The 114338-nt window shown below is 57.1% G+C and carries 110 protein-coding genes and 1 tRNA gene (2 of these 111 only partly in view); 77 read left to right on the top strand and 34 right to left on the bottom strand.

What is annotated here, in order from left to right:
- The 5 genes from HQL44_08740 to HQL44_08760 all read left to right on the top strand — a co-directional run.
- A protein-coding gene (locus HQL44_08740; GenBank protein MBF0268666.1) for a hypothetical protein crosses the window boundary here: on the top strand, positions 1-153 show its 3' portion. It extends 258 nt beyond the left edge of the window; only the last 153 of its 411 coding nucleotides appear in the window; its start codon lies beyond the left edge, outside the window; its stop codon occupies positions 151-153.
- 47 nt (positions 154-200) lie between these two features.
- Positions 201-428 carry an addiction module antitoxin gene (locus tag HQL44_08745; protein ID MBF0268667.1) on the top strand — a complete coding sequence of 76 codons (228 nt, stop codon included), beginning with the start codon at positions 201-203 and terminating at the stop codon, positions 426-428.
- Positions 415-738 carry a type II toxin-antitoxin system PemK/MazF family toxin gene (locus tag HQL44_08750; GenBank protein MBF0268668.1) on the top strand — a complete coding sequence of 108 codons (324 nt, stop codon included), beginning with the start codon at positions 415-417 and terminating at the stop codon, positions 736-738. Before HQL44_08745 ends, HQL44_08750 begins: the two co-directional genes overlap by 14 nt.
- 7 nt (positions 739-745) lie before the next feature.
- On the top strand, positions 746-925 hold the full coding sequence (locus HQL44_08755) for a hypothetical protein (protein MBF0268669.1): 180 nt from the start codon (positions 746-748) through the stop codon (positions 923-925).
- A 61-nt stretch (positions 926-986) separates the two neighbouring features.
- Positions 987-1577 (top strand): hypothetical protein, encoded by a 591-nt coding sequence (locus tag HQL44_08760; protein ID MBF0268670.1) that lies wholly within the window; start codon positions 987-989, stop codon positions 1575-1577.
- 15 nt (positions 1578-1592) lie between these two features.
- On the opposite strand, the gene HQL44_08765 is transcribed toward HQL44_08760, so the two are convergent.
- Positions 1593-3470: a hypothetical protein gene (locus HQL44_08765; GenBank protein ID MBF0268671.1), complete on the bottom strand. Its 1878-nt coding sequence runs from the start codon at positions 3468-3470 to the stop codon at positions 1593-1595.
- 259 nt (positions 3471-3729) lie between these two features.
- On the opposite strand from HQL44_08765, the gene HQL44_08770 reads away from it, so the two are divergent.
- From HQL44_08770 to HQL44_08780, 3 genes are all read left to right on the top strand, one after another.
- Positions 3730-4065: a helix-turn-helix transcriptional regulator gene (locus HQL44_08770; protein MBF0268672.1), complete on the top strand. Its 336-nt coding sequence runs from the start codon at positions 3730-3732 to the stop codon at positions 4063-4065.
- A 268-nt stretch (positions 4066-4333) separates the two neighbouring features.
- The gene (locus HQL44_08775) at positions 4334-4837 is read left to right on the top strand and encodes a hypothetical protein (protein ID MBF0268673.1); all 504 of its coding nucleotides are present in this window, start codon (positions 4334-4336) and stop codon (positions 4835-4837) included.
- On the top strand, positions 4834-5385 hold the full coding sequence (locus HQL44_08780) for a hypothetical protein (GenBank protein MBF0268674.1): 552 nt from the start codon (positions 4834-4836) through the stop codon (positions 5383-5385). Before HQL44_08775 ends, HQL44_08780 begins: the two co-directional genes overlap by 4 nt.
- Positions 5386-5468: 83 nt before the next feature.
- Here the strand turns inward: HQL44_08780 and HQL44_08785 are convergent, their stop codons facing one another.
- Positions 5469-6818 (bottom strand): RepB family plasmid replication initiator protein, encoded by a 1350-nt coding sequence (locus HQL44_08785; GenBank protein MBF0268675.1) that lies wholly within the window; start codon positions 6816-6818, stop codon positions 5469-5471.
- A 332-nt stretch (positions 6819-7150) separates the two neighbouring features.
- Here HQL44_08785 and HQL44_08790 point away from each other — a divergent pair, with 332 nt between their 5' ends.
- The 3 genes from HQL44_08790 to HQL44_08800 are packed head-to-tail and all read left to right on the top strand — an operon-like array spanning position 7151 to position 7970.
- The gene (locus HQL44_08790) at positions 7151-7429 is read left to right on the top strand and encodes a hypothetical protein (protein ID MBF0268676.1); all 279 of its coding nucleotides are present in this window, start codon (positions 7151-7153) and stop codon (positions 7427-7429) included.
- Between the two features lie 8 nt (positions 7430-7437).
- On the top strand, positions 7438-7746 hold the full coding sequence (locus tag HQL44_08795; protein ID MBF0268677.1) for a type II toxin-antitoxin system RelE/ParE family toxin: 309 nt from the start codon (positions 7438-7440) through the stop codon (positions 7744-7746).
- A complete protein-coding gene (locus HQL44_08800) occupies positions 7746-7970 on the top strand; it encodes a hypothetical protein (GenBank protein MBF0268678.1) in 225 nt (74 codons plus the stop codon). Before HQL44_08795 ends, HQL44_08800 begins: the two co-directional genes overlap by 1 nt.
- 5 nt (positions 7971-7975) lie before the next feature.
- Here HQL44_08800 and HQL44_08805 read toward each other — a convergent pair whose 3' ends face one another.
- Positions 7976-9229: a site-specific integrase gene (locus tag HQL44_08805; GenBank protein MBF0268679.1), complete on the bottom strand. Its 1254-nt coding sequence runs from the start codon at positions 9227-9229 to the stop codon at positions 7976-7978.
- 351 nt (positions 9230-9580) lie between these two features.
- Between HQL44_08805 and HQL44_08810 the strand changes: the two genes are divergently transcribed.
- The 4 genes from HQL44_08810 to HQL44_08825 all read left to right on the top strand — a co-directional run bounded on the left by HQL44_08810 (position 9581) and on the right by HQL44_08825 (position 12234).
- Complete coding sequence (locus HQL44_08810) at positions 9581-10201, top strand: hypothetical protein (GenBank protein MBF0268680.1); 621 nt, start codon at positions 9581-9583, stop codon at positions 10199-10201.
- A gap of 99 nt (positions 10202-10300) precedes the next feature.
- Positions 10301-10549 (top strand): helix-turn-helix domain-containing protein, encoded by a 249-nt coding sequence (locus tag HQL44_08815; GenBank protein ID MBF0268681.1) that lies wholly within the window; start codon positions 10301-10303, stop codon positions 10547-10549.
- Between the two features lie 328 nt (positions 10550-10877).
- Positions 10878-12032, top strand: coding sequence for a hypothetical protein (locus HQL44_08820; GenBank protein MBF0268682.1), 1155 nt, complete (start codon positions 10878-10880; stop codon positions 12030-12032).
- Entirely contained in the window at positions 12025-12234 is a 210-nt protein-coding gene (locus tag HQL44_08825) for a hypothetical protein (protein MBF0268683.1), read from the top strand. The genes HQL44_08820 and HQL44_08825 overlap by 8 nt, the downstream gene beginning before the upstream one ends.
- Positions 12235-12925: 691 nt before the next feature.
- On the opposite strand, the gene HQL44_08830 is transcribed toward HQL44_08825, so the two are convergent.
- Both HQL44_08830 and HQL44_08835 read right to left on the bottom strand, forming a co-directional pair.
- Positions 12926-14662, bottom strand: a complete 1737-nt coding sequence (locus HQL44_08830; GenBank protein MBF0268684.1) for a hypothetical protein — start codon at positions 14660-14662, stop codon at positions 12926-12928.
- A complete protein-coding gene (locus HQL44_08835) occupies positions 14662-15531 on the bottom strand; it encodes a hypothetical protein (GenBank protein ID MBF0268685.1) in 870 nt (289 codons plus the stop codon). The genes HQL44_08830 and HQL44_08835 overlap by 1 nt, the downstream gene beginning before the upstream one ends.
- 292 nt (positions 15532-15823) lie before the next feature.
- Between HQL44_08835 and HQL44_08840 the strand changes: the two genes are divergently transcribed.
- Positions 15824-16021, top strand: coding sequence for a hypothetical protein (locus HQL44_08840; GenBank protein ID MBF0268686.1), 198 nt, complete (start codon positions 15824-15826; stop codon positions 16019-16021).
- Complete coding sequence (locus tag HQL44_08845) at positions 16018-16308, top strand: type II toxin-antitoxin system RelE/ParE family toxin (protein MBF0268687.1); 291 nt, start codon at positions 16018-16020, stop codon at positions 16306-16308. Before HQL44_08840 ends, HQL44_08845 begins: the two co-directional genes overlap by 4 nt.
- Here HQL44_08845 and HQL44_08850 read toward each other — a convergent pair.
- Entirely contained in the window at positions 16305-17471 is a 1167-nt protein-coding gene (locus HQL44_08850; GenBank protein MBF0268688.1) for a tyrosine-type recombinase/integrase, read from the bottom strand. The genes HQL44_08845 and HQL44_08850 overlap by 4 nt on opposite strands.
- Positions 17472-18266: 795 nt before the next feature.
- Between HQL44_08850 and HQL44_08855 the strand changes: the two genes are divergently transcribed.
- The 3 genes from HQL44_08855 (at position 18267) to HQL44_08865 (ending at position 20008) form a co-directional block, all read left to right on the top strand.
- On the top strand, positions 18267-18485 hold the full coding sequence (locus HQL44_08855) for a hypothetical protein (GenBank protein ID MBF0268689.1): 219 nt from the start codon (positions 18267-18269) through the stop codon (positions 18483-18485).
- A 368-nt stretch (positions 18486-18853) separates the two neighbouring features.
- On the top strand, positions 18854-19147 hold the full coding sequence (locus HQL44_08860) for a transposase (protein ID MBF0268690.1): 294 nt from the start codon (positions 18854-18856) through the stop codon (positions 19145-19147).
- A gap of 87 nt (positions 19148-19234) precedes the next feature.
- Positions 19235-20008 (top strand): enoyl-CoA hydratase/isomerase family protein, encoded by a 774-nt coding sequence (locus HQL44_08865; GenBank protein ID MBF0268691.1) that lies wholly within the window; start codon positions 19235-19237, stop codon positions 20006-20008.
- A 9-nt stretch (positions 20009-20017) separates the two neighbouring features.
- On the opposite strand, the gene HQL44_08870 is transcribed toward HQL44_08865, so the two are convergent.
- Together HQL44_08870 and HQL44_08875 are read right to left on the bottom strand one after the other, a co-directional pair.
- The gene (locus tag HQL44_08870) at positions 20018-20353 is read right to left on the bottom strand and encodes a TusE/DsrC/DsvC family sulfur relay protein (protein ID MBF0268692.1); all 336 of its coding nucleotides are present in this window, start codon (positions 20351-20353) and stop codon (positions 20018-20020) included.
- Between the two features lie 97 nt (positions 20354-20450).
- Entirely contained in the window at positions 20451-21410 is a 960-nt protein-coding gene (locus HQL44_08875) for a response regulator (protein ID MBF0268693.1), read from the bottom strand.
- A gap of 151 nt (positions 21411-21561) precedes the next feature.
- Between HQL44_08875 and HQL44_08880 the strand changes: the two genes are divergently transcribed.
- A complete protein-coding gene (locus tag HQL44_08880; GenBank protein ID MBF0268694.1) occupies positions 21562-21837 on the top strand; it encodes a hypothetical protein in 276 nt (91 codons plus the stop codon).
- Positions 21838-21980: 143 nt separating this feature from the next.
- On the opposite strand, the gene HQL44_08885 is transcribed toward HQL44_08880, so the two are convergent.
- The 3 genes from HQL44_08885 to HQL44_08895 form a co-directional block, all read right to left on the bottom strand.
- The gene (locus tag HQL44_08885; protein ID MBF0268695.1) at positions 21981-22847 is read right to left on the bottom strand and encodes a M48 family metallopeptidase; all 867 of its coding nucleotides are present in this window, start codon (positions 22845-22847) and stop codon (positions 21981-21983) included.
- 21 nt (positions 22848-22868) lie between these two features.
- Entirely contained in the window at positions 22869-23501 is a 633-nt protein-coding gene (locus tag HQL44_08890; protein ID MBF0268696.1) for a J domain-containing protein, read from the bottom strand.
- A gap of 341 nt (positions 23502-23842) precedes the next feature.
- Positions 23843-25495, bottom strand: a complete 1653-nt coding sequence (locus HQL44_08895) for a diguanylate cyclase (protein ID MBF0268697.1) — start codon at positions 25493-25495, stop codon at positions 23843-23845.
- Positions 25496-25856: 361 nt separating this feature from the next.
- On the opposite strand from HQL44_08895, the gene HQL44_08900 reads away from it, so the two are divergent.
- The 6 genes from HQL44_08900 (at position 25857) to HQL44_08925 (ending at position 36870) form a co-directional block, all read left to right on the top strand.
- Entirely contained in the window at positions 25857-26996 is a 1140-nt protein-coding gene (locus HQL44_08900) for an FIST C-terminal domain-containing protein (protein ID MBF0268698.1), read from the top strand.
- 3 nt (positions 26997-26999) lie between these two features.
- Complete coding sequence (locus HQL44_08905) at positions 27000-30317, top strand: PAS domain S-box protein (GenBank protein MBF0268699.1); 3318 nt, start codon at positions 27000-27002, stop codon at positions 30315-30317.
- Positions 30314-31333 (top strand): response regulator, encoded by a 1020-nt coding sequence (locus tag HQL44_08910; GenBank protein ID MBF0268700.1) that lies wholly within the window; start codon positions 30314-30316, stop codon positions 31331-31333. The genes HQL44_08905 and HQL44_08910 overlap by 4 nt, the downstream gene beginning before the upstream one ends.
- Before the next feature lie 55 nt (positions 31334-31388).
- Positions 31389-31601: a hypothetical protein gene (locus HQL44_08915; protein MBF0268701.1), complete on the top strand. Its 213-nt coding sequence runs from the start codon at positions 31389-31391 to the stop codon at positions 31599-31601.
- A 184-nt stretch (positions 31602-31785) separates the two neighbouring features.
- Positions 31786-34494 (top strand): molybdopterin-dependent oxidoreductase, encoded by a 2709-nt coding sequence (locus tag HQL44_08920; GenBank protein ID MBF0268702.1) that lies wholly within the window; start codon positions 31786-31788, stop codon positions 34492-34494.
- 132 nt (positions 34495-34626) lie between these two features.
- A complete protein-coding gene (locus HQL44_08925; protein ID MBF0268703.1) occupies positions 34627-36870 on the top strand; it encodes a DUF262 domain-containing protein in 2244 nt (747 codons plus the stop codon).
- Positions 36871-36880: 10 nt separating this feature from the next.
- Here the strand turns inward: HQL44_08925 and HQL44_08930 are convergent, their stop codons facing one another.
- The 3 genes from HQL44_08930 to HQL44_08940 form a co-directional block, all read right to left on the bottom strand.
- Positions 36881-38023: an HD domain-containing protein gene (locus HQL44_08930; GenBank protein MBF0268704.1), complete on the bottom strand. Its 1143-nt coding sequence runs from the start codon at positions 38021-38023 to the stop codon at positions 36881-36883.
- A 257-nt stretch (positions 38024-38280) separates the two neighbouring features.
- Positions 38281-40428: a HAMP domain-containing protein gene (locus HQL44_08935; protein ID MBF0268705.1), complete on the bottom strand. Its 2148-nt coding sequence runs from the start codon at positions 40426-40428 to the stop codon at positions 38281-38283.
- A 194-nt stretch (positions 40429-40622) separates the two neighbouring features.
- Positions 40623-40880, bottom strand: a complete 258-nt coding sequence (locus HQL44_08940) for a hypothetical protein (protein MBF0268706.1) — start codon at positions 40878-40880, stop codon at positions 40623-40625.
- Positions 40881-40885: 5 nt separating this feature from the next.
- Between HQL44_08940 and HQL44_08945 the strand changes: the two genes are divergently transcribed.
- From HQL44_08945 to HQL44_08960, 4 genes are all read left to right on the top strand, one after another.
- Complete coding sequence (locus HQL44_08945) at positions 40886-41284, top strand: hypothetical protein (protein MBF0268707.1); 399 nt, start codon at positions 40886-40888, stop codon at positions 41282-41284.
- Positions 41285-41298: 14 nt separating this feature from the next.
- The gene (locus HQL44_08950; protein ID MBF0268708.1) at positions 41299-41520 is read left to right on the top strand and encodes a sulfurtransferase TusA family protein; all 222 of its coding nucleotides are present in this window, start codon (positions 41299-41301) and stop codon (positions 41518-41520) included.
- A gap of 93 nt (positions 41521-41613) precedes the next feature.
- Positions 41614-42753, top strand: a complete 1140-nt coding sequence (locus HQL44_08955) for an NAD(P)/FAD-dependent oxidoreductase (GenBank protein ID MBF0268709.1) — start codon at positions 41614-41616, stop codon at positions 42751-42753.
- 18 nt (positions 42754-42771) lie between these two features.
- Positions 42772-43305: a DUF1641 domain-containing protein gene (locus HQL44_08960; protein MBF0268710.1), complete on the top strand. Its 534-nt coding sequence runs from the start codon at positions 42772-42774 to the stop codon at positions 43303-43305.
- A gap of 95 nt (positions 43306-43400) precedes the next feature.
- On the opposite strand, the gene HQL44_08965 is transcribed toward HQL44_08960, so the two are convergent.
- On the bottom strand, positions 43401-43625 hold the full coding sequence (locus HQL44_08965) for a sulfurtransferase TusA family protein (GenBank protein ID MBF0268711.1): 225 nt from the start codon (positions 43623-43625) through the stop codon (positions 43401-43403).
- 240 nt (positions 43626-43865) lie between these two features.
- On the opposite strand from HQL44_08965, the gene HQL44_08970 reads away from it, so the two are divergent.
- The 8 genes from HQL44_08970 (at position 43866) to HQL44_09005 (ending at position 50014) form a co-directional block, all read left to right on the top strand.
- Entirely contained in the window at positions 43866-44864 is a 999-nt protein-coding gene (locus HQL44_08970) for an ion transporter (protein ID MBF0268712.1), read from the top strand.
- A gap of 21 nt (positions 44865-44885) precedes the next feature.
- Positions 44886-45653, top strand: a complete 768-nt coding sequence (locus HQL44_08975; protein MBF0268713.1) for an SDR family oxidoreductase — start codon at positions 44886-44888, stop codon at positions 45651-45653.
- A 5-nt stretch (positions 45654-45658) separates the two neighbouring features.
- Positions 45659-46075, top strand: a complete 417-nt coding sequence (locus HQL44_08980; protein MBF0268714.1) for a dihydroneopterin aldolase — start codon at positions 45659-45661, stop codon at positions 46073-46075.
- A gap of 328 nt (positions 46076-46403) precedes the next feature.
- Positions 46404-48254 carry an excinuclease ABC subunit UvrC gene (uvrC, locus tag HQL44_08985; protein ID MBF0268715.1) on the top strand — a complete coding sequence of 617 codons (1851 nt, stop codon included), beginning with the start codon at positions 46404-46406 and terminating at the stop codon, positions 48252-48254.
- A gap of 9 nt (positions 48255-48263) precedes the next feature.
- On the top strand, positions 48264-48863 hold the full coding sequence (gene pgsA, locus HQL44_08990; GenBank protein MBF0268716.1) for a CDP-diacylglycerol--glycerol-3-phosphate 3-phosphatidyltransferase: 600 nt from the start codon (positions 48264-48266) through the stop codon (positions 48861-48863).
- Positions 48860-49312 carry a molybdopterin-guanine dinucleotide biosynthesis protein MobB gene (locus HQL44_08995; protein ID MBF0268717.1) on the top strand — a complete coding sequence of 151 codons (453 nt, stop codon included), beginning with the start codon at positions 48860-48862 and terminating at the stop codon, positions 49310-49312. Before pgsA ends, HQL44_08995 begins: the two co-directional genes overlap by 4 nt.
- A gap of 2 nt (positions 49313-49314) precedes the next feature.
- The gene (moaD, locus tag HQL44_09000) at positions 49315-49566 is read left to right on the top strand and encodes a molybdopterin converting factor subunit 1 (GenBank protein MBF0268718.1); all 252 of its coding nucleotides are present in this window, start codon (positions 49315-49317) and stop codon (positions 49564-49566) included.
- Positions 49567-49570: 4 nt separating this feature from the next.
- Positions 49571-50014, top strand: coding sequence for a molybdenum cofactor biosynthesis protein MoaE (locus tag HQL44_09005; GenBank protein MBF0268719.1), 444 nt, complete (start codon positions 49571-49573; stop codon positions 50012-50014).
- Between the two features lie 36 nt (positions 50015-50050).
- Here HQL44_09005 and HQL44_09010 read toward each other — a convergent pair whose 3' ends face one another.
- Together HQL44_09010 and HQL44_09015 are read right to left on the bottom strand one after the other, a co-directional pair.
- Complete coding sequence (locus HQL44_09010; GenBank protein ID MBF0268720.1) at positions 50051-50323, bottom strand: hypothetical protein; 273 nt, start codon at positions 50321-50323, stop codon at positions 50051-50053.
- A 64-nt stretch (positions 50324-50387) separates the two neighbouring features.
- On the bottom strand, positions 50388-51263 hold the full coding sequence (locus HQL44_09015) for a branched-chain amino acid aminotransferase (GenBank protein MBF0268721.1): 876 nt from the start codon (positions 51261-51263) through the stop codon (positions 50388-50390).
- A gap of 72 nt (positions 51264-51335) precedes the next feature.
- Here HQL44_09015 and HQL44_09020 point away from each other — a divergent pair, with 72 nt between their 5' ends.
- From HQL44_09020 to HQL44_09030, 3 genes are all read left to right on the top strand, one after another.
- Positions 51336-51818, top strand: a complete 483-nt coding sequence (locus HQL44_09020; protein ID MBF0268722.1) for a MarR family transcriptional regulator — start codon at positions 51336-51338, stop codon at positions 51816-51818.
- Positions 51819-51893: 75 nt separating this feature from the next.
- Positions 51894-52586, top strand: coding sequence for a response regulator (locus HQL44_09025; GenBank protein ID MBF0268723.1), 693 nt, complete (start codon positions 51894-51896; stop codon positions 52584-52586).
- Positions 52587-52590: 4 nt separating this feature from the next.
- Complete coding sequence (locus tag HQL44_09030) at positions 52591-53931, top strand: HAMP domain-containing protein (protein MBF0268724.1); 1341 nt, start codon at positions 52591-52593, stop codon at positions 53929-53931.
- 1 nt (position 53932) lies between these two features.
- On the opposite strand, the gene HQL44_09035 is transcribed toward HQL44_09030, so the two are convergent.
- The 3 genes from HQL44_09035 to HQL44_09045 are packed head-to-tail and all read right to left on the bottom strand — an operon-like array spanning position 53933 to position 55590.
- Positions 53933-54370: a hypothetical protein gene (locus HQL44_09035; protein MBF0268725.1), complete on the bottom strand. Its 438-nt coding sequence runs from the start codon at positions 54368-54370 to the stop codon at positions 53933-53935.
- On the bottom strand, positions 54367-55098 hold the full coding sequence (gene queC, locus HQL44_09040; GenBank protein ID MBF0268726.1) for a 7-cyano-7-deazaguanine synthase QueC: 732 nt from the start codon (positions 55096-55098) through the stop codon (positions 54367-54369). Before queC ends, HQL44_09035 begins: the two co-directional genes overlap by 4 nt.
- Positions 55099-55101: 3 nt before the next feature.
- Entirely contained in the window at positions 55102-55590 is a 489-nt protein-coding gene (locus tag HQL44_09045) for a VUT family protein (protein ID MBF0268727.1), read from the bottom strand.
- 110 nt (positions 55591-55700) lie between these two features.
- Between HQL44_09045 and HQL44_09050 the strand changes: the two genes are divergently transcribed.
- The gene (locus tag HQL44_09050) at positions 55701-58166 is read left to right on the top strand and encodes a PAS domain S-box protein (protein MBF0268728.1); all 2466 of its coding nucleotides are present in this window, start codon (positions 55701-55703) and stop codon (positions 58164-58166) included.
- Positions 58167-58207: 41 nt separating this feature from the next.
- The gene (locus HQL44_09055; GenBank protein MBF0268729.1) at positions 58208-60529 is read left to right on the top strand and encodes a PAS-domain containing protein; all 2322 of its coding nucleotides are present in this window, start codon (positions 58208-58210) and stop codon (positions 60527-60529) included.
- A 21-nt stretch (positions 60530-60550) separates the two neighbouring features.
- Here the strand turns inward: HQL44_09055 and HQL44_09060 are convergent, their stop codons facing one another.
- Both HQL44_09060 and HQL44_09065 read right to left on the bottom strand, forming a co-directional pair.
- Positions 60551-61051 carry a rubrerythrin family protein gene (locus HQL44_09060; protein MBF0268730.1) on the bottom strand — a complete coding sequence of 167 codons (501 nt, stop codon included), beginning with the start codon at positions 61049-61051 and terminating at the stop codon, positions 60551-60553.
- A gap of 78 nt (positions 61052-61129) precedes the next feature.
- The gene (locus HQL44_09065) at positions 61130-61453 is read right to left on the bottom strand and encodes an HU family DNA-binding protein (protein ID MBF0268731.1); all 324 of its coding nucleotides are present in this window, start codon (positions 61451-61453) and stop codon (positions 61130-61132) included.
- A gap of 241 nt (positions 61454-61694) precedes the next feature.
- Here HQL44_09065 and HQL44_09070 point away from each other — a divergent pair, with 241 nt between their 5' ends.
- On the top strand, positions 61695-63020 hold the full coding sequence (locus HQL44_09070; protein MBF0268732.1) for a beta-glucosidase: 1326 nt from the start codon (positions 61695-61697) through the stop codon (positions 63018-63020).
- Positions 63021-63024: 4 nt separating this feature from the next.
- On the opposite strand, the gene HQL44_09075 is transcribed toward HQL44_09070, so the two are convergent.
- Positions 63025-64719, bottom strand: a complete 1695-nt coding sequence (locus HQL44_09075) for an SEL1-like repeat protein (protein MBF0268733.1) — start codon at positions 64717-64719, stop codon at positions 63025-63027.
- Positions 64720-65054: 335 nt separating this feature from the next.
- On the opposite strand from HQL44_09075, the gene HQL44_09080 reads away from it, so the two are divergent.
- The 5 genes from HQL44_09080 (at position 65055) to HQL44_09100 (ending at position 70797) form a co-directional block, all read left to right on the top strand.
- Complete coding sequence (locus HQL44_09080; GenBank protein MBF0268734.1) at positions 65055-65375, top strand: DUF1127 domain-containing protein; 321 nt, start codon at positions 65055-65057, stop codon at positions 65373-65375.
- Between the two features lie 171 nt (positions 65376-65546).
- Positions 65547-66419, top strand: coding sequence for a UTP--glucose-1-phosphate uridylyltransferase GalU (gene galU / locus HQL44_09085; protein MBF0268735.1), 873 nt, complete (start codon positions 65547-65549; stop codon positions 66417-66419).
- A gap of 30 nt (positions 66420-66449) precedes the next feature.
- Positions 66450-67769, top strand: a complete 1320-nt coding sequence (locus HQL44_09090) for a UDP-glucose/GDP-mannose dehydrogenase family protein (GenBank protein ID MBF0268736.1) — start codon at positions 66450-66452, stop codon at positions 67767-67769.
- 5 nt (positions 67770-67774) lie between these two features.
- The gene (locus HQL44_09095) at positions 67775-69421 is read left to right on the top strand and encodes an alpha-D-glucose phosphate-specific phosphoglucomutase (GenBank protein MBF0268737.1); all 1647 of its coding nucleotides are present in this window, start codon (positions 67775-67777) and stop codon (positions 69419-69421) included.
- Positions 69418-70797, top strand: a complete 1380-nt coding sequence (locus HQL44_09100; GenBank protein ID MBF0268738.1) for a phosphomannomutase/phosphoglucomutase — start codon at positions 69418-69420, stop codon at positions 70795-70797. The genes HQL44_09095 and HQL44_09100 overlap by 4 nt, the downstream gene beginning before the upstream one ends.
- On the opposite strand, the gene HQL44_09105 is transcribed toward HQL44_09100, so the two are convergent.
- The 3 genes from HQL44_09105 to HQL44_09115 are packed head-to-tail and all read right to left on the bottom strand — an operon-like array spanning position 70790 to position 73731.
- A complete protein-coding gene (locus HQL44_09105) occupies positions 70790-71533 on the bottom strand; it encodes a hypothetical protein (GenBank protein MBF0268739.1) in 744 nt (247 codons plus the stop codon). The two genes, HQL44_09100 and HQL44_09105, sit on opposite strands and share 8 nt — an antisense overlap.
- Positions 71534-71546: 13 nt before the next feature.
- Positions 71547-72272 (bottom strand): transporter substrate-binding domain-containing protein, encoded by a 726-nt coding sequence (locus HQL44_09110; GenBank protein ID MBF0268740.1) that lies wholly within the window; start codon positions 72270-72272, stop codon positions 71547-71549.
- Positions 72273-72282: 10 nt separating this feature from the next.
- Positions 72283-73731, bottom strand: a complete 1449-nt coding sequence (locus HQL44_09115) for a hypothetical protein (protein ID MBF0268741.1) — start codon at positions 73729-73731, stop codon at positions 72283-72285.
- Positions 73732-74057: 326 nt separating this feature from the next.
- On the opposite strand from HQL44_09115, the gene HQL44_09120 reads away from it, so the two are divergent.
- The 3 genes from HQL44_09120 to HQL44_09130 all read left to right on the top strand — a co-directional run bounded on the left by HQL44_09120 (position 74058) and on the right by HQL44_09130 (position 76428).
- The gene (locus tag HQL44_09120; GenBank protein MBF0268742.1) at positions 74058-75221 is read left to right on the top strand and encodes an alpha-D-ribose 1-methylphosphonate 5-triphosphate diphosphatase; all 1164 of its coding nucleotides are present in this window, start codon (positions 74058-74060) and stop codon (positions 75219-75221) included.
- Positions 75222-75307: 86 nt separating this feature from the next.
- A complete protein-coding gene (locus HQL44_09125) occupies positions 75308-76024 on the top strand; it encodes an isochorismatase family protein (GenBank protein MBF0268743.1) in 717 nt (238 codons plus the stop codon).
- A gap of 2 nt (positions 76025-76026) precedes the next feature.
- The gene (locus HQL44_09130) at positions 76027-76428 is read left to right on the top strand and encodes a gamma-glutamylcyclotransferase (GenBank protein MBF0268744.1); all 402 of its coding nucleotides are present in this window, start codon (positions 76027-76029) and stop codon (positions 76426-76428) included.
- Here the strand turns inward: HQL44_09130 and HQL44_09135 are convergent.
- Together HQL44_09135 and HQL44_09140 are read right to left on the bottom strand one after the other, a co-directional pair.
- Positions 76406-77800, bottom strand: coding sequence for a D-alanyl-D-alanine carboxypeptidase (locus HQL44_09135; GenBank protein ID MBF0268745.1), 1395 nt, complete (start codon positions 77798-77800; stop codon positions 76406-76408). The two genes, HQL44_09130 and HQL44_09135, sit on opposite strands and share 23 nt — an antisense overlap.
- A gap of 417 nt (positions 77801-78217) precedes the next feature.
- A complete protein-coding gene (locus tag HQL44_09140; GenBank protein ID MBF0268746.1) occupies positions 78218-78442 on the bottom strand; it encodes a hypothetical protein in 225 nt (74 codons plus the stop codon).
- 10 nt (positions 78443-78452) lie between these two features.
- Here HQL44_09140 and HQL44_09145 point away from each other — a divergent pair, with 10 nt between their 5' ends.
- The 6 genes from HQL44_09145 to HQL44_09170 all read left to right on the top strand — a co-directional run bounded on the left by HQL44_09145 (position 78453) and on the right by HQL44_09170 (position 84174).
- Complete coding sequence (locus HQL44_09145) at positions 78453-78764, top strand: chaperone NapD (protein ID MBF0268747.1); 312 nt, start codon at positions 78453-78455, stop codon at positions 78762-78764.
- Positions 78761-81241, top strand: coding sequence for a nitrate reductase catalytic subunit NapA (napA, locus tag HQL44_09150; protein MBF0268748.1), 2481 nt, complete (start codon positions 78761-78763; stop codon positions 81239-81241). Before HQL44_09145 ends, napA begins: the two co-directional genes overlap by 4 nt.
- 39 nt (positions 81242-81280) lie before the next feature.
- A complete protein-coding gene (gene napG / locus HQL44_09155) occupies positions 81281-82072 on the top strand; it encodes a ferredoxin-type protein NapG (protein ID MBF0268749.1) in 792 nt (263 codons plus the stop codon).
- Entirely contained in the window at positions 82069-83004 is a 936-nt protein-coding gene (gene napH / locus HQL44_09160; GenBank protein MBF0268750.1) for a quinol dehydrogenase ferredoxin subunit NapH, read from the top strand. Before napG ends, napH begins: the two co-directional genes overlap by 4 nt.
- 80 nt (positions 83005-83084) lie before the next feature.
- Positions 83085-83507: a nitrate reductase cytochrome c-type subunit gene (locus HQL44_09165; protein MBF0268751.1), complete on the top strand. Its 423-nt coding sequence runs from the start codon at positions 83085-83087 to the stop codon at positions 83505-83507.
- A 19-nt stretch (positions 83508-83526) separates the two neighbouring features.
- Positions 83527-84174, top strand: coding sequence for a NapC/NirT family cytochrome c (locus HQL44_09170; GenBank protein ID MBF0268752.1), 648 nt, complete (start codon positions 83527-83529; stop codon positions 84172-84174).
- A gap of 24 nt (positions 84175-84198) precedes the next feature.
- On the opposite strand, the gene HQL44_09175 is transcribed toward HQL44_09170, so the two are convergent.
- Positions 84199-84945 (bottom strand): cyclic nucleotide-binding domain-containing protein, encoded by a 747-nt coding sequence (locus HQL44_09175; GenBank protein MBF0268753.1) that lies wholly within the window; start codon positions 84943-84945, stop codon positions 84199-84201.
- Positions 84946-85152: 207 nt separating this feature from the next.
- On the opposite strand from HQL44_09175, the gene HQL44_09180 reads away from it, so the two are divergent.
- Genes HQL44_09180 through narI form a run of 6 tightly spaced genes read left to right on the top strand, consistent with a single transcriptional unit; the run spans position 85153 to position 94524 of the window.
- Positions 85153-86439, top strand: a complete 1287-nt coding sequence (locus HQL44_09180; protein ID MBF0268754.1) for a NarK/NasA family nitrate transporter — start codon at positions 85153-85155, stop codon at positions 86437-86439.
- Positions 86440-86483: 44 nt separating this feature from the next.
- Positions 86484-87881, top strand: coding sequence for a NarK family nitrate/nitrite MFS transporter (locus tag HQL44_09185; protein ID MBF0268755.1), 1398 nt, complete (start codon positions 86484-86486; stop codon positions 87879-87881).
- A gap of 23 nt (positions 87882-87904) precedes the next feature.
- Positions 87905-91657: a nitrate reductase subunit alpha gene (locus HQL44_09190; protein MBF0268756.1), complete on the top strand. Its 3753-nt coding sequence runs from the start codon at positions 87905-87907 to the stop codon at positions 91655-91657.
- Between the two features lie 24 nt (positions 91658-91681).
- Entirely contained in the window at positions 91682-93226 is a 1545-nt protein-coding gene (gene narH / locus HQL44_09195) for a nitrate reductase subunit beta (protein MBF0268757.1), read from the top strand.
- An 11-nt stretch (positions 93227-93237) separates the two neighbouring features.
- Positions 93238-93822 (top strand): nitrate reductase molybdenum cofactor assembly chaperone, encoded by a 585-nt coding sequence (narJ, locus tag HQL44_09200; GenBank protein MBF0268758.1) that lies wholly within the window; start codon positions 93238-93240, stop codon positions 93820-93822.
- A gap of 12 nt (positions 93823-93834) precedes the next feature.
- Positions 93835-94524, top strand: coding sequence for a respiratory nitrate reductase subunit gamma (narI, locus tag HQL44_09205; protein MBF0268759.1), 690 nt, complete (start codon positions 93835-93837; stop codon positions 94522-94524).
- A gap of 145 nt (positions 94525-94669) precedes the next feature.
- Here narI and HQL44_09210 read toward each other — a convergent pair whose 3' ends face one another.
- Both HQL44_09210 and HQL44_09215 read right to left on the bottom strand, forming a co-directional pair.
- Entirely contained in the window at positions 94670-95200 is a 531-nt protein-coding gene (locus HQL44_09210) for a response regulator transcription factor (GenBank protein ID MBF0268760.1), read from the bottom strand.
- Positions 95187-96494, bottom strand: a complete 1308-nt coding sequence (locus HQL44_09215) for an ActS/PrrB/RegB family redox-sensitive histidine kinase (protein ID MBF0268761.1) — start codon at positions 96492-96494, stop codon at positions 95187-95189. The genes HQL44_09210 and HQL44_09215 overlap by 14 nt, the downstream gene beginning before the upstream one ends.
- Before the next feature lie 140 nt (positions 96495-96634).
- On the opposite strand from HQL44_09215, the gene HQL44_09220 reads away from it, so the two are divergent.
- From HQL44_09220 to HQL44_09260, 9 genes are all read left to right on the top strand, one after another.
- The gene (locus HQL44_09220) at positions 96635-96943 is read left to right on the top strand and encodes a TusE/DsrC/DsvC family sulfur relay protein (GenBank protein MBF0268762.1); all 309 of its coding nucleotides are present in this window, start codon (positions 96635-96637) and stop codon (positions 96941-96943) included.
- Positions 96944-97230: 287 nt separating this feature from the next.
- Positions 97231-97908 (top strand): cyclic nucleotide-binding domain-containing protein, encoded by a 678-nt coding sequence (locus tag HQL44_09225; protein ID MBF0268763.1) that lies wholly within the window; start codon positions 97231-97233, stop codon positions 97906-97908.
- 161 nt (positions 97909-98069) lie between these two features.
- On the top strand, positions 98070-98822 hold the full coding sequence (locus tag HQL44_09230) for a cyclic nucleotide-binding domain-containing protein (protein ID MBF0268764.1): 753 nt from the start codon (positions 98070-98072) through the stop codon (positions 98820-98822).
- A gap of 231 nt (positions 98823-99053) precedes the next feature.
- Positions 99054-99503 carry a cytochrome c gene (locus HQL44_09235; GenBank protein MBF0268765.1) on the top strand — a complete coding sequence of 150 codons (450 nt, stop codon included), beginning with the start codon at positions 99054-99056 and terminating at the stop codon, positions 99501-99503.
- A gap of 18 nt (positions 99504-99521) precedes the next feature.
- The gene (locus HQL44_09240) at positions 99522-100865 is read left to right on the top strand and encodes a cbb3-type cytochrome c oxidase subunit I (GenBank protein ID MBF0268766.1); all 1344 of its coding nucleotides are present in this window, start codon (positions 99522-99524) and stop codon (positions 100863-100865) included.
- 109 nt (positions 100866-100974) lie between these two features.
- Positions 100975-101802, top strand: a complete 828-nt coding sequence (locus HQL44_09245; GenBank protein MBF0268767.1) for a CbbQ/NirQ/NorQ/GpvN family protein — start codon at positions 100975-100977, stop codon at positions 101800-101802.
- A 17-nt stretch (positions 101803-101819) separates the two neighbouring features.
- A complete protein-coding gene (locus tag HQL44_09250) occupies positions 101820-103742 on the top strand; it encodes a VWA domain-containing protein (protein MBF0268768.1) in 1923 nt (640 codons plus the stop codon).
- Positions 103743-103751: 9 nt separating this feature from the next.
- On the top strand, positions 103752-104330 hold the full coding sequence (locus tag HQL44_09255) for a cytochrome c oxidase subunit 3 family protein (GenBank protein MBF0268769.1): 579 nt from the start codon (positions 103752-103754) through the stop codon (positions 104328-104330).
- An 11-nt stretch (positions 104331-104341) separates the two neighbouring features.
- Complete coding sequence (locus HQL44_09260) at positions 104342-104626, top strand: cytochrome C oxidase subunit IV family protein (GenBank protein MBF0268770.1); 285 nt, start codon at positions 104342-104344, stop codon at positions 104624-104626.
- On the opposite strand, the gene HQL44_09265 is transcribed toward HQL44_09260, so the two are convergent.
- Entirely contained in the window at positions 104619-105041 is a 423-nt protein-coding gene (locus tag HQL44_09265; GenBank protein ID MBF0268771.1) for a hemerythrin family protein, read from the bottom strand. The genes HQL44_09260 and HQL44_09265 overlap by 8 nt on opposite strands.
- A gap of 293 nt (positions 105042-105334) precedes the next feature.
- On the opposite strand from HQL44_09265, the gene HQL44_09270 reads away from it, so the two are divergent.
- From HQL44_09270 to HQL44_09280, 3 genes are all read left to right on the top strand, one after another.
- Positions 105335-105411, top strand: a tRNA-Arg gene (locus tag HQL44_09270).
- 108 nt (positions 105412-105519) lie between these two features.
- On the top strand, positions 105520-106524 hold the full coding sequence (locus tag HQL44_09275) for a site-specific integrase (GenBank protein MBF0268772.1): 1005 nt from the start codon (positions 105520-105522) through the stop codon (positions 106522-106524).
- Positions 106525-106667: 143 nt separating this feature from the next.
- Positions 106668-108524 carry a hypothetical protein gene (locus HQL44_09280; GenBank protein ID MBF0268773.1) on the top strand — a complete coding sequence of 619 codons (1857 nt, stop codon included), beginning with the start codon at positions 106668-106670 and terminating at the stop codon, positions 108522-108524.
- 18 nt (positions 108525-108542) lie between these two features.
- Here the strand turns inward: HQL44_09280 and HQL44_09285 are convergent, their stop codons facing one another.
- Together HQL44_09285 and HQL44_09290 are read right to left on the bottom strand one after the other, a co-directional pair.
- Entirely contained in the window at positions 108543-110471 is a 1929-nt protein-coding gene (locus HQL44_09285; protein MBF0268774.1) for a hypothetical protein, read from the bottom strand.
- Positions 110464-114338 carry the 3' portion of a hypothetical protein gene (locus HQL44_09290; GenBank protein ID MBF0268775.1) on the bottom strand. The gene runs 208 nt beyond the window's last position, so only the last 3875 of its 4083 coding nucleotides appear in the window; the start codon falls outside the window, past its right edge; it ends in the stop codon at positions 110464-110466. Before HQL44_09290 ends, HQL44_09285 begins: the two co-directional genes overlap by 8 nt.

The raw sequence follows: 114338 nt of genomic DNA on the forward strand, positions 1-114338 counted from the left end.
AGGTCGCTGGAATCGCGCATGGAGCGCCAACGCATCGACTTCATCGAACAGAACAAGGCGCTTGAATTCCAGCAAGGCGAGGAGCAGAAGCAAGAGCTTGAACGCCAATCCGCCGAATGCGTGTTGAAGGCGCTGGAAGATGATTTGACGTGAAAGCGGGGATTGCCCCGCCGATGGTTTACGTATATATTACGTAAACCATGAAGAAACTGACGATTTCCGTTTCCGATGAATTTTACGCAGGCCTGCAACGTTCGGTCGGGCGGCGGCGCATTGGCAATTTTCTGGAAAATCTCGCCCGCCCGCATGTGATGCCCCAAGACTTGGCGGCGGCCTATCGTGACATGGCAAACGACAAGGCCCGCGAAGACGAAGCGATGGAATGGGCCGAGGCGACAACGCACGACGCGGCGCATGAAGCGCGGTAACGTTTGGTGGGTGTCGTTTGATCCCTCGCTGGGCGGCGAAATCCAGAAGACCCGCCCCGCCGTCATCATCAGCAACGATTCGTCCAATGCGGCCCTTAACCGAGTCCAGGTGGTGCCGATCACCAGCAACACCACACGCCTTTACCCGTGCGAGGCTTACGTCACCTTGAAGGGCGAAAGCCGCAAGGCAATGGCCGATCAAATCGCCACGGTTGCCAAGATACGTTTGAAAGAAAAAATCGCAACGCTTTCGCCTGCCGACATGCAGGCCATTGAACAGGCGCTAAAGGTCCAGCTTGGTTTTTTGTGAGCTTGCCATGCGCTATTACGAAAATCTTGGCCTGGAAGATCGCAAGCGCATTGTGCTTGGTGCCGTCGCCTTCAGTTGCGCGATGGAAGGCATGGACGAATCGCGGGATGCCTGCCTAAAGGAATTGCGCGAACTTGAATGTTGGCAAGAAACGGCCCGGTTTAATGAATCGAAAATGAAATCGTAAAAACGCATTTCATGCTAATTTCATGTTTGCCTCTGTATGCTGGGCATGAACAAAAACAAATATGCAGCATACCAAACAGTCCCTTGCGGCCCATGCCCCCTATCCCGGCTTTCAGTTGCACATCGATATCATGGCCGTGCCGGACGAAAGCAAGCATTTGATCAGGCCGCAACGTTATCAGATAACGGCTATTGATATCGCAACCCAGATTCGTTTTCTTGGTCTCTGCCGTAGCCTGACTGCGACAAGTGCCGTGAGATTTCTAAGAAAGGCGCTTTCTTTTTTCGCCAAGCTTGGCATTTGCGTACAAAGCGTTCGCACCCCCAATCACGCCATGTTCCTGAAAACGGATTTAAGACGGGGAAAAAAGGTTTGCCACCTTCACCCCTTCACACGCTTTTGCCGCAAACGCGGGATCATCCATGTTTTGAACAGGCATGATCTGCGATGGCACAATTGCTTTGTCGAGCAAAGCCGACAAATCGACGAAGAGGAATTCTACCGCTTTTGGAATCCGGGCAGATTGAGCGACAAGGCATTGGCTGCCAAGTTGCAGATTTGGCAGTACAGATACAATTGCTTTAGGCTTCATCCCTGCTGCAATTACGAGCCGCCATTGAAGAGGTATTTGTCTTTGAATAAAGCGGACTGAAAATAAGATGGTGGGTTATTTGTTGTGCACCAAAAAGGCGTTACCACCCTCGCGGACGAAGAAAGTGCGATTGCCAGAAACGGCAAAATTATATAGCTGCGTCTCAGGCGATGCAGATTGCGCCTGAATGGTTTCGATCCGTGTTTCGCCACTGTCTGAAATAATAAAGTCGCCAACTTGAAGCGGGCCAAGCACAAGGCCGGGATTCGTCTGTTCCGCCAGCCCCACATCAAAGGCTTTCCAGCCTTCCTTCGTCATGAAGGGATGGCCGCCAGTTACGAAGTGGCGCGAGCCGTTGATGGAATAGAGGTGCTGGCTGCCAAGCATCGGGCGATGCAGAACCTCGACTTGGTTGATTTGTCCGTCAGCACCTTTCAGCCATTCGCCAACTGAGATTTCCTCAATCGTTTTTTCTGAACCGTCGTCCATCAGAACTTTTGTTCCGGCGATGAAGCAGCAACCAAGCCCCATGGTAAGGTGTGTAGGCACCTCACCCAGGGAAACGTTGTCCTGATAGACCCGGATGGACCCCATACAAGTCTGACTCAGATCAACCCTGATTTCATTGGAGGTGACTGAGACAGTTAGGCGTGTATCAGGCCAAGTGGTGTTGATTGCGTAGAAAGTAGATGCACTTGCATTTGAAATGCTGGTTGCTGTCGCCCAAAGCTGATTTGCCAGTTTTGTTCCGACCGATGCTGACAATGTAAGACCTACAATGACAGCCTTACTCGATCCATTTCTCACCTCGCTATTCTTCTGTGCCGTCACTTGCCTCTGCAAATCCTGTGTGCGCTTGATGGCCTGCTGCACCTGCAAGGGCTGCTGGGCAACGGAAGCCGGGCTTAATTGCAGCGAGGCGGACGTACGCTGCCCGTCGGCAGGCCGGATGGTTTCACTGCCGGTTGGCGGCAGGAATCCCATGCGCATCAAGCTGTTTTCGGCGCGAGAAAATTGCTCGGACATGCCAGCCCCACGATCCGATGCAGCGAACGACAGGGGGGCATTGCCGTTGGCAACACTTAGGGTGCTGGCACGCTGCTTTTCTTTGTCGGTCCACAAATCGGACATGCGCCATGCGGCAAGAACGGTTGTTTGCTGGTCGCTGGTATGGCGCACACTGAAGGACAATGATCCAAGTTCAGCTGCAGCCGTTCCCCCCACGACGCCTTGCGTATCGCCGTCGCCGCCAGCCCCCACCAGCCAGTGGATCGGATTCTTGAAATAGTCGCTTCCCATGAAGGCGATGCCAAGTCCACCGTTTCCGACGATTTTGTTTTGGGTGGTGTTATCAACATGGTGATAATGGGCTGTGTTGACCCCAGCCCCTACCGAGACAGGCAAATACTCGCCGAAAACCGACGGCGTTACGGCGCGGAGTGACAGGTCCAGCGCGTTGGTTCTGGGCGAACCTTCCGTGCCCTGCCTGACCAACGGGTTGTGCGTATAGGCCGCCGTGCCGGACAGTGCAGAGACATTGTTCAAAAGCGTTTGCAGACCGGTACGAAGACCGGGCGGCAAATCGCCACTGGGCGATTGCCTGCCATCGCTCCGTTTGAACCAATTCAGGTAGGTCGTATAACCCCAGACTTGCCGATTCCCTTCCGTGTAGAAGTTCTCCTCACGGGTGACGTACTCGCCCAAGGTGAAGGAAGACAGCGGATCGAGGTTGGGCAGCACGAACTGATATTGGCCGTAGAACTCGCTGGCTCGTTCGTTGGTCAGGATGCCCCCGCCGATGGCTTGGCTTTTCTCTTCGTCCAGGGTGGCCCCAAAGCTCATGCCGCCTCGGGATTTATACCGATTATCCCACTTGCCCCGGACTGAGATGTTGGCGTTATCGAAGCCAAGGCTTCTGTCTTGGGGTTCCTCGCTATCCTGGCTGTCGTTCAACCCCCGAAAGACCCCATCGGACCTTCCCAGGACGGGCAGTGCTTCACCCGCAATTCCCCAACGCCCGGTGGACAACACCAGGGCAAGCGCGGTACTTGCGATTAATGCGCTGCGAAGACCGGACGGCACTAACAAGACCCCCTTGATAAGCTTATCGTGTCAATAACATGAGGGGGGATGCCGGGCAACGACAAAACGTTGTTACAAACAACACGAATAGTCGTTAGCGTGTGCCTTGCATTCACGAGACAAGAAAAGGATGGATGGTCTCGGTGAAAAGCTTCGCGCTCGTGCGCGTGAATTGGGTTTGTCGGACACGGAAGTGGCCCGGCGGCTTGGTCTTAGCCAGTCACGGTACGCGAACTATGTTTCCGACAAAAGAGAACCTGACTTCGCAACTTTCGTTAAGATTTGCAGAGTGTTAGGCATGACCCCCGATATGTTGCTTGGCTTTGGGGCGTTGCCGGAAGCCGGTTCGGAAGACGAACGGATACGCCTGGAAATCCAGGCGGCGCTTCTCTCCTTGAATTCCCGGACCCTGCGCACAGTTGCCGAAGTTGTTTCGGCCATGTCTGCGTTTGGGGCGGACAGGTAGCTTCCCAGCCCCTTGTTTTGTTTTGCCTCGCCTCTAAGCACACACAGATTGTTCGTTAAACGATATTTCAGGCAGTTTGACTGATTATCCCCATAAATTTACCCTACCGTTCGTATTTGCGGGGGTAAATCTATTGACAATAAGTTGTGTGTGCTATGATGATCGCATGGAATTCGGCGTTGAAAAGCTTCGCAGCGTGGAGAACTCCGGTTTTCGTTCGTTTTGGCGGGAGCTAGTTTGGTTGCTATGGCTCACAAGGAGTAGGGAGGTGGACGTGCCAGATGGAATCCTTCAAGCAATTTTTAGCGTATTTAATGCAAAAAAACTACCGCAGAATAATCTCTATGTCCTCACAGAAGACAAGGCTGTATCTGCCCTAAAAATGATTATGTCAGCCACAAGTAAAGAATTAAATGTTACTGATCGCCGTATGACGCTTGTGATTGGAGACGAGGATCCTGTTATAAATAAAGTGCTTGATGGCATTAAAGGATGCAAATGTGACGATGAGGTCACGTTGGATGTTCTGGCATCAAGTGAAGATACACTTCAAAGCATAAAAGAAGTATTTAGTCACAACGGATCAAGTCGCCTAAAATTAGGAGAAACCTTGGTTGTCAATTATAGTGGTTACCCATTCTTAGTTGCTCCAAGAGGGTATTATTTCCAGAAAGGACCAAACTTTTCTTATGCTGAAGCCGCATTTATTAAAGATCGTATTACAGAGTTGCTTTTGCAAAGGGCTTCAGAAATTCGTGAGGATGCGGCATGAGTGATGATTATACTTTGTTTACACTTTTAGTAGCTTCTACTTATGGTTCTGCTGGGATTTGTCAGTATTTGAGGGTGTATTCCGAGAAAATAATTGACGAGAATGAAAGCTGGAATCATGATGTTGAAACAAGTTCTGAATATATTCAGTTAGCTAAGAAAGACAACGCGCATTTACAAACATTCAATGTGCTTCGGCAGCAGGCAAAATCGGTTAAACCAAGAAGAGGGGCGTGGCCTGTTTGGACGCTTGCAATAATTGCTTTGCTTCTTGTGGTCCATGTTTCATTGAGAAAAATTATCATGGGCGCTTCGTGCGTGGAGGCCTCTGATTCTCTTTGTATAATAACATCAGCCATAGTAGTTATTCTAAAGCAATACATACAGTTGACAGATAATTTGTTTATCGCGCTGCCTCTTATTGGTTCTGTACTTGCGTATTACTATGCATGGGATATGCAGGTGAAGACACAGAAATACAAAGATTTATGGTTTATGATAAAAAAAGAGCATAGAATAATAATAAATACGTATTTTCCGCCACCTTAGCGGGTCCAGATCAAAGCTCTCATGCTACGAGGACACTATTATTATTGTTTGAAAACTAATATTTTTTCTTCTAATAAGGTGCCTTAGCATTTGATTGCTACCTTTTTGCGCGCCCTACTTCCAGGCTTTAATGTAACAAATACACGAAAGAAGTTTTCCATGCCCGGCGCATTCCAGCCCCTTTGCGCAAAGCTGGCAGCAAGAACCGCACCATGTTTGCCTGCCTTCACTTCCTTGGCGAAGGCGTTGCGTAGCGCCTTCAGCTTGGCCTTCGGCAGTGCTTGTAGCTTGGCGTTGATATCGCGCCTGCGGGCGATCTGCGCTTCCTCTCTGGCTTCATCCTCAAGCTCTTGTTCAGTCATGGCAAGCACCCTGGCATTGCTTCTCGCCAGGGCCTCTTGCCGCTTGGCGCGATCATCGGCGGCAAAGTCGTTGCTGATAGCCGCCACCGTCAAACCGGCAAGATTCACGTCCCTGCCCTTGGCAGCCAAGTGCCGCTTTCTGGCCAATTCAATATTTTTCAAAACGTGCTGGGGTTCGTGCCGCGCCAGAAGCTCGCGCATCGCACTTGCCCGAACGCCATTCTGTTCGCCTTCGGCCATCGCTTCGTTATAAAGCTGCTTGCGTTCCTTGTCGGCATCGCTTGATGGCAGCAAGGGCGGTTGGTTGTCGTTGGCTGGTTTCGTTTGCGCAATGATGGAACGTGGCGGGGTGCGCGGCACGTTGTCACGGATGGAAAAGGAAACGCCAACCACCTTGCGGCCTTTGCGCGTCTCACAATATTCAAAAGCAATGTCCGTTTTTTCGGCCAATTCGCTTTGCGCAATCAGAATCACCCGGTTGCGAAAATCCTTGTAGTTTCCATATTTCTTTTCCGCCTTCAGGATTTTGCGCAGTTCCGGCACCTTGAAGGAAACAGTTTTCATGCGCCGTCGGCTTTTCAAAATCTCGTAAAGCCGGATGGAATAGAAGCTGCGCAACCCTGCCACGTTTTGCAGCATGTAGCTTGAAAAGTGCGCTTTCAATTCCAGAAGATAGGGTTTCATTTCCGGCGAGAAGGATAAATCCAGGCAGGCGATTTCCGCTCCCCTGTATCCCTTGGGCACATAGCGGGCCGATGATACCCAGCCGACTTTCAACCATCCTTCGCCCTCTTCCGGTATGTGCAACACGCGAGACAGCAACGCTTCGGCCACGCGCTTGATGTCCTCGTAAAGCTTGTTGGTGCGCAAGCCCAGATAGTCGCGGATGTCGGTAATGGGAATGCGATAAGTTTTGAAATCCTTGTCTTCGCACCGCACAAGCGAGACAAGCAAAAGCACGATGCGCTTTTCCTCAAGCGTCATGGTGTAGCTGGCTTCAGCAAGTTTGTTGGCTTGCGTTACCACCAGCTTGTTGCGGTCAATTTTGGAAACGACGATAGGCGAAGGCATTGGCGGGTTGGGTTATGGCCCAAGTTTAGCAGAATGGGGACGCATTGGCGCAACGTCCCCAAGTCTCCCCCTTTCGTCCCAATGGCACCCCGATCCGTCCCCATAGGGGCACCAATCCGCCCCAATAGCGCCCCCGATCCGTCCCAATACAGCCCCCGATCCGTCCCAATACAGCACGGAAACGCTATAAAAACCGACGATTTTTCAAGCCCAAACAAGGCAAACATATAAACAGCAGCAAAGGAAATATGCTGCTACGGGCTAAAAAAACGAAGAAAAACGGGCGGTTGGCAAGGGGTGGTTTTGTGCTGGCAAAATGATATAATCCAGGCATGAAAACCCAGGAGGCCGCAGCCATGCGCCAAAGTGCATCCGTGATGATCGAAGCCGAAAAGTTGCCGAAGGAATTGGCGAGCGTTTTGAAAGAACGCCCGGTTCTCGGTTCGCATCTTCGGATTACGGTTGAAGAATTTGATGAGTCGGACGAAGAAAAGCTGGTCGCTTTGCGTGCGGCAATTCAAAAAGGCCGCGATGATATTGCCGCCGGAAGATTTGTTGATGGCGAAGCAGCTTTTGCTGAATTGCGAGCCAAGCATTTTCCGAACAGATAGCAGCTTGAATGTCTCGCTTCGTCCTAGCCGATAGCGCCAAAAGCGATATTAATGAAATCCTGACCGCAATCATTCCTGAAAATGAGAATGCTGCGTGGGAATGGTATTTTGCTCTTCAAAAAACATTCGGAACGCTTGCCCATTCCCCGCTTATTGGCCGAGTTCGCGATGAACTATTGCCAGAAGTGCGGATGTTCCCATTTGGGAATTATCTGATTTTCTACGATGTGATCCAGGGCGGAATTCAGGTCGTGCATGTTGTTCACGGTGCCCGTGACGTGCGGCGCATGTTTGCCCAAGACAACGGACCATCTTAATGAGCGAGCCGATAGTTAGAGTTTATCGTGGCGATGAATTGCCCAAGGTGCTTGCTGATGCCCTTGAGGGCGTTGAGGCAGACGCCTTGTATATCGTGCGTATTAAGAAATTTTCGGCGAATGATCCCGCCAATATGACCGAAAATGAAGTAGCAGAATATGCCGATGCCGTGGTGCAGGAAGTTCGGCATAACAACAAAGCGAAGCCGGTTCCAAAACAATAAATCGCCTACCCTTGCTTCCTGAGCGGCACCACCGGGCTTTCGGATTTTCCAAGTCCCTTGGCAAATGCCGTCAACTGATCGGCCAAGGCTCGGGCCTGATCCTTATCGCCGTGAATATAGTTCATATAGGCCGCATGCGATTTGTGGCCGGTCAAGGCCATGCCGACACGCGGATTGCTGACGGCATTGGCCGTCATGGTGGCGAACCAATGGCGGATGGTGTGAAGCGAACAGTTGGGAACGCCAGCCAATTGGCGAATGCGCCGGAAAGCGCCTTCTACCGTGTCATAGCTCAGGGCTTCCGTTGGGTCGCTTGCTGCCCTAAAGACATGCGGCACCCCTGGCATACGTTCCAAGCTTTCAAATACGGCCAAGGTTTCTGCCGACAAGGGACGGCGCGAAAAGCCCGTCTTGGTGTCGGGTAAATGCGCTTCCATTTCTTCGGGTCTGATATGGCCCCATTGCAGGGAGAGCAATTCACTGATGCGCCAGCCGGTAAAGATGGCTGCCTTGAAGATGGCCGTTACCTGGGGAAGCTCAGAGCCTTTCTTTTCCGCCTGTTCCAAAGCCTTCATCAACGCCCCGATTTCCCCGGCAGTCAAAAGCCGTTCACGGCGCGGCACTTTGGGTTCGGCGATATTCTCAAGCGGGTTTCCCATTTCCTTGGGGCGCAAGTGCCAAGCCAGGGCCTTGCTGAACAGGTGATGCAATAGACGGTACAGATTTCCAGCTTCCGCCTTGCCGCCGATCACCTTGCCGTCCTTGTCCAGCCTCAGAGGTGAGCGGACCACGCTGCCCGCGTCTTCCTCGGTTACGTCCTTGAGCTTGAGTGCGCCGATGGCAGGCATAACGCGCTTTTCCCAAAGGCGGGTTTTCTCGGCAATCGTGCGCGGCTTGTTTTCAAGCGCCATGACTTCCTTGGCGTAACGGTTCCACAAATCGGCAACCGTCCTTTCTTGGCGCGCCCGGCTGGTCTCTTCCTCAATGGCTTTCGTCTTGGCTTTGAGGTTGGCTTCGCGTTTGTCGCGCAAGGTGGCTTCGCCCTTGCCGGTGCGTTTGGTTTCGCGCAGCTTCGCCAGTTCCTCTTGCGCCTTGGCAACCGTCCAGCCATCGGACGCCCAGCCCAAAGCCTCTTCCACGCGCCTGCCGTTCACGTAAAAACGGAGCGTGAAATAGCGGTCAGGGCGAATGCCATGCTTGCGGGTTTCGTGTTCCCTGTACCGGATTCCCGGCACAACAGACTTCCATGAAACTGCCATATCTGTTGCCTCATTTTGTCCCCCATCTGTCCCCCATTTTTAGACGATGGAGGGGTAAATCATGTTCCGGCATGAGAAGGTGGTAGTCAATAACATTATGAAAACAAACGATTCTGAAAAACTATGTGTAGCTATGTGAATGCGTTTCAGCTAACTTAAAATCTGTCGGAGGGCAACCTCCGTGCCGGTTCAAGTCCGGCAGCGGGCACCAAATATCAAAGGCTTAGCTCATATGGTGGCGGCCCAACTAGGTAAGCGCCTCCTTCGGGGTAAGCAGGAGGTAAGCAGCCAACGACCTACCCATCCGGCTACTACTGATTCCGATTTTCTATCCCTGTTTGTACCGCTAACATGGCTGCAGGCGTTTCGATTCGTTTGGAAGAGGCGATGGACGGCGACGAAGACCAGGAAGCAAGAATTAGGATTCCAAGAGCCATGTTGCCGCAGGCAGTGCAGCAAGCGCTTGGCATTTCATTGCAAGAAGCTTCTGAGCTATTGTTCGAAGAATTTGGTGAGCGGGGCTTTCGTTCTTCAATTGATGAAGAAGAGGCAGAGTTATCAGATCGGAGAGTTTTACGGCGCGAACCCGATTATCCCAATCTAAGCGCGTGTCTTCCCTTTGAAGGCCTGACAATTCGCGAGTTTAAGAATTGGATAGAATTTGTTAAGGCTGTCACTGCCTGCGCCGCGCCTGGCAAAATTAATTCACCTGCGGCCCTGCCCATTAATCCCAAACGCGCACCAGCCCCCACTATCCATAACTGGGATTTGATCTGGGAAGAGGCGATCATGATGGCGGCTGAAGGAAAAATCCCCGAAACCCAAGGCGCGTTCTTTGGCGCACTCCGTCATCGGATTGAGGCCAAGAACGCCAGCGTTCCCGACGACGAAACGCTGCGCCGAAAATTCCGCAACCTTCATGCGCAATTGCGAGAACGCGCCTTGACCGCCCCCAAAGGCCAGAAGGCCTAATCTTCCCTTCCACGAGGAATGACGAGGAACCACGCGGGGGATTTTTACCCGTCAATTATCGTTTGCTGGGTCTGCAACTCATTGAGAGGAACGCAGACCATGAGCAACCAAACACCATCACAACCGCCTGATCCTGATTTTCTGGATCGGCTGTTGACCGAGCGGGAGACGGCCCAGCTTTTGGGCTACACCCGCAAGGCTCTCCAGAAATGGCGCTCGGAAGGCGGAGGTCCCCGTTATATCCGCGTCTCCTGCCGCTCGATCCGCTACCGGCGGCGCGACTTGCTTGCCTGGATCGAACAGCGCGTCTGCGCCAACACGATCCGGGGCAGGGCGGTGGCGTCATGACCGGCCATGCCAGTTTCCCAAGTGGCGGGGTCAAGGCCGTTTGCGGGGAACCGCTTCGGCACGAAGTGGGCGAAACGACCTTGATGCCGCCATCAGGTCATAAGCTGACAAGCAGCGGGGGCAGTTCATCCATGAATCTGCCCCTCTGCCCAGCGGCGAGCGTTTTACAGCCAAGGCGTAAGCCAGCTAAGGCGCAGGGCCGGGCAAGGCCCGTGCTAGCGCGAGCGAGCGGGCCGCGCGGCCCGCGCGGTGGCGGAGGGTGCGTTCCTGTAACACGCACCCACAGAGTGACCAAACACATCAGAAATCAAATCGAGACGAGGTTCTCATGAAACCGATCTATCACAATTTCGATGCGCTGGACGTCGCCTTTCAGGGCGCACTTCCGCAAAGCGTTTTGACCGTGCTTGAGAAGGCCAAGGCGGAAGCGCAAGAGCAACAACAGTCGGCCTATTGCATCCTGGGGCCGGGTCGTGTGCACGGCCATGTCAAGAAAACCGGCCTGTCGGGCGGCTATGCCTTCATCTTCAATCGCGGCCCGATGGAAGAAATCTGGTTCATTATGAACAACACGAAGTCAGATCGCTGGAATCTGCGGGCAACGGTTCGTAGTGCGTCATTGGCCTTAAGAGGATATCAGGGGGCCAAAGAGGAATTGCTGACCACCTTGGACCGGCTGGGCGTTATTGGTCCCCATGGCGGAACACCTGTCGAGCGCATCAGCCGCATCGATTACTGCGTCGATTTCGCCACCGAGGATGGCTTCATCCCCGATGCCGAAAACATCGTGGCGCACAGCAACAGCACAGCCGCCGTTCACTATGCCCAGGAAATCGACCTGGCTGAAAACCGGCGCGGTCGAAGGTTGGAAACCATCCGGGTTGGCAAGATGCCTAACCGGCAAGTGACCATCTATGACAAGACACGCGAGATTCACCGGGCCGAGCATCACTTGATGTGGTTCTTGTGGGGCCTAAGCCGGGAAGAATTCACCGGCGATGTCTGGCGCGTGGAAGCGCGGGCCGGAAAGGATGAGCTGAACAAGTGGAACTTGCGCAGCTTTGCCGATCTGGAAAGCAAGGCGGGGGATGTGTTCGTAGGTGTCATGGAGGCGATCCGCTATATGAACCCCAAGTCCGCCGACAACAACACGGCCCGTTGGGACGTGGCCCCCTTCTGGCGGCAAGCTCAAGACGTGATGCGCGAAGCCCTGGCCCCCTATACCTCGAATGTCCTGCGCAGCCAGGTCAAGGAAGTGTTCCGCCAAGCCCTCGTGAAGCAGCTACGCCAGCAGATCGTGGGCCTTGCCACCTCATACGCCGTGGCGCGTGGGCTGGATATCTCGGAGATACCCGGCATCGTTGCCCAGATCGAATGCGACATGATGAACGAGGCCGTTCAAGACCCTGCCAAGCTGCAAGCGCGCTACGAGCGGGCGATGAATCGCTACATCTTCCTGGATGAAGGGGGCGACCATGCGTAATCCCATCAAGCCAGAAAGCAGCGGCAACATCTTTGCGGATATGCTGGGCTATAAGGAAATACTGTTCGAGGAATTGCCGGACGCCATCAAGCAGGATTTTGCCGACATGATGCAGGATTATGCGAGACAGGGGTTGAAGCCGCGTATCTATCGACGCCCCGATGGCCTCTACTCGCTGATGGCTGACCCAGAGCCGTTTTGATCTGTCTGCCGATGATGAACCCCGCCGGGAAACCGGCGGGACTCTGGTGAACCTCATTTTTCTGACTTGGCCAGTCTGCGGATTCCATCAGGGCCAGCGGCCACATATGCGGTTGGGAGGTTGTGCGGCGGAGGGGGGGCTGGAAGCGGGCGGGGGAGATAAAAAATAGGAAACTATCAAGACCTGACCCCCCTCCCCTTGTATATGAAAACGCCCGCATCGCCTGGGCACTGCTGAACCGGGGCGAAACCTTCCGGCGCACGCCGCCAAACCGGGAAACCGCTCAACCAATTGCCGCTTGAGCCTGAACGCTTAAGCGGCTGCACCGATCTTGCGAGGGTAAAGAGAGAGTGATGGCAAAATGGGTCGAACCACGGCTGGCTGAACCCGCTTGGGGTCAAGGACAATGAAGTCCGCAGACCTGATAGGGTGCCAGTTCGCGGATTCCATCAGGGCCAGCGGCCATATGGCCGCAATCAAAGGCCGGATACATGACCGCAAGACTCCTGCCGCCTACTCAATCAAAATCCTTGCAAGTAGGAGGCCGTCCATACATGACCCCATTTCAATAGCTATGGCGAGTAAAAAGTGACGAACGAATTTTAGAAAGAGAATAGAAATTCAAGATTCAAGACCTGACCCCATTTCCCACTTTTTGGAAGACCCCATTTCCCACTTTTTGGAATGAGTCTTATTGGACGTTTATACGTACAGTGACACTCGCACTACCAGATTTATTAGTAGCCGTAACAGTGAAATTATAAGCAATACCAGCTTCACCACCACCAGGAGTACCTATAATTGTACCATTAGCATTCACCGTCAAGGTTGCCGATGGAGCGCCACCACCTAGGACATCTACAGCACCGGAGTAGGTACATTCAGCGCAATCAAAAAATTGTGAGACATCCCAACTAGACGCTTGGCCTCCTACAAAATCTGTATTATTCCATGGCGTCTGCGCTACCAGCGCCCTAGGCGGACACATTTCTTTGCCACACTTGGCATTCAGCAATTCTGTATTCTTCTTGTCCCGCGCTTCCTTTGTCAGTTCTTGCGAGCGCTTCAGCGATTCCTGAACCGCGCGGGGTTGTTCGGCCACACCCCCTGGCGTTAGGCGCATACCGGCCTTGGCGGCGGCTGGCGATGTGGGTTTGGCGGTTTCCCCACCCGTGGGCGGCAGGAAACCCAGGCGGCCCAAAGCGCTTTCGGCTTCCCGCATGCGGTCTTCCGACGAGGCCACGGGCTGGGAGGCGAAATTCAAAGGCCCGTTTCCGTTGGCGACACTTAAGGTGCTGGCCCGTTGTTTCTGATCCTCGGTCCACAGGTCAGAAACCCGCCAGGACGCCAGCAGGGTTTGTTCCTTGTGGCTGGTCTGGCGATAGCTGAGCGACAACGGCCCCGCCTCGGCAGCCGCCGTGCCGCCAACCACGCCACGCGTATCAACATCACCGCCCATGCCGACCAGCCAGCGCATCGAATGGCCAAAATAATCGCCGCCCAAAAAGGCCACGCCCAAGCCGCCATTGCCCACGGCCTTCCATTGGGTCGTGTTATCGACATGGTCGTAATGGGCGATGTTGACGCCGGTTCCCACCGACACCGGCAGATAGGTACCCAGGATGCTGGGGGTGACGGCACGCAGGCTTAGATCGGTCGCATTGCTGCGCGGGCTTCCTTGAAAGCCCGAGCGTTCCATCGGGCTGAAGCCATAGCTGGCCGTGCCCGACAGCGAGGAAACATTGTCCATCAATGTTTGCAACGGGGCGGCCAAGGATGGCGGCAAGGATGCGTTCACACCCTGGCGGCCCGGGTTGCGCTTGAACCAATTGAGATAGGTGGTGTAGGTGCGGACCTGACGGTTATCGAGCAGATAATATTCTGTGCCCTGCGATACATGCTCGCCCAGGGTGAAGCTGGACCAGGGGTCAAGTTCCGGCACGACGAATTGGAATTGGCCATAGCCTTCCTGGGCGCGATGATTGGTTAGGAACCCGGCGCCAATGGCGTAATGCTTCTCTTCGTCCAGCACCGCGCCCAGCGTAAAGCCGCCCCGGGTTTTGTATTTGTTGTCCCATTTCATCTTGGCGCTGAAATCGGACAATTCGATACCCATCGACGCGTTCTGGCCCCATTCGCTGCCCGTTTGATCGGGCAAGGATGGATTTAGCGAAGCCCGGAATGGTCCCGCCGTGTAATTCAGGCCAGATGGCGATGGCTGCGAAGTTCGAAGAACGGTATCGGCAAGAGAAGATCGAGTGGGGGTATTTAGCTTGGACAGGTCGTCGTCAGCCAGGGCATCAATGCCGGGAGCGAAAAGGGCAAGACCGGAGGCGACCAGAACCGCAGCCCGGGCGGCAGCGTTGTCGTAGCCAGGCCGCTGACTGGCCTTCACCTTATCCAACAATGACGACCAAAGCTGAGCCATTAGCCACCAGCGCCTTTCTCAGGCAGCTTCTTGACCTTCAGCCAGATGTAGTAGGTGTCATCGCGGGAACTGGCAGGAACGTCCTTGTCATTAACCTCAAGCACCTGAACGCGCCCGCCCTGCTTGACGAAGTCAATGATTTCTCCGCGCGTCCATTTGCCTTCTCCAATGGGGATTGGCTTTCTGGTGCGCATATTCAAATCTTCTGTGGGGGAAATTATTTCCCCAGAGACTGGCATCTTCTCCATTTTAAAGAGAGGAGAAGTAACCGTAGCTCCCTTCTTTATTCCGAAATATACCCAGCCTTCAGCAACGATGGGCGCATCTTCGCGCGAAATCGTTGACTCAGAATATGACTTAATTTCTGAAAGCGGCGTGCTCTGAATAACAGAAAGATTGTATCTTGCAGCGTTTAAGCGCTCAACAAGCCTAGCTATTTCAGCTGTTGCCGTGTCGTTAAATGGGGTTTGCTTTGTATCCTTTATGGACGGGTCTTTTTCATTGAGTTCAGCTTTAATTCCCCGTTCAACAATTATTGCATTCTCTAGAAGCACGCTGCGTGTATTCACGTCGTCGTAAACCGCTGGTGCCTTAAAATAAGCAATTAATGCAGCAAGCAAAAGAATCTGAACATGAAAAAAATGGTGAAATAAATACACAGATTCCTTAAAATATTTAACAGAGTATTTGTTGTCTTCGCGCGTTTTGTACGTAAAAAAGACTAAGCCGAAGAAAACATATGCAATAAGAATAGCAATCCAGTAATTGCGGATAATTTCAATGGATACTAGACGCAAAGGGGGCACCAGCACAATTGCAGCAATTGCGCAGAATGCAGTCAGTGCAAACAGGCACCTCCTCAAGCTCACGCCCCCCCCTTGAAATAGTCGCCGTATCAGGAAGTGTTGTTACCATGACGGGGGGGGGCAAGCCTGCGATGCAGGAATCTTATAGGTTGTGGTCGGCGATCGGTGATTTGAAGCAGCGCCTTCTTATCAAATGACATTCAGAAACGGCCCTGGCTGCAATCGGTAAGAATCTCGTGATGCATTCGCAGAAGAAGCTCAGGTGCCGCAAATTCTCTTCTACCCCACCCATCACCGCCCCCCCCATGCCCCAATCCCATTGAACCCTGCTACCCTTGTCTGCCATAATCCATCCATGTCCACGCTGCGCAAGATCGAGAACGACCCAACTGCCCTTTCCGATGCCGAATGGAAAGCGATCGAGCAGGGCCGCGCCGATTTTGCCGCAGGTCGCTACATCGACCATGAAACCATGTCGGCTTGGCTGAAGACCTGGGGAACCGATCCCCTTAGGCCTTCCCCCGCGCCTAGAACGGCCCCGAAGGACAAATGAGGGTCTTCTGGTCGGATCAGTCTCGCTTTGATGTCGAGCGCGTCCGGGCCTATCTCTTCGAGAAAAATCCCCTGGCGGCCATTGCCGTTTCCGAAACGCTGTTTCAGGCGGGCAACAGCTTATCAAGCTTGCCACGCCGCTATGCTGAACGTGACGGCGGCTACCGGGAGATGGTGGTGTCGCGTTATCACTACATCATACGCTACGAAATCCTACCCGATCCCGACCATGCCAAGCGCCAAGCCGTGCTGATTCTTTCCGTCTGGCATCCGGCGCAGGATCGTTAGGCGTTTTGCCCCATCGCCTTCGCAATCTCGCCGCCCACCAAATTCGCCGCCTCGCGCAACGGGTTCGAGGCGAAGTGGGCATAGCGGTTGGTGGTCTGCATGGCCGTATGGCCGAGAAGTGCGCCCGTCACCGGCAGGCTTTGCCCGCCCATTACTGCCCAGGATGCGAAGGTGTGGCGCAAATCATGAAGCCGCACCTCTTTGAACCCCAGGGCAGCGCGGACCACCTTCCAGCACTGATACAGCGCGTCCCCCTTCATCGGAAGTTCGCTGTCATGCCGGGACGGCAGCATCCAGTCGCTTTCCTTCTTCAGCCCCTTGATCACGTCCAAAGCAGGGTGGCTAAGATAGATCGTCTTGGCCCCGGTCTTGGAATCGGCTAAGCGAAGCGTGCCAGCCTCGGCATTCAATCCATCCCAGCGAAAACCGCACACTTCGGATAGGCGGCAGCCGGTCATCAACAACAGTCTGATTCCGGCAATCATGGTGGGATGCAGGATCGCGTTGCTCTTTGCCTCGGTCAGATAAGCGCCCAGGTTGGAAAGCTCATCGGCGCTCAGGAAGCGTTCTCGCTTTTGCTCCTTGTTCTTCTTGATATGCCGGCAGGGGTTGGTATCGAGGGCGCGGATTTCCCAGGCCTCGGCAAGGTTGAACATTTTGCTGAGCAGGGCCAAGGCGCGGTTCGCCTCGTAGGGCGTATTGCGCATCTCGTTTTGCAGTTTCAAAATATCCGCTCGAGTGATCTGTTCAACCTTCAAGCTGCCCATGGCAGGGTTAATGCGATTGTCGATCAGGCGGCGATCCTGGCTGGCGCTGCGGGGCTTCTTATGCACCAGCGCATGTTCTTCCATATAGCGCTCGCACAGCTTGGCGACGGACAGCGAATGACGCTCACGCTCTCGCAACTCGACAGGGTCTTCGCCCTTCTGCACTTCGGCCAGTCGCAGCTTGGCTTCCTTGCGCGCTTCCTCGGGCGTCAACACGCCATGTCGGCCAATCGTGAGGCGGCGGGATCGGCCCTGACGGTTGCGGTATTGGATGACAAAGCTGCGCACCCCCGAGGGCTTCACGCGCAACCCAAATCCCGGCAGCAGATCATCCCAGGCGAAAACATCGCTATTGCCCGCCGGGACGGTTTCGATGCTGCGAATAGTCAGGCGCATAGGGCGATCCTTGATTTTCCCAAGCCGCTTTCCGGGTAAGCAGGAGGTAAGCACGGGTAAGCAAAATCCAGCGGCCTTGATGGTACGCCATGGAATCTGGCTATCAAGTAAAATCGTTTGTTTATAAGATAATAGGTGGCAATTTCGGAATGTATGGTAAGCCGTAGGAACCCTGGAATTTCGACTTAAAATCTGTCGGAGGGCAACCTCCGTGCCGGTTCAAGTCCGGCAGCGGGCACCAATAAAAACAATAAGTTATGTAAACTTTGCGGGGGCGGCAAACCTCGCCATCTTTCGTCCACGGAAGCCACACGGAAGCCAGAGAATCAAAAAACTGGCCGATGGCCTGCGCTATCCTTGCGCCGGACGCGATTGTTGACGGATTGACAGTCAAAGTCCTTCCTGGCTTTTAATCAGAGGGTCGCGGGTTCGATCCCCTCCGCGCTCACCAAGTAAAAAAGCCTGTTAACCCAAGCGGTTAGCAGGCTTTTTCTTTGCCCGGTTTCCTTCCTTGGATCGCCCCGGTTCTCCGGATAGGCACCGCTGTAGGCACCAAAATTCTGGCCCAAAAGACCGGGTGGGGGTGCCGGGGGGGGCGGATTTGAAATCGCGGGTGTCGGTCCATCGGACCTGCCGCGCACAAATTTTTTTGAGCACTTTCAACATTTATCTGGATACAATATCTGGCTTAGTAGTCATTCAGTGCCGCTGGTGTTGACACCGCTGCGGTGAGGCGTGCGATGGATAGTTGTGCTGTTGCTCACGTCTTTCTGCTAAAAGCAAGGAGAATGGGGTATGGTAACAAAAAAGGAAAAAAACATTATAAGTATTGTTTTTGTACTTGCGTGTCTTGCTCTTTTATATTTGCTAGATGTTGTTCTTGGCAAGATGCTTGGAAACGTCAGTACAGATTACTATTTGATTATTGAGGCTGCGGCATTTTTCTCGTTGGCATTCTGCTGGAAAAAATTAAATGAAGGTCTAGACACCTTCGAGGATCACATAGAAAACTAGGGGAATACTTAGAGGAGCTTTGTATTTAATAAGCTATTTGTCCGACGGCAGATTAGCATCCTACAGGGAAATTCTGGAGGAGTTTGAGCAAAGGGGGGACGAAAGCAGCCAGAAAGCTAACTTTACTTCAGTAAATCCTCACGCATACATGGGGATAGAGCAGTTGGTTTTGGATGCGATTGTAATGCTTGCAAGCGAAAATAGGATTGAGTGGGTCGCTCCAGAAATAAAAGCCGAAAGCGAACCGTGTTCTGATTTGATTAATTATACGAATGACCTAGAGCAGGTTTAGCGAAAGCTGAGTCGTTAAGGGGTTGGTAATGCGGTCGTGATTCAGTCTTTTTGTCGGTTATGGCAAGGAGGCGGGAATGTCACACAGTTTCAGCATCGATCTTCGTGAACGCGTTTTGCGGACGGTTTTGGACGGCAGCTCAACGCGCCAAGCGGCGGCCCGGTTTGGGGTTGGGATTTCGACGGCGGGACATTGGTTCCGGCGCTACCGGGACCACGGCGAGACGGCGGCACGCAAGCAGGGACAGCCCAAGGGCTCGAAGCTTGACGCCCACGAGAGGTTCATCTTTGGCTTGGTCGATGAGATGCCCGATATCACCCTGGATGAGATTGCCGAACGACTGGCCAGCGCGAAATTGGGGTCAGAGTGATTTCCATTTTTTCTCATTTGAAGTGCAACACCGGTATCATCCAGAGTTGCACTTGACGTGGGAATCCAGCGAGCACAAGCCAGGGCCATGTATGAAACGCTGATCTGCGAGGCAAGGGACGAGATTGGCGAAATTCGTCTGAACCGTCCGCACTGTCTGAACGCCTTATCCTTGAAATGCTATGCCGAGTTGGAATTGGCGCTCGATGCGGCGGTTGCCGACAAGGGCGTACGGGCAATCATGATCACGGGCGCTGGGCGTTCATTCTGTGCGGGCGCCGATTTGAACGACATTGCGGGCCATGCCGGTGCAGGGGCGGATTTGATCCAGGCCGAACAGGATTTGGCCCGCAAACTGGCGGCATCGCCAAAACCCCTTGTGGCGGCGGTTCACGGCTATGCGTTGGGGGCGGGGGCTGAACTGGCCCTGGGCTGCGATTTCATCTTGATGTCCGAGACGGCGCGTTTCGGTTTGCCTGAAGTGGGGCTGGGCAATTTCCTGGGCGGTGGTGCAACGCAAATTCTGCCGCGTCTGGTCGGCTTGGCCAAAGCGCGCGAGTTGGTTTTTCTGGGGGAAATGATCGATGGGGGCGAAGCCCTGCGCATCGGCCTAGCCAACCGCTGTTTCCCCGAAGATGGTTTCGAGGCGGGCGTGCTCGAGTTCGCCCGTCATTTGGCGGGCCAATCGCCCTTGTCGATGCGCCTAGCCAGAACGCAATTGAACAATGCCGAGATTCTTGGCTTCGAAGACGTTCTGGTCTGCGAAGCCGACGCCATGGCCCAATGTCTGGCGGGGCCGGATTGGAAAGAGGCGCTGTTGGCGAAGGCGGAAAAACGCCCGCCTCGCTTCAAGGGCGAATAGGCCGGATTGTCAGCTGCAACCTTTGGGCCTGGGCAGGCCAGCGATCTTGTTGCCTTGCTTCAAAAGACCGTGCGGGAAAAGCTGATACAGATATTGCTGGCTGGCCTTGTCGGCGCCGAATTTTTCCTTCATCAACTTCATGAAGACGCGCTGTTCGGCCACCGTGCCGTATTCGTCGAAATAGGCGCGGCTTTCGCGGATCACATCCCAATGATCGGGCGTCAGCTCCACGCCCTCGCGTTCGGCGATCGCCTTGGCGATCTCCTCGTCCCATTCCTTGATGTCGTCCATCCAGCCCGCTTCGCTGACGCCGATGCTGCGTCCGCCCACGTTCAATTCCGGCATTAACCCCTCCCGCCATTACATTAGTTAACCTGAATATGAATATGGTCTCGGACTTGTCCGCCGTCAATGCGGGTTGGAAGAAAAAGGGGAGGGGGCATTATCCGCCGGTGGCGTTGATCAGCAGGCGCATCAGCTCGGACTGGCGGTTGACCCCGGTTTTCTGGAAAATGGTGCGCAGATAGGTGCGCGCCGTATTGACGGTAACGCCCATCGCCTCGGCGGCATCCTTGACATCCTGGCCCTTGGCCAGTTCCTGCGCCAGCTTGGCTTCGGTGGGGCTTAGCCCGAACAGTTGTTTGAGCGCGCCGATGCTGGGCGCACTCTGCCCATCCAGCGCCCGCACGAACAAAATGGCGGCATTCTCCATGTCGCTGGCCGCCGGGGCCTCCACCAGCACCGAATAGCGTTCGTCATTCTTGCCGGTAAGTGCGAGCACCATGGGCAAGCCGCCGCGCGCCACGCTGGCGATGGTTTGATGCAGGGCCATGGTTTCGCCCGGCGTCATGGCGCGGCAGATTTCGTTGGCGTCCAACAGCAAAGGCGATTTTTCGGCCAGGAATTCGCCGCCCATTCGGTTGGAGAACAGCACCCTTCCAGCCTGATCGACGGCCAGAGCGGCCAGCGGCAGGGCATCCAAAGCGGTTTGGGCGAATTGCCCGGCATTGTCTTGCGGCTTGGCAAAGGCGATGGCGTCTTCGATGCCAGAAGCCAGCGCCGATGAGGGGCAGGGCTTGGTGTAGAAGCGGAAAATCCGGATGGTGTTGATGGCTTGCACCGCCTGGGCCATGTCGCCCGTGCCGGTCAGGATGATGGCCTGCGACTGAACGCCCGCGTCGCGCAGGGTTTTCAACATTTCCAGCCCATCCATGCCGGGCATGCGCAGGTCGGAGACGATGACGTCGAACTGGCCGTTCCTGGCGGCAGCCAGGGCTTCCGCCGGGCTTGTCATGAAGGTCATGTCCCAGGAAGCGGCAAAACCCCTCAGGCTGCGATGGATGGCATCCAGCAAGGCAGCTTCGTCGTCCACGAACAAGATCTTGGGCTTGCCCCGTTCCATGCGGCCTCCAGTTTTCAGTCGTTAACTTTAGGCACAGCTTTCTTTGTCCGGCAAGCCGTACCCCTCTCCAAATGAGGATATCGGTTCGGATAATCCAGGGACAAAATAGCCTTCAAGAAGCAAGGGAATTCAAAAAGAACAGGAGATGGTCATGGGCTTGCATATCAATCCGCTGTGGAAATCGTTGTTTGGCCGGTTGGCTCGAATGCTGGCGGCTTGGCGGCTTCCCCGCATGAGCGGTTTGCCTAGGTCATGGCCTCTCTTGCGCAATGGCGTCGGCCCCGATTTCCCGGCGCAGCCGTTTCTGGTGACGGTAGAATCCTTGTCTCCTTGGAACATGGCCGTCTTGCATCCGGGCTGGGACATGCAAACGGCAAGAATACGCATCGACAACAGTCCGGGATCGTTAACCCGGCACGTCTATTGAGCTTAGGGAAGAGGTGACCGGCAAGACAGCGGAATGGCGGCGGGAATTTCCCCCTGAAAACCCCTCCCTCCGTCTTCTGCTGGGCGGCGTAGAGTCCAAAGTTGCGGGATCGTTTTGGCTCTACGCCGCCTTTTCTTTTTCGCTTACGACTTGGGGGTGGGCAGGATGCTTTTCAGTTCGGCCCAACCGGGCGCGGCAGGACGCGTGGACGGTTTGGCGGCGCGCTTGGCGGCGGCCTCGATCTTGCTGATGCGTTCCTTGGTTCCCGGATGGGTCGAGAACAGCGAGGTGGTTTCGGAGGCCGATTGCGGGTAGATGCGCATCAAAGTATGGAAGAAGTCGTCGGCCTTGGTTGGGTCATAGCCGGTGCGGCCGAAGATGGACAAGATATGTTGGTCGGCCTCGAATTCGTTGGTGCGCGAATAGCCGTTGAGGACCAAGTTGTACAACGGCGCTTCGATCGCCGACATGACCTGGGCGGTCAGGGCGCTGCCGCCCAGCCAACTGGCGACGGCGTCCTTGCCCAGCCCGCCCACCGTGGTCAGCAAGGCTTCGTTGCGGATCTGGGACAGGCTGTGGCCCTTGTCGGCATGGCCGACCTCGTGGGCGATGACCGAGGCCAGCTCGTCGGGGGTCGAGCAATTTTTCACCAGCGCCGAATTGATTGCCAGCTTGCCGCCGGGAAGCGCCCATGCGTTCACCTGATCACTGTCGATCAGTGTGACTTCCCAAGGCAGGCTTTTGCGGTCCGCGCTGGCTAGCAGGGGGGCTGCGAAACGTTTCAAAGCCTCCTGGGCGTTGCGGTCGGGATAGGCACCGCCGGATTTTTGCACCAATGGCTGGTAGTAATTCTCGCCCAGTTGAACCTCGTCGCCCTCGCTGGCCATGAAGGCGCCGCCGACCTTGGCGGCCCCTTGCATCAATTTGTCCATACTGAACTGGGCCTGGGCGGGCAGGGACAGGGCGGCGCCGGTGGCGGCCAATCCGGCAAGCAAGGCTCTGCGATTCATCTAGGCTCTCCTGTCTTTCGGTTAGGCGGCGCCGCGTCTTAAAAGATCAATGGCGGCGTTCAACTGGCTCATGCGCTGGTGGCTGCCATGGCTGCTGTCGGGGTGGTGAATGGTGGCCAACATGCGAAATTTGGCGCGCAGCAAGCGCTCGTCCGGTCTGGCGCTGGGCGGGAAGCCCAGAATATGCAGCGCTTCCTCGCGGGTTTGGACGCCTTGCGGCAAAGGGTCGAAGGACAGGGTATTGATGACGGCGCGCAGACGTTCAACTTCCTCGATATGGCGCGCCAGTTCGGCTGGGTCGGGGCCGGGCGGCGGTTCGGGCGTTGGCGGCGGCGGCGGCGCCACTTTGGCCTTTTCCTTGCCGTCATCGACCCGAATGGCCAATTCGCCCCTGCCCATCGACAGGGCCAGGGCCAGCGCCTTCCTGATGAAGGGGATGGAAAAGCCGGGCGTCATGCGCACCTGCAGGCGCGGCTTGCGCCGCCAGGGCCTGCCTTCGGCGGGGCCTGATTTCAAGATGATCGTCTCGCGGTCGCCGGGCGGCGGCTCGCCGGGATCGATCTGCGCCTCGATGGTTTCAGAAGGCACCACCAGCATGACCGAGCGGGCTAGGTCGCCGACATTGACCCTGCGGCTGGCGGCCATGGCGTCCACGGCGTCGCGAAAGACGCTGGAACAGGTGACCGTGTAAGAATGCTTGTGGTGAGCAGTTTTCGACTCGGCTTGGGGTTCGGATGGCTCTTGATCCTGTGCCGGAAGATCGGGGTGGCCGGAATCGGACGTAACGTCGCTCATGCTGGGCAGTTTCTCCGGTCAAAATCGAAAAGCGGCCTTGGAACTTACAAACCCTTGTTATCCCCCGAAGGCATTCTAACTACATCTGCGGTCATTCAAAGTGGAACCTATTCCTTAAAATCATAACTGCGCTTGATGTTGTAGGATTGCGGTCGCATTTGTCACGTTTCGGTAATGATCCGAGGGCGAAAGGAAAGAAGCTAGACTTGACCGCAAATGCGGTTGCGTCCTTCCTTCTTGGCCAGATAGAGGGCTTCGTCGGCCCGTCCGATCAGGTCATGCAGGGTTTCACTTGGTTGGCGCAGGGCGATGCCCAGGCTGGCGGTTACCTGCAGGCCCGGCTGGACCTGCGAAAAGTCCAGACTCTCTACCGCTTTGCGCAGGCGTTCGGCCAAGCCGCCGATGCCATCGCAGGTTGGCCCCGATGAGAAGATGGCGAATTCCTCGCCCCCCATGCGCACGGCCAAGTCGCCCTCGCGGATCGTGTCCATCACGGCTTTGGCTACCTGCTTCAGAACGGCGTCGCCCTTGTTGTGGCCAAAGCGATCATTGATCGACTTGAAGTGATCGACATCCATGACGGCTGCCGCCACCTTGGCTTCCGGATTGCGGTCGTTCAGGCTGATCAGGCGCTGCACCATGTCTTGCATGTAATTGCGATTGAACAGGCCGGTCAGCGGATCGCGGATCGATCTTTGATAAATCTGTTCGCGCTGTTGGTCCAGATTGCGCAGCATCATCTCGCGTTCGATGGCCACCTGCAGCGGCTGGCTTAGATGCATCAGCAAGGATTGCGCCTCGTCGGAAAGATCGACCTCTTCTTGCAAGGTCAGTAAGGCCAAGGCGCTGCTGCTGCCCTTGTTGCCGGTATCCAGGGGAACGGCCAGGGTCGGTTCCTGGTCCTGTTCAGCCTCAAATCTGAAATTGAGAAAGGTAGCGGAACCGGCTGTCGCCTGCGCCGCCGGCAGCAAGGCTTCAAGACTGTCGGGCGGCAGTTCGGCCGGTTGGCTGTGATAGCGGTTTTCCGGCGTCAGGGCCACCATCGTTCCGTTGTCGTCGAAGGCCAGAAAGGACAGTTCTTTCAGGGGCAGCAGACGGCGAATCAGGGGGCGTGCCGCTTCGACGATTTCGGTGAAATCGCGGTACAGAACCATGGCGCGGGTGAATTCGCGCAAGGTCTTGCTTAGCGCCGTCAGGCGGTGAATGTCGGCACTGCCATGCGCCAGAAGAAACAACCCGCAGTCCAGGGCGGTCAGCCGGTCGAAGATATAAGGGGCAAGATGGCCGGGGATCAGGCATCCATGCTGCGGCGCGATCAGCGCCAGCGGGAGTTTGCGGACTTTCTCGACGGCATGCACCAGGACTTCATTGCTGGGGATGTAATGTTCATGAAAGGGCCGAATGGCCTCGAAATAGGATTCATCTTCGGCGAACAGCTTGAAGCCATCGGTGAAGCCGCCAAACAGGTCGCTGGAGAAAAGAATGCCGCTGATTTCGTCGAAGGTGCAAAAGGCGCCTGGAAAATGGGCATAGGGGGTAAAGACGAATTTCATCTTGCGTTCAAGCGCGCTTAAGCACCAGTCATTCCTCTCAACGCACAAGAACGGCAGCTTAAGGCCATATTCCTTCATCAGCATCTGGGCGCGCCAATGCGTCACGATGCAAGCGTCGTCGCGTGAGACCAGCGGATCAATCTCGACCAGCGAGGCCGTGATGTCCGGGTCCTGATGCTGGCAGATGAAGTAGCGGATGTGCTCGAAGGGAACGACCTGGCGGACCTTGTTGTAAACCTCTGTCCAAGTTCTGCGCCCGCCCGGATCGATCAGGATGCTTTGATCCCCGTCGACGATCAAATATGCATGGCACTGAAAACTGTCACCACTCTGATGGCTGCCTACCCACCAAACCCCTGGCGCCAATTCAAACGGCTTTGTGGGGTCAATGGGGGCAAGGCGAAGAGGATCGAAACGCTGATTTGTCATGCTCACCTACCCGCAAAAAATGTAACAGATTTATTCCCATGAAAAAGAACTAACGTTTCGATCATCTGCAACCCAAGAAATGGCGGATGTTCCGTCCGCCGCGCCAAGGAAAATGATTTTCTGATATTTACCGATTTGGAAGTATATTAAAATCAACCTGCTCCCCTTGTCTTTGCCAAGTCAGGGCAAATCAACTAAGTTTGATCACAGCAATCAGTTGAGGGAGGCAAGAATGAAGCTGAAGCAATATCTGTGGACGCCCGACAAGGGACTGTCCGAAGTCGACAAGGAACCGGCGGTTCAAGATCCTCAGTTGGCTCTATATTTTGCAGCACCTGGGCTGATGAATGACGGCAAGCGCTTCAAGGATCTGCAGGCGGCTTTTCCTGGGGCGCATTTGGTCGGCTGCACGACCGGCGGCGAAATTCTGGGCGAGGACGTGCTGGACGGCACCATCGCCGTATCCGTTGCCAAGTTCGAAAAAGGACAAATCCGAGTGGCCAGCCATGCCTTGACGGAAGGCGAGAATTCGCGCGTTGCCGGTCGCGCCTTGGCGACGCGCCTGAAGGCCGATGATTTAAAAGCCATCTTCGTGCTGTCTGACGGCACCAAGGTGAATGGCAGCGATCTAGTGACCGGCATCCGAGACGTGGTGGGCGAGAACGCGATCATCACGGGCGGCCTGGCTGGCGACGGAGCCGATTTCAAGCAAACGCTGGTTGGTTGCGACGCCGCTCCCGCCGAGGGCATGCTGGCCGCCATCGGCTTCTTTGGCGATATTTCCATCCGCCATGGCAGCTTCGGCGGCTGGGACCGTTTCGGACCCGAGCGCATCATCACCAAATCGGAAGGAAATATCCTTTACGAACTCGATAGCGAACCGGCGTTGGATCTCTATAAGCGCTACCTGGGCGATGAAGCCCAACGGCTTCCCGCCAGCGCTTTGCTGTTTCCGTTGTCCGTGCGCTCGGGAGCCGAGGACAAGGGCGACGTCGTGCGCACTGTGGTGGGTATCGACGAAACCAGGAAGGCCATGATTTTCGCGGGCGACGTTCCACAGGGCTATGTCGCCCAGTTGATGCGTGGCAATTTCGACCATTTGGTCGAGGGCGCCCAAAAGGCGGCCGAGCAGGCGGGCGGCGGTGGCGAAGAGGAGTCAAGGCTTGCCATTCTGATCAGCTGCATCGGGCGCAAGCTGCTGCTTGACCAGCGCATTGTGGAAGAGGTCGAGGCAGTGGCGCCCGTTCTGGGCCCCAAGGCCCGCCTGACCGGATTCTACTCGTATGGCGAAATCTCGCCGCACGGATTTACGGGCAAATGCGAATTGCACAATCAGACCATGACCATCACGGTGATTTCGGAAAACGGTTAGCCCATGCATAAACTTCTCACCCGTCAGGTCGAGCGGTTAAGAAAACAGTCTCCAAACCGGGGACCTGATCAGGATGATCTGCTGGCGGTCGTCAGTCAGACTTATGAGACGTACGACCGCGAGCGCAGCCTGGGCGAACGGGCGTCCAGGCTGATGGAAGACGAACTTCAAGATGCCAACCGGCGCTCCAAGGAGCAGGCCGAGGCGCATCTGAAGGCGATTCTGGAAACCGTTGGCGATGGGGTGGTGATCAGCGACCTGCGGGGAATCGTCATTGACGTGAACAAGTCGATCGAGACCATGTTCGGCTATGAACGCGATGAACTGGTCGGTCAACCGATGACGGTTCTGATGGCGCCCAAGGACGCCTCAAAACACGATCACTATGTCGAACACTACAAGGAGACCGGTCAAAGACGCGTGATCGGGCGCGGGCGCGAGGAAATGGCCCGCCGCAAGAATGGAGAACTGTTTCCCATCGATCTGGCGGTTGGCGATTTGCGCCCGGCAGGCGTTGCGCAGTTCGTGGGCATCATTCGCGATATTACTGACCGAAAAAAGGTTGAGCGGGAAGTTCGCGAAAGCGAGATGCGGTTCAAGGATTTCGCCGAGGCGTCGTCGGACTGGTTCTGGGAGACCGACGCTCAGCATCGCTTTACCAACTTCATCGGCAATTTCGAGAAGGATGGAGCTTTCAAGCCTGACGAAAGCCTTGGCAGAACGCGCTTTGAAAAAATGGCTGCCGACAATGATCCGGCATTGGTCAGCCAGCACCGCAAGGATCTGGAGGCAAGGCGCGCCTTTCGTGATTTCGTTTACCGTTTCGTGCAGTCGGACGGGCTTGTCAGAACGTTGCGCGTCAATGGCAAGCCGGTCTTCGCCTCCGATGGCGCTTTTCAGGGTTACCGCGGAACGGCAACCGACATTACCGACGAGTTGGCGGCCAGCAGGCAATTGAAGACGCTGGAAGATCGTTTGGTGACGGCGATTTCGAGCATTGCCGACGGGTTCGTGTTGTATGACGCCGAGGATCGGCTGGTGATCTGCAATGATCGCTATCGCGAGCTGTTCCCGCTAATTTCCGATCTGGCAAGGCCCGGCGTTCTTTTTCCCGAGTTGATCGGCGCGGCTATCGAACGCGGCCAATATGATTTGGGAGATCAAAGCGGGCAGGATATGCTGGCGGCCAGGGTCGAGCGCCATCTCAATCCCTGGTCCGAGCCTTTGCTTCAGCCTTTGGCAGGCGGGCGCTGGGTCCGTTCGATCGAGCGGCGCACGCCGGATGGCGGCGTGGTCGGTGTGCATGCCGACGTGACCGAGGAGCTTGAGGTGGAGCGCAAATTGCGCGAAGCCAAGGACGCCGCCGAAGCCGGGGATCGGGCGAAAAGCGAATTCCTGGCCACCATGAGCCATGAAATCAGAACCCCCATGAACGGCGTGATCGGCATGACGGGTTTGCTTCTTGACACGAGCTTGGACGAGGAACAGCGACATTTCGCCGTGACCATTCGCGAATCGTCGGAAGCCCTGCTGACCGTCATCAACGACATTCTGGATTTTTCCAAGATGGAGGCTGACCGTCTCGAGCTTGAGAATACGGAATTCGATCTGGTCACCTTGGTTGAAAGTGTGGTCGAGATTCTGGCGCCGCGGGCGCACGGCAAGGGGGTCGAGGTTGCCAACTTCATCGATCCGTCGCTGCATCTGATCGTGCGCGGTGATCCTGGCCGCATACGCCAGATCCTGATGAATCTTCTTGGAAACGCCATTAAGTTCACGTCTCAAGGCGCAGTGTCGATTGAGGTGCGAGGCCGTTCCATCGACGCCCATCACGCCTGGGTGCGCTTCGAAGTGCGCGATACTGGCATCGGCATTCCGGAGGAGGCGCGCCAACGTCTGTTCACGATGTTCTCGCAAGTCGACGCATCGACGGCCAGACGTTACGGCGGCACCGGCCTTGGGCTTGCGATCAGCCGTCGCCTGACGGAAGTCATGGGGGGAGAAATCAATTTCTCATCGACGCCAGGAGAGGGCAGCACCTTCTGGTTCGAAATCCCGCTTGAGAAGGTGGGACCTTCGCCGGTCAAGCTGCCGGACCTTTCCGGCTGGAAGGGTCTGGTTATCGACGACAATTCCGTCAATTGCGAAACTATCGCCCGGCAATTGCAGGCCCAGGGCATGGACATGAATGCGGTGGAAAGCGCGCCCGCAGCCATTGGTCATCTGGAACAGATGCTGGCGGAAGGAAAACGCTACGACCTGATCGTGCTGGATGTCCAAATGCCGGGCATGAGCGGCATCGACATGGCGCGCTGGCTGCGATCGCACGCAAGGCTTGGCGCGATTCCCATCATCATCGCCTCGTCGCAGGGCAATCGGGGCGAGGTGGATGCCGAGCCGGGCTTGTCCAACGCCTTTTTGCTCAAGCCCATCCGCCAGTCGATCCTGACCTTCACCGTGGCGCGCTTGCTGGGGTTGCTGCTCGATACCGAATACGCCAATCCCAAGGCCATGGAAAAGGCCGAAGAGGAAGCCGCCACCCACGGATTGCGCATACTGGTAGCCGAGGACAATCCCGTGAATCAGCAGGTGGCGGTGGGCCTGCTCAAACGGCTGGGGCACCTAGCCGATGTCGTCGGGAATGGCCTTGAGGCTGTCAACGCCGTGCGCAACTTCAAGTATGATCTGGTGCTGATGGACGTGCAGATGCCGGAGATGGATGGGTTGGAAGCGACCGGAGCCATCCGAAAGTTGTCGGGCGGTCGTGGGAGTTTGCCCATTATCGCCATGACCGCCAACGCCATGCGGGGCGATGACGAGCGCTGCCTGGCCGCTGGCATGAACGACTATCTTTCAAAGCCCATCGACCGCAAGAAACTGTCGGATGCGATCGCCCGCTGGTCGAAGACGCAGGAGCCTCAAAGCGCTTCCGCCCAGCAATCGGACAAACAGTATGTTGACGCGCCGGTTTTCAATCAGTCCCTTCTAGGCGATCTTCTGGAGACGATCGGCGCCGAGGCGATGGGCGATCTAGTGGTGACCTTCTTGGATGATTCTAACCAAAGACTTAACGTCATTGAAGCAGACCTGTCCAATCCCAACTTGAAGATCGCCGCTGGCGAGGCGCATAGCCTGAAGGGGGCCGCGGCCAATCTTGGATTTGAGGCTTTGGCCATTCTTGCCGTGCAACTGGAGGCGGCGGCCAAGGCCAATGACGCTCCTGGCTGCAAAAGCGAAGCCGAGTCCTATCGCAAAGCCATGCAGGACCTTCCGGAACAACTGTCAAAACTGGGAATCGTGTTGCCCAAAGGTGCGCCATGAATGTGTTGATCGTCGATGACAATCCGACAAACCTTCAATTGCTGAAACTGCTGGTCGCCAAGATCGATGGGTGCCTGCCGGTGGCCGTGGCGTCGGCGCAGGAAGCCTTGGACTGGTGCGCCGCAAACGAGCCGGACCTAGTGCTGACCGACTATATGATGCCCGATATGACCGGCCTGGAACTCGTCAAGCGAATGCGAGACGACGAGCATTTGTTTGAAGTGCCCATCGTGGTTGTGACGACCGTCGATCTGAAGGAAGTTCGCCAGAAGGCCTTGGAGCTGGGGGCCAGCGACTTCATCACCAAGCCCGTCGATCCCCCGGAATTGAAGGCCAGGGTGCGCAATCTGCTGGCCCTTAGGGCCAGTCAGAAAAAGCTGAAGGACAGGGCGGCCCAGGATTTGGTGATCCGCCTGTCGCGCACGGCGGAATATCGCGATCCGGAAACGGGAAGCCATATCGAGCGGATGGCTCGTTTTGCGCGGCTGATCGCGGCCAGACTGGAATTCAGCGAGGACGAGCAAGAGCGCATTCTGCTGGCGGCGCCCATGCACGACATCGGCAAGATCGGCATTCCAGACCATATCTTGTTGAAACCGGGAAAGCTGTCTAGCGACGAATTCGCCATCATGAAGCAGCATCCAAAACTGGGTTACGAAATTCTGAAGGGCAGCCTTTCCCCTTTGGTGCAGGTGGCGGCGGAAATCGCCTTGGCCCACCATGAGAAGATCGATGGCACGGGCTATCCCAACGGGTTGGCGGGCGACGCCATTCCGATCAGTGCGCGCATCGTGGCGGTGGCGGATGTTTTTGACGCCCTCACGTCGCGCCGCCCCTACAAGGAACCCTGGTCCTTCGAACGCGCCCGCGATCTTATGATGGGCGAGCGGGGCCGACATTTCGACCCGCGATGCGTTGATCTGTTTTTTGCCGATGTTGACGCCATTGAGGCAATCCGCCGGGAATTCGCAGAGGAGCCGGTGGGCGAGCAATCGCTTGCATCGCTTCTCGGTTAGGAAGATATTTAATCTCAACTAAACAAGGACGGACCAACCCGACCGGGAGGCGACCATGTCTTGCTCGAACTGCCGCTATTGGGGAAGCGCCCCCCTGCATGCCGGGCAGGATTTCCAGGAATCGCACAACGGAACGCGGATGTGGGCCATGTGCCGCGTCCATGCGCCGGTGGTGACCGACACTGACCGTCGGCGCATCTGGCCGATCACCCGCTATGACGACTGGTGCGGCGAATTCGCCCTCAGAGCCGAGGAAGAAAACGGGTAGCGCCTCGGGTTTCTCAGCCTACGAAATTGAAATTTGGTATCCCCTTGCCGATTTTGTCCAAATGTGATACAGAACACATAAGATCATAAAAAATATATGTATCACGAAACGCTGGCCAGGACGCCAGGGCCAGGAAGCCAAGGAAGGAACCGTCATGCCCACCACCACCGCCCAGGCCCGCAAGATGGGGCAAGACGTGCGCACGGTCTCCACCTATTGCTACAATTGCGTGGCCGGTCCCGATCCTTTGAACGTGACCGTGGTCGATGGCGTGGCGACGGAAATCACCCCCAATTTCCAGATGGGGGCCATTCACCCGGCGGGCGGCAAGCCCTGCGTGAAGGCCTATGGGTTGGTGCAGAAAACCTATAATCCGCACCGCATCAAGCAGCCCATGAAGCGCACCAATCCCAAGAAGGGCATCGGCGAAGATCCCGGCTTCGTGCCCATTTCGTGGGAAGAGGCGCTGGACACGGTGGCGGCGCGTTTGAACGAGATGAAGGCCAAGGGCAAGGTTGACGCCACGGGCATGCCGCGTCTGGCCGCCAGCTTCGGCCATGGCGGCACGCCGGGATTCTATATGGGCAGCTTCAACGCTTTTCTGGGCGCCTGGGGATCGGTCGATTTCAGTTTCGGCTCGGGCCAGGGCGTCAAATGCGTGCATTCCGAACATCTGTATGGCGAGTTGTGGCATCGCGCCTTTACCGTGGCCGCCGATACGCCGCGCGTGCGCTACATCATTTCCTGCGGCACCAATGTCGAAGTGTCGGGCGGGTCTTGCGCCGTCAGCCGTCAGGCCGACGCCAGAGTGCGCGGCGCCAAGAAGGTGCAGGTGGAACCGCATCTGTCGGTCACCGGCGCTTGCGCCGCCGAATGGGTGCCCATCAAGCCCAAGACCGACCCGGCCTTTTTGTTCGCCCTGATCCATGTGATGCTGCATGAAGAGACGCGCGCCAGGCTGGATATCGACTTTCTGACCAACCGCACCAGTTCGCCCTATCTGGTCGGTCCCAATGGCTGGTATCTGCGCGATCCCGACAGCGGCAAGCCCCTGATGTGGGACATGGCCAGCAACAGCGCCAAGCCCTATGACGCGCCCGGCGTCAAGCCCGCGCTGGAAGGCCGTTTCACGGTGGCCAAGGCCATTGAGATCGGCGCCGACGACGAACGCCAGAGCTTCACGCAAGTCGAAGGCGTGACTGCCTTCACCATGCTGGCCGAGCATATGAAAGCCTTCTCGCCCGAATGGGCCGAAAAGGTCTGCGACGTGCCCGCCGCCAACATGCGCCGCATCGCGGGCGAATATCTGGACAATGCCTGCATCGGCGAAACGGTCGAGATCGACGGCGTCAAAGTGCCTTATCGTCCGGTCGCCGTCACGCTGGGCAAGACGGTCAATAATGGCTGGGGCGCTTACGAGTGCTGCTGGGCCAGGACCATGCTGGCCGTGCTGGTGGGGGCCTTGGAAGTGCCCGGCGGCACGCTGGGCACCACGGTGCGTTTGCACCGCAATCATGACAACCGCCTTAAAAGCGTCAAGCCCGGCCCCGACGGTTTCATGGATTACGCCTTCAATAGCACCGCGAAGGAGGATTGGAAGCCTTCGCCCACCGGGCGCAACGCGCACAAGCCCTTGGTGCCGCTGGTCGGCGATTTTCCTTGGAGCCAGGCGCTGGGTCCCACCCATTTCGCCTGGATGTTCATGGAGGAGACGCCCGACAATTGGCCGCGCACCGACATGCCCGACCTGTGGTTCGTCTATCGCTGCAATGCCGCCATTTCATTTTGGGATACGCGCCATCTGTCGGCGACCATGGCCAAGCTGCCCTATGTCGTCGCCTTCGCCTATACGGTCGATGAAACGAACTGGATGGCCGACATTCTGATGCCCGAGGCGACCGATCTGGAAGGTACCCAGTTGATCCGCTTTGGCGGCTCGAAATTCGTCGAACAATATTGGAAGCATCAGGGCTATATTTTGCGCCAGCCCGCCGTGCCGCCGCAGAACGGGTCGAAGGACTTTACTTGGATCGCCACCGAACTGGCCAAGCGAACCGGCATGCTGGCCGAATACCATTCCGCCATCAATCGCGGCCTGCTGGGCGCGCCCTTGAAGGGCGAGGGATTCGATTTCACCTTGCAAGGCGATCAGCCGCACGAGGTGGACGACATCTGGAACCGCGTGTGCAAGGCGGCCAGCTCGGGTCTTGACGGCGAGGCTCGCGACCTTGACTGGTTCAAGGAAAACGGTTTTGTGGCCGCACCCTTCGCCGAGTTGGACTGGTATCTGCTGCCGACGCTGGAAAAGATGGGGCTGCGTTTCGAACTTCCCTATCAGGAGCGCTTGAAGCGCGTGGGCGAGCAGTTGAAGCGCCGCCTGCACGAGAATGACATTCATTGGTGGGAAGAGCAGCTTGAGGAATATCAGGCCCTGCCGACTTGGCACGATCATCCGGGGCGTTGGGAAAAGGAGCTGGTGCGACGCGGCGCCAATCCAGACGATTATCCCTTCTGGCTGCTAACCACCAAGAGCATGCAATATCACACGGGGGCCAATGTCTCGATCCAGCTGATGCACGAGGTGGCCAAAAATCTGCGCGGCTTCGGCGGCGTGATCATGAATGCCGCCACCGCCGACAAGCTGGGCATTGCGGAAGGCGACATCGTTGAACTGTCAAGCGTGGACGGCGTGACCAAAGGGGCCGCCATGCCGGTGCAGGGCATTCGCCCCGACGTGATGGTGACGGTGGGCCAGTTCGACCACTGGGCCACGCCCTACGCCAAGGACATGAACGCGCCCAGCATCAATACCGTGGCGCCCATGTCGTTGGCGCTGACCGACGCCACAGGATCGGGCGCCGACGTCTGCCGGATCGCGATCAGGAAGGTGTAGGTAGGAGCCGAGACTAGGCACAGTGAAATGATGTTAGCAGGCACGTGGTGCTTTTCTAGCCAGATATCAACTTAAGCGTTTACTGACAACCATCAGTCCCTTAGCATTTGCTGCATTCTAGGGAGGGGGACGATGGATACGATCTTCAGCAAAATAGATTTTACTTTAGGAACGCTAATGGACGCCATTGAATTAGGCGACGTTGGCCTTCCAGATATTCAAAGACCGTTCGTTTGGAAAAACACCAGCGTAAGAGACCTCTTCGATTCAATGTATCGGGGGTTTCCGGTTGGCTATTTTTTGTTCTGGGAAACGGGGGTGCAGGGTGGGGCAAGAACCATCGGCACAAACTCAAGCCAAATGGTTCCAAGTAAGTTGATCGTTGATGGGCAGCAACGTCTAACTTCCCTTTATGCCGTGATCAAGGGTGTGAAGGTTATTCGTGAAAACTATCAGGCAGAGACGATAGAAATTGCTTTCAACCCACTGGAAGAATGCTTCGAGGTGGCTGATGCGGCAACGCGCCAAGATAAGGCTTATATTTCTAATATCTCCATATTTTGGTCAAAGGATGCTGACCTTTTCGAAATTGCGGACTCATATCTTGCGGGACTGAGATCCGTTCGCCATTTGCTTCCTGAAGAAATTAAGAAACTTAGAAACTCTATTAGCAGACTAAGAAATCTTCTTAGTTTTCCGTTTACCGTTCTTCAGCTGTCAGCAACTGCATCAGAAGAAGAAGTGTCAGAAATTTTTGTGCGTATCAACAGCAAGGGTAAGAAGCTAAATCAGTCGGACTTTATTCTGACGCTAATGTCTGTTTTCTGGGATGAAGGAAGAAGCGAATTAGAAAAGTTCTGTCAGGCGGCTCGTCAGCCCGAAATCAGCAAAGCGACCCCATTCAATTACTTCTTTCGTCCGGACCCTGACCAGTTGCTTAGGGTTTCAATTGGTGTCGCGTTTAGGCGGGCGAGACTAGCTAATGTCTATTCAATCCTTCGGGGCAAGGACTTAGAAACAGGAATCACAAGTGACACAAGGCGGGAACAGCAGTTCAATCTGCTCAAAGACGCACAGAAAAGAGTGTTAAATCTGCAGTACTGGCACGATTTTATGAAATGCCTAATTAGGGCGGGCTACAGAAGCGAGCAGATAATAAGCTCACAGACAGTGTTGATCTTCGCCTACATGTTATATCTGATCGGACGAACTGAATTCAAAGTTGACGAACATGAACTGAGGCGCGTTATCTCCCAGTGGCTCTTCATGTCCTGTTTGACTGGGCGGTATACTAGTTCCCCAGAATCTCAAATGGAATTTGACATAGCGCGTCTCCGGCCTATCGTTGATGCTTCCGAGTTCATCAATACGTTACGAGGCGTGTGTGCGTCGGTGTTAACCGCTGACTTTTGGGCTATCACCTTGCCCATGGAACTGGCAACTGCGGCCGCTCGTAGCCCTTCGATGTTTGCTTATTTTGCTTCACTGAATGTTTTAAATGCTCGAGTTTTGTTTTCGGACCACACTGTTCCAGACTTGATGGACCCCTCAGCCATCGCCTACCGCTCTCCCCTCGAGCGTCATCATTTGTTTCCGAAGGCGTACCTTCAGTCGCAAAATATCACTGACATGCGAGAGATTAATCAGATTGCTAACTTTACCCTAATTGAGTGGGGGGACAACCTGAAGATTTCTGATCTGCCACCAAAAGAATATGTGCCTCTTCTCTCAACAAGATTTGCTCATCCAACGCTGGATCGGATGATGCACTGGCATGCTTTGCCATTCGGTTGGGAAAGTATGAACTATGGCGAGTTCTTGCGAAAACGCAGAGAAAGCATGGCGCGGATTATCTGTGAGGCCTATGACGTATTGTCTGGTGACGCCACGGCTGAGAAGACGCAAGCACTTCCCCTTGACGAGATCATAGCCGAAGGAGAAAGCGGAACGACGGAGTTTAAGTCGACTCTCAGGGTTAATCTTCATACGGGAGAAAAAGATGCCCGGATGGAGCTTGCTGTTCTCAAAACAATTGCGGCTTTCGTCAACGGTAATGGGGGCACTTTGGTCGTGGGGGTGAGTGATGAAGGCTCACCAGTAGGTATAGAAGTTGATGGTTTTCCAAACGAAGATAAAATGGCACTGCATCTTGTTAATCTGTTGAATGACAGAATTGGCCCTCAGCACTCAATGTTTATCCATCCTCGATTTGACGACTATGAGGGAGCAAGGGTGCTGGTGGTTGAATGTAGGCCAGGTAGAGCCCCTATTTTCGTAAAAGATGGAGCGCAGGAGAGGTTTTTTGTGCGGAACTCAGCGGCTACAGCTGAATTGTCAGCTAGCCAAACCCAGGAGTATATAAAGAACAGGTTCTAAAGACTATGCGTTATGCCGCCTTGGCGGCGGCGGGCAGGTCGGCGGAATCGATCAGCACGTCGCGGAACAGCAGCAACAGGCCGGTGTCGATCTGTCCCGTCATGTCCATCATGGCCTTCAAGGCTTCATCGGCGGAAAGCGCCGTGCGATAGGGCCTGCGGTCCGTCATGGCGGTGAAGATGTCAACGATCATGGCCATGCGCACCAGCGAGTTGATGCTTTCGCTGTTCAGCCCCTTGGGATAGCCCGTGCCGTCCAGCCGCTCGTGATGCTGCTCGATGATCATGCGCACCCCCTTGGGGATGTCGCTGTTGCGCAGCAAAACCAGTCCATTCACTTCGACATGCAGGCGCAGCAGTTTCCAATCATGGTCGGACAGCGGCCCCACCTTGTTCAGAATGTCTTCCGGCACCGCCATCTTTCCGGCGTCATGCATCAGCCCGCCAGCGGCCAGCACCAAACGTTCGTCGTAGGACAGGCCCATGGCCTGTCCGGCCAGCGCCATCAAGGTGGCGGCGCGCAGGCTGTGAACGAAGGAGTAATTGTCGTGATTCTTAAGGGCGCGCAGAATGTCCTTGTAGCGACCATCGTCGATCGAGGCCAAAAGCGGCGTGCAGCAGTTCTGAACTTCCGCAAAGGGCAGGGGAATGCCGTTGGACAGCCCCTGGGCTAGGCCAGAGAAAAGAGCCAGGGTCCGGGTCAGGGCCAGCTTCGGTTGCTCGGCCAAGCGGTTCCAGCTTTCCTCGATGCTCTGATTGATCAGGGCGGCGATCTTGTCGACCAACTGTACGCGGGTAAAGGGTTTGGCCAGGGTGGCCGCCACGCCCCGCTTCTTGGCGTAGGCCAGGAAGGTTGAATCAACCTCGGCGCTGGTGCAAACCACGACCGGGCGCTTGTCTTCCGGCAGGCGCAAGACGGCCTCAAGCGTGCTTTGGCAGGTCATCGGTTTGACATCTTCGTCCAAGATAACCAGGGCGGGTGACGCAGTGCGCATCCAGGCCAAGGCCTCGTTCGAATCGCCAAAGGCGACGACGTTGTATAGCGATCCCAATGCGTGCTTGATATTGGCGCGGTGCGGGGCGCGGGCATCGATCAGGGCAACGACTGACCGGTCATCCTGACCCGAAAACCCTGCTTCAAGAGAGGCAGACATACAGCACCACTCCAATTTTCATCTGTTTAACATCCTCGCCCCGGGCAGGATTTGGAGCAAGTAAAAAACATATATATGACCTTTTTCGATACGATATGTTAACCCTTTATAAACCTTAGAAATTTTATGACGAATTAAAGACGTTAAAAGGATCGGCCACATAAAAAGAGGGAGGCTCTCGGATCAGAGAAACCTCCCTCGCTTTATTGGCCGCCATATCAAGCCGTTGAGGCCTGACGGGCGGTGGTATCCGGTGATCAGCCTGCCCTGAGATGGGCGATGAAGCGGCTGACGTCCTCGCGCAAATGTTCGGACTGGCCAGACAGGCCCTGCGCCGCGCCCAACACTTGGCCGGCGGCGCTGCCGGTCTCGGTCGATGCCTGGGTAACGCCCGAGATATTGGCCGACACTTCATTGGTGCCCGCCGAAGCCTGCTGAACGCTGCGGCTGATTTCGGCGGTGGCCGCCCCTTGCTCCTCGACCGCAGTGGCGATGGCGGAAGCGATTTCGCTGATCTTGGCGATGGTGTTGGTGATGCCCTCGATACCCTGCACGGCCTCGTGGGTGGCGTTCTGCACGGCGGCGATTTGGGCGCCGATCTCGTCGGTCGCCTTGGCGGTTTGGTTGGCGAGGCTTTTGACCTCGTTGGCCACCACGGCGAATCCCTTGCCCGCGTCGCCCGCCCTGGCCGCTTCAATCGTCGCGTTCAAGGCCAGCAGATTGGTCTGCGAAGCGATGTCGGTGATCAGGCTGACCACTTCGCCGATCTTGGCGACGGCGCCCGCCAACCCCTGAACCCGCGAATTGACCTTGGTGGCTTCCTCCACCGCGCCCGAAGACACTTTGGCCGAATCCTCGACCCGATGGGTAATTTCTTGGATCGAGCTGGACAGTTCTTCGGCTGCCGATGCCACGGTCTGCACATTGGCCGACGCCTCTTCCGAGGCCGCCGCAACGGCGGCCGCTTGGCGATGCGTCTGCTCGGCCATGGCCGACAGCGATTGGGCCGAGGCGTGCAGCTCGGTCGCGGAACCGGAAACCGCCGTCACGATGTTCAGCACGCTCTTTTCGAAATTATCGGCCATGTCGATCAGCAACTGGCGTTGCTTTTCTTCAGACTCATGCTTGAGGCGCTCCTGCTCGACCTGCATCTTTTCCACTTCGATCAGGTTCTGCTTGAAGACCTCGACGGCGCGGGCCATTTCGCCCACCTCGTCATGCTTGGCCGTATAAGGAACGTCGACAGCGCGTTCGCCGGATTTCAACCGGTTCATCACCATCGTCATGGCGGCGATGGGATTGACGATCGAGCGCCCGGCCATGATGCCCAGCAAGGCGATCACGCCTGCCAGAACGGCACCGGCAATCAACATGAAATTGCGCATTTGGCTGACCGGTTCGTGGACTTCATCCGTGTCGATTTCCGCAATGATGGCGTATTTTGTGCCCAGAAATTCCAGTAGACCATAGGAAGACAGAACGGGCGTGCCGCGATAATCAAGAATCTCCTTGGCGCCGCTTTCGCCCTTTATGGCTGCCCTGACCGTTTCGGTATCGACCTTGGTCTTCAGAATGGTCGTCTCCTTCGAGAAGCGGGAATCGCTGCGCATCAACGAATCTGTGCCGACGATATAGGTCTCGCCGCTTTTGCCCATGCCTGCCGCTGTTTGCATCACCTTGTTGATCCGCTCGATCGGCATTTGGAAGAGCAAGGCGCCCCTGAAGGCGCCATCCATTCCCATAAGCGGCGCGCCGATAAAGGCGGCGGGCACGTTGTTCGATGGGGCATAGGGTTTGAAGTCAGCATATTGCGCCCCCCCCTGTGGTTTGGCGGCGATGCTGCGGAACAGTTCGGCGATGTTGGTGTCCTTCCAGGGGCCGTTCAGCAGATTTGTCGCGAAATCCTCTTCCTTGAAGACGCTGTAAACGATATCTCCCGATTTACTAACCAAGAACACGTCGTAATAGCCGCGCTCTTCGACCAGTCTGCGCAGCCACGGATGATGGTCGGCATGCACCTTGCTCCAGCCAGACCCATCCTTGGCGTCGTCAAGTTTGTGCTTTTCGCCTGCCGGATACTTGTTGTCCTTGATATAGGCTTTTTTCAAGATGTCGGTGACGCCGCCGCCAAAAGTGGCGAACTCCTTCTCGAACTCGAGTTCCGCCTCCTGAATTTCCTTGTTGCTGGCCAGCAACGAGAGATCTTGGCGGATTGATTCAAGATACGCCGTCAGTTCGTTGCGCCTGGCGTCATTCAGAGCCGACAACATGTTCTGGGCGCCCTGCTTCAACTCGTAGGCCGACTTCTGGTAGGCGATAACGCCGATGATGAGAGCGGCCAAAACCGACATACCCACAATTATGGCTGGCAGTTTCACGGCAATGCGAAGGGAGGGAAGGGACATGGTCAGACTCCTGTACCGTCACGCGGGCGCTTGAAAATGCGGCGTGAATAAACAATGAATTGTATTCATGATTTATTCACACGCTAGCGCTGTCAAGTAATATGACTCATTTGTTTCAAATAAATAGTTTTGCTTCGCGGGCAAATCTGGAAAGCGCTTTGAAGAATAGAAAATTGTTCACGCCAAGAACGTTATCAATCAATAAACAAAAGCCATTGCTCCTTTATGAATGTTTTGACGCCTTCTAATATTATAAAGCTGAAATCTGTTATTCCTTTTCCTTTGATGCTGAGCCGCAAGGGCAAGAGTAAGCCCATGACGAGGAGTAGCGTTCCAATTGAAGAGGTGGCGATTAAAGATATTCCAAATTTGAGTCGTAAAATTTCATTGTCATTCCCTATCGAAATTTCATATAACCGGGGCTTCACGTAATTTTCTTCCACGGAGGACATGCCCGATGGCTGCGGCGCCGCTCTTCATTCTGCTGTGTTCCGGCGAGCACGAAAAGATTCAAATGGCCGCCATGCTGGCCTCGGTGGCGGCGGTTTCTGACCGTCCCGTCCGCGTTTTCGTCAGCATGAACGCCATTCTGGCCTTTGAAAAAGGAAAAAGTGCCGAGGAACGCTATCATGGCGGCGAGTTTTCGCGCCTGATCAAGGAAAACAAGGTTCCCGACGCCATCGAGCTGTTCGGCCAAGGCAAGATGTTGGGCGACATGACCATGCATGCCTGTTCGATGGTGATGGATCTCAAAAAATGGGAACTCGACCATTTGGCCGATGGGCTGTTTGACGGTATGTTGGGCCTGACCAAGTTCTTGGCCGACGCCGAAGACGGCGAATTGATGACACTGTAGGAGAGTTTACGAGCATGCAAACGATTGACGCGCGCGGCGCCTTTTGCCCTGGCCCCTTGATGGAGCTGATCGCCGCCTTGAAGCTGTCGGCCATCGGCGACCAGATCGAGATTTTGTCCACCGACAAGGGTTCGGTCGCGGACGTGCCCGAATGGGTGGCTAAGGTCGGGCATAAAATGGTCGGCGTGACAGAAAAGGGCGATCACTGGAGCATCGTGGTCGAAAAAGCCAAGTAAGAGCAGGGCGGCATCTGGCCGCAATGGTTGCCGCAGGGTGCCAGCAAGACGCCCGCGGCAGCTTGAAACAGGTAAAATCTGGGAGATAGAAGGATGGCGAAGAACATTCTGATTGTCGGCGGCGGCTTGGCGGGCACGATCGTGGCCAACGGGCTGTGCCGTCAGCTTGCCCCGCAGTTGCGCTCGGGCGAGGTGGTGATCACCATGCTGGGCACCACCGAAACCCACATGTACCAGCCGGGTCTTTTGTATGTGCCCTTCGGGCGCATCCGCGAGCACGAGCTGTTTCGCGATCAACGCAAGGTTCTGGACCGGCGCGTGATTTTTCACGTCGATCCGGCAAAGCATATCGATGTCGAAAAGAATCAGGTGTCGACCGCGGGCGGACGCACGCTGAAATACGATTATCTGGTGCTGGCCACCGGTTCGCGCATCATGCCCCAATCCATTCCCGGCATGGTCGAGGGCGGACACTGGTTCTACGATCTCGAAGGTGCGCGCAAGATGCGCGACGCGCTTTCCAAGTTCGAGGGCGGCAAGATCATCGTGAACGCCAACGCGCCGCACAAGTGCCCGGTGGCGCCCTTGGAAATCACCTTCATGCTCTATGACTATCTGAAGGCCAAGAACCTGCTCGACAAGAGCGAGATCATCTACACCTATCCGATCGGCCGCTTGCATGCCTTGGAGCCAGTGGCCTTGTGGGCCAAGCCCGAGTTCGACAAGCTGGGCATCAAGTACGAAACCTTCTTCAATACGGAATCGGTCGATCCCGGCGCCAAGACCATCACTTCGGCGGAAGGGGTGACGCTGCCTTACGATCTGCTGGTCACCATTCCGCCGCACCAAGGCGCGCAGGTCATCGTCGATTCCGACCTTGGCAAGGGCGGCTGGGTGCCGACCAACACCAAGACGCTGCATCGCGACGGCTCGACCAATATCTTCGTCTGCGGCGACACCACCAACATCCCGATCTCGAAGGCCGGTTCGACGGCTCATTTCGAGGCCGACGTTCTGATCGACAATCTGGCCTCGTTGCTCACCGAGAATCGCATGGCTCGCGATTACGACGGCAAGGTTTTCTGCTTCATCGAAACGGGCAGCAGCACGGGCACCTATGTGTGGTTCAACTACACCACGCCGCCCAATCCCGGCCCGCCGTCGCAGATGGTGCATTGGTTCAAACTGGCTTACAACCGCCTGTACTGGTTGTCCGCCAAGGGCCTGCTCTAGGCCACGGAGAACGACAGGATGAACCAGATACCTCCCAATCCCTATGCTGGAGAAATGGCAAGGCTGGCCCAGGCGGCCGGCGAAGCCATGACCGACAGCATGGTCGAGCGGCTGACCACCACGGGCGCCAACGCGCTCGAGGTCGTGGACCGCTTGAACGAGGCGGACACCAAGGAAGCCGTTCTTTCCTTGATCGACGCGCTCACCATGATGCACAAGACGGGCGCCCTGACCACGGTGGTGGAAACCGTCATGCTGATCCACGCCGCTCGTGCGGCGATGACGGACAGCATGGTCGATCGCTTGACGGCCTTCGTGGAACACATGATGACCAATCTGGCGACCGAGGACATGGCGACCATGGCCCACGAAGCCAAGGCGGCTATGGAAGATGCGCTTGAATCTTGCGCCCGCAAGCCAGCGCCCAAGAGCATCTTCGGCCTGATCGGCATGATGAACGATCCGGACGCCCTGAAGGCCATCAATTTCCTGCTGTCTTTCAGTTGCAAACTGCGCCAGCGCGCCACAGTGCTGAGCAAGCATACCGACTAAGCTGTCAGTGATTAGCTTTCAGCAAAAAGGCCGGGGAGAATTCCCCGGCCTTTTCCATTCCGTTGAAAGCAGTCGGCCGAGGCCGACAACCCTTCTTACGACTTGCGCTTGATCAGGAAGCGGTAGGTGCCGCCCATGTCCTTGCTTTCGACCAGTTCATTGCCGGTCTGGCGGCAGAAGGCGTCGAAATCCTTGACCGAGCCGGGGTCGGTGGCCAGCACCTCCAGCGTCTCGCCAATCGCCACATCCTTGATCGCCTTCTTGGCGCGCAGGATGGGAAGCGGGCAGTTCAGTCCTTTGACGTCGAGGGTGGTGGTCATGAAGAAGGCTCCTCCCAATGGGTTGGTTTGTCTGACCTAATAAATTAGACGATCCAAATATAGTGTGTCAAGAATTTGCGGCTTTTCTTGCGTAACGGCAAGAGAGAAAGGGCTTTTCCGCCAAAAATCACGGTTCTTGCCTTGTCGCCATGGGGATGGATCGATTACAAGAAGAATTCAAAATAGGGAACAATAATTAGGGGAAACTCCCGATTGGCCTTGATCCACAAAACGCACCGAATGAGCATGAGGCGGCTGCTCCACCACATGCTGGGCGGCGAGGGGCATGACGATCTGCGCGTCAAGCTGATCGATGGGGCGCTGATTGCGCTGATCGTGTTGAATATATTTGCCGTCATTCTGGAATCCGTGCCCACGCTGTCGATGGCGCATGGCCCGGTTTTTCACGCCTTCGACCTGTTCTCGGTCGGCGTGTTCACGGTGGAATATGTCTTGCGCGTTTGGACGGCCGTCGAGTTGAACCATACCCGCTACCAGCATCCACTCTGGGGTCGTCTGCGCTATATGGCCACACCGCTGGCCCTTGTCGATTTGTTGGCGATTTTGCCCTTCTTCCTGGGCTATTTCGTCGAGCTTGATCTACGCACCCTGCGCGTTCTGCGCTTGCTGCGCATTTTCAAACTGACCCGCTACTCATCCGCCATGCACATGCTGGTGGCCGTGCTCAGGCAGGAAGCCCGGGCCGTGGGCGCCATCTTGTTCATCATGATCGTGATGGTGGTCTTCATGGGCAGCGTCATGTATCTGATCGAACATCCGACGCAGCCCGATGTTTTTCCGGACATTCCCACCTCCATGTGGTGGGCGGTCGTGACCTTGACCACCTTGGGCTATGGCGATGTGACGCCGGTGACGTCCCTGGGGCGGTTGCTGGGCGGCGTGACTGCGGTTGCCGGCATCGGGATGGTCGCCCTGCCATCGGGTATTCTGGCGTCGGGATTTTCCGAGCAATTGCGCCAGCGGCGCGCGGAATACAGCCAAAAAGCCGCCAAGGCGCTGTCGGACGGGCATCTGTCGAAGGCCGAGCGTTTCGCGCTTGAGGAAATGCGCCTGGAACTGGGCATGAGCGAGGAAGAAGCGAAGTCGATTCTGTCCCAACTGGCCAAGCAACCGAAAGAAGCCAATTGTCCGCATTGCGGCCACGCCTTGAAAGGCTATATTGCCTATAGCCGAAGAAACGAGGACGTCAAACCGGCTAAGGATGAACATTCCGAGTAAAATTTAAGGAACAGCCGTCAGATGGGCCAGACGCTTCCCCGCCACGCCTTGGTTACCGGCGCCGCCAAGCGGATCGGCCGGGCGATCAGCCTGAAGCTGGCGGGGCTTGGCTACGATATTTCCCTGCATTGCCACAAGTCGCGCGCTGACGCCGAGGCTTTGGCCCGCGAAGTGGAAGGGCTGGGGGTGAAGGCGGCGGTGGTGTCCGCCGACCTAGCCGTGGAAGCCGAGATGGAAAAATTGGTTCCTGACGCGGTGGTCGCCTTGGGACCCTTGGGCGTGCTGATCAACAACGCCTCGGTCTTCGAGCGCGACGAGGCTTTGTCGGCCAATCGCGACCTGTGGGATTTCCATATGGAAACCAATCTCAGGGCGCCTTTCGTGCTGACCCAATCCTTTGCCCGCCACCTGCCCGAAGGCGCCGAAGGGGCCGTGATCAATCTGATCGATCAGCGGGTCTGGAATTTGACGCCGCATTTTACCACTTACACGCTGAGCAAGGCGGGACTGTGGACGTTGACCCGCACCTTGGCTTTGGCTTTGGCACCTCGCATCCGGGTCAATGCCGTGGGGCCGGGGCCGGCCCTGCCCAGCATTCGCCAGACCCAGGAAGAGTTCGATCGCCAGTGTCAGGCCATGCCGCTTGGGCGCGGCACGACCCCGCAAGAGATCGCCGAAGCCGTGGCCTATCTGATGTCGGCGCCCGCCGTCACGGGGCAGATGATCGCTTTGGATGGCGGACAGCATCTCGGCTGGTCGCCCGCCTCCCCGCCCTGGATCAAGGAGTGAGCAAGATGCCCGCGCATGCCAGCCCGAAAGTCGCGCAGCCCTTGCGCATCGCGGATGCCAGGAACCTGATCAGGCATGTCTTCGTGCGCGATTTGTTGCTGGCCTGCCGTATTGGCGTACATGCTCACGAGGAAGGCCAGCCGCAGCGCGTGCGGGTCAATTTGGATTTGGCGGTGCGCGAAGGCAGTCAGGACGACGATCTGTCGCATGTCGTTTGCTATGAGGGTTTGGTGGCGGGCGTGCGCGCCCTGGCCGGAGAGGGCCATGTCAAATTGGTCGAGACCTTGGCCGAGCGGGTGGCGGCCCTTTGTCTCGAAGACAGCCGGGTCGAGGTCGTGCGCGTGCGGATCGAGAAGCTGGACGTGTTTGTCGACGCCGCCAGCGTCGGCGTCGAGATCGAGCGCTTCCAGGCGAGCAAATGACCGGAATCGCTCAGGTTTCGTTGAGCGGACGAACAGCAATTCGTCCACAATCCCCGGTGAAGGATGAACGTTTCAATTGGTGTCAAGATGTTTCATCACATATGGCGTTATGTTTACACTTGACGGGTATGGTTATCAGTAAAATCAATGAGTTATTAAAGATGCATAAAAAAGCGGCAATCCCGTCCGAGTCGGGGCGAGGCCTGGGATACGGGCTTGTCCTAGGTCGGTTGCCCACAAACTTATCCACAGCATCGGTGGAGAATTTTTCAGCCTTATTCTTTAATGACTTTTTGCCGCGAAATTTGATGCGAATCAATCGGCGAGCTTGATCGTGATCGGGGTCGAGCTACTTGAGAATGAGTTGAAGAAGCTGCCCTTGCAGCCCGGCGTCTACCGCATGCAGGACGCGAAGGGCGATGTTTTGTATGTCGGCAAGGCTAAAAGCCTGAAAAAGCGCGTCAGCGCATACACGAAGCTGGACCGATTGCCCGACAGGCTGAAGCGCATGGTGTCGCGCGTGGCCGCGCTGGAAGTGGTGGTCACGCGCACTGAAGCCGAAGCCTTGTTGCTGGAAAGCAATCTGATCAAGGAGTTCAGGCCGCATTTCAACATCCTGCTCAAGGATGACAAGTCTTTCCCCTTCATTCTGCTGGCAAGCGATCATCCATGGCCGCGCCTGATGAAACATCGCGGCGCCAAAAGCCAGAAGGGCGATTATTTCGGCCCCTTCGCCTCCGGCACCGCCGTCAACGTGACGTTGAATATTCTGCAGCGCGCCTTTCTTCTGCGCACCTGTTCTGACGCCGTCTTCGCCAATCGCACAAGGCCATGCTTGCTGTATCAGATCAAGCGTTGTTCGGGGCCTTGCGCCGGGCGCATCTCTTCCGATGCCTACGCCGCCCTGGCCAATGAAGCGCGAGAGTTTCTGACGGGGCGCAGCCACGTCATCCAAAAGGCCCTGGCGGCCCGCATGGAAGAAGCCGCCCAGGAACTGGAATATGAAAAGGCCGCCCAATTCCGCGACCGCATTCAAGCGCTTTCGCGCATCCAGGCGCGTCAGGACATCAGCTTGGCCGGCATGAGCGATGCCGATGTGGTGGCGCTGCATCAAGACGGCGGACGATCTTGCGTGCAGGTTTTCTTCTTTCGGGCCGGGCAGAATTTCGGCAACCGGGCCTATTTCCCGGCGGGAACCGAAGGCCAAGCGGGCGGCGATGTTCTGTCGGCCTTTCTGGGACAGTTCTATGCCAGCCGTCCGCCGCCTTCGCTGGTGCTGCTGAGCGAGCGCATTCCCGAGACCGCCCTGGTTGCCGAAGCCTTGTCCATCCGGGCCGGGCGCAAGGTGGAATTGCAAGCGCCGGAGCGCGGCGACAAGAAGAAGGCGGTTGACCATGCCCTGGTCAATGCCCGCGAAGCCTTGGCCCGGCGCTTGAGTGAAAACGCCCTGCAAAGGGAAATGCTGGAAAAGCTGGCCGATCTGGCGAAACTGGAAAGCGTTCCCGAACGGATCGAGGTTTATGACAACAGCCATGTCATGGGAACCAGCGCGGTTGGCGCCATGATCGTGGCGGGGCCTGAGGGGTTCTTGAAATCGGCCTATCGGCGCTTCAACATCAAAAGCACCGATTTAACGCCGGGCGACGATTTCGCCATGATGAAGGAGGTGCTGACAAGGCGCTTCCTGCGTGCCCAGAAGGAAGACCCCGAACGCGACAAGGGGCTGTGGCCCGATCTGGTGCTGATCGATGGCGGGCTGGGTCAGTTGCATGCAGTCCAGGAGGTTCTGTCGGAAGAAGGGATCGAGGACGTGGCCTTGATCGCCATCGCCAAGGGGCCTGACCGCAATGCCGGTCGCGAACGTCTGTTCCTGCCTGGATTGGATGCTCCCATCCAATTGCCCGAGCGCGATCCGGTTCTGTACTTCCTGCAACGTCTGCGTGACGAGGCGCATCGCTTCGCCGTGGGCAGCCACCGGGCTAGGCGCTCGATGGCGATTGGGGCGACCCCCCTGGATGAAATCGAGGGAATTGGGGCCGGACGCAAGAAGGCTCTTTTGAATCATTTCGGTTCCGGAGGGGCCGTCAAGGAAGCCTCGGTCGAGGAATTGATGAAAGTTCCGGGAATCAGCCGCCCGCTGGCCAAGAAAATCCATGACCGTTTCCACGGGGAAGGTTAAATTGCGTCTATGTTGACCAGCCCGCCCAATCTTCTGACCTTGTCACGCATCGCGGCCATTCCGCTGGTGGTGGCCACTTTCTATCTGGAGGGGGCCGTCTGGAACTGGGTGGCGCTGGGCCTTTTCGCCGCCGCCGGGATCACCGATTTCTTCGATGGCTGGCTGGCAAGGCGCACCAACCAGATTTCCAGCTTCGGCCGTTTCCTGGACCCTATCGCCGACAAGCTGCTGGTGGCCGCCATCTTGCTGATGCTGGTCGCCTTTCAGCGCATGAGCGCCTTGGCCTTCCTTCCCGCCGTGGTCATTTTGTGCCGCGAAATCCTGGTTTCGGGCTTAAGGGAATTCCTGGCCGAGGCCAAGGTCGGCATGCCGGTCAGCCGCTTGGCCAAATGGAAAACCGCCCTGCAGATGGTGGCAATCGGTTTTCTGATCGTTGGCGACGCCGGTCCCGCTTGGCTGCCCGTGCGCATGATCGGCGAGGTTGGTCTGTGGATTGCCGCCGCCTTGACGATGATCACCGGCTACGACTATTTGATGGCAGGGGTGCCTCATATGCGCAAGCCCAGGGCCAAGCACGGTGCCAGCGTCAAAGCGGGCGATGGCGCATGAAGCTGTTTGGCCTGATCGGCGAGGACGAAGGGCAGCGTCGCGACGTTCTGCTCCGTCTGGTCGAGGAATTGTCGAAGCGCAAGATCAAGGTGGCGACCCTGCATGAAGCCCCGCTAGGCTTCGATCCCGACAAACCCGGCAAGGATTCGTACGAACATCGCAAAGCGGGCGCTTCGGAAGTGCTGTTGATGGCGCCGCATTTGTCGGCCCTGATGCATGAGAATGCTGGCCGCCCGTCCGCTTCGGTCGAACAGTTGGCCCGTTCGATGACGGGGGCCGATCTGGTGCTGGTCGATGGGTTCTCGAATTCCCCGCATCCCAAGGCGCGGGTGGGCGTCAAGGACTGTGTTGGCGGATGCGATGCTTCGGTCATCGCCACCATCGATCCAACCGGTTTGGATGTGGTTGTCCTGGCCGATCTGACTATGGCCCGCGCACAAGAGGTGTGACGATGAAGATCCTGTATTTCGCCAGTCTGAAGGCCAAAACGGGAGTCGGCGCCGAGGAGGTGACCTTGCCCGCTTCGGTCGCCACGCTGGCCGATCTGGCCGACTGGCTGAAGAACCGGGGCGGCGGCTTCGCCGAGGCCTTCGCCGATCTGCGCACGGTGCGCGCCGCCATCAATCAGGAACATGCCGCCTTCGAGGCCAAGGTAGGCGATGGCGATGAAGTGGCCTTCTTTCCTCCGGTCACCGGAGGCTAGGGCCATGGCCGTTCGCGTTCAGGAAGCCGATTTCGACGTGGGTGTCGAGTTCGCCCGCTTCACGCAGGGCCGCACCGATCTGGGCGGCGTCGCCCTGTTCGCGGGATTGGTGCGGGGCGACGCGGGAACCGTATCGGCGATGACGCTGGAACATTATCCCGGCATGACCGAACGCCAGTTGGAGGCCATCGAGGCCGAGGCCAGGAAACGCTGGAAGCTGGACGACGCCCTGATCGTGCATCGCGTGGGCAGGTTGTTGCCGGGCGATCGCATCGTGCTGGTCATGACCGCCTCGGCGCACAGGAAAGATTCCCTGGAAGCCTGCCATTTCCTGATCGACTGGCTGAAGACCAAAGCGCCCTTCTGGAAATTCGAGGAAGGTGCGGCAGGCGGCAAATGGGTGGACGCCAAGGAAACCGACGAGGCGGCTGCGAAGAAGTGGGATTGACGTCGATGCCATGTCGCTGGCGATGATTCATTCGCATTAATACGCCACGTCATCGGCCAAATCGCCGATTTCGGCGGCCAAGTCGGACAAGCCATGTTCGAGGGCCAGCTTGGACAAGGCGAAAACGGGGCTGATTTCGGCGCTGGGCAAACTGTCGGCATGAAACAGCCGCTGGGCGAAATCGATCAGATCTGCCTTCAGGTTCAGGGCTGGAAGGGCCAGAAAAGCATCGCGGTCCTTATGTTGGCGCAGACTGACCGGGATATGCACCCGAACGCCGTTGGGCGGGTCGTAATAGATGTTTCCCATTTCCGTCCCAAAAGAAAAGAGGGAGCCGAAGCTCCCTCTTTCATAGTCGCTCTAGTCTGCTCGTTCAACCGGCATTGACCAGGGCGGAATAGTCTTCCATCAGCGTCTTGCACACGGCTGCGGGCGTGAAGCGGTAGTCGCCGATCTCGCCAACCGGCGTTACCTCGGCCGCCGTTCCGGTCAGGAAACATTCCGTCGCCTTGGCCATTTCCTCGGGCATGATGGCGCGCTCGATCACCTCGAAGCCGCGCTTCTTGGCCAGATCGATCACCGTGCGGCGCGTGATGCCGTCCAGGAAACAGTCGGGCTTGGGCGTGTGAATCTTGCCGTCGATGATGAAGAAGACATTGGCGCCGGTCGCTTCGGCCACCTGGCCGCGATAATCCAGCATCATCGAATCGTGATAGCCCTCGTCCTCGGCCTTGTGCTTGGAGAGCGTGCAGATCATGTAAAGCCCCGCCGCCTTGGCCTTGCAGGGGATGGTCTTGGGATCGGGGCGACGCCATTCCGACATTTGCAGGCGGATGCCCTTCATCTTGGCCTCGGGCGAGAAATAGCTGGGCCATTCCCACACCGCGATGGCGACGCGGATTTTGGTGGCCTGGGCGGCGACGCCCATCATCTCGCTGCCGCGCCAGGCGATGGGGCGCACATAGGCGTCCTTCAGCTTGTTGTCGGCCAGCACCAGCTTGCAGGCGTCGTCGATTTCCTTGACCGAGTAGGGCAGGTCAAAGCCCAGCATGCGTCCGGAATCAACCAAGCGCTGGCTGTGTTCGGTCAGCTTGAAGATATTGCCGCCATAGGCCCGTTCGCCTTCGAAGACAGCCGAAGCATAATGCAGGCCATGCGACAAGACATGCAGCTTGGCGTCGCGCCAGGGGACGAGCTTGCCGTCCATCCAGATGCTTCCGTCGCGGTCGTCGAAAGGAATGACACTCATAGCGGGGCCTTTCGGTTAGATAGTTTCGAATAACGCTTGCCACGGGTAACATCCTTAGGGCAAAATGTCAACATGACTGACATAAAATTCCCGCCGCCCGCCGCCGGGCATTTCAACGAAGGACAGCTTCGCGAAGCGATCGAGATGCTGTTTTTCGCCTATCGCGACTTCACCGCCGAACCCGACGCCATCTTGTCCGGGCATGGTTTCGGGCGCGCCCACCACCGGGTGATCTATTTCGTGGGCCGCCATCCCGGCATGACGGTCAGCGATCTGCTGGGAATCTTGAAGATCACCAAGCAAAGCCTGGCCCGCGTGCTGCGCGAACTGGTCGATCAGGGCTTCGTGGCCCAGGTGCAGGGCGAGCGCGACAAGCGTCAGCGCCGCCTAAGCCTGACCGCCAAGGGCCTGGGTCTGGAAAAATCGCTGACCGAGAGGCAGTTGGCCAGAATCGCCCGCGCTTTTGATGCTGCTGGCGCCCAAAGCGTCGAGGGTTTCAGGACCGTGATGCTGGGGATTACCGACGATCCGTCGCTGGGGCGCAAAAGCGTCTGACAATCCGCAAGGGCAATTTGCTTTGGCAAGCGATTCGCGATTTAATTCGCCCCTTCAAGACGACAGAGGAATTCCATGAATTTCTACGCGCCGCACGTTTTGGTCATCGACGACGACGAGCGGCTGCGCGCCTTGTTGGGCAAGTTCCTGGCCGACCAGGGTTTTGCGGTCGGTCTGGCGGCGGACACCCGGGAAGCTCGCGCCCAGATGTCGATGTTGTCCTTCGATCTTCTGGTTCTGGACCGCATGATGCCGGGCGAGGATGGTCTGGCTTTCGCCAAGTCGCTGCGCGCTGCCGGTCAATCCGTTCCGATCCTGATGCTGACCGCCATGAGCGAGGCCGAGCAGCGCATCGACGGCCTCGAGGGCGGGGCCGACGATTATTTGGCCAAGCCTTTCGAGCCTCGGGAACTGGTCTTGCGCATTCACAGCATCTTGAAGCGCGTGCCGAAGGAAACCGCCCCGGCGGCGCCCGAGCGTTTGAAGCTGGGGGGACTGGTCTATGACTTGGCGCGCCAAGCCTTGATGCAAGGCGACGAGCCTGTCCATCTGACCACCGCCGAGGCCACGCTGCTTGGCGTCTTGGCGCAAACGCCTTCCCAGGTGCTGTCGCGCGAGGAACTGGCCGAGAAAACCGGCGTGGCCGGAAATCTGCGCACCGTGGACGTGCAAGTAACGCGCCTTCGCAAGAAGTTGATGGACGATGCTCAGCAGCCCCGATATCTGCAAACCGTGCGCGGGCGCGGCTATATCCTGAAGCCGGATTAAGCGCATGGCCTCCCTTCATCCTTATCTGTGGCTGAAGTTGGGGTTGAAGCGGATTCTGCCGCGCGGCCTTCTGGGCCGCTCATTGCTGATCATCGTGGTGCCCCTGATCCTGGTGCAGGTGGTGGCGACGGTGGTTTTCTACGAACGCCATTGGGGAACGGTCACGCGCAGGCTGGCCCAGAATCTGGCTGGCGACATCGTGACCATTGTCGAACATATGCGGGCCTATCCCAGTGCCGGCGACCGTTCTTGGCTGTTCAATCTGGTCGATGACAGCATGGGGCTGACGCTGACCTTCGAGGAAGGCGGGGTCTTTCCAAACGCCCCTTTGAAGTCCAGCAACACCTTGTTCGAGGATGACCTGGAAGAAGCCCTTAGCAGCCAGTTGCAACGCCCTTTCCTGATTGATACGTCGCAAGAACGCTGGGTCGAGGTGCGCGTTCAGGTGCAAGACGGCGTGCTGCACATCTTCGCGCCGATCAAAAGGCTTGCCAGCTCGACCACCTACATCTTTCTGATCTGGATGGCGGGAACGGCGCTTCTGGTTTCCAGCATCGCCATCATCTTCATGCGCAATCAGGTGAAGTCGGTTCGCAGGCTGGCCGCCGCCGCCGACGCGCTGGGCAAGGGGCACGATGTTCCTTATCTGAAACCGGAAGGCGCCGCCGAAGTGCGCTTGGCCGCCATCGCCTTTGCCCGCATGCGCGACCGCATCAAGAGCCTGCTTGGCCATCGCACGGAAATGCTGGCGGGCGTTTCGCACGATCTGCGAACGCCCTTGACCCGCATGAAGCTGCAATTGGCCATGATGGGTGATGCCGATGGCGTGACCGATCTTAAAGCCGATCTCGACGAGATGGGGCGCATGATCGAAGGCTATCTGGCCTTTGCCAGGGGCGAGGGCGGCGAGTTGCCGGTCAAGGTCGAATTGGCCCGGCTTCTCGACGAAGTGGTGGGCGGCTTCAAGCGCCAGGGAACGGCCATCGACCTGCATATCGAAGGCGACATGGCCCTGATGTTGCGGCCCGACGCCATTCGCCGCTGCCTCAACAATCTGATCGGCAACGCCACGCGCCATGCCGGGCATATCTGGGTGCGGGCGGGGCTGCGCGAGACGGGGGTGGAAATCCTGATCGACGACGACGGCCCAGGGATTGCCGCCGAGATGCGCGAGGAGGTTTTCCGTCCCTTCTATCGCATCGAAACTTCACGCAACAAGAAGACCGGCGGGGTGGGGCTGGGGCTGACCATCGCCAGGGACATCGTGCGCAGCCATGGCGGCGACATCAGGCTCGAGGACAATCCATCGGGCGGCCTTCGCGTGCGGATTGCCCTGCCGCTGTGAATTACGGTTTTGGCCGCGTATAGACGAAGGCGTCGTACATGCCTTCGTAAAGGCTCAAATAGACGAGTTTGCCGTCTTGCGTCGCCAACCAGAAGATGGCGGACTCCTCGCAATCGCTGCGGAAGGCCTGAATTTTCTCGGCCAGTTTCCAGCCTTCCCGCGCTAAGGGGATGCCCGCGTCTTGAATGTCGGAACGCTTGATGGTGGCGCGCCCGAACTCGTAACGTTCCAGCGCGCCAATGTCGCAATGTTCCTTGTTCCAGATCAGCCGCTGATCGCCCTTGGAGAACTCGACGCGGTCAGGGTGAAAGCGCACCTCAAGCCCGTCTTCGCGAAGCCAGACGCCCTCGAACCATTTGCCCATTGGGGGCTTGTCCGCAGCCTGCAAGAGCGAGGCGCTTGCCAGCAGAAGCAGGACCGCCAGAAGCCAGCGGATCATGTCAGAGCCGGGTCGGCAAGGCTGGCTTCAGAAAAGCCCTTGGCGCGCAGAAGGCAACTGTCGCAAACGCCGCATGGGGTTGCGCCCCCGGCGTAGCAGCTCCAGGTCAAATGCAAGGGAGCGTTCAAACGATTGGCCAAGCGCACGATGTCGGCCTTTGACAGATCGATCAGCGGCGTCAGCAGGTCGAAGTCCACGCCATATTGCGTATAGAGCTTGGCCCCTAGATTCAGCATTTGCTTGGCGGCTGCGTAGAATTCCGGTCGGCAGTCGGGATAGCCGGAATAGTCCAGCGCATTGGCGGCAATGACGATCCCAGCTTTCAATGACCGGGGGGCGCACTTCTCCGTCTCGATCAGCCTCAGCGCCCAGCTTTCCAGGGTGGCGGCGGCCAGGGTCAGGAAAACGCTGTTGCGCAGGGGAACATAGGTAATTGGAATGTCGCCGTTCGCCATCTCTTCGACGGCGCGGCCCTCGGGCAGGGCGTGCAGGGCGCCGCCGGTCAGGGCGGAATGCTGGGCCAGACTCGCGAAAAAGCGGGCGTCGGCGCTTTGGTGGGGGACGTTCAGGGCCTCTGCCACGGCCTTGGCCGAAAGCAGTTCGCGTCGGTGCCCCTGGCCGTAATCGATGGACAGGGCCTTCGTTTCCCAGCCTTCGGACAGAACCCAGGATGCGGCGGTCGTCGAATCAAGGCCGCCCGAGAGCAGAACGACCGCCAGCTTCCGCATCGATCAAATAGCCTGCTGGCGATGGCGCCGGTACAGCCACAACAGGGCCACGGCGGCAATGGTCATCCACAACTTGCCCACCACCTGACCTTGCAAGTAAGCGATGCTGCCGAAGGCCAGCCACAAGAACAGGGCGCTGTCGGCCACCAAACCGACCAGATTGGAAATCGTGACCGCCATCATCCAGTTGCGCTTCCTGAGCGGCGTGTAAACGGCGAAATCGAGCAATTCGGAAACCAGGAAGGCCGCGCCGCTGGCCAGGGCGAATTTCGGCTCGATCGCATAGGAAAGGGCGGCGCCCGCCAGAATGGCGCCAATCGTCCAATTGCGCCCCAGCTTGTCTTGCACCAGATCGCGAAGCGTGAAGGCGAGGCCTGCAAAATAGACGCCCGCGGGCGCCATCAGGCCGAAGCCAACCGGCACCAGATGGAAGGTCTGGATGGCCCAGTTGGCAAGGAAAATGACGGCGATATAGGCGATAAGCGCAAGCATGGGGCGTAAACCTTGGAATTGGGAAAGGCGAGAGATTAGCCAAGAAGCCAGGGTTTGCAAGGAATTTACAAATATCGGGCTGGCAGAAAAATCCAACCTATTGTAGTGTAATGCGAATTCTTGCCTTGCGGGGGATGGCCGTGTTCGAGGCCCAAGGCGTATACATCGCTTTCCTGTTGCTTCTGGTTGCCTTGTCGGCGATCTGGGCGCTCGCTTGGTGGTTCACAAGGCGAACCCTGGAACTTGCCCGCCAGGGCGAGGAACGATACCGCAGCATCTTCACGGGGACATCGGTCGGCATCGTTCTGATCGATGCCGATGGCCGCATGCTTGAATTCAACCAAGCCTGGGCGCTGACGCTTGGCTACGAGGCAGAGACGTTGCGCAAAATGAAATGGCAAGACATTCCAGCACCCGCCGAGCGCGTCGCCAATTGGGCGGCTGTCGAAAGGCTGCTGAAGGGCGAGTTGCAGCGCCTGGAATTGGAGATGAGCTTCCATCATCATGACGGCTCGCTGCGCTGGGCCGATCTGAATTTGTCGCGGGTGGCGGATGTCGGCGGTCGGACCCGGGTGCTGTGCGCCGCTCTCGACATCACCTCAAGGCGCAAGAGCGAAGAGGAGTTGAAGCAAAGCCAGGAACGTCTGGCGCATCAACTGAAGTTTCAAGAGTTGCTGCTCGATTCCATTCCGCTTCCGGTTTTCGTCAAGGACTCTTCTGGCCGCTATATCGCCCTCAACCAGGCTTTTTGCCGTTTCCTTGGCAAGGATGGCGGGGAAATACGTGGCCGCACGGTCTATGAGATCGCCCCCAGCGATCTGGCCCGCGTCTATCATCAGGCAGATCTCGATCTGATGCAGCGCGGCGGAAAGCAGGTCTACGAAACTTCGGTCGAGACCAAGGAAGAAGGTCGGCGTCAAGTCATGTTTCACAAGGCGGTGTTTACCCTTCCCGACGGCAAGGTGGGCGGCATCATCGGCCTTGTGCTGGACATTACCGATCGAAAAGCCCTTGAGGAAAAACTGTCCTTGGCCAAGGAAAGAGCCGAATCGTCGGTTCGGTCGCGCACCGAGTTCCTGGCCGTGATGAGCCATGAGATCAGAACCCCAATGAACGGCTTGATGGGCATGATCCAGCTTCTGGAAAGTTCGGAACTGTCGCCGCGCCAACAAAACTTCATCAGAATCATGCGCGGCTCTTGCGAGGCGCTGCTGGCCCTTCTGGACGACATTCTCGACGCCACCAAGCTCGATACTGGTCATTTCGTCTTCGAACGCATCGATTTCGACCTGAAGCACTTGGTCGAAAACCTGGGGCAGTTGATGTCGGTTCGCGCCGAGGAAAAGGGGCTGACCTTTGGCGTCGAGATTCCGCCAGCCATCGGCTGGGTCAAGGGCGATCCCGGGCGGCTGCGCCAAATCTTGCTGAACTTGGTTGGCAATGCGGTCAAATTCACGCAGAGCGGCGGCGTGAAAATCAAGTTGGAAGTACCCGAGGAATCGGACGGCAATCAGATGATTCGCTTTTCCGTGATCGACACGGGAATTGGCATTCCCGAGGCCAGCCTGAAATCCATTTTCGCCCCCTTTACGCAGGCAGACTCCTCCATCGCTCGGCGCTTTGGCGGCACGGGGCTGGGGCTGGCGATCGCCAAGCGGCTGGTCGAAGGCATGGGTGGCGTGATTGGCGCTTCCAGCAGACCGGGCGAAGGCAGCGTCTTTCATTTCATGCTGCCCTTCTTGACGGGTGAGCCGGGGCAGGCCGAGACGTCCATAGCTAGGCGATTGCCGACCGGCCTTGCGGTCATGGTGGTCGATGACGTCGAGATCAATCGTCTGGTTGCCGGGGGATTGCTGGAACTTGACGGCCACAAGGTGATTCATGCCGCTTCCGGCGAAGAAGCCCTGGCCAAGCTGGTTGGCCAGCCGGTTGATGTCGTTTTCATGGACCTCTTGATGCCGGAAATGGACGGTTATGAAACCGCCAGGAGAATCCGGGCATTGCCCGTCGATCAGTTGGCACGATTGCCCATTCTCGCCATGACGGCCAATGTCCATCATTCGGATCGCGAACGGGCCGAGGCGGCGGGCATGAACGGCTTTCTGCCCAAGCCCCTCAATCTCAATGACATTCGCGCGACATTAAGTTCGTTGTCGGCAGGGGGGGGAGGGGCTAGGCCCATGGGCGCTCCCGACCAGACGAGCCTTGAGGCGGCGTCTTTGCTTGACCAGGAAAAGCTGGCTCTTTGGTTCAGCACCTTCGGCGCCGACAAGCTGAAAGAGCTGATCGGCACCTATCGCACGAGTTCGGCCGATAATTTTCGAGGCCTGAGCGCCGCCCTGGACGCCAAGGACGTTTCGCAGGTTGGACGAGTCGCCCACAAGATCGCGGGTGCGGCTGCCAATCTGGGATTTTCTGCTCTGTACCGACAAGGAATCAGCGCGGAGAACGCCGCCAAGGGAGGGCAGGATGCAGAAGCGCTGCATCTGGCCCAGGCCATGGCGGACATTCAGGCTCAGTCCTGGCAGGCGCTGGAACTCTGGCTGGCCAAGGCGCAGAGCGAGGGTCAGGGGTAACGCTTGCCTTTCTGATCCAAGGCGGGCACCCTCATGCCAAGATGACCGATTCCGATATCCTTTCTCCGCTCGTTCTGGCCTTGGCCGCTGGGCTGATGGTTGCTGTGGCCGCGTTGGCCCTGCTGGCCCGCAGGCGGGTCGAGACGGATCTGGCGCTGGAAAGCAACAACGAGAAAACCGCCTGCCTCACCGAGATGCTAAATTTCTCGCCCAACGGATTTTACCGCTGGGACGCCGACGGCGGGCAGGTTTGCTCCAGGCGCTTGGCCATCATGCTGGGCCTGCGCGCAGGCACGCAGACCTTGTTCGAGGAACTGGTGCAGTATTTCGGCCCTTCGGATCAGGCCGCCCTTTTGGCGGGCGTTGCCGGGTTGCGCCGTGAAGGCGCTGGATTCGCGCAAGAAGCCGTTCTGCTGGACCCCGTCAGGCGCGTGCGATTTACCGGCCAGCGGATTTCGGACGCTTCCGATCGATGGCTGGCCGATGTGCTGTGGGTCGAGGACATCACTCAGAACACGGAGACGTTGGACCGCCTGAGTTCTGAAACCTTCGTCCTGCTGACCGAGCGCGACCGGCTGCGCGCCGTTCTGAACGCCATGACCATTCCCGTCTGGCTTCGAGATGCCGATCTGCAACTGGTCTGGTGCAACCGGGCCTATGCGCAGGCGGTGGACGCCATTTCGCCCGCTCAGGCGGTGGCCAGCCAGAATGAACTGATGCAAGACGGTTCCGCGCTGGCCGAGACGGTGCGTGCGGAAAACCGCATGATGACCCAAGCGCGCCATCTGGTGGTGGATGGTCAGCGCCGCCTGTTCGAGATTTCCGAAATTCCCCTGGCGGGCGGCATGGCGGGTTACGCCCAGGACATGACCCGCCTTGAAGAGGCGCATGATTCCTTGTCGCGCCATATCGCCGCTCATGGCGAGGTGCTGGAACGTCTGACGCCCGCCATCGCCATTCACGGCCCCGATACCCGCTTGGCCTTCTTCAACGACGCCTATGTGCATCTTTGGCGCCTTGATCGCGCCTGGCTGTCGCAGGGACCGGCCTATGTTGAAATCCTAGACTATCTGCGCGAACGGCGTCTGTTGCCCGAGCAGGCCGATTTCCCGGCCTTCAAGGAAAGCGAGCTGAAGCGCTTTACCGGACTGATGGAAGCCGCCGAGGACATCGTGCATCTGCCCGACGGCACCACGCTAAGGCGCTTGATCGCGCCGCATCCTTTGGGCGGCCTGTTGTTCACCTATGAAAACGTCACGGACAAGCTGGCCCTGGAACGGTTGTACAACACCATGATCGCCGTGCATCGCCAAACACTCGACCATCTGCACGAAGCGGTGGCGGTGTTCGGCGGCGACGGACGCTTGAAGCTGTTCAATCAGGCGCTGGTGCGGCTGTGGGGTCTCGACAACGCCGTGCTGATGAGCCAGCCTCATGCCAGTTGGCTGTTCGAGATACAGCGCTCGCATGTCGAACAGAAATCTTGGGATGGTCTGAAGCGCAGCTATGAGCGCTTGTTGGCCGAACGTCCATCCGAGGTCATGCGTCTGGAGCGTCTTGACGGCTTGGTGCTTGATCAGGCCAGTCTGCCGCTGCCCGATGGCGGGCTGCTGGTCACTTGGTACGACGTAACCGATTCGGCGCGCGTGCAGAAGGCCTTGATCGAACGAGGTCAGGCTCTGGAAGCAGCCAATCGTTTAGGCGCCGAGTTCGTGGCCAGCGTGGCGGCCGAGTTGAAGGCGCCGCTGGAAGCTGCTGTTGGGCATGCCGACATTCTGGCCAACGCCTATTACGGCGATCTGAATTCGCGCCAAGCCGAACATGTGAAGGGCGTTCTTGAATCGTCGCGTCTGGCCTATGAACTGGTCGATGCGATGGTCGAACTGGCCACCCTGGAAGCCGGTCGCCTGACCCTGTCTATCGACACTTTGGACATCACCGTCTTGTTGTCGGGCGTGTTGGCTCTAACCCGCGAAGCGGTCAAGGCCAAGGCGCTGACGCTCAATTACGATTGCCCGCCCGATATCGGCTGGATGGTGGGCGACGCCAAGCGATTAAAACAGGCTTTGTACAATCTGGTCAGCAACGCGGTGAAGTTCACGCCTGAGGGCGGGCAGATCACGCTGGCCGCCAGCCGACAGGGCAAGGACGTCGCCTTTACGGTGGCCGACACGGGGGCGGGAATTACCGGGGCCGATCAGGCGGCGCTGGAAGGAACGCTTGAGGCCGGAAAGCCCGGCAAGGGCGGCGGCATTGGGTTGGTGCTGGTCAAGCGCTTCGTGGAATTGCATGGCGGGCGCATTGAAATCGCCTCGGCCAGTGGTGAAGGGACCACGGTCACTCTGTATCTGCCCGCAGGCTGAACCCGCGGGCAGGCTGAAGAGTCAGGCGACTTCGGCGAATTTCTCGCCCTTGATCTTGCAGACTGGGCATTCGTCGGGCGCTTCGCCGATGACGGTATGTCCGCAGACCGGACAGACGCGAATGGCGCTGACAAGAAGATCCTTACCTGCCTTCGCCGCTTCCAGCGCCTGCTTGAACAGTCCGAAATGGACCTTCTCAACCTCAAGGGCATAGGTCATCGACCGTTCCGCCCGCTTGTGGCCCTCCGCCTTGGCCTCGGCCAGCATCGGTGGATACATGTGGGTGAATTCATGTTCTTCGCCTGCAATGGCGTCTTCCAGATTGGCCACCGTCTCCTTGACTCCGTCCATGGCGCGCAGATGGCTGTGGGCGTGGATGGTTTCGGCGGCGGCAACGGCGCGGAACAGTTTGGCCACCATGGCCAGCCCGTCGCGGGCCGCCTGCTCGCCATAGGCCAGATATTTGCGATTGGCTTGGCTTTCCCCGGCAAAGGCTTCCTTCAGATTGTCCTGCGTGCTCATTTTGTTTTCCCTTGTTGGAGGCCCAAAAAAAAGGCGACGCCTGGGCGCCGCCTTCTTTTCGTCAATGAAGCGAAGAAATCAAATCGCTTCCTTGAGTTCCTTGGCCGGACGGAAGGCAACCTTCTTGCTGGCCTTGATCTTGATGGCCTCGCCGGTGGCGGGGTTGCGGCCCATGCGGGCGGCACGCTTCTTGACCTGCAGAACGCCCAGGCCGACGATGCGAACGCGGGCGCCCTTCTTCAGGTGCTTCGTGATCATGTCGACGACGTCGTTCAGAATGGCTTCCGACTGCTTCTTGGACATTTCATGCTTGGTCGCAGTCGCAGCAGCGAGGTGCTTGAGCGTGACGAGAGCGGGCTTGTCAGCCGCCGCCGCCGCCTTGGTCGTAGGTGCCTTGGCCATGTTTTTTATCCCTGAAAAGGTTGATCGATAGGCATGAAAGACCATAGAAATAAGGCGATTTCAAGCGGCAACCCTCAAGGATATTGATAATAAACACTTTTCTCGCGGACAATTTTTGCGTCAAGGCTGCGACTCGGAACGTCGATTCTCTTTTTGGCTCGATGCGGCAAGGGATGGCGCAGTTCTTTCGTTTCGTGCATCCTTGTTCAAGTGATGATGCAAAGGCAAGGGAACAGAGATCATGGCGGCACTGACCTTTCCGAAGAATTTTCTGTGGGGCGCATCGACCTCGTCTTATCAGATCGAGGGCGCGTTGAACGAGGATGGGCGCGGCCCGTGCATCTGGGACACTTATGCCGCTCAGGGGCGCATCCAGGATGGCTCGACGGCGGCCATGGCTTGCGACCACTATCATCGCTATCTTGAAGACGTCGCCCTGATGAAGCAGGCGGGCTTCAACGCCTATCGCTTTTCCATCGCCTGGCCGCGCATTCTGCCCACGGGGACAGGCGCCGTGAACGAGAAGGGTCTTGATTTCTACGATCGTCTGGTCGATGCGCTTCTGGCCGCCAACATTCGTCCGATGGCCTGTCTTTATCACTGGGACTTGCCGCAGCCCTTGGAGGACAAGGGCGGTTGGCAGGGCCGCGACGTGGTGGGGCCTTTCGCCGACTATGCCCGCATCGTCACCAAGCGCTTGGCCGACCGGGTCAAAGACTGGATGATGCTGAACGAACCCAATGTGGTGGCCATTTTCGGCTATGGGCTGACCGATCAGGCGCCGGGCCTCAATCTGGGCGAGCAGGGCATTCTGCGCGCCCTTCATCACCAGAATTTGGCGCAGGGTGCTGCCTTGCGGGCTATTGCGGCGGAACATTCGGGGCTGACCACCGGAACGGTGATCAATCTGCAGCCTTGCCGGGCCGAGGACGACAAACCCGAAAACGTCGCCGCCGCCAAGCGCTGGGACGCGGTATGGAACCGCGTGCCGCTGGATGGCGTGATGCGGGGCAAGATTCCCGAAATTCTGGCCGAGAAGATGAAGGGCATCGTGCAGCCCGGCGACGAAGAGGCCATCCGCTTCCCCATCGATCTTTTGGGCATCAATTATTATTCGCGCATGACGATGAAGCACGAGGCGGGGCGCCCCTTTGACGTCACCTGGGGCGACGCGCATTGCGACCGTTGGACCTATATGGCCTGGCCGGTGCAGCCCGACGGGCTTTACGACCTGCTGATGGAGTTCAAGCGCGATTACGGCAATCCGGCGGTTTACATCGCCGAGAACGGGGCCGCCTATGACGACAAGGTGGAAGCCGACGGCTCCGTGCACGACCTCGAACGCGTGGCGTTCCTAAGAGATCATATAGAAGCGGTGGGACGTGCCGCCCAGGACGGCTGCAACGTGAAGGGCTATCTGGCCTGGAGCCTTTTGGACAATTTCGAATGGGGATTCGGCCTGTCCAAGCGTTTCGGCATCGTGCGCGTTGATTACGAAACGCAAAAGCGCACGCCCAAGGACAGCTATCGTTTCCTGGCCGAGGTCATCAAAAACGGAAGCCTCTGATCCCTCAGTATTCCTTGGCCCCTTTTTTCGCGGCGCCGTTGGCGAATTTCAAAGCACCTTCCACTTGCTGGCGCGCTTTGGCGTCGCAGGCGGATTTGTTGGCCATGTTGGCGAATTCCTCTTCCGCCATGCCGATGGCGGTCGACATCGCCGGATCGGATTTGACGCGCGACTGAATGCGCTGATCGAGCTGGCTGGCGAAGCGGTCGAGCTGACTTGCCGCTTCCGCGCCGAAAAATCTGCAACGCCGGTTGATCAACTGGGCGGGCATCAGGCTGGCCCATATCTTGGCTTCGGCATCCTTGGCCTTGAACTCCTGATAGCGCGGCCGCAAGGTTGCCGCCAGACCTGCCCGCATGATTTTGGCGGCCTGCTCGTCGCAACTTTTCCCAGCCGCGGCGCTGCGCGCTTCGCCAAGCAAGCCGTCCGCGCTCTTGCCCAGTTTTGCGGCCTCTTCCTTGAACGACGCTTCGACGAGGCTACGTTCTTCCCCGCTCAATCCCTTGCAGACCGAATCGACGCTTAAGGACAGCGCCTTGCTTTTCAGCGAGGAAGCGGGGGCTGCGCCGTCGGGGGCTGCTGTGGCGCCGGCTGTGGCTGGAAGAGAGACGCCCAGCCGCCTCAACGCATCCTTGGCGTTTTGGTTGTTGCCTTGGGCGGCAAGTTTGTACCAAGCCTGGGCTTTGTCCATGTCCTTGGGCATGGCGTTGCCCTGTTCCGCCAAATAGCCCAGGCGATATTGCGCGCTGCTTTCGCCTTGCTCGCCCGCCATCCGATACAGCATCAGGGCGCTGTCCATGTCCTGCGCCAAGCCGCTGCCCAGTTCGTACAATCGCCCCAGCAGCGTCATGGCCTTCACCTGGTTGCCCTCTACCGCTTTTCGCAGATGCGTGACGGCTCTGTTGGTGTCGCGCTCGATTTCCTTGCCCGCTAGAAATAGCTCGCCCAAATGCAGCGAGGCGGCGGCATGGCCGCTCTTTTCGCTCTCCTCAAGCTTGTTAAGGCCAGCTTCGACGTTCTTGGCGGTGCCGCGCCCTGATATTTGTCTAAGGGCCATGTCCAGTCCGGCGCGCCGGTGCCCGGCCTGGCTCAGGACCGCCAGTTCGGCATAGGCCGCTTCGTCGGAAATCTGGCTGGCCTGGATCGATTTCAGCAGCCCGATATATTTTACATCCAGGGCGGCGGCCAGATCGTAACGTTTTTTCCAGGCCTGTCCGCCGTCCTCGCCATCCTTCAATTCGGCCAGCCGTTTCATGGCGGGAATCAGCTCCAGGTTGGCCGCCCGTCGGTACCAATTCCTGGCGATGGCGTCGTCGGCCAAGACGCCTTCGCCGGTCTCGTAAACGCGCCCAAGTTCGTAGGCCGCCCAGGGAAATTGCTTTTCTGCGGCCCTGCTAAGCCAAGCGGACTGCAAAGCAAGGTCGCGCTCGACGCCGTTGCCCAAACGGTAATGGCGGGCCAAAGCCATTTGTGCGGCGGGAAAGCCCTGCTCGGCGGCTTGCCGCACCCAGGTAATGTCCGAGGTCTGAATGCCACGGAATGTGTAGATGATGGCGGCACTGCCAAGTTGCGTAACAGGAGGCTGGGGGGCTGGCTGCGCGCCTAATGGAAGCGCGGCCAGCCATGCGCCAGCCAGTGCCAATAGCGCCAGCAGGGGCTGGCGGCGCATTTTTCCATAGGGGCGGTCGGGATTGGCCATGAGGGCAATCTTTCCTGGGAAGCCTACAAAGGCTTGTAATTTAGCACAGTTCTCACGTTAACACATATTCACGTCAATTCATGCGCCTCACATCTTGTGTTTAAGGACAGGCAATATGGAGGGAGTAGATTCACCCACATCAGGCATTTTTTTATGATCCCGCACCTTAACCGCGACGGCGTTTATACCCGTCGCGGTTTTTTTTGCGCCTTTGCAGTGCGGTATATGCATGCCGTGAATTGCTGCAATGCAAAATTAGAGGAAGCGAATTTGACTGACATCCTCTATATCTTGAGGCAGATCAAGTTTCTGTACGCAGATTGGAGTTTCGGCACATGCTCAAAGTGAACAGTTATTCCGCAGGATGGATCCACAGCTACGCCGCTGCGGATCAGGATAATGCCGCCCAGGCTTTCGGCTGGGTCGAAAAGCTGAGCTGGCTAGCCGTTCGCGCCCTTGTCGGCCTGGCTTCCTGGAACGAGAGGCGCCGGATCAGCGCCGAGTTGATGGCCATGGACGACCGCCAATTGGCCGATATCGGCTTGGTACGCACCGACATCGACCGGGTCGCCAGCGGCCAATATGAAGATGTCAGGCATGTTCCCAAGCCCTCTTTCGACGGGCGTTACGCGTCCGACCAGCGCTTGGCTGCTTAAATCGGTCATCCTTCTTTAAGGCCCTGGGCGATATTTTCGCCTTCAGGGCCTTTTTCTTGCCCTATTTTCGAGTCACACCGTTGCCGTAGCCGACAGGCTATGGCAAAAACAGGCGCGGCCCGATTCCACGGGCGGCCATTGTTCAACGACGGTTTCGACGAGGTATCCGACATGGTTCGACGCGTCCGCAAGGCGGTGTTTCCCGTTGGCGGCATGGGCACCCGGTTTCTTCCCGCCACCAAGGCGATGCCCAAAGAGATGCTTCCGGTTGTCGACAAGCCCCTGATCCAGTACGCCGTCGAAGAGGCGCAGGCGGCGGGCATCGAACATTTCATCTTCGTGACCGGTCGCGGCAAGGGGGCGCTTGAGGACCATTTCGATCACGCCCCGCAACTCGAGCGGCTGTTGCTTGAGCGGCGCAAGACCAAGGAGATCGAAGCCGTCACCTCCTGGATGCCCAAGTCGGGACAGGTCTCCTATACCCGTCAGCAAGAACCGTTGGGTCTGGGCCACGCCGTTTGGTGCGCCCGCGATCTGGTGGGCGACGAACCTTTCGCCGTGCTGCTGCCCGACGATCTGGTGCGCGCTCGCGTGCCGTGCCTGCGCCAGATGGTCGATGTATGGGTGGAAACCGGCGGCAGCATGGTGGCCGTGATGGACGTGCCCCGTGAACACACCAAGCGCTACGGCATCCTGGATGTCGAAAAGGACGACGGCAAGCTGGCGCGCGCCAAGGGCCTAGTGGAAAAGCCCGAACCCGAGGTCGCGCCCTCCACTCTGTCCATCATCGGGCGTTACATTCTGCATCCCAAGGTGTTCGACTATCTCGAACTTCAGCAGCGGGGTGCGGGCGGCGAAGTGCAGTTGACCGACGCCATGGCCAAAACGATCGGCCAAGTGCCTTTCCACGGGCTTCGTTTCGAAGGCCAGCGCTTCGATTGCGGCGACAAAGTGGGCTTCCTGGCCGCCAATGTCGTGTATGGATTGGATCGGCCAGACCTTGCCGACGAATTCCGCGAAGCCCTGAAGTCCATCGAAATCTAAAATCGACTTTTCCCAGCGAAGGATCATCGCATGCGCGTTACCATGATCGGCACCGGCTATGTCGGACTTGTTTCCGGAGCCTGCTTCTCCGAATTCGGCGTCAATGTCACCTGCGTTGACAAGGACGTCGGCAAGATCGAGAAGCTGAAGCAGGGCATCATGCCCATTTACGAGCCGGGTCTCGACAAGCTGGTGGAAGACAATGTGAAGGACGGGCGTTTGTCCTTCACCACCGAACTGGGACCGGCGGTCAAGGGCGCCGACGCCGTGTTCATTGCCGTGGGCACGCCGTCTCGCCGTGGCGACGGCTATGCCGACTTGTCATATGTTTATGCCGCCGCCGAGGAGATCGCCCAGGCCCTGGACGGCTATACGGTGATCGTCGACAAAAGCACCGTGCCGGTGGGCACGGGCCGCGAAGTGGAAGCCATCATCAGAAAGACCAATCCCAAGGCGGATTTCGACGTGGTATCGAACCCTGAATTCCTGCGCGAAGGTTCGGCCATTCACGATTTCATGCGCCCCGACCGCGTGGTGATCGGCACCGAGCAGGAGCGCGCCCGCGAAGTGATGCGCAGGCTTTACCGCCCCTTGCATCTGATCGAAACGCCCATTCTGTTCACGGGCCGCGAGACGGCGGAACTGACCAAATACGCCGCCAACGCCTTCCTGGCCGTCAAGATCACCTTCATCAACGAGATCGCCGACCTGTGCGAAAAAGTCGGCGCCGACGTGCATGACGTGTCGAAGGGCATCGGCCTGGATGGCCGCATCGGCAAGAAATTCCTGCATCCTGGCCCCGGCTATGGCGGATCTTGCTTCCCCAAGGACACGCTGGCCTTGGTGCGCACGGCCAAGGATGCGGGCGCTCCGGCCCGTATCGTGGAAACCGTGGTCGACATCAACGACAAGCGCAAGAAGCGCATGGCCGACAAGGTGGTCGATATTTGCGGCGGTTCAGTCAAAGGCAAGAAGATCGCCATCCTGGGCCTGACCTTCAAACCCAACACCGACGACATGCGTGACGCCCCCTCGTTGGAGATCGTGCCTGCCTTGAATGCGGCCGGGGCCAAACTCAGCGTTTTCGATCCCGAAGGCATGGAAGAGGCCAAGAAGCTGCTGTCCGGCGTCGAATGGTGCGAAAACGTCTATGACACGCTGAAGGATGCCGACGCGATGGTTCTGGTGACCGAATGGAACGAGTTCCGTTCGCTCGACCTGCCCCGCGTCAAGTCGTTGATGAAGACGCCGGCCATGGTCGATCTGCGCAACGTCTACTCGCCCGCCGAAATGGTGGCGACGGGATTCAGTTACATGGGCGTAGGACGTCCCGTTCCAAAGAAAGGCTGAAAGACATGAAGCTGCTCGCCGTCGCAACCAAACCCTTCGACGGCCAGAAGCCCGGCACGTCGGGCCTAAGGAAGAAGGTCAAGGTCTTCGAGCAGCCGCATTATCTGGAGAATTTCGTTCAGTCGGTTTTCGATGTGCTGGCGGCGGAAACGCCGGAAGGCTTCTTAGCCAAGACGCTGGTCGTGGGCGGCGACGGTCGCTATCACAACAAGCCAGCCATCGTCACCATCTTGAAAATGGCGGCAGCGGCGGGCTTTGGCCGCGTCTTGGTGGGGGCAGGAGGCATTCTGTCCACCCCTGCCGTCTCTTGCGTGATCCGCAAGCACAAGGCTTTCGGCGGCTTCGTGCTGTCGGCCAGCCACAATCCGGGCGGCCCATCGGAAGATTTCGGCATCAAATACAACAATGCTTCCGGAGCACCCGCGCCCGAGAAACTGACCGAAGCCGTTTTCGCCCGCACCAAGACCATTGGCGAGTACCGCATTCTGGATGCAGCCGTTCCGTCGATTGAGGCGACAGGCAAATTCCAACTGGGAAGCACGGCGGTCGAGGTGATCGATCCGGTCGCTGACTACGGCGACTTGATGGCGCAATTGTTCGACTTCGAGGGCATCCGGGCCTGGTTCAAGGCCGGGCATCGCATCGCCTTTGATGCCATGCACGCCGTGACCGGCCCTTATGCGGTCGAGATTCTCGAAAACCGCCTGGGGGCGGCCAAGGGAAGCGTGATGAACGCCATTCCGTTGGAGGATTTCGGCGGCGGACATCCCGACCCCAATCTGGTGCATGCCCATGATCTTGTCGAGTTGATGAACGGCCAGGATGCGCCCGATCTGGGGGCCGCTTCGGATGGCGATGGCGACCGCAACATGATTCTGGGACGTTCCTTCTTCGTCACCCCTTCGGACAGTCTGGCCGTGATCGCCGAACATGCCGCCGTTGCCCCCGGATATGCCAAGGGGTTGAAAGGGATCGCGCGCTCCATGCCCACCAGCGGGGCGGCCGATCTGGTGGCCAAGGCCCTGAACATACCTTGCTTTGAGACGCCCACCGGCTGGAAATTCTTCGGAAATTTGCTGGATGACGGCAAGGCGAGCCTGTGCGGCGAGGAAAGTTTCGGCACCGGTTCCGACCATGTGCGCGAGAAGGATGGGCTGTGGGCCGTTCTGATGTGGCTGAACATGTTGGCCGCCACCGGCAAGCCGGTGGCCGAATTGGTTCGCGCCCACTGGAAGCGTTTTGGGCGCACCTTCTATACCCGCCATGACTGGGAAGCCATCCCCACGGACATTGCCGACACGCTGATGGCCGATCTGCGCGCCTCACTGCCCAACCTGCAGGGCAAAATGCTGGCCGGACTTAAGGTTAGCAAGGCCGACGACTTTTCCTATACCGATCCCGTGGACGGATCGGTCAGCGCCAAGCAGGGTGTTCGGGTGTTGTTCGAAGATGGGGCGCGGATGGTGTTCCGGCTTTCGGGCACAGGAACCGAGGGGGCGACGCTGCGCGTTTATTTCGAGCGTCCCGTGGCGGATCTTGCCAAACATGAGGACGATACCCAAGTGACGTTGGGTGACCTGATCCGGGCGGCAGAGGAACTGGCGGGGATCAAGAAACGCACCGGACGTGACGCGCCAACGGTGATCACATGACTTTGTCCCATGCCCTTCATCCAACGATTCTTCGCGAATACGACATTCGCGGCATTGTGGAACATACATTGTCGGCGGATGACGCCTACGCCATTGGCCGCGCCTTCGGGAGCATGTGCGCCAAGCAGGGCGGGCGCCATGTGACGGTTGGGCGGGATGGCCGCCTCAGTTCGCCTGATTTGGCCGATGCGGTGACGCTGGGCTTGCAGGCGGCGGGCATCGAGGTGATCGATATCGGCCTGGGGCCGACGCCGATGCTGTATTTCGCCGCCAAGACCCTGAAGGCCGACGGCGGCGTCATGATCACGGGATCGCACAATCCGCCCAACCATAACGGCTTCAAGATGGTGATGAAGGGCAAGCCCTTCTTTGGCGCCGACATCTTGGAATTGGGACGCATCGCCGCCGCGGGTGCCTATGCCACCGGCTCGGGCAGCCTGGTCAAGCGCCCGATCGACAAGGCCTATGTCGAACGCCTGCTGCAAGACTACAACGGCCAGCGTCCGCTGCGCGTGGTTTGGGATTGCGGCAATGGCGCCACAGGCGAGGTCGTCAAGCAGTTGGTGGCGCGCCTTCCCGGCCATCACACGGTTCTGTTTGCCGAAATCGACGGCACATTTCCCAATCACCATCCCGATCCCACCGATCCGCATACGCTGATCGCCTTGAAGCAAGCCGTTGCCGACGAGAAGGCCGATTTGGGAATCGCCTTCGACGGCGATGGCGACCGCATCGGCGTCGTCGATGGCAAGGGCCGCATCTTGTGGGGCGATCAAATTCTGGTGCTGCTGGCCGAAGACGTGCTGAAGCGCCAGCCGGGCGCTACCATCATGGCCGACGTCAAGGCCAGCCAAGCGCTGTTCGACGCCATCGAGAAAATGGGCGGCCAACCCTTGATGTGGAAGACGGGCCATTCCCTGATCAAGACCAAGATGGCGGAAATCGGCTGTCCCCTGGCTGGCGAAATGAGCGGACACATTTTCTTTGCCGATACCTATTACGGCTATGACGACGCGCTGTATGCCGCCATTCGCTTTCTGTCGAAGGTGGCGCGCCTGCCAGACGGCTTGGCGGCTTGGCATGACAAATTGCCAAAGATGATCAACACGCCGGAAATTCGCATCGATTGCGCCGACGAGCGAAAATTCGCGGTGATCGAGGAAGTTCGTTCGCGCCTGTCGGCCATGGGCGCCGACGTGAACGCCACCGATGGCGTGCGCGTGAAGGAAGCCGAAGGCTGGTGGTTGCTTCGCGCATCGAACACCCAAGCGGTTCTGGTGGCCAGGGCCGAGGCCAATGACGAAGCCGGACTGACGGAACTGAAGGGCCGCTTGAAGAGCCAATTGGCGGCCTCCGGCCTCTCGTCGGCTATTTAGCCGGCATGAGGTTGCGTAGCCGGGCTGCCTGAATTTCCTGCTCCATTTCGTTTAGAACGCCGGATGTGAATCCCTCGGACTGCATATGTTGCAGGGCTTGCGCCAATGAGGGCACCAAGTCGGCATGCTTCTTATTGACGTAAAGAAATAGCGGAACACTGTTGATCGGCGGGTCGAGCGAGAGAAGAGGGCCTGCCTTCATGCGGTCGATTTCAGGCCAAGCGTTGTATCCCAACACCGCGACGCTGCAGCGCCCTGCCTTCAGCATCAGGATTGATTGGGCGACGTCGTTGGCAATCGTGCGATCCATGCTCTCCGTTGCCGCCTCGGCCAGTTTCATGCCGCGAAGGATGCACAGGCTGAATGGCTTCAAACTATCCCAGCCGTCGATTCTGAATGTCATGCCCGTGGTGAAAACTACCGTGTGGTAGCTCAACATTGGCACCGGCACCTGGACCAGATTGGGATAGAGTTTCTCCAGACCCGCCACGCGGACTTGGTCTCCCGCCGTCTGGCCGTTGTCGGCGGCCTGCAGGGCGCGTTCGCTGGGCAGGGTTCTGAATTCCGTCTCGACGCCCGAGCGGCGGAACGCCTCGGCCGATATTCTGGCGGCATAGCGGGCCAGCGGGTCTTCTCGTTGCGACAAGACGAGTTTTTCCCTGGCGGCGCTGCGCTCCTGGGCGAAGGCGGGAAGCCAAGAAAAACACATCAGCATAATGAGAAACAGGCGGCGCATGGTTTTGATTTCCTTATCTCGCCAGCGGCTCGTTGCGCTGCCGCGCGGTCTGAATTTCCTTTTCGAAGGGAGAAAGCAGTGCCGCCGTCGTGCCATCCTTTTGCATCCTTAGAAGTTCGGCAACCAGCTTTGGAACTAGGTGCTTGTGCTTCTTGTTGACGTAAAGATAGAGAGGCGTGCTGGCAATCGGCGGTTCCAGCGAGCGTAGAGTCTGTGCCTGCAGGCGATCAATTTCCGGCCAAACGACATATCCCAGAATGCCAACTTGGCATCGCCCGGCCAGCAGCATCTTGATCATTTGAGGCACATCGTTGGTGAAGTATCGATTCATGCCCTCCGTTCCATCCTCGGCCAGCTTCATGCCGCGAGAGACGCAAAGGCTGTAGGGGCGCAGACTCTCCCAGCCATCGACTTTGAAGATTAGCCCCGTCGTGAAGGCGACCGTATCAAAATTAAGCAAAGGCTCGGGCACTTGGATCAGATTGGGGTATTGCGCCTCTAGTCCAGCCATACGCGCCAGTTCGCCGTCCGTCTCGCCGTCATCCGCCTCTTGAATGGCCCGCAGGCTTGGCAGGACTTTGGCCTTTGCCGTGATCCCGATACGACGGTAAGCCTCGGAAGCGATGGCGAAAGCGGATCTGGCCAGCAGATTGTCGCGCTGGGACAGAACAATTTGCTCGCTGGCTTGGGCCGGAAAGCAGATAAGCCACGCCAGGAAAAGTGACAGCGACCAGCGCATGGCCTGTTCCCTAGTCCCTTTCCGGTTGCTGCGGCAAGGCCCCTTGCCCAAGGGTGAAATAGAAGGTTGTGCCCTCTGTTGGTTTCGATTCGTACCAGATGCGCCCATGATGCAGCTGAACGATCCGTTTGCAGATGGCAAGCCCGATGCCGGTTCCCGGATAGGCCTGCTTGGTGTGATGGCGGCGAAAAATGTCGAAAATATCCTGGTTCGACGCTTCGATGCCGATGCCGTTGTCGGTGACGGAAATGACGGGTTCGCCTTCTTGGATTTTGCAATCGATCCTGACGTCAAGCGCAACGCCGGGCCTTGAAAATTTGATGGCGTTGTCGATCAGATTTTCGAACAACTCGGCGATCAGGGCGGCGTTGCCCTCGATTTCCGGCAAAGGACCCACTCTGACGCAGGCCCCTGACTTTTCGACGAGCTGGCTTAACTTGTCGATCGCCGTGCGGCAGACGGCGTCAAGCTGCACCGTCGTGAAGGTCAAGCCGCGGCCCAGGCGCGAAAAGGTCAAAAGGTCGTTGACCAGCTTGTACATCTGCCGGGCGTTGCCGATGATGTAATCGAGATATTCGTCGGCGTTGGCGTCGAAGCGGCCGCGATAATCCTTCTCAAGTTTCTGGGCGTAAAGCGCTATGCCTCGCAACGGCTCTTGCAAATCGTGCGACGCCACATAGGCGAAACGCTGCAATTCAGAGTTGCTGATGGTCAGCTTCTCGACCAAGTCTTGAAGTTTCGCCTCGGTCTCGCGCCGCTGGTTGATTTCAGTTTCCATGTCCAAATTCGACGCTTGCAAATCCTTGTAGGCCTTGCGAAGCGAATCTTGCATGGATTGGATCGCCTGAACCATGCGGTCCAGTTCGTCGGGTTCGGCCCCGATGGGGCGGTCAAGCGCCAGTCGGGGCGCCGTGCTTCTGAGGTCGAAGGAGTCGACCGACTGGGCAAGATCAATCAAGTGGCGGGTGACAAGGCGGTAGACGATCAAAAGAATGAACAGCGAGACGATGAAGGTTTTGATTCCCTGGTTGAACAAGATCATCAAAGCACTGCCGAACAGTCTGGCGTAAACATGTTCGAACGTGGCCTCGACCCGCAGGGTTCCGATGGCGTGCGGCCCATTGTGGTCGGTGAAGATCAGCGGAAACTCGCGCACGATGGGCGGATTCTCCAGCGGCGTTCCCGAACGGATAACCAGCGGCTGACGGCCGTCGCTGTTCGTTTCGCGTAATTCCAGGGCTTGAATGTCGGGCAGGCGCTGAATGCCGCCTAGTTGCAGCTTGATTTGCTCTGTGTCGAATTGCCACAGCCCGCCCGCCAAACTGTCGGCATAGCTGCTGCGCAATTCGGCCAAGCGTTGCTCGATCTCGCTGACGTCGCGCCGATATTCGAAATAGAGTTGGCCCACGGTCAGCGCCAGCGTCACGACCGAACTGACGAGAAGAATCGAAATCAGCAAGCGCCAGCCGATGCCACGATATAACCGCCTGGAGGGTGCTGGCACCTGCAAACCCATTTTCAACGTCGTCGGATTGTCATAGGCCAAAAGAATCGGTCTTCCCTGACGGTGGATGTCTGCCCCGCTTATGACAACAGAATGACAGGACAGGCGTGTTTCGTCGAGCCGAACTTACGGGGGAGATGAAGCAAGTATGATGAATTTATATTTCCGTACAATAAGTTGCATGAATGAGGTGGGGAAATCGAGCCCCTGCCGTTTTCTCTCATTTTGATTTCACCAAATCATCACACACGCTTTTCTAAAGCCGTATTAAAAGCCAAGCCATGCGCGACGGAACACTACATCTTGATTCGGTCGATCTTGTCGGCGGCCGGGTTCTCATGGCGGACGGCAGCATTGCCGAGGCCGATCTTCATATTGCCGACGGCAAGATCGCTGGGATTGGCGGCAAGCGCCAAGCCCACCGCAGCCTGGACGCCAAGGGACATCTGATCTTGCCGGGCATCGTCGACCTGCACGGCGACGTGTTCGAGCGCCAGCTTATGCCCCGTCCAGGCATTCAATTCGACCAGCGTCTGGCCTTGATCGATACCGACCGCCAGTTGGTGGCCAATGGCGTGACCACGGCCTATCATGGGCTGTCCTGGTCGTGGGAGCCGGGTTTGCGCGACGGGTCGTCGGCGGTCGCCTTCATGGCGGCGCTGGATCAGGTTCGCCCGCGCCTGCTGGCCGATACGCGCCTGCATCTGCGCCACGAAACCTTCAATGTCGAGGCCGAGCAGCAACTGATCGCCTGGATGGATCAGGGGCGGATCGATCTTCTGTCTTTCAACGACCATACGGTGTCGATTGCCGGGAAGATCGAGAAGCGGGAGCATCCGGTGCGCTATGCTGGGCGCTCGGAACTGACGGAGGAGGAATTCCGCTCGCTGTTCGATCTGGTGATGTCCAGGGCAGGCGAGGTAGAAAGTTCGATCGAGCGTTTGGCCCGCGAGGCCAGAAGCCGCCATATTCCCATCGCCTCGCATAACGATAGTTCGCCCACCGACCGCGCCTGGTTCCATTCCCTGGGCAGCCGCTTGTGCGAATTTCCCTGCGATTTCGAAACCGCCTTTTTCGCCATCGCCAACGGCGATGCCGTGATCATGGGCGCTCCCAATGCGGTGCGCGGCAAAAGCCACTACCAGCGCCCTTCGGCGGGCGAATTGGCCAAGTCCGGCCTGTGCACCATTCTGGCCTCCGACTATTACTATCCCGCCTTGCTGCATGCTCCGTTCACGCTGATGCGCGAAGGCAAGCTGGATTTCGCCAAGGCTTGGTCGCTGGTATCCCAAGCGCCAGCCCGCGCCCTGGGCCTATCCGACCGGGGAGAGATCATCGAGGGGCTTAGGGCCGACCTGATCATAGTCGATGATTCGGATCCCCACCTGCCCATGGTGGCCGCCACCATGGCCGAAGGCCGGATGGCTTTTTGCGCGCATCTGTAAAATCGTCTTTCCTTCTCCTTATTGAACCGGCGCCGTCATTCCCCTAATCTGTCTTGGGGTGCGCCGAGATTTGGGAGAAGAAGTCAATGTCCCTGCTTGCGGATTTGCAAACAGCCCTGCCCATCGCCGCCAAGCCCTTTGATGCGGCCAAATTGCGGACGGGACTGGTCATCGTCGATGCGGTGAACGGTTTCGCCACTGTGGGGGCGGGCTATCTGGCGCCTCCGGAACCGAACGATCAAGTCATCCGCATGGTGAGCGAGTCGGAGCGTTTGGCCCGGCTGTTTCTTGCGCGCGGGCAAAAGGTGGCGGCATTCTTGGATACGCATGAACCCGGCAAGGCCGAGCCGCCCTATCCCCCTCATTGCGAATCAGGCACCGGTGAAGAGAATTTGGTTCCAGCACTGTCCTGGCTGGAGGGCGAGGCGGGCGTTACCTTGATTCGCAAGGATTGCATCAACGGTTTCATTGGTTCGTTCGATCTGGATAGCGGGCGCAACCGCATGGTGGATTGGGTAAACGACAATCGGCTGGAAGCCATCGTCGTGACCGGCATCTGCACGGATATTTGCGTGATGGATTTCGTGCTGACGGCGCTGTCGGCCCGCAATCACGGGATGATGCCCGGTCTGAAAGACATCGTGGTCTATGCCGACGGATGCGCCACCTACGATCTTCCCATGGCGGCAACACGAATTCTGGGTTTGCCGCCCACCGCCTGTCATCCTCAATCGGAAACCCATCATGTGGGGCTGTATCTGATGGCCTCGCGCGGGGCTTGGCTGGCCGACAGCATCGGCTGACTATGCCCAGGCTGTTCTTCTATGGAACGTTGATGGACGCCGATCTGCGTCTAGCCATTGCCGGATGCGAGATGACGGTGGAACCGGCTTGGTTGGACGGCTTTCGCTGTGTGCCTGTTGCAGGCGCCGATTATCCCATGCTGGTCGCTTCGCCCCGCCATCGAGTTGAGGGGCTTTTGACGCAAGACATTGGAAAAAGGGTGCTGGGCAGGCTGATCCGCTATGAAGGCGGCGAATACCGGCTCGAGAAAAGAACAGTCCGGGTGGCGAGCGGACGCTTAACCGAAGCTGGGGTGTTTTTCACACGCCCCGGCATTCGGGGCCGCCTGCATCAAGATTGGGATCTGTCGCTTTGGCAGCGCCGCCATAAAGGCCGCTTTCTTAACCGGATGCCTGCTGCGTAGATCCCAAGGGATCCTCGGGCGAGACGACATGGCAGGCGGCGCGCGTGCTGGCGTCCAGCCTTTGACAGGCCGAACGGGCCTGCTGTTCGGTAATGCCGATCAGGCGGGCGCGGTAAACGGTTTGTCCGCGCGCGCGGTGGCTGGTTACGACGGCGCGACCGGCGGGAAGGTTCTTGGCCAGCTTGCGAAGGGCGTCGGACGCGGCCGAATGCGCCGTTGCATAGCGCGAGAAAGCCCCAACCTGGATGCCCCAGGCCGGTTGGCGGTTCGATTCCTCGATCCGATTGTTGGGTTTGGCCTGCTTTCCAGCGGGTTTCGTCGGCGCATAAGCGGGCAGCATGCCTTGGCTGGCGCTGGCGGCGGCCAGGCGGACATCTTCGTTCGGGCGTGCGACAGGCATCGAAACGGTATGCCGTGCCTGTGGCGGCTGAGCCGCCTGCGGTTCGGCATCAGCCAGATCGTAAGGCGTTTTGGGCAGGGATTCGGCGTCGTCGTTGGCGTCGGTCGCGTCGTCGTCGCCCATCTGTTCCAGCCTGCGCTGTCCGAACTTTGTGTTGAAGCCCTTGTCAAGAAGCTGGGCCATCTGGCGGTCGCGCTGGCTGGCCGTTTGGCCGCCGAAGACAACGCCGATCAGGCGCCGCTCGTTGCGCTTGGCGACGGCCACCAGATTGAAACCCGATGCGCGGATGTAGCCGGTCTTCAAACCTTCAGCACCCCGGTAGGTTTGCAAAAGGCGGTTGTGGGTGAAGATCGTCTGACCGTTGAAACGGAATTTCTTGGTCTGGAAATAGCCGTAATATTCTGGGAATTGGCGGATCAGCGCCTGCGCCAGGGTCGCCATGTCGTGCGCCGTGGACAATTGCTCGGGGTCGGGCAGGCCCGAGGCGTTGACGAAAGTCGAGCGGCTCATGCCCAGCGCTCGCGCCTTGGCGGTCATCAAGCGGGCGAAATCCTCTTCCGACCCGCCGATATGCTCGGCCACGGCCACGGTGACATCATTGGCCGAACGGGTGACGATGGCTTGAATGGCCTGCTCGACCGTAAGGCTTTGCCCCGAGCGAAGCCCCAGCTTCGAAGGGGCCTGCGCCTCGGCGTTGTCGGTAAAGGTGATGCGATCGTTGAGTTTCAAGCGTTTGTGCTTGAGTTCGTCAAAAACAAGATAGAGCGTCATCAGCTTGGTCAGCGAGGCGGGGTAATTGCGCTGGTTGGGATTGACCGAATGCAGCACTTCGCCCGTCTTGGCGTCGATGATCAGCGAGGCGTAGCGGACTTCACGGGCTTGGACGGGGTGGGCGAGGGCGACGACGCCCGCCAGAGCGGCCAGGGTCAGGAAAACATTGAATCGGTTCAACGGTCTTGCCCAACTAACCATGCGCTCTATCCTGGATTCACATTCAAACAAAAAGACGCAACTATGCGTATTTGCCCGGATTCATCATGGAATCACCATAATAAATTCAGACTCATGCGTCCAGGCTAATATGAAAACCTTGCCGTAAGGTTAACATGCGGCGCTTCGACTTGGCTTGACTTGAATCATGTTCCATCGTCGCTGTCATATAGCGAGTCGCGAAACCAGCGGACGCGATTCTCGTCTTGAGGTGTTGCGAAATCCCCGCCGTATTCGACTGCGCAGTCGCGGCATAGATGAAGCCCGCTTTTTGTCGTGACCGAAGCGACGGCGGCGCAAGCCGCGCCATCGCGTTGACCATCGCACTTGTGATTTCCTGAAGTTGGCATTGCGCCTCAATCGATCTGTAGATCCCGCAAGGGCTATATTACATTTTTCTTATGCTTCGGGGAAGGCGGCATTACGCAAGCCTTCGCTTCTCTTGCCTAAAATCAAGAGAAACACCCTAACATTTTTGCTGCATTTAACAAAAGTCAAGGCGACCCCACCCGCATAGGCGGCTAATGCAGGTAGGCGCGTGCCGCTGGAATTTGACCAGATGCCGGGTTGTGCCGGGGACAAGTCCTTGGTTGTGCTGTCGTAAAGTTTTTCGCGCCTACCCATGAGGTGAGAGATGCGAATTAATCGTTTCATCCGCAAGCAAGCCGAAGACGGCCATGACCGCGATATCAACATTTGCGGCGTCCTGGTTCATGCGCAGCCCAAGAACCTAGCGGCTGTTCGCTTGGCATTGCAGGAGCATCCCGGCGTTGAGATCCATCAAGAAACGTCGGACGGGCGTTTGATCGTCACGGTCGAGGACACCGCCGATAGCTGGGCGGGCGAGACCATCAAGAATCTTCAGGAAATACCGGGAGTGCTGTCCGCCTCCCTTGTCTATCACCATTTCGACGAGTCCCAAGTGCAAGGGGAGAGCATCCAATGACACTGACAAGACGCGATTTCATCAAGATGAATGCCGTGGCTGCGACGGCTGCGGCGGCTGGTCTTGCCGCTCCATCCGAGGCTCTTGCCCAAAGCGGCGATATACGCTGGGACAAGGGCGTCTGCCGGTTCTGCGGAACGGGCTGCGGCGTTCTGGTCGGCGTCAAGGACGGCAAGGTGGTGGCGACGCAAGGCGATCCCGATGCGCCTGTCAATCGGGGACTGAACTGCATCAAGGGCTATTTCCTGTCCAAGATCATGTATGGCGAAGACCGCCTGACCAAGCCGCTTCTGCGCATGAAGAACGGCAAGTTCGACAAGAACGGCGACTTCACGCCCATCACCTGGGATCAAGCCTTCGACATCATGGCCCAGAAATGGAAAGAGGCCCTGAAGAAGACGGGACCCACGGCGGTCGGCATGTTCGGCTCGGGGCAATGGACGATCTGGGAAGGCTACGCGGCCTCGAAGCTGTTCAAGGCGGGATTCCGTTCGAACAACCTGGATCCCAACGCGCGCCACTGCATGGCCTCGGCGGTGGCTGGTTTCATGCGAACCTTCGGCATCGACGAGCCGATGGGCTGTTACGACGACATCGAACATGCCGACGCCTTCGTGCTGTGGGGGTCGAACATGAGCGAAATGCACCCCATCTTGTGGTCGCGCCTGACCGACCGGCGCCTGACCAACGAGCATGTGAAGGTGGCCGTTTTGTCGACCTTCGAACATCGTTGCTATGAATTGGCCGATCTTGCCATCACCTTCAATCCGCAATCCGACCTAGCCATTCTGAATTTCATCTGCAACTACATCATCCAGAACAACGCCGTGAACAAGGCGTTCGTCGACAAGTGCGTCAATTTCCGCAAAGGCGTCACCGACATCGGCTATGGGTTGCGTCCCAACCATCCGTTGGAAAAGGATCAGGCGAACGCCGCCACGCCCGACAAGTCGGACCCGATCAGTTTCGATGAATTCAAGGCGTTCGTCGCCGAATACACCGTCGAGAAGGCTTCGCAGATATCCGGCGTGCCCAAGGAGAAGCTGATCGCCTTGGCCAAGCTGTATGCCGACCCGAAGGTGAAGGTGACCTCTTATTGGACGATGGGCTTTAACCAGCACACGCGCGGCACCTGGGTCAACAACATGATCTACAACGTGCATCTGCTGGTGGGCAAGATCAGCGAGCCGGGCAACAGCCCCTTCTCGCTGACCGGCCAGCCCTCGGCATGCGGCACGGCCCGCGAGGTGGGAACCTTCGCGCATCGCTTGCCCGCCGACATGGTGGTGACGAACGACAAACACCGCGAATTCACCGAGAATATGTGGAAGCTGCCGCCGGGCACCCTCAATCCCAAGGTCGGCTATCACGCGGTCCTTCAGCACCGCATGTTGAAGGATGGCAAACTGAACGCCTATTGGGTGATGTGCACCAACAACATGCAAGCCGCCCCCAACATGAACGAGGAAGGCTATCCGGGCTATCGCAACCCGGACAACTTCATCGTCGTGTCCGACCCTTATCCCACCGTCACGGCGCTGTCGGCCGACCTGATCTTGCCCACCGCCATGTGGATGGAAAAGGAAGGCGCCTACGGCAACGCCGAGCGGCGCACCCAGTTCTGGCGCCAGCAGGTGAAAGCGCCGGGCGAGGCTAGGTCGGATCTGTGGCAGTTGATGGAGTTTTCCAAGCGCTTCAAGGTTGAGGAAGTTTGGGGCAACGAGTTGATGGCCAAGGCCCCGCAATACAAGGGCAAGACGCTGTTCGACGTTTTGTTTGCCAACGGCCAAGTCAACAAGTTCCCTCTCGCCGACTTGCAAAAAGGCTTCGAGAACGACGAATCAAAACATTTCGGCTTCTATGTGCAGAAGGGATTGTTCGAGGAATATGCCGGTTTCGGGCGCGGTCACGCCCACGACTTGGCCTCGTTCGATCTGTACCACCAATCGCGCGGTTTGCGCTGGCCCGTGGTCGACAACAAGGAAACGCTGTGGCGCTTCCGCGAAGGCTACGATCCTTACGTCAAGCAGGGCGAGGGGGTGAAATTCTACGGCAAGCCGGACGGCAAGGCCTGGATTTTCGCGCTGCCCTATCAGCCCGCCGCCGAGATGCCCGACAAGGATTATGACTTGTGGCTAGTGACGGGCCGCGTGCTGGAACATTGGCATTCCGGGTCCATGACAAGGCGCGTGCCCGAATTGCACCGGGCTTTCCCCAACGCCATGGTTTTCATGAATCCCGAGGACGCCAAGAAGCGCGATCTTCGTCGCGGCCAAAGCGTGAAACTGGTAACAAGGCGCGGCGAAGTGGTGACGCGCGTGGAAACGCAAGGCCGCAACAAGCCGCCGGCGGGTGTCGTTTACATCCCCTGGTTCGACGAAGGGCAGCTGGTCAACAAACTGACCTTGGACGCCACTTGTCCGATTTCGAAGGAAACGGACTTCAAGAAGTGCGCCGTCAAGGTCGTGAAGGTCTGACGAAGGTTTGGTGCCGTCATGGGCGAGCCGCAATCCACCATAGAAACCAGCCGCCGGGAATTCCTGGCCGCCTCGGCCAGAACGGTTTGTTCGGCTGGTTTCTTTGCGGCCGCCCTGGGCTTGTGGGTGCGCCAGTCGCAGGCTTTGCCCGCGACGGCGCTCAGGCCGCCCGGCGCGCTTTTAGAAGCGGATTTTCTGGGAACCTGCGCTCGCTGCGGTCTTTGCGTGCGAGATTGCCCCTACAACACGCTGAAGCTGGCCGAGCCGGGCAGCGGTCCAACGGTGGGCACGCCATATTTCGAAGCCCGCAAGGTGCCTTGCGAAATGTGCGTCGACATTCCTTGCGTGGCGGCCTGTCCGACCGGCGCTTTGGATCACGGATTGAAGGAGATCGCGAAAGCCAAGATGGGCGTTGCCGTCCTGGTGGGGCACGAAGCCTGCCTCAATTTCCTGGGATTGCGCTGCGACGTTTGCTACCGAGAATGTCCGCTGATGGGCAAGGCGATCACGTTGGATCAGCTGCACAACCAGCGAACGGGGCGCCATGCCCTGTTCATTCCGGTCGTGCATACCGAAGCCTGCACCGGTTGCGGAAAATGCGAGAAGTCCTGCGTGCTTGAAGAAGCGGCGATCAAGGTCTTGCCGCCCAAGTTGGCGTTGGGCGAGTTGGGAAAGCATTACCGCCTGGGATGGGAAGAAAAGAAAAAGCATGGCGGGGCGCTGATCGACAACACCATCGATCTGCCGGATCGCGGATATGGCTCCGACGAGCCGAAGCCGCCAGCGCCCGAGCGCAACAGCCAAGGCGGTTTCAAGGAGTTTAGGCCATGAGCGCTCTGGCGAAGGATCGTTTGCCTGGGCTTGCCGCCGTTCAGCGCAACGGAATCTGGCTGGCGTATAAATGGCTGTTGGTGCGCCGAGCCGCCCAGCTTTTCTTTCTGGCACTGTTTCTGACCGGCCCTTTGTTCGGCCTTTGGATCGCCAAGGGAACCTTGGCCTCCAGTCTGACCCTGGACATTCTGCCTTTGACTGATCCTATGTTCGCGCTTCAAGCCTTGCTGGCGCATCACAGCCTGGAAGGCAAGGCTTTGCTGGGGGCGGGGATTGTTCTGGTCGCCTATGTCTTGATCGGCGGCAGGACCTATTGCAGTTGGGTTTGTCCGGTCAATCTGGTGACCGACGCCGCCGCCTGGTTGCGGGTTCGCCTGGGGTTGCCCGAGGGGGTTGCCCTGAACCGTTCCTCGCGCTTGTGGATTTTAGGCGCGGTCCTCGTCGTCTCGGCGGTCATGGGGACGGCGGCTTGGGAATTCGTCAATCCCATCACCATTCTGCATCGCGGCTTGGTGTTCGGCGCACTCTACGGCGCTGGATTGGCCTGGGCGGTGGTCGCAGCGATCTTCCTGTTCGATCTGGCCGTCAGCTCGCGCGGATGGTGTGGCCGCCTTTGTCCTGTCGGCGCTTTCTATGGACTGTTGGGAAGCAAAAGCCTGTTGCGCGTGCGCGCCTCTAGGCGCAAGGCCTGCGACGATTGCCTGGACTGCTACAAAGCCTGCCCCGAGCCGCATGTGATTTCTCCGGCCTTGAAAGGTGCGGCTCGCGGTTTGGGGCCGCTCATCCTGTCTGGCGACTGCACGAATTGCGGGCGCTGCATTGACGTATGCCCGGAGCGCGTCTTCGAATTTGCGCCGCGCTGGGCCAATCGGGAAGATGACGCCGTCGCGTCCGCAAAAAAGGCGGAAGCGGGGGAAAAAGCAGCCGCCTAGAAGGGGAAGACCTTCGGGCAAGGAATGACGTTATTGGAATGGGAGACTTCGCCGTGAGCACATGGATCAAGACAGCCTTGATGGCGGGCATGCTGACTTTGCTTGCCGCCGCTTTTCCTTCGGGCCAAGCCATGGCCCAGGTGAAACCGCTCGATCCCGGCGCCAGGGTCGAGCAGACGAATCAGGTTCCCGACATTCACAACACGGTCGAGAACCAAAGATTGGGCCGCGCCTTTCGCCAGCAGCCGCCGTTGATTCCGCACCGGGTCGACAAGTACGAGATCGACATGAATGTCAATCAGTGCCTGCGCTGTCATGACTGGCCCTACAGTTCGCAGGAACGGGCGACCAAGATCAGCGAAACGCATTACATGGATCGCGATGGCAAGCGCCTGGACAAGATTGCAAAGACGCGCTGGTTCTGCACCCAGTGCCATGTGCCGCAAACCGACGCCAAGCCGCTGGTGAACAATCAGTTCACGCCAGCGCAACCGGCAAATTGAGCAACAGCGGGGGATGACGATGAGCACGCAAAATGCAGACGCCGCCAAAGGCAAGGATGGTCTGTGGTGCCGCTTGTGGAAGACACTTAAGGCACCGTCGTCCCGCTATGCGCTGGGCTTGCTTTTGGTGGTCGGCGGCGTTGGCGGCGTCTTGGCCTGGGGCGCTTTCAACTGGGCGCTTGAATTGACCAACACCGAGGCGTTCTGCGTCACCTGCCACGAGATGAAGGAAATCAATTACGCTGAATATGCCGGAACTGTGCATGACACCAACAAAAGCGGCGTGCGCGCGACCTGCCCGGATTGCCATGTGCCCAAAGAATGGATTCACAAGGTCAAGCGCAAGATCCAGGCGTCGAACGAGCTATATCATCATTTCATGGGCACGGTTGACACACCGGAAAAGTTCGAGGCCAAGCGGCTGCAGCTGGCGGTGAATGTCTGGCGGACCATGAAGGGAAACGACTCGCATGAGTGCCGCAACTGTCATAACTTCAATTCCATGGACGTCAGCCGCCAGAATGAGCGGGCGAGGAACCGTCATTTGGACGCCGTGCAGGATGGCAAGACCTGCATCGATTGCCACAAGGGCGTTGCCCATAATCTGCCCAAGGGCACGTATGAGGCCGAAGCGGCGCTTGAAAAGGAAATGGGCAAGCCAAAGTAAGCGACAGCCGGTTTGCCGGGAAGGTTAGACGATCTCGTCGCCTTCCTGGCAGAAGGCCGCCAATACGCCAAGATCAGTAATGGCCACCGTTTGGCTTTCGCACACCACGCCATACTGCTTCAACGTTTGGAATAGACGCGACAGGGTTTCCGGGCGAATGCCGACTCGCCCGGCAATGACGTTCTTATTGTGCGGCAGATGCATGATCACCGACCCTTCGCGCCTGGGGGTCAGCCCCATCAGATACAGGGCCAGGCGCTGGCTGGCCGATTTGAGCTTGAGATCCTTGATCTCGCGCACAAGCGTGCGGAAGTGCTTGGCCAGCGAGATGATCATGGCCAGCGACAGGTCGGAATTGTCCCGCAACTCGCTCAGCAATTTGTCTCCCGGAACCAGCAAAAGCCTTGATGCCGTCAGGGCCTTGGCCGTCATCAGGTAGGGCTTTTTGGTCAGGACGGCGGCGGCGATGAACACCTCGCCGTTCTTGAAGATTTCGACGACAGTTTCATCGCCGCCGCTGGCCGACCCCACAAGCCCGATCTGCCCATCCAGCAAGATGTGCAGCCATTTGGCCTCTTCGCCTTGATGGAAAAGAATGTCGCCGCGCTGATAGCGCACGACCTTTGCTTCTTGCGTCACCTTGCGAAGGCAAGGTTCGCCCAGCTCGCAAAAGAAGGGCAGGCTTGAGAAGGTGGCCAGGTCGTTCGCTGTCAGGCCCCTTGCGTTGTCGTCGCCGATTGCTCTGGCATTTTGACCTAAAACGGTTCTCATCGTCTGCGCGCTCCAAATAGAGTTTCGCTTCATGACACTAGTCAGAATCCGCCGGTATCAAACTTGACCTTGGTCAAGTAAACCGAACTGGCGTGACAAATTGCCGCAGGGATGGCTTTGGTCAAGGGAGCTTGTCGCGGGCTTCGATATGGTGCCTGCCATGAGAAACGGCCAACGTTTCCAAAGAACCATCAGGAGGGGTCTCACATGAGCCATACGCAAGCAGAAACGCTTCCACCGATTACAGGCAAACAGATCTCCGTCGTTAGCAGCAGCACCTTCGCTTTCACGATCTGCTTTGCCGTTTGGATGATGTTCGCTGTTATCGGCATACCCATCAAAAAGACGTTGGGCCTGAACGAAACGGAATTCGGCCTGTTGACGGCCATGCCGGTCTTGACCGGCTCGCTGATCCGCCTGCCCTTGGGCATGTGGACCGACAAGTTCGGTGGGCGCATCGTCTTCTTTTTCCTGATGGCCAGCACGATCATTCCGATCTGGTTGATCAGTTTCGCCACCCAATTCTGGCATTTCCTGGTTACCGGCTTGTTCGTGGGCTTGGCTGGCGGTTCGTTCACCGTCGGCATCGCCTACTGCGCTCGCTGGTTTCCCAAGCGCCGCCAGGGCTTCGCGATGGGCATCTTCGGTGCGGGCAATTCCGGCGCCGCGCTGACCAAGTTCGTCGCCCCCGGCATTCTGGCCGCCTGGGGTTGGGAAATGGTCCCCACCGTCTATGCCGTGGCGATGTTGGTCACCTGCGCCGTCTTCTGGTTCTTCAGCTACGACGACCCGGCGCACAAGGTGAGCAAAAGCATCACCATGCGCGAGCAGTTGCAGGCGCTTAAAGATCCGGCGGTCTGGAAATACAGCCAGTATTATTCGATCGTGTTCGGCGGCTATGTGGCGCTGTCCTTGTGGATGACGAAATATTACGTCACGGAATACGGCTTCAGCATTCAAACGGCGGCCTTGCTGGCGGCTTGCTTCTCGTTGCCGGGCGGCGTCCTGCGCGCCATCGGCGGCTGGGTTTCCGACAAGTACGGCGCGCATCAGGTGACTTGGTGGGTTCTGTGGCTGTCTTGGATCTGTCTGTTCCTGCTTTCCTATCCATCGACCGAATTCACGATCAGCACGGTTAATGGACCAAAGTCGTTCCACATCGAATTGGGACCGGTCACTTTCACCATTCTCATGTTCGCCATGGGCGTGGCCTGGGCCGTCGGCAAGGCGTCGGTGTTCAAATACATCTCGGATGACTATCCGCACAATATCGGCGTCATCTCGGGCATCGTTGGTCTGGCGGGCGGCATGGGAGGCTTCCTTCTGCCCATCATGTTCGGCGCCTTGGTCGATCTGACGGGCATCCGCTCCTCATGCTTCATGCTGATGTACGCCATCGTCTGGGTCTCGCTGATCTGGATGTACTGGACCGAAGTTCGCGGTCTCGACCTCTTGCGCAAGCGCAAGGTCGCTCCCGCCGATACGCTTGAATAAGTCTGTGTTGCTAAAGCAATTCAAAAACGAAAAGGGGAAACGCAATGAGCGTTGACATCACCATCCGGCCGCAAACGCCCAGTCACACCTTGACCGACTGGAATCCCGACGATCCCGCCTATTGGGAAGCCAAGGGAAAGCGCATTGCCTATCGCAACTTGTTCATCTCCATGCCTTCCTTGCTGCTGGCTTTCGCTGTGTGGATGGTGTGGTCGGTGGTGGTCGTCAACCTGCCCAACATCGGCTTCAAGTTCGATACCGACCAGTTGTTCTGGCTGGCGGCTTTGCCGGGCCTTTCGGGCGCTACCTTGCGCATCTTCTATTCGTTCATGGTGCCGATCTTCGGTGGCCGCTTGTGGACGACCCTGTCGACGGCGTCGCTTCTGCTGCCTGCAGCAGGCGCAGGCATGGCGGTTCAGGATCCGACAACGCCCTATGGCGTGTTCCTTGTCCTGGCGTTGCTGTGCGGATTTGGCGGCGGCAACTTCGCTTCCTCGATGGCCAATATCAGCTTCTTCTTTCCACGCTCCAAGAAGGGCATGGCGCTGGGCCTGAATGCGGGCATCGGCAATATCGGCGTTTCTGTTGTGCAATTCGTCGTTCCGCTGGTGATCGCGGGCGCCGTATTCGGCGCCATGGGCGGCGAAGCCCAGACTTGGGCAAAAGGCGACGTGACCAAGCAGATGTGGCTGCAGAATGCCGGTTTCATCTGGGTGCCGTTCATCATCGCCTGCAGCCTGGCGGCTTGGTTCGGCATGAACGATCTTTCGACCGCCAAGGCGTCGTTCTCCGATCAGGCCATCATCTTCAAGCGCAAGCACAACTGGATCATGTGCTGGCTGTATATCGGCACGTTCGGCTCCTTCATCGGCTATTCGGCGGGCTTTCCCCTGCTGATCAAGACGCAGTTCACCGACATCAACCCGCTGACCTACGCCTTCCTTGGGCCTTTGGTCGGTTCCATCTCGCGCGTCATCGGCGGGTTCCTCTCTGACAAGCTGGGCGGCGGCCGGGTTACCTTCTGGACCTTCCTGCTGATGATCGGCGCGGTCTTCGGCGTGCTGCATTTCCTTGAAGCCAAGAATTTCGAAGGCTTCCTGGCCATGTTCTTGCTGTTGTTCGCAGGCACCGGCGTCGGCAACGCTTCGACCTTCCAGATGATCCCTATCATCTTCCAAGCCGAGCAGCGCCGTTTGAACACCGGTCGTTTGGACGAAACCGAGATCAACAAGATGGCCAGCAAGGAAGCTGCGGCGGTGCTGGGCTTCAGCTCGGCGCTGGCGGCCTACGGCGCCTTCTTCATCCCCAAGGGCTACGGCACCTCGATCAGCATGACCGGCGGACCCGAGGCCGCGCTGTACGCCTTCATCATCTTCTACGTCACCTGCGTCATGGCCACTTGGTGGTGGTATTCGCGCGGGAATGCCGAGATCAAGTGCTGATTGCATAGGAAAGGTTGAACGCCATGAGTCATTTCCTCGATCGCCTCCTGTTTTTGAAGAAGACCACCGGTTCTTTTTCAGGCTCTCACGGGATCGTCACCAACGAAAGCCGTGAATGGGAAGACGCCTACCGTTCGCGCTGGCAGCATGACAAGGTCGTGCGTTCGACCCATGGCGTGAACTGCACCGGCGGATGTTCCTGGAAAATCTTCGTCAAGAACGGGCTTGTCTCGTTCGAGATGCAGCAGACGGATTATCCCAGGACCCGCACGGACATGCCCAACCACGAGCCCAGGGGCTGCCAGCGCGGCGCCAGCTTCTCGTGGTACCTGTATTCGCCGCATCGGGTGAAGTATCCGCTGATCCGCGGACGCCTGCTCGAGATGTATCGCGCCGAACGCAAGAAGGGCAAGGACGCGGTCGAGGCCTGGACGGCCATTCAAGCCGACCCCGCCAAGCGCAAGAAGTACACGGCGGTGCGCGGCCTGGGCGGCTTCGTGCGCGCCAGCTGGGACGAGGTGGTCGAGATCATTGCCGCCGCCAACATCCACACCATCAAGAAGTGGGGACCGGATCGCATTTTCGGCTTCTCGCCCATTCCGGCGATGTCGATGCTTTCCTACGCGGCCGGTTCTCGCTATCTGTCGCTGATCGGCGGCGCTTGCGGCTCGTTCTACGACTGGTATTGCGATCTGCCCGCCGCCAGCCCACAGACCTGGGGCGAACAGACCGACGTTCCGGAAGCGGCCGACTGGTACAACTCGACCTACATCATCATCACCGGCGCCAATCTGCCGATGACCAGGACGCCCGACGCCCATTTCGCGACCGAGGTGCGCTATAAGGGCGCCAAGATCGTGTCGATGGCGCCCGACTATGCCGAATATGTGAAGTTCGCCGACCTGTGGATGCCGGTCAAGCAAGGCACCGATTCGGCAGCCTTCCTGGCCATGGGCCATGTCGCGCTCAACGAATTCCACGTCAAGAAGCAAGATCCGTACTTCCAGGAATATGCGCGCACCTATACCGATCTGCCCATGCAGGTCATGTTGCGTCCGCACGGCGAGGGCTATGCTTCCGACCGTTTGCTGCGCGCCTCGGACTTTGACGGGGCCTTGGGCGAAAGCAACAATCCCGACTGGAAGACCATCGTCTACGACGAGATCACAAAGAGCTTCGTGGCGCCGAACGGATCGGTGGGTTTCCGTTGGGGCGAGGAAGGCAAGTGGAACATCCTGCCTAAGAACGCCGCCAACCAGGCTGACATCCGCGCCGAGTTGACCTGCGTTGACAGCAAGGACTCTGTCGTCTCCGTCGGCTTCCCGCACTTCAACGAAGGCGAGCCGGACATTCTGTACCGCAACGTTCCGGTGCGGAAGCTGAAGCTGGCGAATGGAGAAGAGACGTTGGTCGCCTCGGTCTTCGACCTCATGGTGGCGCAGTACGGCATCGATCGCGGTTTGGGCGGCGCCAATGTCGCCAGTTCCTATGATGACGCCAATGTCGCCTATACGCCCGCCTGGGCCGAGAAGGTCACAGGCGTCAAGAAGGCCGATCTGATCCGCACGGGCCGCGAATTCGCGGACAACGCCTCCAAGACCAAAGGCAAGTCGATGGTCATTCTGGGGGCCGCGATCAATCACTGGTACCACAATGACATGAGCTATCGCAGCATCATGAATCTGCTGCATATGTGCGGTTGCGTCGGCCAATCTGGCGGCGGCTGGGCGCATTATGTCGGTCAGGAAAAGCTGCGTCCGCAAGCCGGTTGGGCGCCGGTCGCCTTTGCCCTCGATTGGCAGCGCCCGCCGCGTCACATGAACTCGACCACCTTCTGGTACTTCCACACCGATCAGTGGCGCTATGAAACCGTGTCGGCTGATGGTCTGCTGGCCCCCACGGCCAAGGCGAAGTACAAAGGTTATATGCTGGCCGACTACAATGTCGTCTCGCAGCGCCTGGGTTGGCTGCCGTCCGCTCCGCACTTCAACCGCAATCCGCTTGAGATCGTGGACGAAGCCGAGAAAAGCGGCGCCACGGATGAAGCCGGCGTCGGCAAATATATGGTTGAGCAGCTTAAAAGCGGCAAGCTTGACTTCGCCTACGCTGACATCGACGCGCCCGAGAATCATGTCCGCAACCTGTTCGTCTGGCGCTCGAATTTGCTGGGCTGCTCGGCCAAGGGGCATGAATATTTCCTAAAGCACCTGATCGGCGCGCAGAACGGCGTGCTGCAGGAAGGCACGCACGGCAACAAGTCCAAGGAAATCAAGTGGCATGAGAATGGGCCAACCGCCAAGTTGGACCTGATGGTGGACATCAATTTCCGCCTGAACTCGACGGGCGCCTATTCGGACATCATTCTTCCCACGGCCACTTGGTACGAGAAGAACGACCTGAACACCACCGACATGCATCCGTTCGTGCATCCGCTTTCGGAAGCGGTCAGCCCGGCTTGGGAATCGCGTTCCGATTGGCAGATCTTCCAAACCATCGCCGAGGTCTTCTCGGGGTTGGCAGAAAAGCATCTGGGCACCAGAAAGGATGTCGTGGCGCTGCCCATGCATCATGACTCGCCGTTCGAACTGGCGCAGCCTCTGGGCGTTAAGGACTGGAAGAAAGGCGAATGCGAGCCGGTTCCCGGCAAGACCATGCCGCTTTTGAAGGTTGTGACCCGCGATTACGGACAGACGCACAAGAAGTTCTGCGCGCTTGGCCCGCTGATGAAGAAGCTGGGCAACAACATCAAGGGCATCGATTGGAACACCGACGCCGAGTATGAAGAACTGAAGGACCTGAACGGCACCATTCGCGACGAAGGTGTCACCAAAGGCATGCCCAGCATCGCCGACGACATCGCCGCCTGCGAAGCCGTGCTGCGCATGGCGCCCGAGACCAACGGCGAAGTGGCCCACAAGTCGTGGACGTCCTTGTCCAAGAAAACCGGCATCGATCATCACCATCTATATGCCGGTCGTCATGAAGAGAAGATCACGTTCCGCGACATCCAGGCCCAGCCGCGCAAGATCATCACGGCGCCGACCTGGTCTGGCATCGAGTCCGAGAAAGTCTCTTACAATGCGGGCTACACCAACATTCATGAACACATTCCCTTCCGCACCCTAAGCGGCCGGGCACAGTTCTATCAGGATCATGAATGGATGCTGGATTTCGGCGAGGGCTTCTGCGCCTATCGCCCGGGCATCAACATGAAGTCGCATGACATCATTCCCGATGCGGTCAGAGCCAAGCCGCATTTGGTGCTGAATTGGATTACCCCGCATTCGAAATGGGGCATCCATTCGACCTATCAGGACAATTTGCGCATGTTGAACCTGTTCCGAGGCGGGCCATACATCTGGCTGGCCGAAGATGAAGCCAAGCGGGTGGGCATCGTGGACAACGACTGGATCGAAGCTGTCAACGCCAATGGCGCCACGGTGGCCCGAGCGGTTGTGTCGCAACGCATTCCGCAAGGCATGGCCATGATGTACCACGCCCAGGAGAAGACGGTGAACGTTCCTGGTTCTCCCAGCACCGGCAAGCGTGGCGGCATCTTGAATTCGGTCACGCGTGTCGTGGTCAAACCGACCAACATGATCGGCGGCTATGCCCAACTGGCTTACGGTTTCAACTACTATGGAACGGTGGGAACCCAGCGCGACGAGTTCGTCGTTATCCATAAGATCGAAGACAAGGATGTCGACTGGCTTGAAAGGCCGCTGACGCCCGAGCGGGAAGCTCAGCTCAACCCGCCCCGCATCGGCTCCAAGTAAGACGGCCAGGATCAGGAGAGTGCCATGAAAATTCGTGCACAGTTCGCTATGGTGTTCAATCTTGACAAGTGCATCGGCTGTCATACCTGCTCGGTGACTTGCAAGAATGTTTGGACCAACCGCAAGGGCGTGGAATACGCCTGGTTCAACAACGTTGAATCGAAGCCTGGCATTGGTTACCCCCGCGATTGGGAAAACCAGAAGAAGTGGAATGGCGGTTGGATTTTGGAAATGGGCCGCCTGAAGTTGAAGTCGGGCAGCCGGACCAGCCGTCTTGCCAACATCTTCCTAAATCCCGACCTGCCGGAAGTGGACGATTACTACGAGCCGTTCACCTTCGATTACGGTCATTTGCAGAAAGCTCCCTTGTCGGAAGCAGCGCCCACGGCGCGTCCCATCTCGCAGATTACCGGCGAGAAGATGGAGAAAATCCATTGGGGTCCGAACTGGGAAGACGATCTGGCGGGCGAATTCTCTAAGCGCTCGCAGGACCAGAATTTCAAGGACATCGAAAAGTCGATCTACAAGGCTTTCGAAAACACCTTCCATATGTATCTGCCGCGCATCTGCAATCACTGCCTAAATCCGGCATGCGTTGCGGCTTGCCCGTCGGGGTCGATCTACAAGCGCGAGGAAGACGGCATCGTTCTGGTCGATCAGGACAAGTGCCGCGGCTGGCGCATGTGCATTTCGTCTTGTCCCTACAAGAAGGTTTTCTACAACTGGGAATCGGGCAAGGCGGAAAAGTGCATCGGCTGCTATCCCAGGGTGGAATCGGGCATGCCGACGGTCTGCTCGGAATCTTGCGTGGGCCGCATCCGCTCGAACGGCATCATGCTTTATGATGCCGACAAGATCGAAGCGCTGGCTTCCGTCACCAACGAGCAAGACATTTACGATGCCCATCTGTCGATCTTCCTGGACCCCAACGATCCCAAGGTGATCGCCGAGGCCAGGGAGCAGGGGATTCCCGACAATTGGATCAAGGCGGCCCAGGAATCGCCCATCTACAAGATGGCCGTGGAATGGCAGATCGCTTTCCCGATGCATCCGGAATTTAGGACGCTGCCCATGGTCTGGTACGTTCCGCCCCTGTCGCCCGTTCAGTCGCAGATCGACCAGGGCAACCTGCCTACGGCCCCTGACGGCTGCTTGCCGATCAGCACGGCGCTTCGCATGCCGCTGAAATATCTCGCCAACCTGTTGACGGCTGGCAAGGTCGAGCCGGTGATGAAGGCCTTGAACCGCATGATCGCCATGCGCAGTTACCAGCGGTCCATCCATGTCGATGGCAAGGCTGACACGCGGGCGCTGCAAGCGGTTGGCATGACCGAGCAGCAGGCGCAGGACATGTATCAGCTGATCGCCATCGCGAACTATGAAGACCGCTTCGTCATTCCGACCAGTCAGGCGGAACTGAACATCGAGGACTTTCATGGTTTCCAGGGCCAGAACGGCTTTGGCTTCGGCAATACCGCCTCGGCAGGCAGTCAGGGCTGGTCGCTGTTCCCGGAACGCAGAAAACAGACGGTCGAGAACCTCGATCCGCCCGTCGAAGCGGCCGAGTAGGGGAGGCGGATATGTCCATATACAAACTGATTTCCGTTCTTCTGGATTATCCCAGCGAGGAATTGCTGGGAAATCTGGGGGAGATCCAGCGCCGTGCGGCAAGCGAGGGCGATCTTAGTTTCGAGAATCTGGAAAAGCTCACACGCTTTGTGGCCTATCTGGGAAGCGTCGATCTTCTCGATCTGCAAGCCGAGTATGTCCAGACCTTCGACATGACGCCCGAGCACAGCCTGCATCTGACCCACCATCTTTGTGGCGACGACAGAAACCGCGGACCCGCCTTGATCGAATTGACGGAATTGTATCGGACCAGAGGATTCGAGATTCCAGACAACGAGTTGCCCGACTATTTGCCGCTCGTTCTGGAATTCCTGCATACGCTTCCCGCCGAAGAAGCCCACGGCTTCCTTACGGAAGCCGGGCGGGTGCTGGCCGTCATAGCGGCCAATCTCGAACGTTCCGCCAGCCCCTGGCATGCAGGCCTTCGAATTCTGGCCGACATGTCCGGATACAAGGATGACCCGAAGGCCTGCGGCGAGGATATGCGTCCGGCCAAGGACGTCTGTCAGTCCGCCTGCGGCGCCATGATCGATTAGGAGATTTCTGCCATGCTCGACAAATTCTTATTCGGAGCCTATCCCTATCTGGCCCTGGCCATCTTCCTGATCGGTAGTTGGGTCCGCTTCGACCACGAACAGTACAGCTGGAAGGCGGACTCGACGCAATTCCTGTCCAAGTCAGGAATGCGCCTCGCCAGCAATTTCTTCCATATCGGCATTTTGGCCATTTTCTTCGGCCATGCCGTTGGCCTGCTGACGCCGCACAGCGTGTTTCTGTCCCTGGGCGTTTCAGACATGTCGCACCAATGGATGGCCATCATTGCCGGCAGCGTCTTCGGCGGCATGGCCCTGATCGGCGGCCTGATTCTCTGGCTGCGCAGAATGTTCAATCCAAGGGTGAAGGCGGCCGGCCGCGGACGCGATCTGTTCATCCTGACCTGGATCATGCTGACCTTGCTGCTGGGCCTGTCCACCATCCCCGTCTCGCTCAGCCATGCTGAGCATGGCGATGCGGGGGCGATGCTCGCCTTGGCCGAATGGGTGCAAAGCATGATCTATTTCAGGCCGGATCCCAGCTTGTTGGCTGGCGTCAGCCCCGTCTACAAGATGCACATCACGGCGGCGCTGACCATGTTCTTGTTCTTCCCCTTCACCCGTCTGGTCCACATCTGGAGCGCGCCGATCGGTTATCTCGGCCGTGCCTATCAGATCGTGCGGGAGAAAAGGAGAACGGCCTAATCCTTCTGCTATCCTTTCCGGTAGATTTGACCTGTTTGCCGGATCGTTGCCTAGCTCGTGTCTGCTCCCCCTTCCCTCCTTCAAGACATGGGCGAAGCAAGCGCCGGAGAGTTCAAACTCTCCGGCGCGATTGTTTTATGGAAAGTCAATCCGGCGCGTGCTTGCCCAGAATGCGTTGCAAGGTGCGCCGATGCATCTTCAGCAGCCTGGCCGTTTCGGAGACATTGTGGCCGGTCTCGTCGAAGATGCGCTGGATATGCTCCCAGCGCACGCGCTCTGGCGTCATGGGATTGGCGGCGATTTCCACCGTTTCGACCGGCTTTCCCAGCAGCACGGCCTTCAAGTGATCGGGATCGACGGGCTTGGGCAGAAAGTCGAGAGCGCCCGCCTTGATGGCGGAAACGGCCGTGGCGATGTTGCCGTAGCCGGTCAGCAAGACGATCTTCATGGCGGGCTGCATGCCGCGCAGCAGCTTGACCAGTTCCAGGCCGTTGCTGTCTTCCAGTCGCAAATCGACGACGGCGTAATCCAGCCTTGCGTCTTCGGCCAGGGTCAGGGCCTCAGAAAAGGAAGACGCGGCGCAGACCTTGAACCCTTGGCGTTCCATGGCGCGCGACAGGCTGGCCAGGAATGGCGCATCATCGTCAACCAGCAACAGTTGGTTATTTCCGCTCATTCGCCGTCTGCCTTGGCCATGTTACCCTCACTTCCGCGCCGCCTTCGGGCAGGTTTGAAAAATGGACAGTCGCCTTGGTCCGGCATAATAGCGTCTTCGAGATGAAGACCCCAAGCCCCAGATGGGCCGAGCTGGATTCGCTGCGCCCCGAAATGTACGGCTCGCCCAATTGTCCCAGCAGATGCGCCGCGAATCCAGGGCCGTCATCGACGATATGCACGGAGTAGCTTTGCCGGTTCCAGGCTGTATGGATCTCGACCCGGCTGGCGGCGAACTGGATGGCGTTCTGGATCAGGTTGCTAAGACCGTGCAGGATCTCAAGTTTATGTTCGACCCAAGGGACCGGCATGTCACCGGCTTCGGAATCGGCGTGATGGTCGAAAAAAATGGGAACGGGCGAGGTTTCCGCATGCGTGGCGGCCGCCATCTCGACCAGGGACGGCAGCGGTATGGGTTCGTGTTCCACGGCGGCATTGCGGCCCTTATTGCTGGTCAGCCGGGCCAAAGTGTCCCTGCAGCGGTTGGCTTGGCTAAGCAGCATCCGCAGGTCGGATTGCACGGGGCTGTCGGCTGGCAATTGCTCGCCTACCTCGCGGGCCAGCAGGCAGACGGTGGCCAGGGGGGTGTTCATCTCGTGCGCCACGGCGGCGGCCAAGGCGCCCACTTCGGCCATACGCTCTTCCTGGGCGAGAACGATCCGCGCTTGCGAATAGGCGGCGGCGGCATTGCGCGATTCGTCGGCCATACGCCAGGTGAAAAAGGCCAGCGAGACGACGCCAAGCAACATCGCCATCCAGGCGCCGAAAATATATAGCTGGTCGGCGTGAAGCGTTATCGGCAATGGCAGATGCCACATGGCGACCGCCGACAAGGTGAAGACGGAAAACCCAACCAGCATGGCGACGCGCTGGGGGGCCAGGACGGCGGCGCCCACCGCAACGGGTGCTAGCATGAAAATGGCGAAGGGATTGGTTGGCCCGCCCGTCAGGCCCAGCATCAGCGCCAGTTGCAGGATATCGAACGAAAGGTACCAAGCCGCCTGGGTTTCCGTAATGCGGCTTTTGACTTTGCCGAAGGTCAGGACCGCGTTCAGAAGAACAGAGGCCGCGATGACGCCAAGCAAAGGGGCAAGAGGCAGGTTGCCGATGGCGCCTTCGACGATGGCGACGGTTGCCAATTGCCCCGAGATCGCCATCCAGCGGATCTGGACCAGAATGTCCAGCCGGGTTTGCAACTCGGGCGTTTCCAGGCCGGTTGGAAAATCTGCTTGATCGGAGGCGGGGCGAGGTAGCATCGGCGAATTCTGTCAAAGGACAAGCCGTCGCGCCTTGACTTTTATTAAGCCGCAAGCCGCGCTGGCGCTTGACCAACGTCATGTCGGAATCTGGCGCAGATATTAGGCTTCACTTAAGTAAAGATGACGGGAGCGACGCCATGCAAATCCAAACCGATGCCGAAGGATATCTGGTCGAACCGGAAGATTGGAACGAAGATGTGGCAAAGGAACTTGCTAGGCGTGAAAATATCGAACTGACGGATGAACATTGGGAAGCCATGAATTACATGCGCTCCTACCTTCAGCAGCACAAGGTCGCCCCCGATGTGCGCCATGTCATGAAGCATCTAAGCCAAGCCCTGGGGTCCGGCAGAAACCGCGTTTTTGAGCTGTTTCCATACGGTTACGTCCAGCAGGCTTGCAAGGTGGCAGGGATGCGCCGCCCCAGGGCCTGGAGCACCGGCTGATTATTTTGGCGGTGCAATCCAGGCAGGATATTAAGGCGGGGAATATTTGCCCAGTCTGTCCTTTGTATATTCGGTTTATGTGAACTGCCTTTACTGCGGGCGGCTAATTCTTAATATGTTGACTTTCGTCAAAGCAAAAGACAGCCCGGTGAATTTATATGATAATCAGTTGAAAGATGCGCCCTTGGTGCGATGACGCACGAGTTGGGGCCGGAGATCGAAAGACGATGCCTGTCAGGAGCAAGAGAGCGGAACAGGATGGCAGCGGGGAGGGGTTCTCTGCCGAGATGATCGAGCAGATTCGCCGCCTGCACCTGTTTTCCAGCCTGACCCCTGCGGATGTCGGCCAGATTTTGGAGGGGGCCGAAATCGTCCTGGCCTCGCGCGAAACCGACCTGTTCATGCAAAACGACCCCGCCGATTGCTATTACATCCTGCTTTCGGGACAGGTTGCCCTGCTGGTGACCGACAAGGCCGGGCGCAAGAGCATCATCGAAGTCGTCAAACAGGGCGATACTTTTGGCGAAGAGGCGATCTTTGATCGTGGCCGTTTCCCCTTCGGGGCGCGCACCTTGGAAAAATCGCGCTTGATCAGGGTGCCCGCCGACGCCTTTTTCCAGAATATTTCAAAAGACTTCCGCTTCGTGCTGCTGATGATGGCCAGCATTTCCTCGCATTTGCGATTTCTGGTCAAGCAGGTGGGCGAATTGAAGCTGAAAACGACCGAACAGCGTCTGGCCAGTTACATTCTGGCCCTGGCGGGCGATCACGAGGGAAATCTGAAGATTCGCCTTCCCTATGACAAGAAGATCCTGGCCAGCCAGTTAGGGATGAAGCCCGAAAGCCTGTCTCGAGCCTTGGCCAAGTTGCGCGAGCAGGGCGTTTCGACGGTGGATGAAGGCATTTATGTGGAAAGCGTCGCGGATTTGCGAGATTACTGCAGCGATTCAGTGCTTTACGAATAGTTACAGCCGGAATCCGACCGATTCGGCTTGCCCCCCCGATTTGTCTTTCTATTCTCCCGCAGCTTGGCGATAATTTGCCGGTTGGCGGCGCCTGAACTTATCGTAACATCTGGAAAAGAAACAGAGAGATAAGCAGGTGGCGCGGAAATGGAGCGCTTGCGGTGCAGTCTACGGGAACGATCCTGAGCAGTCTGAAGACCGAGGATTACGAAGCGGTCAGCCACGTCGATCTGTTTTCCGATCTGACGCTCGATGAAGTGCAGCGCCTGTTGAAGGGGGCGATCGTCCGCTCGCATCCCAAGGGCGCCCTTCTGTTTTCCCAGGGCGACCCGGCTGACCGCTTCTATGTCGTCCTTGAAGGAACGGTCAAGCTGTTCAAAACCACCGAGGCCGGAGATCAGGGCGTGGTCGAGGTTTTCGGAGGCGGCCACTCCTTCGGCGAGGCGGCAACCTTTCTGTCCAAGCGCTTTCCCGTTGGCGCCGAAGTGATTGCCGACGCCAAGCTGGTTCATGTTCCGGCAAGTTCCTTCATTGCCGAACTGTCGCGCTCGCCGGATTTGTCCTTCAAACTTCTGGCTTCGCTGTCCCGGCATTATCGCAGGCTGGTGCGTCAGATCGGCCAGTTGAAGATGAAATCGCCCGGCCAGCGTCTGGGCTGCTATATCCTGTCACTGACCAGCGAAACGGAAGGTCCGGCAAATGTCGAACTTCCCGACGACAAGGGGTTGGTGGCTGGGCGCATCGGGATTACGCCGGAAAGCCTGTCGCGCGCGCTGACCCGACTTCGCGAAGTGGGGGTCCAATGCCAGGGCCGTCAGGTTGTGATCGACGACATGGCTGCCTTGCGCTCCTTTTGCAATGTCGAGGAAGACGAACCCGACACTTCGGACAAAAGCTGCGTCTCTTCCCGCTAATCTTGCGATCAACGTTTCATTCGAGCGCCGATTCTGCCGCCCTGCGTCTGTAGGGGGCTGATTCTTGCCTCGATTCCAAAGCAACTGGCGAATGGTTGACCAAGGTCAAATTTTTTAATTCCAAAGTCATTTACTCCAGTATTTGCGGGTGTCCGCTTTAAGGATGCTGTCTTCCGCCTGCGTTCGGGCAGCCCGCGTGACCTTTAAGACTGGCTAAATGGCGAGGGGAATATGAGCGAGCGCCTGTCAAAAACCGCCGCAAGAAACATCTTCTATGGCGGCACAATATTTTTCTTTCTGATGCTGATCGGCTTGGTGGCGCACAGCGTTACCTATGTCAGCACATCTTCGGATGTTGCAGGACTGAGTGAGTCTGTCGTACGCGGCAAGCATGTGTGGGAAAAGAACGCCTGCATCAATTGCCATACATTGTTGGGCGAGGGGGCTTACTTCGCGCCTGAACTTGGCAATGTCTGGGTCCGCTTCGGCGGCGATGCTGATGCCGAAGGAACCCGCGAGGCCTTCAGGGCTTGGTTCCAGGCCCAGCCCTCAGGGGCGCCGGGTCGTCGTCAGATGCCGCAATTCCATCTGACCGCACAGGAAACCGACGATGTCATCGATTTCCTGCGCTGGACCAGCCGAATCAAGACGCAGAACTGGCCGCCGAATATTGCGGGCTAAGCAAGAAGGAAAAGCGCTATGAAATATGCATCACAAAAAGTCTCGCTCTACTACTTTGCCGGAGCCCTGGTTCTGTTCATCGCCCAGGTTCTGTTCGGGGTGCTGGCGGGCTACGTCTATGTCGAGCCGAACTTCCTATCCACTCTTATTCCGTTCAACATCATCCGCATGATTCACACGAACGCACTGATCGTGTGGCTGCTGATGGGATTCATGGGGGCCGCCTACTATCTTATCCCCGAGGAAACGGAAACCGAACTGCACAGCCCCATGCTGGCCATCATCCAGTTCTGGCTGTTCTTCGTGGCCGCCGGAGCCGCCGTCGTCGGTTATCTGTTCGGCATCCATGAGGGCAGAGAGTTCCTGGAACAGCCCTTGCCGATTAAAGTCGGCATCGTCATCGTGGCCTTGATGTTCCTCTACAACCTGTCGATGACAGTGTTGAAGGGGCGCAAGACCGCCGTGGCCAGCGTTCTGCTGCTGGCCCTGTGGGGCGTTGCCGTCTTCTTCCTGTTCGCCTTCTACAATCCGTCCAATCTGGTGCTCGACAAGACCTTCTGGTGGTGGGTCGTGCATCTGTGGGTCGAGGGCGTGTGGGAATTGGTGATGGCTTCCATCCTGGCCTTCTTGATGATCAAGATGACCGGCGTCGATCGCGAAGTGGTCGAAAAGTGGCTTTACATCATCATCAGCCTGACCCTGTTCACCGGCCTGTTGGGCACGGGGCACCATTACTACTGGATCGGCACGCCAGGCTACTGGCAGTGGATCGGCTCGGTCTTCTCGACGCTGGAAGTCCTGCCGTTCTTCGCCCTGGTGGTCTTCACCTTCTACATGGTGTGGAAGGGCGGCCGCGAACATCCCAACAAGGCAGCCTTGCTTTGGTCCTTGGGCTGTTCGGTGTTCGCCTTCTTCGGCGCCGGCGTGTGGGGTTTCATGCACACCTTGGCTCCGATCAACTACTATACGCACGGCACGCAGATCACGGCGGCGCACGGCCATCTGGCCTTCTACGGGGCCTATGTCATGGTCAATGTCGCGATGATGACCTATGCGTTGCCATACCTTCTGAAGCGCGAGCCATATAACCAGTTGCTCAACATGTGGAGCTTCTGGATCATATCGGCAGGCGTTTCGTTCATGACCTTCACGTTGACTTTTGCCGGTGTGGTGCAAACCCATCTGCAACGCGTGCTGGGCATGAATTTCATGGACGTGCAGGACCAGATGGCGCTTTTCTACTGGATGCGTCTGGGCGCTGGCGTCGTTGTGCTGATTGGCGTGCTTTTGCTGGTGTGGTCGCTGATCATGCCGGGCGGCGCCAAGAAGAGCTCTTCCGCTGCCCTGCAGGCGGCGGAGTAATTTCCGGAGAGCGGAATTATCCGGAAATCTGAGGGCCGGCAGCTGACCAATCTCGGCTGCCGGCCATTTTTTTCCAGGCTTCGTGACCTGCGTATCGTTGGAGATTCTTATGCCTGTCAACCTTTCCGCTGCGAAAGACGCGACCACTTTTCATGCTGACGGGGGTGTTCCCTATTATGTGCCGATGGGCGGCGAATGCGCCTTGTTCGAGCGTGCCTACAAGCACCGCCTGCCCTTGTTGCTGAAAGGGCCGACCGGTTGCGGAAAAACCCGCTTCGTCGCCCATATGGCGGCCAGAATGGGCCGCCCGCTCTATACGGTGTCCTGTCACGACGATTTGACGGCAGCCGATTTGACGGGCCGCTATTTGTTGAAGGGCGGTGATACGGTTTGGGCCGATGGGCCTTTGACCCGCGCCGTTCGTTCGGGCGGAATCTGTTATCTTGACGAGGTTGTCGAGGCCAGGAAGGACGTCACGGTGGTGCTGCATCCCTTGACCGATGACCGGCGCCTGCTTCCGTTGGAGCGCACGGGCGAACTGATCGAGGCTCCCCCTGAATTCATGTTGGTCGTATCTTACAATCCGGGATATCAGAACATTCTGAAAAGCCTGAAGCCTTCGACGCGTCAACGTTTCCTGGCCATCGAATTCGGCTTTCCGCCCGAGGCGGCAGAGATCGCCATCGTTTCCAAGGAAAGCGGCTTGGCCGAAGAGCGATGCGAGCCGCTGGTTCGTTTGGCGCGCCGTCTGCGCGACTTGAAGGGACAAGACCTGGAGGAAGGCGTTTCCACGCGTCTGCTGGTCTATTGCGCCACTTTGATCCAGTCCGGCATGAAGCCTTCTGACGCCATACTGTCGGCCATGATCGAGCCGCTGACCGACGAGCCTGACATCAAGGCGGCTCTGCTTGAAGTGGTCGCCGTCACACTGGGCTAAAGGAATTTGGCGTGTCCTTGCATGATCTGCTCGACCCGGAAGAATTCGTAGGCAGGCACTGGCATCGTTTGGTCGGCAATGCGGCAAGCTATGCCCATTATCCCGACGAAGCCGTCTTGCTGAACGGCATTCGGCCCATGCTGGCGGTGTTTTTCCGGGCGTTGGGCGGCAGTCGCGGCATTCAACTGGCGGGCAGCGGCGACAGCAATTCCGGCCATCGTTTGACGTTTCGCCAACGTTTGGGCATGCAAGCCGAGCGGTTGAGCAGGCCAACCTTGGATACGCAACTGCTGACGCTGCCTGCCTGCATCGATCTATTTCCAGACCGCGCTCTGAATCGCGATCTGTATATATGGCTGGCGGCGTTTTTTGCGCATGCCGCTCCATATTCTCCTGTTGAAAATGCAAATCCTTTGGTCGCTGATCTTGTGTTCCTGCGCCGAGCCAGGGAGACGACGAAGCGCGCCCTTGACGCATTGCCTGGACTGAAACCGCTACATGCGCGTTTATGCGAGGCGGCTTTGGCGGCGCGTCCCGTTAGACGTTTGCCGCGCATGGAGGCGGCCGTCGAGGCGGTGGTGATGGGCCTGCTAAGCGGCAATCCGCCGGACAAGGCCAAAGCAAGGGAATGTTGGGCGATTGTCGAAGGCGGGCAGGCGTTCACGCTTCCAAGCCCGTCCAGTTACCGATCTTTTCTTCCGGTGCCTTTGTGGGGAGAGATCGTCAACACCGTCCCCATCTTGCGCCTTGACAACAACGAGATAGAACAGGGTGCGAAGGAAGAGGAGGAAGAGAGCAAGAAGCGAAAGGCCAAGCGCGAACGCTATGATCAGGCGGACCGCAAGGACCCGCTGGCCCTCAATCCCTTCGAGAAAATCCTTTCCTTGGCCATGATGATCAATGTCAGTCGTCCAATTGACGATGACGACGAAGAGGAAGCCAGAAAGGCGGCGGAGGAGATCGACGAGATCACCGTCACCACCCACGAACGCAAGGCTGCCTCCAAGCTGAAGCTGGATCTCGATCTGGGGATCGACGCCGTCGATCCAACGCCTATTCAGGCCAAGCTGACCTATCCGGAATGGGATTGGCGCCGTCAGTCATATTTGCAAGATTACTGCGCGGTCTTGCAAGGAACGGCCAAGGAAGAAGGCGAGCTGTGGAAACCCGACGCCGCCGCCAGCCAGCGCATTCGTCAGGTGCGCCGCCAATTCGAAGCACTGCGTCCCAAACGCGAGGTCTTTCGTCGCCAGCCGGACGGCAACGATATCGATATGGACGCCATGGTGCGCTTCAGGTGCGACAAGGCGGCGGGCGGCACCGAGAACGCCAATGTCTATCTGGACGCCCGCAACGCGGCGCGCGACATGGCTGTGATGTTTCTGGTCGATGTCTCCTTGTCCACGGACAGCTGGGTTGAGAACCGCCGCGTTCTGGATGTCGAGAAGGAAGCCTTGACCATCCTGACCCATGGGCTGGAGGCTTGCGGCGACAGCCATGCGATTATGACCTTCACGTCGCGCAAGCGCGACCATGTGCGTATCGAAACCGTCAAAGGATTCCAAGAGCCTTTGTCAGATCTGGTGTTGAAGCGCATCGCGGCATTGAAGCCTGGTTATTACACCAGGATCGGCGCCGCCATCCGCCACGCCACCGAGATTCTCAACCAGCAGCCCCATCGCCACCGCTTGCTGGTCGTACTGACCGACGGCAAGCCGAACGACGCCGACCATTATGAAGGCCGATACGGCGTGGAAGATACGCGCCGCGCCGTTCAGGAAAGCAGGCGCGCCGGCGCCGCGGTGTTCGGCATCACGGTCGATCGCAAGGCGCAGGACTATTTCCCGCATATCTTTGGGCGCGGTTCCTACCACATCGTGGGACATATCGGCCGCCTGCCTGCCGCCTTGCCAAAAATCTATCGTCAGCTTGTGGGGTGATGGCGCGCCATGTCGCAACTAGACACAAGTCTGCACGAGGAGAAAGGCTGGGGTGCTTTGGATGCACTGCCAGGCAATCCCCTGATCTGGGTGCTGATCATTTCCGAACTGCTGGTCTTCGGCGCTTTCTTTCTGGGTTACATCGTGGCCCGAGCGCTTGACCCGCAAATGTTCAATGACTCGCAACTGCAACTCGACCGGTTGTTGGGCGGGCTGAATACGATGGTTTTGATCACGTCGGGCTATCTGGCTGCGCAGGCCGTCAGATTGCGGGCGGAAGACAAGATCGGCGCGTCGCGCCGCTGGCTGGCTGGCGCCATGGGCGTAGGCAGCGTTTTCCTGATCATCAAGGCCATCGAATATGGCGACAAGATCGAACAGGGAATCGGCCTTGAAACGAACACGTTCTTCACCTTGTTTTTTTTAATGACCGGCTTTCACATGCTGCATGTGGTGCTGGGGCTGATCATCCTGGCCATTGTCGGCGTGCACAACAGTCTTGAGAATATGGAAACCGGCACGGCCTTCTGGCACATGGTCGATCTGATCTGGATCATTCTTTATCCGTTGGTCTATCTGATTCGCTAGGGAGAGGATTGATGCCCACGCACAGGTTGCTTTTCCAGACATGGCTGATTCTGATGGGGCTGACCGCTCTTTCCTTGTTCAGTGGAAGGGCGGGCGTTCAAGACCCCGGATCGCTGGGCATCGCCTGGGTGGTGGTTCTGCTGGCCGTCACCTTCTTCAAAACGCGTCTCGTGCTGATGGTGTTCTTGAATTTGAAATCGTCCACACCCGGCTGGCGGGGATTCTTCATGGCGTTTCTCTTGGGCATCTTGTTGCTTCTGCTGGCCGGTTACGCCGCTGCCCGCCAAATCAATTGACCTTTTTCAATTCCTGCCCCAGCGGCTTGTCGACATGCTGAATGTGATCAAGCAGCCAGAATTTCAAATAATTCTCCAGCAACTCTTCCAGTTCCTCGTAGCGGCGCGACGCCACGTCGCGGATGACGCTTCGAAGATCCTCCAGCAGATGCGCATGCAAGGCCAGATGCGAGTTCATGTTTTTGTAGCCAATGGCCGTCATTAGCCGTTCTTCATAGGCGAAGTGAATTTCGATATGTTGAAGGACGGCCTTCAATAGCGCGACCACCTCATCCAATTGCGTGCGGCTAATCAGGCTGGCATGTAGGAGGTTCAATTGATCCGCCAATATTCTGTGCTGATCGTCGATCGTCGGTTCGCCGACCAGAAGGGAATCATCCCATTCGATCAATTGTGGTGGACTATTCTCAGCCATGCGCACTTCTTCATTTTCTTTCGTGGGGCGGGTCGCCAAGCATGCGTACCCCTCACTTGCGAACCGGACAGCGCCTTCAAGCATCCAGCGATAAGTTATAACCTATATAGTCGTCATAAAGGGGTATGCCAAGGCGTGACGCGAATGAGCAGGCATGCAAGCGCATGATGGCGTTTGCTCTGCTAGCGCATTGTTATTCAACGATGTTATTGGTGTGAGACGCTCGCCCCAGGAGACCGTTTGCAAGCCGGGCACCTTTAGGCTAAGTTGCGCCCGTCCCTATTGGGGCCCGCGCAGCCGTAGCTCAGCTGGATAGAGTACTGCCCTCCGAAGGCAGGGGTCATGGGTTCGAATCCCGTCGGCTGCGCCAAATTTCTCCAATAAAATCAATGCATTATAAAATCTCCTGGCTGGGTCTGGAGGGTCATATATACTTTGCGCTCCAATTGCGCTCCACTTGGGCAAAGGAGATTGGAGCATGGCATCGGTTCTTCCACGCAAAAACCGAGATGGCCAGTTGATCGGCTGGCAGGTTCGGGTGAGGAAGAGGGGCTATCCCCTCGTTGTCGAGACCTTCGATAGAAAGGTCGATGCTGAGGCTCGGGCCGTGATCATCGAGTCCGAGATGGTCCGCCACGTCTATGTGGACCGCTCCAAGGCCGAGCAGACCACATTGAAGGATGTCATCGAGCGCTATATCGAAGAGGTTGCCCCGACGCATAAGGGCGGCAAGGAAGAGGCCCTGCGCCTGAAGAAAATTCTGCGCGACGATCCCAAGCTGGTTGTGCATTCCCTGGCGGCACTGACCACTCGGCACTTCGAGCAATACCGGGACCGTCGTTTGAAGGAAGTCTCCCCCGGCTCCGTGAAGCGGGAGCTGGGTATGCTCCATTGCGTGATCGAGTTTGTTCGCAAAAGCCACGGCATGATCGAGAACCCGGTGTCCGATGTTCGCCGCCCCATCGTTCGGGATGCCCGTGACACCAGGCTTAGGCATGGCGATCAGGAAAAGCTGCTTGAGGCCTGCCGGGAATCAAAGAACCCCTGGCTAGCGCCTGCGGTCATCCTGGCCTTGGAAACGGCTATGCGGCGAGGTGCCTTGCTTTCTTTGCGCTGGGAAGACGTGGATTTTGATCGCAAGGTGATCAAGGTCCAGGAGACGGAAAGAGGCAAGCCGGTGCCTCGTGAGGTGCCGCTTTCGCCTACGGCAATAGCAACCTTGAAGGCGCTTCCACGGGCGCTATCGGGCGATATTCTGCTCATCACAGCAGAAGCACTGAAACAGGGCTTCGAGCGGGCGAGGGATCGCGCTGGGCTTAGCCATCTTCGCTTCCACGATCTGCGCCACGAAGCCACCAGCAGGCTTTTTGAGCGGGGCTGGAACGTGATGAAAGTCGCCGCAGTTACCGGCCACAAGGATCTTCAGTCGCTTAAGCGATATACAAATCTCAGGGCTGAGGATTTGGCGAAGGAGTTGGGGTAGTTGTTGCTGAGGTCGTAGCAGATATCGGCCACAAGACCATGCACATGGCCATGCGCTATACGCACCTGCTGGCCGAGAAGCTGCGTGAGAAGTTGGGGTAACGTAGGTGCATATATCTCCCACCACTGAGATTGGAGAGAGCAATGCAAAATTTTATTGATGAGATAAGAGATAACAGGGGGGGGAAGTATGCCCTTCCCTACCATGCCCACTGGAACGAGACTGTGTGGAGAAGTTATTTCAGAGATGCAGGTGATGAAGACACTTCTGTTTCTTTAATGGAAGCTGGCGTCACATTTGGGTCGATGTGCTCGAAGCACTGGCAAGAAATCGAGAACCTATCAAAGCAGCTCTCACATCCCGCTCATCTTTTTAGAGAGACGGTTGCAGCTGCTAACTACGAATTCATGAGGCGGGCAGCACAAGGCATGCCTCAATATGACGAAGAATATGTTGATCCATTTAAAGGAACTGCGTTGTCATATGAGGACTTATCAGACTCAATTTCTGACCTATACTTTAAACTTCGCAAGGAAATGAAGGCAATAAGCGTCAAAATTGACCTCCCTGATTCCTACGCCTCAAGTGACAGACCTCTCGGGTATGCGGTCTTACATCATCTACAGCAGATAACCGTACTGCGGTTCTGTTTTGAAAAACGCCTCTTTCTGAATGCAACCGTTGTCATTAAGGAAAATCACATCGAAGTAAAATCTGATAACGGAAATGTGGAAGAGTTCAATCAGCGTAGATGCGTAACCACACTACTTGACTGTGACAATGAGATGTGGGGGGTAAGAGAAAGCACCAGAATGCCGATTGACATCATTATGCATTTTGCTCCGTACAAAGTTATTGTAGCTGTGGAGAACAACGGGAATAGGCCATATTTCAGCTTCGATTTTGTTTGCAACGATCCTTTCCGTTCACGCTTGTTAAGCCAACGAAAGCGCATTGAATCGGAATATCTTTTTGAGACGTTAGGTGCAGACGGCCAGCAAATTGCCTTTGCTTGGGACGTTATCCACTCTCTGTGTGATGTGGTTCTAAGAAATCCTCAGTCTGAACTAACTTTAGCCGAATTTAGGAAGTCTGATTTAATTAAGATGATACAAGAATGCCTTGGCATAACCGTACAAAAAGCCCGCAAAGCCGTTGATTACCTGACATTAAGCGTCGAGGCAGTCGATGGGGTTTGGTCACGCCCCCTGCTGCCAGTTGATAACACCCACATCCAGATTTTGTATCCTTCGGTACTATCAATAAGTCCCTTGCGCTTTCTTCACCTGCTTGTCGCCAACATGCAACTTCGGAAAGAACGAGGGCATATCTTTGAAAAGAAGGCATTTAAGCAAATTGTAGGGTTCAGTCGATTAAACCCCTATGCAGCTGACCTGGAGATTCTCGAGCGCGATCACCCCATCTATAAGCTTATTGGGCATAAGAAATATGAAACTGACTTTTTTGCAAGGCTAGGAAGCACACTTATCATCGCAGACGTGAAGAGTATAACGCATATCGCTGGGCCAAGAGAATTCTATCACGCAAAAAAGGCGATTATGGAAGGCGTGCGTCAGGTTAAGACAAGAATTAAGCGCGTTGAAGGGATAAGGGATGAATTGCTGGCACACTTGAATTGCAAAGAGTTTGAGATATTCGGAATGGTCATAACCAGCGAAAAGTTTTTTGCAGGAGCCCAATATGATGGAGTGCCCATCATTGATTTGATGTCTCTAATCTCATTTGTACGTGATGGGAAATTGAAAACAGGCGTAGCGATTGGGGATGGCCTGCCTCTTAAAACTATTGAAGCCTACGAAGACAAGCACTCATTTAACGATGCCTTTTTTAACCACGTCAGGTCCCCTCTTCAAGCCTCTCTAATGTATGCTGGTCTTAAGCGAGAACAATGCAGGGCAAACGTTTCAGGGACAGAATTAGTCTTTGACAGATACATTCGTGATCGAGGGCAAATTGATGATTACGTTAGCAAGCTTTGAAGCGTAGACATAGAAAACCTACCTTTCAAATACAGACCGCAGCGCAGCAACTGATGAGCCACAAGAGGCCCATAATTCCGGAGCAAGCGCACAAAGGGTGCTAATGTGCGCGTGTAGTCTTTGAGCATCCTCATTAGAGATATCATTGAACGCAAGATCATTCATACAGCTCCCAACGCATTCAGACCACCCCTGCAAGTCAGAGCGACTTGCACAGGCAACCATAGCAACACGAAATGAGCTATCCACGTCCAATTGCTCCGGAAAGAAACGCCTGCATTTCCTGAGAAGGATGAATAGGCAGTCTGCAAGCTTGTGATGACGATATGTAGCCGCTATTGCCGCCAGACCAACAAGAACGTGAACTAAAAGATTCTTATCTCCATCACTCTCTAGCTGATAGTCTAAACCTGCAATTGTCTCTGCTGCTGCGCTCACAAGCTCATCCGAGATGCGAAAAACAAGCGCAAAGTTTACAAGATCGAGAAGCGACATCGCGGTGATATCAGCTTCCTGCAGCCCCAAAGAAATGTTCTCCGCCTTCTCATAAGGCAGTTCCATCAAAGCGACACCTCCACCCTCTAAAGGGCCTGGCTGAGCCGCTAGAGCAAGGTCAACAAATTTTCTAAGACTGCCATCGGTATCATCAGTAACAAGCCCATTTAGCTTAGCAGCTTTAATCGCAGCGTCATTATTAAGGCCAGCGTAAACAATCCTACCAACAAGCTCGTTTCTAAGTTGGTCAGGAAGAATCAGCTCTGGCTGCCATCTTGGCTCAACTTGAAGATCAATATACCCCTGCATCAGATAGAAGTGCCCTCTTGCGCTTAGTGCCCACTGAGAAAAATTTGAGGCATCAGCGCCTGTTGATTTGATACACCTAGAAATTAGTGCTGCTTGGGCGATGGCAGCCAATTTGCGCCAGTATGGTGGCCTTGACGCAAGCAAGCGTGAGGCTGCAATTTGTCCATAGACAAAAATTATGATGTTTGAAAATTGTTCAAAAATTGGCTTCCCTTTGTCTGTGGCGAGTGCTGAAAACATTGACCCAACAAGCTGTTTAAGGGGTCCAATCAATTCGTGGGTTGTTTCTGATCTAACAACTCCAGCTTCTATCGCTGAGGAGCACGAAAGGATATCACCTTCAGTTAGCAACCAAGTGTAACACCTTAATAGCTCCGCATCGTCATGCATGAGTGAATCCAGAAGCGTACAAAGCTTTGGGTGCGCAGTTAGCAGCAATGAAAAAAGATACCCCTCAAACGGCCGCCATTTGATTAGTTCAGCCATGTGCGTTGGCGCTACCCGTTCGACATAATCCTCTAGCGTCTGTTCATCACCATATGGGCCAATCAGCCGATCAAAATAGTCAAGGGAGTTAGGGACTAATGTGCTTATTAGTGTCGCTCCAGAATGCATGCCATCTTGAATCAGTGACGCAATTGATACTGGGGTGTTGTTAAGGTCGTCGTGTATGTCGTTGAGCTCATCATCACTGGGGGCTCTAGCTCTTAGCAAATCGCTCCATCTCTCCGCGGACGTTCTCGGTAAATTCACTCTGCCGACTTCTGCACAAAAGGCATTTAGACGTGTCTCTGTGTTGGGAGATAGAAGCAAAAGATGCGGAACTGAGAATCTTGTTTGATTTTGGGTCAAGGATATTGTTGGACGCTCGACATTAGTCTCAAATTCAACACGCCAAGAGTGGCCTGTTGTATCTAAAACTTCACTTTCGCTAGCAAAGCATTTTCTGACTGCATCGAGGACGTTTGATCTTTGAAAGGAAATTCCGCTATCACCAAAAGCTAGAACCGCATCAACCTCAACAATCACGCCCAATTTATTCTCATGATTTGAGTCGGAAATGATAGGGTCACGTAAAAATTTAGGGAGTTGATCGATTGCTGCGATTACTGCTGACCTGAAAATATATGCATCTTTAGTCATGGCTTGCTAAATCCTTCGCCATGTCGCGTGCCAGCTGCAACATAAGCTCACGCGAGTATGAAACTAGCAGAGCGAACGTCTCAGGGTGAAAGCTCTTTAGATCATCAACAATGTTTTCTTCAATCCAATCAACAAAGGCATCACGCTTATCATGTGGCATGTCTAAGACCGAAACAATTACACCAAGAAGGTTCGAGGCATATGCGCTATGGGGGAATGAGTGCTTGTTCCCAGTTGCAGACGCAGCGAACCCCCTAATATCAAGCAGACCAAACAGCCACTTTGAAATTGCAGATGCTCGTTGCTTATCAGGTACAGTCGTCCAGACATGCTTTAAGGTTTGAACAATAACATTCTTGTTTCTTAGTAGCCAAGGCACCTCAAGAGGGATCTGGAGCATCTTACTCATCTGCACCTTCAGAAATGACTCGCGAATTGCTCTAAGCTCAGCGGTTTCCTGGAGGATGCTGTTTTCAACTGCAGCATTCTCGATATGATATGTAAGCTCATCAGCACGAAGTGGCATGAGTTGATAACCAGACATAAGCATGAGTGTTCTGCATGCAAACAGCTTTTCTATCGTTATGACTTTTCTGCGCGATAAATCATCAACAATATCTAAGCTTGTTAAGATTGGTGTGCTGTGGTTCTCGAACTGCACAAACATATGTCGATTAATGCATCGATCTTCGACAGCAAACGCGTCCACCGATGCATCAAGTCGTAATACTCCGAGCACAGGCTGCATGCTAACTTCATCATTCTCATCAGAGACACGCGCTCTGACAGCAAAAACACGGCCGTCATTCATGCCGCGCGACAAATTGTATCTAATGGACTCAATCAAGTCATTTTGCGTCTGAGCAAGCCCTTCAAGCTCGATAAGTCGACTGGACTGCGTAAGTTCATCCTCGAGAATATATGGCACCAATCCAATCGACTTAAGCTTGTGTAGCGTGTTTGTCGCCATTAAATATGTAATTGAAAGGCCATCAAGATATAGCTCCGCTCCATCAACTATCTCGGGCTCGCTTGGCCATTTACGCTCATGAAGTTTCAGATACGAGAGAGCTTGCCTTTCCTCCTCTAGAGTTAGCGCCCCCTTAGACCGAAGCTTTGCTATCAATGTTTGGCAACTACACAGATGTTCATAAAAGTTTGAAAGCTCGGCCTCCTCAGCCATTAGCGAGCCAGCCTTGTGAACTGGTGAGGAACGTATGACGTATCGTCTAGTGGCACTCTCACCGATAGTTTTGTCCCTAGCCGTTACTAAAAGATCTGCGAGCTCTGTACCAACCTCCTTTATAAGTGAAAGATCCCGCTGTAGTGGGCGTTGCAGAATTTTGAGTGAACCGTTTGTAACAAGCTTACTAATAAGGTGGGCATCTTTGAATTTGCTTGGCTGATGAAACATGGCACGTTGACGTTCGCTGAATAGCCAGCCAAACATAGACGCCGGAATAAATATTGCCTTATAAGTTGTTATAAACTCCTCAAGAAGTTCCAATCGTGCCAGAGTTATGATTGTGCCGATGTCAACTCCAAGGGAATCAAATTTATTTGGTTGAGCATCCTGTCGCGCACCACTGAAGGCGAAAAGATTGCTTCGACGACGTGGATCGCGCTCTTCCTTATTGGCAAGTGACTGAAGAATTAGGAATTCTATCAGCGACCTGTTTAGCAGACGTGCCGCCCCAATTGCGGGGATGCCTCCATCATTCAACTGCTTCCATATGCGCTCTTCGTGTTTATCCCAATTCGGCTTTAAGTTGACAATTTCGTGCATCGACACAGACTTAATCGGACCATCCTCACCGGATAATTCAGCAGCGCGCGTGAGCCATTCACTAACAGCTTGCGTTTGCTCCCACCCAGCTTGAACTGAGATAAAATATGCGCTGGCGAGAATATTTGGATTGTCTGGTGCAAGTTCGGCAGCGTATTTGATAAATTCGAATGCATGCGGTGCATTCATACTTTGGGCTAGCTGTCCCGCAGACAACATTTCATTTGCACTACGATGTGCGCGCCGGTTCCACTCGCTGTTTGTAAACTCTACAAGCTCATCCCAGCGGCCAGTTGAGATTGCAATGTTAACTCTTAATTGTCTGTCATTTGCATCATCACGGTCAGCTGAAATTTTATTAAGGACAGCAGACGCTTCATCAAAATGCCCCTCACGAAAAAGTGACCATGCCCAAAGTCTTTTTAGTTCGACCGATTGTTTAATTAAGTTTCTATGTTTTGATAATTGCTCAAAAAGTCTTGCGTGTTGGGATGTCATTTCAAGTGATCTTACGACCGGCATAAAATCTTCAATGGCCCGTGTTTTCTCGAACAGCAGCTCACCATACTTATGAAGCTCATACCAATTATTCTGCTCTTCCAGAAATCGCACGAGGTTAGTGAGGTCGCGAATCTCGCCGGTTTCCTCAAACATTCTCTTTCTCTCTGAAGCTGGATCTGCACCTTCTGCTTCAGCAATAATTCTCAATAGCCTCTGCTGATCTTTGTCACTCAATCCATCTGCTGTTGCAACGGCAAGCATATCCTTTGCGCTTTGGACTTTGCCACATTGGCAATGAAGTTCAATTTCTATCATTTGAATTGAGCGTTTCTGGAGATGCTCATAGAGCAGCTCTCGGTGAAGCGCTATGTAATCAGCCGCCTTACTCGGCCCATCCTGGGCAAATACTAAAGAGAGGCGGGCATAGGCCTCATCAGCCCCTCCCTTTCCTGAGAGTGCGATACGTCGCTCTATTTCTTGCTCGATTGCATCAGCATCCAAATCAATTCCAAACTGAAGAGCTAAATTTACCCGGCGCAAAGACTGGTCATAATTGCGCATGCTTGCGCGCAGTTCCTCTAGTCCCTGCAAATGGGCAGCAGGATCTCGAAGTTTTAACCAAAGAGCCATGTCAGAAGCGAGATTTGCAGCCTTGGCAACGCCCATTAATTGGGCAAAATCAGAAAGGCGGGTAAACAATGAGGCAGCCTCTCGTCTTGCGCTCAGAGCTATCTCATCTGCGGCAAGTGGAAAACCCCTGGCTTGAAAGGGAACTTGGGAGAGCAGATGCGTACGATCTTGTTCTGGAACTGCCTGTAATAGCTTTGCATATGCAACTGCGTAAAGCAGAATTGGGGTCTCAGATAAATCGCTTTCCGCAACTTGATCAGCTAGCTTAGCTGAATAATTCCACTCCTCTGTCTCAAGCAGGTTAGTTAAATGCAGATATTTTCCTTCTGAATCGAAATCACAGAATTTAATATCCGCTCTTTGCACCCAGAGATTTGCCTCTTTCTGGCCATCGCTAAGCCTCACTATCCGCAAAGCTGCTGAGCGTGCAGCTTGAGAGTTAATTAATGCCAGCATCCTTAGAGCTGAGGTCTTATCGGTTGTCGATATTATGAATGCTTCTGCAATTTGTGCTTCTTCACAAATTCCAAGCTGCCTCGACTTTGTAAGCAACTCTCTAGAGCGACTGACGTCACTAAGAGAAAGATAGCGAGCACATTGTGCTAGGGCTTTTGCGCGCACAAGAGTAGTGCCCCCCGAAAGATCAGCATCTTCGACCATTATCGCAAGTCGGGTCGCCTCTTCCTGGCTTGAAAAGCCAGATAGAAAGCGAGCTTTACGAATTCGCTCGACCTCATCTTCAATCTGCTGGTCAGAAATATGTTGGAAAAACTTATGACGCTGGATTGCTGCCTGACACTTAAATGCCTCAGCAGTTTCTTGCTGAAACTTCGCTTCGTGCGATTGTTTCCAGTTTTTTAAGGTTTCTGCAGGGTATGTCTCATGCTGCTTGTCTATCAGTATGTGGTGATGCCCACATAACAGAATAAGATTGTCGAGGCCATTACGTT

It is taken from the genome of Alphaproteobacteria bacterium, from assembly GCA_015231795.1.
In the GTDB taxonomy this organism is placed as follows: Bacteria; Pseudomonadota; Alphaproteobacteria; order Rhodospirillales; family WMHbin7; genus WMHbin7.

Coding starts and splice junctions, on each gene's coding strand:
- HQL44_08745 (MBF0268667.1), top strand. CDS start 201: ATGAAGAAACTGACGATTTCCGTTTCCGATGAATTTTACGCAGGCCTG.
- HQL44_08750 (MBF0268668.1), top strand. CDS start 415: ATGAAGCGCGGTAACGTTTGGTGGGTGTCGTTTGATCCCTCGCTGGGC.
- HQL44_08755 (MBF0268669.1), top strand. CDS start 746: ATGCGCTATTACGAAAATCTTGGCCTGGAAGATCGCAAGCGCATTGTG.
- HQL44_08760 (MBF0268670.1), top strand. CDS start 987: ATGCAGCATACCAAACAGTCCCTTGCGGCCCATGCCCCCTATCCCGGC.
- HQL44_08770 (MBF0268672.1), top strand. CDS start 3,730: ATGGATGGTCTCGGTGAAAAGCTTCGCGCTCGTGCGCGTGAATTGGGT.
- HQL44_08780 (MBF0268674.1), top strand. CDS start 4,834: ATGAGTGATGATTATACTTTGTTTACACTTTTAGTAGCTTCTACTTAT.
- HQL44_08785 (MBF0268675.1), bottom strand. CDS start 6,818: ATGCCTTCGCCTATCGTCGTTTCCAAAATTGACCGCAACAAGCTGGTG.
- HQL44_08790 (MBF0268676.1), top strand. CDS start 7,151: ATGAAAACCCAGGAGGCCGCAGCCATGCGCCAAAGTGCATCCGTGATG.
- HQL44_08795 (MBF0268677.1), top strand. CDS start 7,438: ATGTCTCGCTTCGTCCTAGCCGATAGCGCCAAAAGCGATATTAATGAA.
- HQL44_08800 (MBF0268678.1), top strand. CDS start 7,746: ATGAGCGAGCCGATAGTTAGAGTTTATCGTGGCGATGAATTGCCCAAG.
- HQL44_08805 (MBF0268679.1), bottom strand. CDS start 9,229: ATGGCAGTTTCATGGAAGTCTGTTGTGCCGGGAATCCGGTACAGGGAA.
- HQL44_08810 (MBF0268680.1), top strand. CDS start 9,581: ATGGCTGCAGGCGTTTCGATTCGTTTGGAAGAGGCGATGGACGGCGAC.
- HQL44_08815 (MBF0268681.1), top strand. CDS start 10,301: ATGAGCAACCAAACACCATCACAACCGCCTGATCCTGATTTTCTGGAT.
- HQL44_08820 (MBF0268682.1), top strand. CDS start 10,878: ATGAAACCGATCTATCACAATTTCGATGCGCTGGACGTCGCCTTTCAG.
- HQL44_08825 (MBF0268683.1), top strand. CDS start 12,025: ATGCGTAATCCCATCAAGCCAGAAAGCAGCGGCAACATCTTTGCGGAT.
- HQL44_08830 (MBF0268684.1), bottom strand. CDS start 14,662: ATGGCTCAGCTTTGGTCGTCATTGTTGGATAAGGTGAAGGCCAGTCAG.
- HQL44_08840 (MBF0268686.1), top strand. CDS start 15,824: ATGTCCACGCTGCGCAAGATCGAGAACGACCCAACTGCCCTTTCCGAT.
- HQL44_08845 (MBF0268687.1), top strand. CDS start 16,018: ATGAGGGTCTTCTGGTCGGATCAGTCTCGCTTTGATGTCGAGCGCGTC.
- HQL44_08850 (MBF0268688.1), bottom strand. CDS start 17,471: ATGCGCCTGACTATTCGCAGCATCGAAACCGTCCCGGCGGGCAATAGC.
- HQL44_08855 (MBF0268689.1), top strand. CDS start 18,267: ATGGTAACAAAAAAGGAAAAAAACATTATAAGTATTGTTTTTGTACTT.
- HQL44_08860 (MBF0268690.1), top strand. CDS start 18,854: ATGTCACACAGTTTCAGCATCGATCTTCGTGAACGCGTTTTGCGGACG.
- HQL44_08865 (MBF0268691.1), top strand. CDS start 19,235: ATGTATGAAACGCTGATCTGCGAGGCAAGGGACGAGATTGGCGAAATT.
- HQL44_08870 (MBF0268692.1), bottom strand. CDS start 20,353: ATGCCGGAATTGAACGTGGGCGGACGCAGCATCGGCGTCAGCGAAGCG.
- HQL44_08875 (MBF0268693.1), bottom strand. CDS start 21,410: ATGGAACGGGGCAAGCCCAAGATCTTGTTCGTGGACGACGAAGCTGCC.
- HQL44_08880 (MBF0268694.1), top strand. CDS start 21,562: ATGGGCTTGCATATCAATCCGCTGTGGAAATCGTTGTTTGGCCGGTTG.
- HQL44_08885 (MBF0268695.1), bottom strand. CDS start 22,847: ATGAATCGCAGAGCCTTGCTTGCCGGATTGGCCGCCACCGGCGCCGCC.
- HQL44_08900 (MBF0268698.1), top strand. CDS start 25,857: ATGAAGCTGAAGCAATATCTGTGGACGCCCGACAAGGGACTGTCCGAA.
- HQL44_08905 (MBF0268699.1), top strand. CDS start 27,000: ATGCATAAACTTCTCACCCGTCAGGTCGAGCGGTTAAGAAAACAGTCT.
- HQL44_08910 (MBF0268700.1), top strand. CDS start 30,314: ATGAATGTGTTGATCGTCGATGACAATCCGACAAACCTTCAATTGCTG.
- HQL44_08915 (MBF0268701.1), top strand. CDS start 31,389: ATGTCTTGCTCGAACTGCCGCTATTGGGGAAGCGCCCCCCTGCATGCC.
- HQL44_08920 (MBF0268702.1), top strand. CDS start 31,786: ATGGGGCAAGACGTGCGCACGGTCTCCACCTATTGCTACAATTGCGTG.
- HQL44_08925 (MBF0268703.1), top strand. CDS start 34,627: ATGGATACGATCTTCAGCAAAATAGATTTTACTTTAGGAACGCTAATG.
- HQL44_08930 (MBF0268704.1), bottom strand. CDS start 38,023: ATGTCTGCCTCTCTTGAAGCAGGGTTTTCGGGTCAGGATGACCGGTCA.
- HQL44_08935 (MBF0268705.1), bottom strand. CDS start 40,428: ATGTCCCTTCCCTCCCTTCGCATTGCCGTGAAACTGCCAGCCATAATT.
- HQL44_08940 (MBF0268706.1), bottom strand. CDS start 40,880: ATGTCCTCCGTGGAAGAAAATTACGTGAAGCCCCGGTTATATGAAATT.
- HQL44_08945 (MBF0268707.1), top strand. CDS start 40,886: ATGGCTGCGGCGCCGCTCTTCATTCTGCTGTGTTCCGGCGAGCACGAA.
- HQL44_08950 (MBF0268708.1), top strand. CDS start 41,299: ATGCAAACGATTGACGCGCGCGGCGCCTTTTGCCCTGGCCCCTTGATG.
- HQL44_08955 (MBF0268709.1), top strand. CDS start 41,614: ATGGCGAAGAACATTCTGATTGTCGGCGGCGGCTTGGCGGGCACGATC.
- HQL44_08960 (MBF0268710.1), top strand. CDS start 42,772: ATGAACCAGATACCTCCCAATCCCTATGCTGGAGAAATGGCAAGGCTG.
- HQL44_08965 (MBF0268711.1), bottom strand. CDS start 43,625: ATGACCACCACCCTCGACGTCAAAGGACTGAACTGCCCGCTTCCCATC.
- HQL44_08970 (MBF0268712.1), top strand. CDS start 43,866: ATGAGCATGAGGCGGCTGCTCCACCACATGCTGGGCGGCGAGGGGCAT.
- HQL44_08975 (MBF0268713.1), top strand. CDS start 44,886: ATGGGCCAGACGCTTCCCCGCCACGCCTTGGTTACCGGCGCCGCCAAG.
- HQL44_08980 (MBF0268714.1), top strand. CDS start 45,659: ATGCCCGCGCATGCCAGCCCGAAAGTCGCGCAGCCCTTGCGCATCGCG.
- pgsA (MBF0268716.1), top strand. CDS start 48,264: ATGTTGACCAGCCCGCCCAATCTTCTGACCTTGTCACGCATCGCGGCC.
- HQL44_08995 (MBF0268717.1), top strand. CDS start 48,860: ATGAAGCTGTTTGGCCTGATCGGCGAGGACGAAGGGCAGCGTCGCGAC.
- moaD (MBF0268718.1), top strand. CDS start 49,315: ATGAAGATCCTGTATTTCGCCAGTCTGAAGGCCAAAACGGGAGTCGGC.
- HQL44_09005 (MBF0268719.1), top strand. CDS start 49,571: ATGGCCGTTCGCGTTCAGGAAGCCGATTTCGACGTGGGTGTCGAGTTC.
- HQL44_09010 (MBF0268720.1), bottom strand. CDS start 50,323: ATGGGAAACATCTATTACGACCCGCCCAACGGCGTTCGGGTGCATATC.
- HQL44_09015 (MBF0268721.1), bottom strand. CDS start 51,263: ATGAGTGTCATTCCTTTCGACGACCGCGACGGAAGCATCTGGATGGAC.
- HQL44_09020 (MBF0268722.1), top strand. CDS start 51,336: ATGACTGACATAAAATTCCCGCCGCCCGCCGCCGGGCATTTCAACGAA.
- HQL44_09025 (MBF0268723.1), top strand. CDS start 51,894: ATGAATTTCTACGCGCCGCACGTTTTGGTCATCGACGACGACGAGCGG.
- HQL44_09030 (MBF0268724.1), top strand. CDS start 52,591: ATGGCCTCCCTTCATCCTTATCTGTGGCTGAAGTTGGGGTTGAAGCGG.
- HQL44_09035 (MBF0268725.1), bottom strand. CDS start 54,370: ATGATCCGCTGGCTTCTGGCGGTCCTGCTTCTGCTGGCAAGCGCCTCG.
- queC (MBF0268726.1), bottom strand. CDS start 55,098: ATGCGGAAGCTGGCGGTCGTTCTGCTCTCGGGCGGCCTTGATTCGACG.
- HQL44_09045 (MBF0268727.1), bottom strand. CDS start 55,590: ATGCTTGCGCTTATCGCCTATATCGCCGTCATTTTCCTTGCCAACTGG.
- HQL44_09050 (MBF0268728.1), top strand. CDS start 55,701: ATGCGAATTCTTGCCTTGCGGGGGATGGCCGTGTTCGAGGCCCAAGGC.
- HQL44_09055 (MBF0268729.1), top strand. CDS start 58,208: ATGACCGATTCCGATATCCTTTCTCCGCTCGTTCTGGCCTTGGCCGCT.
- HQL44_09060 (MBF0268730.1), bottom strand. CDS start 61,051: ATGAGCACGCAGGACAATCTGAAGGAAGCCTTTGCCGGGGAAAGCCAA.
- HQL44_09065 (MBF0268731.1), bottom strand. CDS start 61,453: ATGGCCAAGGCACCTACGACCAAGGCGGCGGCGGCGGCTGACAAGCCC.
- HQL44_09070 (MBF0268732.1), top strand. CDS start 61,695: ATGGCGGCACTGACCTTTCCGAAGAATTTTCTGTGGGGCGCATCGACC.
- HQL44_09075 (MBF0268733.1), bottom strand. CDS start 64,719: ATGGCCAATCCCGACCGCCCCTATGGAAAAATGCGCCGCCAGCCCCTG.
- HQL44_09080 (MBF0268734.1), top strand. CDS start 65,055: ATGCTCAAAGTGAACAGTTATTCCGCAGGATGGATCCACAGCTACGCC.
- galU (MBF0268735.1), top strand. CDS start 65,547: ATGGTTCGACGCGTCCGCAAGGCGGTGTTTCCCGTTGGCGGCATGGGC.
- HQL44_09090 (MBF0268736.1), top strand. CDS start 66,450: ATGCGCGTTACCATGATCGGCACCGGCTATGTCGGACTTGTTTCCGGA.
- HQL44_09095 (MBF0268737.1), top strand. CDS start 67,775: ATGAAGCTGCTCGCCGTCGCAACCAAACCCTTCGACGGCCAGAAGCCC.
- HQL44_09100 (MBF0268738.1), top strand. CDS start 69,418: ATGACTTTGTCCCATGCCCTTCATCCAACGATTCTTCGCGAATACGAC.
- HQL44_09105 (MBF0268739.1), bottom strand. CDS start 71,533: ATGCGCCGCCTGTTTCTCATTATGCTGATGTGTTTTTCTTGGCTTCCC.
- HQL44_09110 (MBF0268740.1), bottom strand. CDS start 72,272: ATGCGCTGGTCGCTGTCACTTTTCCTGGCGTGGCTTATCTGCTTTCCG.
- HQL44_09120 (MBF0268742.1), top strand. CDS start 74,058: ATGCGCGACGGAACACTACATCTTGATTCGGTCGATCTTGTCGGCGGC.
- HQL44_09125 (MBF0268743.1), top strand. CDS start 75,308: ATGTCCCTGCTTGCGGATTTGCAAACAGCCCTGCCCATCGCCGCCAAG.
- HQL44_09130 (MBF0268744.1), top strand. CDS start 76,027: ATGCCCAGGCTGTTCTTCTATGGAACGTTGATGGACGCCGATCTGCGT.
- HQL44_09135 (MBF0268745.1), bottom strand. CDS start 77,800: ATGGTTAGTTGGGCAAGACCGTTGAACCGATTCAATGTTTTCCTGACC.
- HQL44_09140 (MBF0268746.1), bottom strand. CDS start 78,442: ATGGGTAGGCGCGAAAAACTTTACGACAGCACAACCAAGGACTTGTCC.
- HQL44_09145 (MBF0268747.1), top strand. CDS start 78,453: ATGCGAATTAATCGTTTCATCCGCAAGCAAGCCGAAGACGGCCATGAC.
- napA (MBF0268748.1), top strand. CDS start 78,761: ATGACACTGACAAGACGCGATTTCATCAAGATGAATGCCGTGGCTGCG.
- napH (MBF0268750.1), top strand. CDS start 82,069: ATGAGCGCTCTGGCGAAGGATCGTTTGCCTGGGCTTGCCGCCGTTCAG.
- HQL44_09165 (MBF0268751.1), top strand. CDS start 83,085: ATGGCGGGCATGCTGACTTTGCTTGCCGCCGCTTTTCCTTCGGGCCAA.
- HQL44_09170 (MBF0268752.1), top strand. CDS start 83,527: ATGAGCACGCAAAATGCAGACGCCGCCAAAGGCAAGGATGGTCTGTGG.
- HQL44_09175 (MBF0268753.1), bottom strand. CDS start 84,945: ATGAGAACCGTTTTAGGTCAAAATGCCAGAGCAATCGGCGACGACAAC.
- HQL44_09180 (MBF0268754.1), top strand. CDS start 85,153: ATGAGCCATACGCAAGCAGAAACGCTTCCACCGATTACAGGCAAACAG.
- HQL44_09185 (MBF0268755.1), top strand. CDS start 86,484: ATGAGCGTTGACATCACCATCCGGCCGCAAACGCCCAGTCACACCTTG.
- HQL44_09190 (MBF0268756.1), top strand. CDS start 87,905: ATGAGTCATTTCCTCGATCGCCTCCTGTTTTTGAAGAAGACCACCGGT.
- narH (MBF0268757.1), top strand. CDS start 91,682: ATGAAAATTCGTGCACAGTTCGCTATGGTGTTCAATCTTGACAAGTGC.
- narJ (MBF0268758.1), top strand. CDS start 93,238: ATGTCCATATACAAACTGATTTCCGTTCTTCTGGATTATCCCAGCGAG.
- narI (MBF0268759.1), top strand. CDS start 93,835: ATGCTCGACAAATTCTTATTCGGAGCCTATCCCTATCTGGCCCTGGCC.
- HQL44_09210 (MBF0268760.1), bottom strand. CDS start 95,200: ATGAGCGGAAATAACCAACTGTTGCTGGTTGACGATGATGCGCCATTC.
- HQL44_09215 (MBF0268761.1), bottom strand. CDS start 96,494: ATGCTACCTCGCCCCGCCTCCGATCAAGCAGATTTTCCAACCGGCCTG.
- HQL44_09220 (MBF0268762.1), top strand. CDS start 96,635: ATGCAAATCCAAACCGATGCCGAAGGATATCTGGTCGAACCGGAAGAT.
- HQL44_09225 (MBF0268763.1), top strand. CDS start 97,231: ATGATCGAGCAGATTCGCCGCCTGCACCTGTTTTCCAGCCTGACCCCT.
- HQL44_09235 (MBF0268765.1), top strand. CDS start 99,054: ATGAGCGAGCGCCTGTCAAAAACCGCCGCAAGAAACATCTTCTATGGC.
- HQL44_09240 (MBF0268766.1), top strand. CDS start 99,522: ATGAAATATGCATCACAAAAAGTCTCGCTCTACTACTTTGCCGGAGCC.
- HQL44_09245 (MBF0268767.1), top strand. CDS start 100,975: ATGCCTGTCAACCTTTCCGCTGCGAAAGACGCGACCACTTTTCATGCT.
- HQL44_09255 (MBF0268769.1), top strand. CDS start 103,752: ATGTCGCAACTAGACACAAGTCTGCACGAGGAGAAAGGCTGGGGTGCT.
- HQL44_09260 (MBF0268770.1), top strand. CDS start 104,342: ATGCCCACGCACAGGTTGCTTTTCCAGACATGGCTGATTCTGATGGGG.
- HQL44_09265 (MBF0268771.1), bottom strand. CDS start 105,041: ATGGCTGAGAATAGTCCACCACAATTGATCGAATGGGATGATTCCCTT.
- HQL44_09275 (MBF0268772.1), top strand. CDS start 105,520: ATGGCATCGGTTCTTCCACGCAAAAACCGAGATGGCCAGTTGATCGGC.
- HQL44_09280 (MBF0268773.1), top strand. CDS start 106,668: ATGCAAAATTTTATTGATGAGATAAGAGATAACAGGGGGGGGAAGTAT.
- HQL44_09285 (MBF0268774.1), bottom strand. CDS start 110,471: ATGACTAAAGATGCATATATTTTCAGGTCAGCAGTAATCGCAGCAATC.